This is a genomic window from Buttiauxella izardii (assembly GCF_003601925.1).
GTDB lineage: Bacteria > Pseudomonadota > Gammaproteobacteria > Enterobacterales > Enterobacteriaceae > Buttiauxella > Buttiauxella izardii.
Genome location: NZ_QZWH01000031.1, coordinates 1 through 83857, shown reverse-complemented (window position 1 = coordinate 83857; position 83857 = coordinate 1). Strand labels below are relative to the sequence as shown.

Sequence of the window (83857 nt, the reverse complement as noted above, 5' to 3'; positions counted from 1 at the left end):
TCCCCGTCAGGCTTAGCACTAGCCCGAATACGACCATGACTGCAAGGTTGGTCAACAGGAAAAGCCCGATACGCATCATAATTTTCTTTTTACCTCGGTTAAACATACGCATTCTGCGTTACCCCACATCGTAGGGGCAAGCTTGCCATTTTCAAGCATTCATCGTGTCCAAGTGGTTAATAATACATAACTTTACATTGAGGAAGAGGTTGATTTTACGCGGCTTGATAGAGGTAAAAAAAACGGGCACAAAATTTTGTGCCCGTTGGGGAGTTACTTAGCGGGAGCCGGTTGCTCCGCTGGCTTATCTTGCTGCATTTTCGCAAGGTCCAGCGCAATGTGCACCGTTTCATCAAGATACGGATCGGGTTCTTGATAATCCTTTGGCAAATCGTCCAGTTTCTTCAACGGCGGTTTGCCTTCGCGCTTGTAGCGATCGTTAATACGAGCCAGTCGCGTGGCATCATCTTCCTGGTTTTCTTTTTCACGCTGAGCAAGATTCAGGGAAACAATATTGCGCTTCTCTTTCAGGGCATTGAAGCGAGCAATGTCCTTCATGATGTACTGGAACTCTGGATCGGCTGCAATTCGGTCCTGATGCAGTTTAAGCAGTTGCGGCTCAAACGAAGACAGGTCGCCAGACTTAACGTAAGTCGCGGCGTTAATGCTGTCCCAAGGGAGTGCATTGTCTTCAAACTTCTCGCCGGTTTCTGTCTCTTCAGTACCCGTTGGCATCATGACATCAGGCGTAACACCTTTACGCTGAGTACTGCCGCCGTTGATGCGGTAGAACTTCTGAATGGTGTATTGCACTGAGCCTAATGCTGGCCATTCCGGGCGCAACATCTGATCGTAGATACGGTTCAGGGAACGGTATTGCTGAACAGTGCCTTTACCGAATGTCGGTTCACCCACAATCAACGCACGACCATAATCCTGCATTGCCGCAGCGAAGATTTCAGATGCAGAAGCACTGAAACGGTCAACCATCACCACCAGCGGGCCTTTGTAATACACAACGCCGTCAGTATCACTGTCTTCGCGTACTTTGCCGTTGTTATCACGAACCTGAACAACTGGGCCGCCAGGGATAAACAAGCCAGAAAGTGAAACAGCTTCGGTTAATGCGCCGCCACCGTTGGAACGTAAATCGATAATCACGCTCTTCACGTTCTGTTTTTCCATTTTCTGCAACTGGACTTTGACGTCATCCGTCAAACCAACGTAGAAACCAGGAATATCCAGCACGCCCACTTTGTCTTTGCCGACCGTTTTAATTGTCAGTTTAACTGCACGGTCTTCAAGACGAATGCGTTCACGCGTTAAGGTCACGATGCGCGTTTTGGTGCCCTTGCCTGCAGGCAAGATTTCCAGACGAACTTTGCTGCCCTTTGGCCCTTTGATCAGCGCAACAACGTCATCAAGACGCCAGCCAATCACATCGACCATCCCTTTACCGGTTTGGCCTACGCCAACAATGCGGTCACCTACGGTAATCGCTTTGCTTTTCGCAGCCGGGCCACCCGCAACCATCGAGTTAATCACCGTGTAGTCATCGTCCATTTGCAGCACGGCACCAATACCTTCCAGAGATAAACTCATTTCGGTATTGAATTGTTCCGTATTACGCGGCGACAAATAGTTGGTGTGAGGATCGATTTCGTGGGCGAAGGCAGTCATTGCCAGGGAGAAAACATCTTCGCTGTTGGACTGAGCCAGACGGCGAATCGCGAACTGATAACGCTTAGTCAGCGTTTCACGAATTTCCTGATCGGTTTTACCGGTCAGCTTCAGGCTCAGTTCATCAAACTTAACTTTGCTGTCCCACAGGGTATTTAACTCTGCAACGCTTACAGGCCACGGCGATTTGCTGCGATCCACGTTGAAGGTGTCGTTACCCGTGAAGTCCATTGGCTTTTCCAGCACTTTCAATGCGTATTGATAACGTTCAAAACGACGCTTCTGGGCCAGATTATAGAGATCGTAAAAGACGTCCAGTTTGCCGGTGCGCAATTCATCGCCAATCAACTTTTTCCGCGACACAAATTGCTCAACGTCGCTAGCAAGCAGCACGTTGTGGCTATAGTCGAGAAGGTTTAGATAGCGATCGAAAATTTTTGCGGAAAAATTTTCATCCAGGTCAAACTGACGGTAATGCGAGCGAGTAAAGCGTGATGTCACACGCTCACTCACTGTAGCGTGCTGAGTCTCTTCCTTTAACTGCGGGATTTGATCAGCACGCGTGATGTTTTCGACGGCCAGTGCGCTACCTGCAAGAAACAACAGACTAGCGACTGCCGTACGCTTAAAGAGTTTGTTCATGCCCGGGTCTGGCCTCCGTTTCAGAACAGCAAGTGTTCTGCGCGTACGATCATTGCCATACCAGAAGTCAGCTGTACACGGACGCCATCTTTGGTAATTTCCAGTACGGTGGCATCCATCGCGTTATTACCCGCTTTGACTTTGATTGCCTGACCCACCTGCAAAGCAGAAATGTCCGTAACCGGAGTGCGTTTTTCTTCGAGCGGAGCTTGAGGAGCCGGTTTTTCTACACGTGGTTTACGCTCTGTAGCTTCAGGACGGCGCGGTGCAGGACGCGGTTTGCGATCACGACGAGGCTTATCAGCAACGGTTTCACCGTTAGCGATAGCGGCTTCGCGTTTTTTCGCTGCCTGTTCTGCGCGCTGTGCTTGAACACGAGCTTTTGCTTCTTCAAGCTGCTTACGAGCATGCTCAACGTGCTGCTCATCGAGTTCACCACAAGGGTTACCGTCGAGATCAACACGGGTCGCGCCGACTTTGATACCGTACAGGTAACGCCAGCTTGAAGTATAAAGACGTAACGCGGAACGAAGTTGAGTTTTACTGAGGCTCATCTCCCCTTCAACGCGCGCGACTAAATCCTGGAAGATACCAATCTTCAGGGGGCGGGCTTCACCTTCAGCGCTAAAGCACTGTGGGAAACGCTCTGCCAAAAAGGCGATGACTTCTTTGCTACTATTCAACTTAGGTTGATTTTCCATGAAATTTCCTGATTACAACGGAGTTGCCAACAATCCGCAGGCATGAACAGGCGACATTATAATGACGCTATCAGCAAATGCCACGTTATCCGTTGTTTATCATGCTAACGAGTGAAGAATTTTTTAAAATCCGTGTCGGCAAGCACCAGCGAAAGCTGCGTTACCAGTTGAGATAAGCCGAGTTGGTCTTCAGGGGTAAAGCGCCCAAACTCAGTGCTATCAATGTCCAGAACCCCAATCACCTCACCATTGACTGTCAATGGAAGGACGATTTCGGAGTTACTGGCCGCGTCACAGGCGATGTGGCCATCAAAGGCATGCACGTCTTCAACGCGCTGAATGCTATTAGTGGAGACCGCTGTACCGCAAACACCTTTTCCAACAGGAATGCGCACACAGGCGATTTTCCCCTGGAATGGACCGAGCACCAGAGTGTCGCCTTCTAATAAATAGAAACCTGCCCAGTTGACACCTTCAAGACGTTCAAACAGCAATGCGCTGGTATTTGCCAACGTTGCCAGAAAGCTTGTTTCACCTGCCATTAACGCACTGAAATCGCGGTTCAAGTCCGCGTAAAATTGTTCTTTGTTCATTGATTGACCATAGTATGTTGTCTTACTCAACTGCATAGCATAGTAAAATAAGCATTAAATGCGTTATGCCACAAGGTGTATCATTCCATGAATTAATATACGCTTAACGAATATTTCATAACCCATTGAGATACCCCCCATGCGCCAACGGTATTCCCTGCTTACGATGACACATGAAAATACACGCCATTAGCCATGCTGTACCGCAGGCACGTTATCAGCGTTGCCCCCAATGCGATACACTTTTCTCGTTACCGTTGGTTAAATCATCCCAGAGCGCTTATTGCCCGCGCTGTGATGCCAAAGTTTACCATGGACGCGACTGGTCATTAACCCGCCTGGCAGCCATGGCGGTGGCTATGCTACTGCTCATGCCGGTCGCTTTTTCCGAGCCGTTGGTGCGCATCTATTTATTAGGCACGCGCATTGACGCCAACCTTTTCCAGGGCATCTGGCAGATGACCAGCCAGGGCGACCCGCTTACGGCGGCAATGGTGATGTTCTGTGCCGTCGGTGCGCCTGCCACGCTGGTTGCCGGTATCGCCTATCTCTATTTTGGTCATATTTTGGGCATGAATCTGCGCCCGGTATTGCTGATGCTGGAGAAGCTCAAAGAGTGGGTGATGTTGGATATTTATCTGGTCGCCATCGGTGTGGCTTGCATAAAGGTACGCGAGTTTGCGTTTATCCAGCCGGGCGTTGGCCTGGTGGCGTTTATCGCACTGGTGATACTGAGCCTGTTGACCCTGATTCATTTGAATATGGAACAGCTGTGGTCGCGCTTTTACCCGCAAAGGCCACCCCGCGCATGGAACCCGCAGCTTCGCGTGTGTCTGGGCTGCCATTTCACTGGTGTGCCGGATAATCGCGGGCGTTGCCCACGCTGCCATGTGCCGTTGCGAGAACGCCGTCGCCATAGCCTGCAAAAATCCTGGGCGGCGTTAATCGGCTCATTAGTCTTCTTACTGCCCGCGAACTTACTCCCTATATCAATACTTTACGTCAATGGTTCGCGCCAGGAAGATACGATTCTTTCCGGTATTCTGTCCCTCGCCAGCAGTAATGTGGCGGTCGCAGCGGTGGTTTTCATCGCCAGTATTCTAGTGCCGTTTACTAAAGTTATCGTGCTGATTTCATTGCTGGTGAGCATACATTTTAAATGTGAGAAAGGGCTTAAGACGCGGATAACACTGCTACGCTTTATTACCTGGATTGGCCGTTGGTCTATTCTCGACCTCTTTGTTATTTCACTGACTATGTCGCTGGTTAATCGCGATCAGCTATTGGCATTTACTATGGGACCCGCTGCGTTTTACTTTGGCGCGGCGGTTATTTTAACTATTCTTGCTGTCGAATGGCTGGATAGCCGACTACTTTGGGACGCACATGAGTCAGGAAATGCCCGCTTCACCGACTGAAGCGCGAATTAAAACTAAACGCCGTATTTCGCCCTTCTGGTTATTGCCAATTATCGCATTGATGATTGCCAGTTGGCTGATGTGGACGACCTGGGAAGAACGCGGCACGACTGCGACCATTGATTTTATATCGGCTGACGGCATCGTTGCCGGGCGCACGCCTGTGCGTTATCAGGGCGTTGAGGTCGGTACGGTGCAGAGCGTCAGTCTCAGCAAAGATCTGCGTAAAATCGAAGTGAAAGTCAGTATCAAAAGCGATATGAAAGACGCGCTTCGTGAAGATACCCAGTTTTGGTTGGTGACGCCAAAAGCTTCACTGGCGGGTGTCTCCGGGCTGGACGCGCTGGTTGGCGGCAACTATATCGGCATGATGCCCGGTAAAGGTGAGCCTAACGATCATTTCACCGCACTCGACACCCAACCGAAGTATCGCCTCAACAACGGCGAGCTGATGATTCATCTTCACGCGCCGGATTTAGGATCGCTGAACAGCGGTTCACTGGTCTATTACCGTAAAATTCCAGTTGGTCGGGTGTATGACTACACCATCAATAACAACAACCAGGGCGTCACGATTGATGTACTGGTTGATCGCCGTTTTGCCAAGCTCGTGAAAAAAGGCAGTCGGTTCTGGAATGTCTCGGGTGTTAAAGCCAACGTCAGTCTCTCCGGCGCACAAGTGCAACTGGAAAGTCTGGCGGCGTTGGTTAATGGCGCGATTGCCTTTGACTCACCAGAAAACTCTGCGGAAGCCAAAGCTGATGATGAGTTCGGATTATACGAAGACCTGGCACACAGCCAGCGAGGCGTGATCATCGATCTTGATTTACCAAGCGGCAGCGGCCTAAAAGCAGGCTCAACTGCACTGATGTATCAAGGTCTTGAAGTCGGTACGCTAACCAAGTTAAACCTGAACCCGGGCAGCACGGTGACGGGGCAAATGACCGTCGATCCAAGCGTGGTCAATTTAATGCGCAGCGGCACACGCATTGAATTGCGTAGCCCTAAAATCTCCTTCAGTAACCCTAATCTCAGCAGCCTCTTAACCGGCAGTACCTTTGAACTGGTTCCAGGCGAAGGCGAGCCACAGAACCATTTCGTGGTTTTCCCAAGCGATAAAACACCGCTGCAGCAGCCTGATGTCCTGACGCTCAACCTGACCGCACCAGAAAGCTACGGCATCGATGCGGGCCAGCCGATTATTTTGCATGGTGTGCAAGTGGGTCAAATTCTCGAGCGCACGCTATCAGCAAAAGGGGTGAGTTTCTCAGCAGCGATTGAACCGGAATATCGCAAGTTAGTACTAGGCGACAGCAAATTTGTTGTTAACAGCCGAGTCGACGTCAAAGTCGGTATTGATGGCGTTGAGTTTTTAGGTGCCAGCGCCAGCGAATGGGTGAACGGCGGCGTGCGAATTATTCCAGGCAACAAAGGCGAGATGAAAAAGAGTTATCCGCTGTATGCCAACCTGGAAAAAGCCGTTGAAAATAGCCTGAGTGATTTACCAACCACCACATTAACGCTGACCGCATCCACCCTTCCGGACATCCAGACCGGTTCTGTGGTGCTGTACCGTAAATTCCAGGTCGGGGAAATTATCAGTGTTCGCCCTCGCGCCAACAGTTTTGATATTGATGTGAATATCAAACCGGAATATCGCAGCCTGTTGACCTCCAACAGCGTGTTCTGGGCAGAAGGTGGTGCGCGCGTGCAACTTAACGGCAGCGGCCTGACCGTGCAAGCCGCCCCGCTTTCTCGTGCCCTGAAAGGCGCAATCAGTTTTGATAACTTATCCGGTGCCAGCGTCGGCCTTAAAAAAGGCGACAAACGGATGTTATACGCTTCTGAAACTGCCGCTCGCGCCGTAGGTAGCCAGATCACCCTGCATACTTTTGATGCGGGCAAACTCTCAGCAGGAATGCCAATTCGCTATCTGGGAATCGACATTGGGCAGCTTGAGTCGCTCAATCTGACGGCCTCACGCAGCGAAGTCGAAGCCAAGGCGGTGCTGTATCCTGAGTTTGTGCAAACATTTGCTCGCGGCGGCACTCGTTTCTCGGTCGTGACACCGCAGATTTCCGCAGCAGGCGTGGATCACCTCGACACCATTCTTCAGCCGTATATCAACGTTGAACCGGGCCGTGGCCCCGCGCGCCGTGATTTTGAATTGCAAGAAGCGACGATAACCGACTCCCGTTATTCTGATGGCCTGAGCATCGTGCTGGAAGTTCCGGAAGCCGGATCGTTAAACATCGGCACTCCGGTCCTGTTCCGTGGTGTAGAAGTGGGTACGGTCACCGGTTTAACGCTGGGTAATCTGTCTGACCGCGTGATGGTCGGATTACGTATCAGTAAACGCTTCCAGCATCTGGTGCGCGACAGCTCAGTATTCTGGCTGGCGTCGGGTTACAGCCTTGATTTTGGTCTGACCGGAGGCGTGGTGAAAACCGGCACCTTCAACCAGTTCATTCGTGGCGGTATTGCCTTCGCAACCCCGCCAGGAACACCGCTGGCACCGAAAGCTGAAACGGGTAAACACTTCTTGTTAGAGGAAAGTGAGCCGAAAGAATGGCGTCAATGGGGTACAGCGCTGCCGCGTTAATACCCGCGCCCCGGTGGTTCACCGGGGCGTTTGTGCTACACTAGCGCCCTCATTTTTTCCTGGACTTCCTTTGTGGCTCACACTCATACCGCCTTTCTCCCGCAAGCCTTTCTTGATGTTATTCGCGATGCACTCCCGGCAGATCAAACACTCGAAAGTTTTATCGAGTATTGCCAACGCCCTTTGCGCCGTAGCCTACGTGTTAATACTCTCAAGATTTCGGTCTGCGATTTTCTGACACTTGTCGCGCCTTATGACTGGAGTCTGACGCCAGTTCCGTGGTGCGCAGAAGGGTTCTGGATTGAGCGAGATGATGAAGAGAGTTTGCCTTTAGGCAGCACAGCCGAACATTTAAGCGGCCTGTTTTATATTCAGGAAGCCAGCTCCATGCTGCCGGTAGCCGCGCTTTTTGCGGATGGCAATCAGCCTGAACGCATTATGGATGTTGCTGCGGCTCCAGGCTCAAAAACCACTCAAATTGCCGCACGTATGGGCAACCACGGCGCGATTCTGGCCAACGAATACTCCGCCAGCCGGGTGAAAGTGCTTCATGCCAATATCAGCCGCTGCGGCATCAGCAATGTTGCCCTGACGCATTTCGATGGCCGGGTATTTGGCGCGGCATTACCAGAATGTTTCGACGCCATTTTGCTGGATGCGCCCTGCTCCGGCGAAGGTGTGGTGCGTAAAGACCCGGACGCGCTGCGCAACTGGACGCCCGAAAGTACCGCCAGCATTGCCGATACACAGCGCGAACTTATCGCCAGCGCGTTTCATGCCTTGCGCCCAGGCGGCACACTGATTTATTCCACCTGCACGCTGAACCGCGAAGAGAACCAGCAGATTTGCCAGTGGTTACTCGATGAATGGCCTGATGCGGTTGAAATTGCCCCATTGAACGATCTCTTCCCGGAAGCGGGCAAAGCCATTACCGCCGAAGGTTATTTGCACGTATTCCCACAGATTTATGATTGCGAAGGCTTTTTCGTGGCTCGTCTGCGTAAAACGGCGTCGGTTGAAGCACTCCCTGCTCCGGGTTACAAAGTGGGGAAATTCCCGTTCACGCCGCTTCACGGCAAGCAAGCCGCTGAAGTCACCGCCGCCGCAAAGCAATCAGGAATCATCTGGCAAGATGACCAGCAACTCTGGCTGCGTGATAAAGAAATTTGGTTATTCCCTAAAGAGATTGTTCCGCTTTTCGGCCAGGTGCGTTTTTCACGTATTGGTTTACGTCTGGCAGAGCAATACAACAAAGGCTACCGCTGGCAGCACGAAGCGGTGATCGCCCTTGTGCCTGGGGATTCGCCGCTGGCCTATGCCCTGACGGAACTGGAAGCTGATGAATGGTATCACGGGCGCGATATTTACCCGGATGTGGCTCCAGCACTTAACGAAGTGGTGGTCACTTATCAGGGGCAACCACTTGGGCTGGCGAGAAAAGTCGGTTCACGCCTGAAAAACAGTTATCCGCGCGATTTGGTTCGCGATGGAAAACTGTTTGCTCACAAAGGCTGAATGAACGAAAAATAATCGCCATATCATTTGCAGTTTTTGCACGTTTGTCTACGCTCTACATTGGGCGACCTTACTGGTCATACCACATGTATCCAGACCCAAGGAGAGCGAGATGACGAAAACAAACGTACGAATAGGCATCTTCGAAATTGACGATGCTGAATTACATGGCGAGCAACAGGGGGATCGAACGTTAAGTATCCCGTGTAAATCCGATCCGGACTTGTGCATGCAACTTGATGCCTGGGATGATGAAACCAGTATTCCTGCCGTCTTAGATGGTGAATATTCTGTCCTTTACCGTCAACATTACGACCAAAAATCTGATGCCTGGATCATGCGTCTTGCCTGATCCAAAATGAACCCGTCGCTCAGGCGGGTTAATTAAGTGGTCTGATTACCCCTCTTCCCGTGACATCTCCTACAATTAAGCCAAACGGTGTAACCCTGGGGCGTTAATGTTTGCGTTGGTTTTGTTTGTTTGCTACCTGGACGGTGGCTGTGAAGATATTGTGGTGGACGTTTTTAACACCGAGCATCAATGTCTGTTCGCTATGGATGAGCAACGGATCCGTTATGGTGGCTGTTTCCCGGTGGAAGACTTTATTGATGGCTTCTGGCGACCGGCTCACGAATTTAGTTCGTTGTAGTTTTGCAGCGTAATTTATTGAACCTGCACCATCGTCAGCTTATTCCCAAACACGGCACCGGTATCAATATAATATTGATTGTGAAAATGGCTGACTTCCTTGAGCGGCGTATGTCCAAAGTAGAACTCATCAGCCCCGTCAATATCCGCACCGCCACCACGCAGATTTTCATTTAACCGAGAACGGCTCCAGACCAGCAAATGCTCGTCAACGGGTTGGTTCCAGCTGTAATGCGCAGCGGGATAATCAGCATGAGCAATCACCAGCGTCTTATCGTGCGTATGCAGTTCAATAACTAACGGCAAATCACGGCAATGCAACAATGCCTGTTGCACATTTTGTTGAACGTCTTCAGGCAATTCCTGATACCAGGTCCCACCGTTCATTTGCCACAGCATCCCTTCGCCTTCATCGAGCGCCTCCAGCGCCATGGCTTCATGGTTGCCCTTCACCGCTCTGAACCACTTGCTATCAAGCAGCGCCAGGCAACCTGCGCTGTTTGCGCCACGATCGATAAGATCCCCCACAGAGATAACGAGATCCTGATGGTAATCAAAATGTTGTTGTTTAAGCTGGCTGATAAACTCGGAAAGGCAGCCGTGCAAATCACCGACAATAAACACGTGCCGCCACTGCTCACCGTCAATTCGCTGATACATACGCCCCCCACTTTGTTTACTTATCGCTCAATTATAAACCAGTGGGAGACAGTCGTTAGCGCGTGGGGCGGATGAACATTTTGATTTGCTTACCGTGGTAGGTGACAAAGTGCTGGAACTGGAAGCCAAATCGCTCTGCGAGGTGAATAGAACGATGATTGTCATCATCAATAATGCAGCATACCGGCGTGGTAAATTCGCGGTCAGCCCATTGTAAAATCACGCTCAACGCTTCAGTCGCATAGCCTAGGCCATGAACCGCGGGAATCAGTGACCAACCCGCTTCCGGGAGTTCAAGTGCCGGAGTCAATTCGCGCTGCGCGTCCTGAAAACCAAAGGAACCGATATAACGGTCGCTCTCCTTTTCAAAAACAGCCCAGTAACCGTAACCCAGCGCCTGCCAGTGGCCGATATAACGCAGCAACCTGCCCCATGTCATTTCCGACCCTTGCGGTTGCCCACCACCGATAAACTTCACCATCTCTGGGTCTGCCCAGCAGGCCGCTAAAGCGGGGAAATCTTCCAGCGTAAAATGCCGAAGAACTAAGCGCTCTGTTTCCAGGCGAGGTGCTGCAGTAATCATGCTGATGCCCTTTCATTTATTAATGACGAATCCTGTGTATTAATTCTGCCATCATTAAATGAAAAAAGGCTGCAAAAAATGCAGCCTTTATAAGATGTGATACGAGTTATCTGGCAAATTTTTTCGCTTCTTCAAGCGTTTCAATATGGCATACACCTAAGAGTATCGTGGCAAACAATTACACCACGCACTCCACCAGTTTACTATCGAGGATCAGTTTCAAACTTTCTGGCACCTCCGTTTCACTCTGGAACTAAAACTAATCTAGCAGTCATGAGCTTCTAAAAGTAACGGCAGATTCACAGTTTTGTCATCTAATCCTCATCCATGCCGATATAGCACAAAATAACTGGCTTTAGATTTTACCGCTTAAACGCTCGTGGAAATCACTACTGCGCAAATCCAGCCCGACAATTTCGACCTGAATTTCATAGCGTTGATAGCGAGTTTCGATGGCGTCCAGCACGGCAACTGTTGAAACATCCCAGATTTGCGCCTGAGATAAATCAATAATCACTTTTTGTGGATCATCGGCATAACGAAAATGCTCGAACAAGTCATTGCTGCTGGCAAAAAATAGCGGCCCGGTCACTGTATAACGCACGGATTTTCCATCATCTGATAGTGTTCTTTCAGCGCGCACCACATGGGCAATCCTGCGGGCAAACAAAATCATGGCAAAGATAACGCCGCCGACCACACCCAGCGCAAGGTTTCCAGTCGCGACGGTGACTGCGACGGTCGTTACCATCACCAGCGTTTCTGGCAACGGTATCCGCTTTAACGTGGCTGGTTTCACGCTGTGCCAGTTGAGTGTTTTAACCGCAACAATCACCATGATTCCCGCTAAAACAACCATCGGGATCTTCGCCATCAACTCACTTAACCCCGTGACCAGCAACAGCAGCACTAATCCCGCCGCCAGAGTTGAAACTCGTGTGCGCCCTTTGCCCAGTTCCACATTCACCATGGTCTGGCCAATCATTGCGCAGCCCGCAATGCCACCATAGAAACCGGCAAAAATATTCGAAACGCCTAAGCCCCAGCATTCACGACGCTTGCTCGAAGGAGTATCCGTTAGTTCATCAACCAGTTTGGCGGTCAGCAAAGATTCCATTAAACCAACGAAAGCGATACTCAAGGCACACGGCCAGATAATGCGTAAGGTGTCGAAATTGAGTGGCACCAAAAGTTCCGTCAAGCCAAGCAAACCCGCCGCCATCGGCCCGGATTCCCCCACCGTCGGCACCGAGAACCCCATTCCAATGCACAACGCGGTAACGATCAAAATCGCCACCAGCGGAGAAGGAACCATTTTGAATACGCGCGGCAGGAACAATACGATCAGCAACGTCAGGGCAAACAGCCCCCAGACCAGCGGATTGTTACCCCAGATATGCGGCACCTGAGCGAAGAAAATCAAAATCCCCAGGGCGTTCACAAAGCCCGTCATCACGGACAGCGGGATATAACGCATCATGCGCGCAAGCCCGGTGACACCAAATAAAATCTGGATTAAGCCCGCCAGCAGTACGGCTGGGAAAATGTATTCGACGCCATGCAGATGCACCATTGGCCCAATTACTAGTGCAACCGAGCCCGCCGCAGCGGTCACCATCGCGGGACGTCCACCCAGGAATGACATCGAAATGCACAATACGATGGAGGCTACCAGGCTAACTTTTGGATCAACACCGGCAATCACCGAAAATGAGATGATCTCCGGAACAAGCGCTAACGCTGTCACTATCCCCGCCAGGGATTCGCGCGCCAGTAACCGAGGACTGCGCAAAACATAGGCGAGAGAATTTTCCCGGCGATGTGTTTCAGTTTGAGTTGTGGTCATAATTTCGTCTTTGCAGGTTTGTTTTAATATTGATTTGATTGAGCAGGCGTGATTGTACAGAGACGATAGTAAGGATGCTAATTAATGTGATCTCTGTCTCTTTTCGAGTGCATGATCTCGTTGCACGGCGAGAGGGGCAGTACTTCATGAATAAATACGTGGCAAATAGTAAAAATGGATAAAACCTAAATGACTAATATTAGGCAACCCACTTCAAAGATATTATAGTAAGGATGTTCATTTCTAATTCACTATAAAATTATTCATTTTTAGCCATTTTAATAAATGGGGGTTTTCATTTGTTTAGTCATTTGACTTATTGTAAAACGATTGGTGCATTTATGTTGGCAGCCATGGTGCTATTTAGTGAAAATGCTATTGCCGATCCCGTACTCGATAAAATTCTCAAAACTCAAAATATCACGCTCGCCTGGGTTGATAACACCAAACCTATCTCATGGCAGTTAAATGGACAACCGACAGGAATGGCGATTGACCTCTGTCTGGATGTCGTCGAAAACCTGAAGCAGCGATACAAAACGGATATCAATGTAACGTGGAAGAAAGTCCCCACTGCCGCCCGTTTCGACGTTATCGCACACCATCAGGCGGATATCCTCTGCGCAGTCGCCGCTAACTCAGGGCAACGTAACAAACTCGTGAGTTTTTCCATTCCCTGGCTTTACACCAAAATGAATTATCTGACGAAGAAATCTGACAATATTAATCATGAAGAAATGTTAGCGGGACATACCGTTGGCGCCATTAGTGGCGGCACATCTGCCATTGCACTCGCAAAAATGAATAAAGAGTTTAATTATTCCATTTCAGTTAAATTAGTCAGAGACTTCAATGAAGGTTTTAATTTACTGGCAGAAAACCACATTTCTGCATTCTTAACCGATGACATTATCATTCGTGGCAAACTGGTTGATATTCCCGACAGAGAAAACTATCAAATGAGTCCCGAAGGTTTCGGTGAAACTTTATCTTACGGGCTGGTCGTCTCCAAAGATGCATATAATATGAAAGATATTATCGATGAGGAAATAAAAACCCTGTTTACCTCAAGACAATTCGATAAATTATATAGCAAGTGGTTTATGTCCCCTATCACTCCGTCCGGTGAAAGCGTCAAACAGCCGATGTCTGATCTGCTCATTGACGAAGAAAATCGGCTACAGAGTACGGATGATAACTCCTCTCAATTTTAGGTTTAATACCAGAGGGATTTTCCATATTAACTCAATATGTTAATGAAGCCTGGAAACCGAAAATCAGAATTTCTGGAAAAGCTATTACAGAAATTCACCTGAATAACTTCCGGTTATTACCCGAAAAAATGCCCGAAAAGTAGTTGGATTCACGGGAAAAGCAGTTTATGTTGTTATGGGTCTGTTACAAAAAGCTCATTATGCCGAGCAAGTATCCTCGGATACGAACAGCTAAGTTTTTGTTTTAAAACACAGATAAAAAAAGACCGAATACGATTCCTATATTCGGTCCAGGGAAATGGCTCTTGGGAGAGAGCCGTGCGCTAAAAGTTGGCATTAATGCAGGCAGACATCGCCTTGCCTTCTAAGAATAGATTACCGGCGCAGCTTTTCCAGTCCGGCGCAAAAGTGTTCGGAAAAAAACTGTGTTACAGGTGACGTTTTAGACAAAAACCGCAATAGCCGTGTATCGGAAATTGCGGTTTTTTATTATGTATGAAGAAGTTAGGAAGGGTTAGTTACACAACTTTTCAGCACGTTCAATAAACGGTGCTAGACTCTTTTTTTGCCCGGGTTGTTTAGGATCGTCAATTTGAATCACTGAAATGGGTTGGCCGGTGGTTTTGCCGCTGGCAACTTGTTGTTGTGCAATGTCATTTAATGGATATTGCATCAGTGTGCTGGGGTTAATAGCAAATAACGCATGGCCCGCGCGGCAACTTAACATCACCTCTTCACGGTTGAACGCCCAGTTATCTTTACCCATTTCAAAACGGCTAACGGTGATAATTTGTGGTGCTGCCAAAGCACTGCCGGCGCAGGCCAGCAGCAGCAACGTCAGAATACTTTTTTTCATGAGTCTCTCTTGAGCTAATAACGCCATCAGTACGGTTCCCAGGTAGCGAAAATGCTAACGGCAAGGAGAACCGCCACCGACAAAATGACTTCCAGCCAGGTGAACTGGATAAACTGTTTTGTTGCTGTTGGCGCACGGTTAAAGCGCGGCACCAGGCAGTAGCGATTATACAGTGCGATGATAACCATCATGGCGACAAAGACAACCTTCACCAAGAGGAAGCGCACGTAGTTGCTGTCCAGTGGAAATGACCAACCCAGGATCATCAGGCTGTTGATTAATCCACTCAGCAATACCGCCGCTACGGCCAGATGCCCATAACGCGAAAAACGCATCATTGCGGCGATGGCAGCGCCTCGCCAGTGCGGCTTTTTCGCCATTCGCATGCACATCAGTAACGGCAATAAACCGCCAACCCACCAGCCAGCGCTGAGAAGATGTACCGCATGATTCAGGCGTTGTAGGCCACCGACGAAACCTTCGCGCATTGCAGCATGGCCGACGCCGGCGAGTAAGATGAGTTGAGCCGCCGCCAGAATGAGCAACATTAATTGTAATGTGCGGGGTTTGAGCAATAGCACCGCGACCGTCACCACGCCGAGCATTATCTGCCATAGCCAGACTGAGCCGAAGCGTGTGCCAAGCACCGCCAGCCAGACTTGTGGATTAATCGCATCCCGCCATCCGCTCCCCATCATTCCGGCCTGCGCGCATAACAACAATATTGCGCTCAACATTGTCATCCACACCGCGGTTTGGCATAGCGATTTCATCCGGCGGGCAAGCACCGGTTTAAATGCCTGAGGTGCTAATAACGAACAGGAAATGGTACTGCCCAGCAGTACCATTAACGCGGTGAAATGAATGAATCGCAGCGCGATATATAAAGAAGGCAACATCCGGTTTATTTCACCGAGAAGTGGTACTTCCCTTTGGTCTTGTGCCCGTCGACCGACACCACATGCCAGTCGACCTGATAGTCGCCCGGTTTCAGTGCTTCTTCAACAGGAACTATCAGTTGCTTTTCATCTTTTTCATTGCGCTTTGCCGTACCCGTTTTTACCGCAGCTTGCTGCGGCCCGGTCAGCGTGAGTCCGCTAAAGTTCGCCTCAACACCTTCCGAGAAATTGAGCGTAATCGCCTGTGGAGATGCGGTTACCGCAGCATCCGCCGCTGGATATTGGTGCTTTAAGTGAGCATGCGCGAAAGCAGAACCGGAAGCGGCGAGAGCCGTGAATAATGTAGCGATGGTAAAGAGACGAGTTCGAGTGAAAGCCATATCAACTATTCCTTTTTCTTATTCGAGACGGCGAAAGCATAACCTTGAGCACTGATTAAGTCGAGATGAGAACGGCTATCAATGAATGTAAAGACTTGTCATCCGCCCCCTCAACAAGTACCTTTGCGGCATAAATTTGGAGGCCAATATGAATCACAATCTTGCTGACTTACCCCAGGACGAAATGGATAAGATCAATGTCGATCTTGCTGCGGCGGGTGTGGCGTTTAAAGAACGTTACAATATGCCGGTTATCGCCGAAGTTGTTGAACGCGAGCAGCCCGCGCATTTGCGAGATTGGTTCCGGGAACGTTTGATTGCGCATCGCCTGGCGTCGGTCAATCTGTCGCGTTTGCCTTACGAACCTAAAGTGAAATAAATCTTTGCCGTATTAAACTTCCTTACAAAAATGGTGTTAAGATTTTTCGCAGTTTTAAGATCTCAAACACAGGAATTACCTGTTACGACCATAGGATGATGGTCGTTAGGTGGATTGATAAAGGAAGAACGTATGCCTGTCTGGAATATTGCAGCGGCGCAGTATGGCGCCATCCCCGATGATCTCGAGTCGAATATTTCACATCATTTAGATTTTGTTCGCTGTGCAGTTGCCGAACAAATAGACCTTCTCATTTTCCCTGAATTATCCCTAACCGGTTTCAACATAGAAAATCATCACACCTGTGCCCTTCCCTTCACTGATAAACGTCTTAATCCTCTGCAACATGCCGCTGTAAAACATCAAATGACCATTGTTGTGGGCCTGCCCCTGCAGTGCGAAAAGGGCGTTTCACCCGGCTCCGTCGGTTTTTTACCCGATGGTTCACGTGTCGCATGTTGTAAACCGACCAGCCACGATATGGATCTTCCCGGCCAACAAACGCCACTAGTCGGGTTGCATAATCGCAGTGTCGCGATGGGGTTTAGCACCGGTAGCGATGAAGAAACATGGCCGCGCAGTGCCGCTGAAATGGGGGCGAGTCTTTACGCCACTGGCAAGTTCATCAACGAAATGAGCTACCAGCAAGATGAAATGTATTTGCAACGTTGGGCGCATAAATACAATTTACCGGTTCTGCTGGCGAATCACGCATTCTCAGCCGGGAAATACCGCTCTGCCGGGCGTAGCGCCTGCTGGGACGATCGCGGTGAATTAGTGGTTCGAGCTGACCACGGCGAATTGTTAGCCGTCGGCCGCCGTGACGCAAAAGGTTGGCATGGCGAAATCATTCCATTACGCTAGCGCATTAATGAACACCGCGAAGAGATGATGGAGTAAGAATGCTGCGCATTATTGATACGGAAACCTGTGGCCTGCAGGGCGGCGTGGTAGAAGTCGCATCCGTCGATATCGTCAACGGCGAGATAGTCAATCCGATGAGCGATCTGGTACGTCCGGATCGTCCTATCAGCCATCAAGCCATGGCAATCCATAAAATTACTGAAGAAATGGTGGCGGATAAGCCGTGGATTGAAGATGTGATCCCGCGCTATCACGGCAGCCCATTTTACGTTGCACATAACGCCAGTTTCGATCAGCGAATGCTGCCTGAATTGCCCAATAGCGAATGGATTTGTACGGTAAAACTCGCTCGCCGTTTATGGCCGGGAATCAAATACAGCAATATGGGTTTATATAAGTCACTCAAACTTGAAGTGGAAACGCCTGCCGGGCTTTATCATCACCGCGCGTTGTTTGATTGCTATATTACCGCCGCGTTGTTGTTACGCATTATGGATGAATCCGGCTGGACGCCAGATCAAATGGTGACTATTACGGGTCGTCCGGCGTTGGTTTCGACCATGGCGTTTGGTAAATATCGTGGCAAGCCAATTTCAGAAATTGCGGAACAAGATCCGGGCTATTTACGTTGGATGTTAAACAACATCAAAGAATTAGCACCGGATCTTAGAATGACGCTCAAGCATTATCTCGAAAGCTAATAATGCGTTATCCCGCTTGCCCTGGTAAGGTTCTTTGCGCCAGGGCAATCAGGAACGCGTATTCCAGCGCAACGCCTTCGTAAGATTTAAATCGCCCCGATTTCCCGCCGTGCCCCGAGTCCATATCAGTACATAACAACAGCAAATTATCGTCGGTGCGCATTTCACGTAGCTTCGCCACCCATTTTGCAGGCTCCCAGTATTGCACTTGAGAGTCATGCAGGCCGGTTGTCACCAGCATATGTGGATAAGCCTGTGCGGTGATTTGATCGTAAGGGCTGTACTGTTTGATGTAGTGATAATATTCCACATCTTGCGGATTCCCCCACTCTTCAAACTCGCCAGTGGTCAAAGGAATCGACTCGTCGAGCATGGTGGTGAGCACGTCAACAAACGGCACCTGCGCGACAACGCCATGGAACAATTCAGGCCGCATATTGATTGCCGCGCCGACTAACAATCCGCCCGCACTGCCGCCCATGGAATAGAGTAAGTTTTCATCACCATATCCCAACTTAAGCAAGGCATCGCACACGTCCAGATAGTCATTAAACGTGTTCATTTTTTTCAGGTATTTACCGTCTTCGTACCATTGCTGGCCGAGTTCACCGCCGCCGCGAATATGCGCAATCGCAAACACAAATCCACGGTCAAGCAGGCTTAAACGGCTGCTGCTGAAATCGGCGTCCATGCTGCTGCCGTACGAGCCATAACCGTAAACCAGCAACGGATTTTTGCCGCGCTGGAAATGTTCGCGATGGTAAACCAGAGAAACCGGCACCTGTACCCCATCACGCACCGTGACCCACAAATGCTCGCTTTTGTAATGGCTGGCATCAAACCCGGCGACCTCAGTTTGCTTAATTACCCGCCGCTCGCCGGTATCCATATCCAGCTCAAACAGGGTGTCCGGCGTGGTCATTGACGAATAACCGTAGCGCAGGCGTGAGGATTCCGGTTCAGGATTATGCCCAACCCAGGTGACGTAGGCCGGATCATCAAAAGCAATCCCAATCACTTCCCGAGTTTTGCGGTTGATTTGCCGCAGGCTGGTCAAACCCTGTTGGCGTTCTTCAACCACCAGCCAGTCGGTGAACAATGTGAACCCTTCCAGCATTACGTTTTCACGCGCGGGGATCAGGACTTCCCACTGGTTTTCGTCACGCACTTTGCTGCGATACAAACCAAAGTTTTTGCCTTCACGGTTGGAACGCAGATAGAAGTTATGCTGGAAGTGATCGAGCGTGTATTCGTGATCTTTACGGCGCGGGGCGAAAGTTTGCGGCTGCGCATCGACCAGTTCCGCATCAAGCAACAGCACTTCGCTGGTCGTCGCACTGCTGAGATAAATTAAGATGAAGTGTTTTGAGGTGGTTTTATGCACGCTAACGTAAAACATCTCGTCTTTTTCTTCGTAGACCAACTCATCTTCTGAAGAAGGATGTCCCACGGTGTGCCGCCAAACTTGATACGGCAACAGCGTTTTAGGATGCTTTCGCACGTAATAAAGCGTGGCGGAATCATTGGCCCAGACAAAGCTGCTGGAGACATTATCCAGCACTTCCGGATACCAGTTGCCCGTTTCCAGATTACGGAACCGTAAACCGTACTGGCGGCGGGAGAGAAAATCCTCAGCCAGCGCCATGATCGTGTTGTCAGGCGTGATGCTCATGCCGCCCATGGTGTAAAACTCGCTGTGCGCGGCACGGCGATTACCGTCCACCAGCGTGCTCCATTCTTCCCATTCATCAAGGATCACGGACTGACGCTGATAAATAGCGTATTCATTACCCGTTTCAAAAACCTGGCGGTAACGATAGCCATTTTGGGTATAAGGCGCGGAAACATCACGCTGCGGGATTCGGTCGATCATCTCTTTAAGCAGGCGGTCTTGTAATGCCTGCTGTGTACCCATCACCTGACGACCGTAGTCATTCTCCTGATGAAGATAATCAAGGACTTGCGCATCGGCGCGATCGTCGTCGCGCAACCAGTAGTAGTTGTCGATGCGGGTATCACCATGCTCGATCATGGTATGGGGAATTTTTTTTGCTTTTGGTGGCATGTCGTTTTTCTTTTTGAGTTAACACCCTGTAAGGGTGGCAAATTCAGACAGCCTTGCAAGCGTAACGTGGGATTTTAAGGAAAATGCCGGGATTAACCCGGCAGACTGAGTTTCTGTTGCTGAAGGTCTTTTTCAATGCCTTCGCGTACATCCTGCGGGATTTTTAACGCATCACCTAGCGCATTCAGATAACTGCGTTCCATGAAATGATCGATGTCGATTGCCGCGCAACTTAAGAAGTAAAGCTCGAGCGCTTCTTCTTCGTTATTAACGCCTTGCACCAGGCGCTGTGGATCAAGAGGCTGGTCGATGGCTTGCTGAATCAGATTACGCCCCGGCCCTTCGATGCCTGCATCACGCAGTTGCTGTTCGATAATCTGGCGTTCTTTATCATCAATATGCCCATCGCTTTTGGCGGCAAAAACCAGTGCCATCACCAGACGCTGCGTGCGCACATCTACCGGAGATTGTTGCTGCCCGAATTGCGGTTCACCCTGGTGGGCTTCACGAACTCGGTCTTTATATTTGTTCCACAACACGCTTCCTGCAACCGCCCCGCCACCCACCAGCAGCGCGCCAGTACCGTATTTCGTGAGTAATTTGCGCGATGATTTGTTCGCCAGTAATAAACCGGCCAGGCCACCCAGCGCGCCGGGCACTAATAATTTGCTCAGACCTTGAGAATTATTCCCCGGTGAAGATTGACTCTGACCGGTGTGATTCTGCACGGATTGCGTTGCCTGCCCCAGCATCGACTGAAGTTGCTGTAACCAGTTGCTCATAAGAGACACCTTTTATTAGGAACTTAACATCTGAGGTTAAGCGACAGGGTGTCAAGAAGTGTCTGATAAGACTAAAGATGAGAAAAGAACCGCGCCGGTAACCCGACGCGGCGCAACTCAGGCTGCTTTGGTACGTTTACGAGGGTGCTCAGCGACTTTGTCGTCAACGGTTTCTTCGGCGACAGATTCATCGACCTGGACTTCATCAACCTGAGCTTCATCAACCGCATCAGCCGTTTCCAGCTCTGGCAATTTACCGCTTCTCAGCACCGTGGAGAGCACATCTTTATTTTCTGCCATCCACATTGCCAACACATCCGCTTGCCCTTCTTCAAGAGTCACCGGGCTATGGGTTAACCATTCGCCCAGAACTTCAGCCAGGTCGAGCATTTTGTCGTAGGCGTCTGCATCCTTTTTACTGGCAAAAGACATTTTTTCCTGCCCCTCTCGTACCACAACGTATTTAATTTCAACCGCCATTTTGCAGCTCCGATTAACTGTTTATTTAAACAGTGTAATGATATTAACCCTGTACCGCAAGCGGGAAAAAAACTGCGTGCGCAAACGTTTTCGTTTATAATCCGCCGGTCTATTTTCTCTGCTCGGGTATACAGATTATGTCAATGTTGGGAACAGCGCTTCGTCCTTCAGCTACGCGTGTGATGTTGTTAGGATCGGGTGAATTAGGAAAAGAAGTGGCGATTGAATGTCAGCGTCTCGGAATCGAAGTGATTGCCGTTGACCGCTATGCAGACGCCCCTGCGATGCATGTCGCACACCGCAGCCACGTCATTAATATGCTCGATGGTGCTGAGCTTAAAAAGCTGGTTGCCGCTGAAATGCCTGACTTCATTGTTCCCGAAATTGAAGCAATTGCTACAGATATGCTGGTTGAACTTGAGAAACAAGGTCAGCGCGTAGTGCCTTGCGCCCGAGCCACACAACTCACCATGAACCGCGAAGGCATTCGTCGTCTGGCCGCAGAAGAGCTTGGGTTGCCTACATCAAGCTACCGTTTTGCCGATAGCGAAGCCGCATTCTTAAAAGCGGTCGATGAAATCGGCCTGCCTTGTATCGTTAAACCGGTAATGAGCTCTTCCGGTAAAGGGCAAAGTTTTGTGCGCCATGCCGAACATTTAGGGCAAGCCTGGGAATACGCACAAGAAGGTGGCCGCGCAGGTAAAGGAAAAGTGATTGTAGAAGGCGTGGTGAATTTTGATTTTGAAATCACTCTATTGACCATCAGCGCGGTTGACGGCGTGCATTTCTGCGCGCCAGTCGGCCACCGTCAGGAAGATGGCGATTATCGCGAATCCTGGCAGCCACAGAAAATGAGTGATGCGGCACTTGCGCGCTCTCAGGAAATCGCTGAGAAAGTCGTGAAAGCGTTAGGGGGCTATGGGCTATTTGGCGTTGAGTTGTTCGTTTGTGGCGACGAAGTGATTTTCAGCGAAGTCTCCCCTCGCCCTCACGATACCGGCATGGTGACGCTGATTTCTCAGGATTTGTCAGAGTTCGCGTTGCATGTTCGCGCATTTCTCGGCTTGCCGATTGGCGATATTCGCCAGTACGGCCCGGCAGCTTCTGCGGTTATCCTTCCAGAATTGACCAGCGATAACGTGCAGTACGGCAATGTCGATGCGGCGCTGGGTGCGGGCTTACAGGTGCGTCTGTTTGGTAAGCCAGAAATTAACGGAAAACGCCGAATGGGTGTCGCACTGGCGACGGGTTCTAGCGTGGAAGATGCAATTGCTCGCGCCATTTCCGCAACCAAAGCCGTAATCGTCAAAGGCTAAAAAAAATCCCCGCTCTTTCGAGCGAGGATTCAATAACACGAATAATTCGAGTCGTAGGAAGGCGGCAAGAGAACGAATCCCCGGGAGCATAGATAAACTATGTGACCGGGGTGAGTGAACGCAGCCAACGCATCTACGGCTCGAAGGATGACGTGTTATTTCGCGCCTTCGACGGCTTCACGAGCAAGCTTGGTAATACGATCGTAATCACCCGCTTCCAGTGCGTCAGCCGGAACCAACCACGAACCACCGATACACAGAACGCTTTTCAGCGCTAAATAGTCACGATAGTTAGCCGGTGTGATCCCGCCAGTTGGGCAGAAACGAACCTGAGAGAATGGACCAGCGATAGCTTGCAGCGCTTTGGTACCGCCATTCGCTTCAGCCGGGAAGAATTTGAATTCTTTCAGGCCGTAGTCCAGACCCAGCATCAGTTCAGAAACAGTGCTGATACCAGGAATCAATGGGATGGAACCTTCGGTTGCTGCTTTCAGCAATGGCTCGGTCAGACCTGGGCTGATTGCGAACTGTGCGCCAGCTTCGGTCACTTCTGCCAGTTGCTGTGGGTTCAGCACGGTGCCAGCACCGATAATCGCTTCTGGGACTTCTTTAGCGATGGCACGGATGGCATCCATTGCACATGGAGTACGCAGAGTCACTTCCAGAACGCGCACGCCGCCAGCAACCAATGCTTTAGCCATTGGGACTGCGTGTTCCAGTTTGTTTACTACGATAACCGGAACGACCGGTCCTGTTGTCAGGATCTGTTCCGCAGTAGTTTTCCAGTTTTTCATCTAAGGCCTCTTAACCAACTTTATAATTCGTTTCCAGAGCAGCAATCGCTACATCCGGTCCTTAAAATTTAATGCAGGTCGCGCCCTGTTCCGCGCCAGATAACTGTTCGCGTAACGCGCTAAATAATTCACGGCCTGTTCCAACACGATCTGCGCTGAGATCCGGGTGGTACGCGGTGCGTTTTTCAAGCTCGGCTTCATCGACCAGCAATGTCAGTTCACCCGTTTGACCGTTGACGCGAATCATATCGCCATCGCGGACTTTTGCCAGCAGCCCACCATCATAAGCTTCTGGGGTAACATGGATTGCCGATGGCACCTTACCTGATGCGCCCGATAGCCGTCCATCAGTGACCAACGCTATTTTGAAACAGCGGTCCAATAATACCCCAAGTGGCGGCATAAGTTTATGTAATTCTGGCATGCCATTCGCTTTTGGCCCTTGATGACGCACAACAACCACGCAATCACGGTCAAGTTGGCCTGCTTCGAAGGCAGGTAACACGTCATGCTGGCTTTCAAAAATAACCGCTGGCGCTTCGATCACCTGGTTTTCCACCGGCACCGCCGACGTTTTCATGACCGCGCGACCAAGGTTGCCGCTCAGCACTTTGGTACCGCCATGTTTAGAGAATGGCTTTTCGAAGGTTGCGATGACATCGGTATCGAGCGCGGCGGTTGCACCTTCACGCCAGGCCAGTTGGCCGTTATCCAGCCATGGTTCCATGGTGTAGTGATGCAGACCAAAACCGGCAACGGTATTCACGTCTTCATGCAGCAAGCCGCCTTTGAGCAGTTCGCGCATCAGCACCGGTACGCCACCAGCCGCCTGGAAGTGGTTGATATCTGCCGGGCCGTTTGGATACAAACGTGCAAGCAACGGCACCACATCCGAAAGGTCAGAGAAATCGTCCCAGTTAATGATAATGCCCGCTGCGCGCGCCATTGCCACCAGGTGCATGGTGTGGTTGGTGGAACCGCCGGTTGCCAGCAATGCCACGATGCCGTTGACCACAACTTTTTCGTCAATCATTTTACCGATTGGCATCCACTCGTTACCGTTTCCGGTCAGACGCGTCACCTGGCGTGCGGCGGCTGCGGTTAATTCATGGCGCAACGGTGCATCCGGGTGAACAAACGAAGAACCCGGCAACTGTATACCCATAAACTCAACCACCATCTGGTTAGTGTTGGCGGTGCCGTAGAAGGTACAGGTGCCCGGCGCGTGGTAAGACGCGGCTTCCGACTCTAGCAGGGCCTGGCGGTCTACTTTACCTTCGGCATAAAGCTGGCGAATGCGCACTTTTTCTTTATTCGGCAAACCGCTCGCCATTGGGCCTGATGGCACAAATACCGCCGGTAAATGGCCGAATGACAACGCTGCCATAGTCAGTCCAGGGACGATTTTGTCGCACACGCCGAGATACAGCGCGCCATCGAACATGTTGTGAGACAGGCCAATCGCCGTGGACATAGCAATAATTTCGCGACTGAGCAGTGACAGTTCCATGCCGTCCTGCCCTTGAGTCACGCCATCGCACATGGCAGGCACGCCACCTGCCACTTGCCCTACCGCGCCTACTGAATGCAGCGCTTTACGAATCTGGTCTGGATAGTATTCATACGGCTGATGAGCGGAAAGCATGTCGTTGTAGGAAGTGATGATCGCAATGTTGTTACGCAGCATACTTTTCAGCGCAGCTTTATCTTCTGGCTGACAGGCCGCAAAACCGTGGGCTAGATTCCCGCAAGCCAGTTCGGAGCGGTGCACGGTATTTGACTTCGCTTTTTCTATACGCGCCAGGTAAGTTTCACGGGTCTGGCGGGAGCGTTCAACGATGCGTTTTGTTACGCGTAACAAATCAGGATTCATAACAGGTCCTCATAAAGTGGCTGCCGTCGCTTTGGGCAGGTGGAAATGATTGCCGGCTCTGTTTTCACTTTGAGAGGCGGGAATCCTAACCATCAGGGCAAAATCGCTTCAGCTAGTGTAAATAAAAAAGCCCTGCTGGTGAATCCAGTCAGGGCTTTTAAATTAAAAAATTTCCACAGTACGCGTGTTAGATCATGTTACCGGTAAAATGAGTAACTTCTGTTACGCGGTTTTTACAAACTAACACCAAATTTATCTCTTAAATCATTCGAGTTGCAGCCAACACCCCTGCAACTTGAAGGAAACACCCCTGCAACTTGAAGGATGACGGAGATTTACTCGAATTCGTTCCACGAACGCCCGTCGCGAGTAATCATTGCTACAGAAGCCACTGGCCCCCATGTTCCCGCCTGGTATGGCTTAGGAGCATCGTTATCGGCAGCCCATGCTTCGGTGATTGAATCGACCCACTTCCACGCTTCTTCCACTTCATCACGACGCACGAACAGAGCCTGAATCCCACGCATGGTTTCCAGCAGCAGGCGCTCGTAAGCATCTGCCAGATGGGTTTCATTGAAGGTTTCGGAGTAGCTCAGATCCAGTTTAGTGGTTTGCAGGTTGTGTTTGTGCTCAAGCCCAGGCACTTTGTTAAGCACCTGAATATCCACACCTTCGTCCGGTTGCAGACGGATCGTGAGTTTGTTTTGTGGCAGATCCTGCCAGGAATCTTTAAACAGGTTCAGTGGTGGGCTTTTGAAATAAACCACAACTTCTGAGCATTTGGTTGGCAGACGTTTACCGGTACGCAGGTAGAACGGCACACCCGCCCAACGCCAGTTATCAATATCCACACGGATAGCGACAAAAGTTTCGGTGCTGCTGGACTTATTCGCGCCCTCTTCTTCCAGGTAGCCAGGGACTTTTTGACCCTGAGCAAAGCCTGATGTGTACTGCCCACGCACCGTTTTTTCACGCACATTGCTGCGGTCAATACGACGTAGCGATTGCAGAACTTTAACTTTCTCATCGCGGATATGGTCAGCGGTAAGGTCAGACGGCGGAGACATAGCAATCATGCAAAGGATTTGCAGCAGGTGGTTTTGAATCATGTCGCGCATTTGCCCGGCCTGGTCAAAGTAACCCCAGCGCCCTTCAATGCCCACTTCTTCCGCAACGGTGATTTCCACGTGATCGATGGTTTTATTATCCCAGTTATTCGCAAACAGGGAGTTAGCAAAACGCAGCGCCAGCAGGTTCAGAACCGTTTCTTTACCTAAGTAGTGGTCGATACGATAAACCTGGCATTCTTCGAAATACTCGCCAACCTGATCGTTGATTTCCTGGGAGGTCGCCAGTGAGGTCCCGAGCGGTTTTTCCATCACAACACGAGCCGGTTTGGCGTTGAGTTTCGCCTTGCCCAGACCTTTGCAGATCGCGCCAAAGGTATTCGGCGGCATGGCAAAGTAGTTGATGGTGACGCGATTTTGCTGATCGAGCATCTTACCGAGTTTGGTAAAAGCAGCGGTGTCATTCACATCCAGATTGCAGAAATCAAGACGGTTGCTCAACTTGTCCCACAGGCTTTCGTCGATCTTTTCCTTCATAAAGGTTTCAATCGCTTCACGCACAACTTTGGTATAAGCCGCTTTATCCCAATCTGCACGGCCCACGCCCAGGATGCGCGTGTCCGGGTGAATTTGCCCTGCTTTCTCTAACTGATACAGGGAAGGCAGCAGTTTCCGACGCGCAAGGTCGCCTTTTGCACCGAAAATCACCAGGTCACATGCCTGAGCTGTCTGCGTTACCGCCATGTTATGTCTCCTCGTTTCGGATGTCCGGTATGAATACCGGCCCGTGTGTAATTTTATTACAGAACAATGTACTGCTTTTGATGAATCCAGGTAAACCGCTACCCATTATTTGATCGCGTTAGTGGGCAGCATTTGCCCGTCAGTGCCACTTGTTGCGATGTTTAGTGGAATTTTCTGACGTTTTGCTGTCGATGTATACCATCTCTAAAGTTAGAGCCTGATCATGTAATGAAAAAAAACAACATCATTATCCTGATCAACTTGCCCAATCACCGATGGGCAAGAGTATATTCTTGCTAAATCGTGCCACGATTTCTCCATTTGTTGAAATCGACAAAATCCATGAGTGCCGGACACCTATGAATATGCTGGACAAAATCCAGTCCCAACTGGAACACCTTAGCAAATCAGAACGTAAAGTCGCAGAAGTGATTCTAACCGCACCACAAGATGCCATTCACTCAAGCATTGCCACGCTTGCCCGCAGTGCTGAAGTCAGCGAACCGACAGTCAACCGTTTTTGCCGCCGTCTGGAAACTAAGGGCTTCCCGGATTTTAAATTACATTTAGCCCAAAGTCTGGCGAATGGCACTCCTTATGTAAACCGGAATGTTGACGAAGACGATAGCGTCGAAGCCTATACCGGCAAAATATTCGAGTCTGCGATGGCCAGTCTTGACCAGGTACGGCAATCGCTGGATATGGCAGCGGTCAACCGCGCCGTAGATTTGCTCACTCAAGCGAAGAAAATCGCCTTCTTTGGCCTGGGTTCTTCCGCCGCCGTCGCCCATGACGCGATGAATAAGTTCTTCCGCTTTAATGTGCCGGTTATCTATTCCGATGATGTGGTTTTACAGCGCATGAGCTGCATGAATTGCAGCGAAGAAGATGTCGTTGTCCTCATCTCTCACACCGGACGCACCAAAAATTTGGTCGAGCTTGCACAACTGGCGCGTGAAAACGACGCCATCGTGCTGGCAATAACATCCGAAGGTTCGCCATTAGCGCGCGAAGCGACGCTCTCTTTATTGCTTGATGTGCCAGAAGACACCGACATTTATATGCCGATGGTGTCGCGCCTGGCGCAATTAACGGTGATTGATGTGCTGGCAACCGGCTTTACTTTACGCCGGGGTGCAAAATTCAGAGATAACTTGAAGCGAGTCAAAGAAGCGCTCAAGGAATCGCGTTTTGATAAGGGGCTGTTTGTCTCTGGTGAAAACACTTAAGTTTTTATAACAAAGCTGTAACTTTTTAGGTCATTCGGTTAAGTTGTTGGTTTGAAATTTTCAAGCAACCTGACTCACCGAATCTTTTTGTTAACGCAACACCAAAGTTGTTTCAGTCAACGGAGTAATACATGTCCAGACGGCTACGTAGAACCAAAATCGTTACCACTTTAGGCCCAGCTACCGATCGCGACAATAATCTGGAAAAGATTATCGCTGCTGGCGCTAACGTGGTGCGTATGAACTTTTCCCACGGCACCGCAGAAGATCATCAGATCCGTGCTGACAAAGTTCGTGAAATTGCCGCAAAACTGGGTCGTCATGTCGCTATTCTGGGCGATTTGCAAGGGCCAAAAATTCGTGTGTCCACGTTTAAAGAAGGCAAAGTCTTCCTTAACATTGGTGACAAATTCCTGCTTGATGCCAACCTGGGCAAAGGCGAAGGCGACAAAGAAAAAGTCGGTATCGACTATAAAGGTCTGCCTGCTGACGTTGTCACCGGCGACATCCTGCTGCTTGATGACGGCCGCGTTCAGTTAAAAGTCCTTGAAGTTCAGGGCATGAAAGTGTTCACGGAAGTCACCGTGGGTGGCCCGCTGTCGAACAATAAAGGTATCAACAAGCTGGGCGGCGGCCTGTCCGCTGAAGCGCTGACCGACAAAGACAAAGCAGACATTCTGACTGCAGCAAAAATCGGCGTTGATTACCTGGCGGTTTCCTTCCCACGCTGTGGCGAAGACCTGAACTACGCTCGCCGTCTGGCGCGTGACGCAGGTTGTGACGCGAAGATCGTGGCAAAAGTTGAACGTGCAGAAGCCGTATGCGACGAAGCCGCGATGGACGACGTAATCCTCGCTTCCGACGTGGTAATGGTTGCTCGTGGCGACCTGGGCGTTGAAATCGGTGATCCTGAGCTAGTCGGCATTCAGAAGACCCTGATTCGCCGTGCTCGCAAGTTGAACCGTGCGGTGATCACCGCGACTCAAATGATGGAGTCGATGATCACCAACCCGATGCCAACCCGTGCCGAAGTCATGGACGTGGCGAACGCCGTTCTGGATGGTACGGATGCGGTTATGCTTTCCGCTGAAACTGCGGCGGGTCAATACCCGGCTGAAACCGTTGCCGCGATGGCGCGTGTTTGCCTGGGCGCTGAGAAAATCCCAAGCATCAACGTTTCTAAGCACCGCTTAGACGTACAGTTCGATAACACCGAAGAAGCGATTGCGATGTCTGCGATGTATGCGGCAAACCACCTGAAAGGGGTTACTGCCATCATCACCATGACCGAGTCTGGCCGCACCGCGTTGATGACTTCACGTATCAGCTCCGGCTTGCCAATTTTCGCCATGTCTCGCCATGAGCGCACGCTGAACCTGACATCTTTGTACCGTGGCGTGACGCCGGTGTACTTCGATAGCCAGAACGACGGTGTTGCCGCTGCAAGTGACGCAGTAAACCTGCTGCGCGACAAAGGCTACCTGGTTTCCGGTGACCTGGTTATCGTGACCCAGGGCGACGTGATGAGTACCATTGGTACCACCAACACCACACGTATTCTGTGTGTTGAGTAATTCACTCGTAATATGACAAAGGGGCCGATTGGCCCCTTTCTTATTTTTTAGGATACAGTTCTTTGCGCCGATAGGGTTCGGTTTCCCCTTCTTTGCGCGTTTTAAGCAATTTTAAAATCCAGGTGTACTGCTCGAGATTTGGCCCCACCAAAATTTCAACTTCTTCGTTCATGCGACGGGCAATGGTGTTGTCGTCAGCTTCGAGTAAGTCGTCCATCGGCGGACGAATATGAATATCCAGACGATGTGTTTTGCCGTTGTAGACCGGGAATAACGGAACCACACGTGCACGCGACACTTTCATTAAACGGCCAATCGCTGGCAGCGTGGCTTTATAGGTGCCAAAGAAATCAACAAATTCGCTATGTTCTGCACCGTGATCCTGATCGGGCAGATAATATCCCCAGTATCCCTGACGCACAGAGCTAATAAACGGCTTAATCCCGTCATTACGTGCATGCAGACGCCCACCAAAACGGCGGCGCACGGTATTCCACATATAGTCAAATAACGGGTTGCCCTGGTTATGGAACATCGCCGCCATTTTTTGCCCCTGAGACGCCAATAGCATCGCAGGAATGTCCACCGCCCAACCGTGCGGAACGAGGAAAATCACTTTTTCTTCGCGCTGCTTTATCTCGTCGATAATTTCTTTGCCGTGCCAGTCAACACGCGGCATGATTTTTTGCGGGCCTTTAATCGCCAGCTCCGCCATCATCACCATCGCTTGCGGCGCGGTGGCAAACATCTCGTCAATAATCGCTTCACGTTTTGCTTCAGGCATCTCCGGGAAACAATACAGCAAGTTAATTTGCGCGCGACGACGCGCACTTTTACCGAAGCGTCCGGCAAGGCGTCCTACTTTACCCAGAAAAGGATCGCGTAATGCAGGCGGTAACATTGCCAGCCCTGCAAAAGCGCCCACGCCTAACCAGGCGCCCCAAAACTTCGGGTGCAAGAAGGCCTTTTGAAATTCGGGAATGAACTCACTGTGACTTTTTTTTGCTTTTTCCATGCATATTCTCAGTACAGCATCAAATCATTGATGACATGAATTTGTAAGTATCTTAGCGGGGTAATGCCCATCAGACAAAGAAAAAGCCGGTCACTGAGTACCGGCTTTTGTCAAAAGGCTTAATTAGTTGAATCTAAGCTGCGGTGTCACTTCACGAACTTGTGCCAGGTAATCACTACGATCTGAACCTGTCAGCCCTTCGGTACGTGGCAGTTTCGCCGTCAACGGGTTCACAGCCTGCTGGTTAACCCACACTTCATAATGCAGGTGCGGCCCGGTAGAACGCCCGGTATTCCCGGAAAGCGCGATACGGTCGCCACGTTTCACTTTCTGACCAGGCTGAACCAGCAATTTCTTCAGATGCATGTAACGCGTGGTGTAAGTGCGACCGTGACGGATAGCGACAAAGTAACCCGCCGCGCCACTACGTTTTGCCATAACCACTTCACCATCACCCACCGCCAGCACTGGTGTGCCTTGTGGCATCGCAAAATCGACACCTTTGTGCGGTGCGACACGCCCGGTAACCGGGTTTAAGCGACGCGGGTTAAAGTTCGACGAAATGCGGAACTGTTTAGCCGTTGGGAAACGCATAAAGCCTTTCGCCAGCCCGGAGCCATTACGGTCGTAGAATTTGCCGTCTTCAGCGCGAATCGCATAATAATCTTTACCGCTGCTGCGCAGACGAACGCCGACCAGTTGGCTTTGTTCGCGTTTGCCTTCGAGCATTTCACGAGACATAAGGACGGAGAACTCATCGCCTTTTTTCAGTTTGCGGAAGTCCATCTGCCACTGCATCGCCTTGATTACCGAGCTAATTTCAGCACTGGTTAAACCGGCGTCTTTCGCACTGCTAACAAAGCTGCCGCCAACGGTGCCTTTGAGCACATTGTTGACCCATTCGCCCTGCTGCATTTCGCTGCTGAGTTTGAAGGTGCTACCTGAGCGGTCGTAAGTACGGGTTTCACGACGCGACATTTCCCACGTCATGCGCTGTAATTCGCCGTTATCATTAAGCGTCCAGGAAATTTGCTGGCCGATTTTCAGGTTACGCAGATCTTTATCCACTGCGGCAAGCTGGCTGATATCACCCATATCAATGCCGTACTGGTTCAGAATGCTGCTGAGCGTATCCCCAGTAGAAACGACATACTCGTGAACACCGGTTTCACCCGCTGTTTTATCATCGAGTTCATCTTGTGGAATGGTGTCATCTTCGGCATCTGGCGATTGATCTAGCGGCTCACTGGCCTCGGGAAGTAACGAGCGAATCTCGTTTTTCTCAAGTTCAATGGTTTTAATAACGGGGCTGGCTTCAGGATGATAGACGTACGGTCGCCAGACAGCGACCGCAAGTGTAAGAACTGTAAGAGACCCCAGCATAACGCGGTGGGGCCGGGACAAATTGTCGAATGCCAGGGCGACAGAGCGGGCTATCTGTTGCACGTATTCACTTCCTCACTAATCTCCTTTCAGGCAGCTCGCATATTGGTTCGCAAGCCCGTTCAAAAACTGCATATAGCTGTCTTTGCCGAGCTTAACCTCAATCCCCAGTGGGTCCAGCGTTCCGGAACGAACGTTAGTGCCACGGGCAACGGCATTGATTACGGCTGGCCTGAACTGCGGCTCAGCAAAAACGCACACGGCTTTTTGCTCAACCAACTGTGTTCTGATGTCATGTAAACGCTGCGCACCGGGTTGGATTTCAGGGTTCACGGTAAAATGGCCAAGTGGCGTTAGACCGTAATGTTTTTCAAAGTAGCCATAAGCGTCGTGAAAAACGAAATACCCTTTTCCTTTGAGCGGTGCGAGCACGCTACCGACTTGCTTATCGATGTTGGCTAATCCTAACTCGAAAGTCTGCAAGTTGGCGTCTAGTTTGGCTCTACTTTGCGGCATAAGTTCCACTAATTTATCGTGGATTGCAACCGCTGACAGCCGCGCCACCTCTGGCGAAAGCCAAATATGCATGTTGTATTCACCATGATGGTGATCTTCGTCACTATTTTCGGCTGAATGGTCATGACCTTCGTGACCATGGTCGTCATCGTCGCTGCCTTTCATGAGTAACGGTTTTACACCGGGCAAAGCGGCCAGTTGCACTTGTTTTTGTTCAGCTAATTGATTAACTGACTTCTGCATGAAGGCTTCCATTTCGGGGCCAACCCACACCACTAAGTCCGCGCTTTGTAAGCGTTTTACATCAGATGGACGAAGTGCATAATCATGCTCAGAAGCGCCATCTGGCAGCAAAACTTCGGTCGGTGTCACGCCATCAGCGATCGCTGCGGCGATAAAACCTAAGGGTTTGATTGAAGCCACTACCGCCGCCTGCGCTGGGGCGGCTGCGGCACCCAAAAAGGCAGTTGTTAAAGCTGCGCAAAGAAATGAGTTTTTATGTAACATAATGCGACTTTTCATCGTTAAGAATGTGAGATGTGTGATATTATAACATCCGCTAACTTCTGCAACCCCTGAAATTGTCATGACAAATCTGGTATCACTGGAAAATATCTCTGTTTCTTTCGGACAACGCCGCGTGCTGTCTGATATTTCACTCGATCTCAAACCGGGTCGCATTTTGACGTTGCTTGGGCCAAATGGTGCCGGGAAATCAACACTGGTGCGTGTGGTTTTGGGTCTGGTAGCACCTGATGAAGGCGTTATCAAGCGTGACCGCGACCTGCGCATCGGCTACGTGCCGCAAAAACTCCATCTCGACGCCACTCTGCCGTTAACCGTCAGCCGCTTTATGCGTCTGCGTCCAGGTGTGAAAAAATCGGATATTTTGCCTGCGCTGAAACGCGTACAGGCGGCCCATCTGATTGAAGCGCCAATGCAAAAGCTTTCTGGCGGTGAGAATCAACGAGTTCTGCTGGCGCGTGCTTTGTTAAATCAGCCGCAATTACTGGTGCTTGATGAACCAACACAAGGCGTGGATGTTAACGGGCAACTCGCGCTTTATAACCTGATTGACCAGTTGCGCCACGAGCTTGATTGCGCGGTGATGATGGTTTCCCACGACCTGCATTTAGTGATGGCGAAAACCGATGATGTGTTGTGTTTGAACCACCATATTTGCTGTTCTGGCACGCCAGAAGTGGTGTCGATGCATCCAGAATTTATTTCGATGTTTGGTGTGCGTGGTGCTGAGCAGTTGGGCATTTACCGTCACCACCATAATCATCGTCACGATTTAACCGGACGTATTATTTTGCGCAGAGGGAATGGCCAGTCATGATTGAATTGTTGTTGCCCGGCTGGCTTGCCGGGATTTTACTGGCCTGCGCCGCCGGCCCGTTGGGTTCGTTTGTGGTCTGGCGTCGGATGTCTTACTTTGGCGATACCCTCGCCCATGCTTCTTTGCTCGGCGTCGCGTTTGGTCTGCTGCTCAATGTGAATCCATTTTATGCGGTGATTGCAGTGACTTTACTGCTGGCTATCGGGCTAGTGTGGCTCGAAAAGCGCCCTCACCTGGCACTGGATACTTTGCTTGGCATTATGGCGCACAGCGCCCTGTCGCTTGGTTTAGTGGTGGTGAGTTTAATGTCGAACGTGCGCGTCGATTTAATGGCGTATCTGTTTGGCGACCTGCTCTCAGTGACGATGCCCGATATTATTTCGATTGCGTTGGGTGTGGCGGTGGTGGTTGGCGTACTACTTTGGCAATGGCGTAATTTGTTGTCGATGACTATCAGTCCGGATTTGGCTCATGTTGACGGGGTCAATCTGCAACGCGTGAAGATGTTGTTGATGCTGGTGACGGCGCTGACGATTGGCGTGGCAATGAAATTCGTCGGTGCGCTGATTATTACTTCCCTGCTGATTATTCCTGCGGCAACGGCGCGTCGTTTTGCGCGTACGCCTGAGCAAATGGCGGGTTTTGCGGTGATTATCGGAATGCTTTCAGTCACAGGCGGGCTGACGTTCTCAGCGTTTTATGACACACCAGCCGGGCCATCAGTGGTGTTAAGTTCGGCGGTATTGTTTGTATTAAGTATGGCGAAGAAGCAAGCGGCTTAAATTGTGTTGGATGGCGCTTGCGCTTATCCAACCTACAAAACCGTAGGGCGGATAAGTGCAACTTCATCCGCCATTTTACTTAAACTACGGGCGGTATAATTCCAAAGTGAGTCCAGGCGCGCGGCGTTGCCATTCGCCCACGCGGAGTACGTTGCAGGAAGCCCTGCTGAATCAAGAACGGCTCCAGCACATCTTCGATGGTTTCACGTTCTTCGCCAATCGCTGCCGCCAGGTTATCCAGCCCAACCGGGCCGCCCATGAATTTATCTATCACCGCCAGCAATAACTTGCGGTCCATATAGTCAAAACCTTCGGTATCGACATTCAACATATCCAGCGCTTGCGAGGCGATTTCGGCACTGATGGTGCCATCGTGGCGCACTTCGGCAAAATCACGCACACGGCGCAATAAACGGTTGGCAATACGCGGTGTACCACGCGCTCGCTTCGCCACTTCAAAAGCCCCCTCTTCGCTCATCTCCAGCCCCAACACTGTCGCGCTGCGGCCAACGATGTGCTGCAAATCGGAAACGCCGTAAAATTCCAGGCGCTGCACAATACCGAAACGGTCACGCAGTGGCGAAGTTAACGAACCCGCGCGCGTGGTCGCGCCAATCAGGGTAAACGGCGGCAAATCGATTTTAATCGAACGCGCTGCCGGGCCTTCGCCAATCATGATATCGAGTTGGTAATCTTCCATTGCCGGGTAAAGCACTTCTTCGACAACTGGCGATAAACGGTGGATTTCATCGATAAATAAAACGTCATGAGGTTCGAGGTTGGTCAGCATTGCCGCCAAATCCCCTGCCTTTTCCAGCACCGGGCCGGAAGTGGTACGCAGATTCACACCCATTTCGTTGGCGACAATATTCGCCAGCGTGGTTTTACCCAACCCTGGCGGGCCGAAAATTAACAGATGATCGAGGGCATCCCCACGCAGTTTCGCCGCCTGGATGAAAATCTCCATTTGCGATGTGACCTGCGGCTGGCCGACATAATCCGCCAGGAAACGCGGGCGAATCGCGCGGTCAATTAACTCATCAGGGGTGATGGTGTCTGGCGATACCAGACGGTCTGCTTCAATCATCCTTTCTCTACCTCAGGGGCTTCAAAGTGCTGCGCGTAATGCTTCACGGATCAGGGTTTCACAATCGGCACCAGCTTTGCCGACTTTACTGATCATGCGACTGGCTTCTTGTGGTTTATAGCCCAGCGATACCAGCGCCGCAACGGCTTCCTGCTCGGCGTCGTCTGTCACACCGCTTTCCGGTGCAGTTAGCACCAAATCGGATGCCGGAGTAAACAGGTCGCCATGCATGCCTTTGAAGCGGTCTTTCATTTCAACAATCAAACGTTCGGCGGTCTTTTTGCCGACGCCCGGCAGCTTAACTAATGAACCAATTTCTTCACGCTCAACGGCATTCACAAACTGTTGTGCCGACATACCAGAAAGAATCGCCAGCGCCAGTTTCGGGCCAACGCCATTCACTTTTATAAGCTCGCGGAAGAGCGTGCGTTCTTGTTTATTATTGAAACCGTAGAGCAGTTGCGCGTCTTCACGCACCACAAACTGGGTAAACACCACAGCTTCTTTACCGATTTCCGGTAATTCATAGAAGCACGTCATGGGCATGTGAACTTCGTATCCAACGCCGCCGGCTTCCATTAATACCAGCGGTGGCTGTTTTTCCAGGATGATGCCTCTGAGTCTTCCAATCACACTGCTTCCCCTACGGTTGCGTAAAAAATTTTGCCTATCATATAAAAAAGGCTGGATAGATATCCAGCCCTATTTATTTTAAACGTCCTCGAGACAAATTAAGCCGTGTATCGCTCATCTGCATCGAGTTCTGCGTCACGTGGCAATGCGTGATGGCAATCGCCAGCGCATCCGCCGCATCCGCCTGCGGGTTAGCTGAGAGTTTCAGCAAAGTGCGCACCATATGCTGCACCTGGCTTTTCTCTGCACTGCCGATACCCACAACTGTCTGTTTAACCTGGCGAGCCGCATACTCAAACACGGGCAAATCATGGTTCACCGCCGCGACTATCGCAGCGCCACGAGCCTGGCCGAGTTTCAGAGCGGAGTCTGCATTTTTCGCCATAAATACCGATTCGATGGCGAAATACTCAGGTTGGAACTGGGTAATAATTTCGCTCACCCCCGCGTAGATAAGCTTCAAACGCGAGGGTAAGTCGGTCACCTGAGTACGAATACAGCCGCTGCCCAGATAGGTAAGCTGCCGACCGGTCTGGCGAATAACGCCGTAACCGGTAACGCGTGACCCCGGATCGATACCGAGAATAATCGCCATCACGCGTCTCCCGTAAACAGATGTACGGTTTCAGCCAACGCCATTACAGAGTTGCCGCAACCTCGTCAGAGATCTCACCGTTGTGATAAACCTCTTGCACGTCATCGCAGTCTTCCAACATGTCGATCAGGCGCATCAGTTTCGGTGCGGTTTCTGCGTCCATATCGGCTTTGGTGGAAGGAATCATGGAGATTTCAGCTTCGTCTGCTTTCAGACCCGCAGCTTCCAGCGCGTCACGTACTGCGCCCATTTCTTCCCACGCGGTGAACACGTCGATTGCGCCGTCGTCGTAAGAAACAACGTCTTCCGCACCCGCTTCCAGAGCGGCTTCCATCACGGTGTCTTCATCTTTGCCTGGGGCATAAGAGATAACGCCTTTTTTGGTGAACAGATACGCTACAGAACCATCAGTTCCCAGGTTACCGCCACATTTGTTGAACGCATGGCGCACTTCCGCAACGGTACGGTTACGGTTGTCACTCAGGCATTCAACCATCACCGCAGAACCACCAGGGCCGTAACCTTCATAAATGATGGTTTCCATGTTGGTGTCTTCATCGCCACCCACACCACGTGCGATTGCACGGTTTAAGGTGTCGCGCGTCATGTTGTTGGACAATGCTTTATCAATTGCCGCACGCAGACGCGGGTTAGAACCCGGATCGCCGCCGCCCAGACGCGCAGCCGTTACCAGCTCACGAATGATTTTGGTAAAAATTTTACCGCGTTTGGAATCCTGAGCAGCCTTGCGGTGCTTGGTGTTGGCCCATTTACTGTGACCTGCCATAAAAATATCTCCAAAATAGCTGCTTAGTGAGCAGCATTAATTACAAACTCTTCAATCGCTTGCCGGTTGCTCCACGACTTAGTCAGAGCAGCCGCAGCGGGTGCGTCCGTCCATTCCCAGGCCAGATGTTCCGAAATGGCTATCTGGCGTTCGTTTGGCAGCGCAAGACAGAACCAATATTCTGTGTTGTGCGTAATTCCCGGCGCATAGCGATGACGCAAATGTGTAAAAATCTCGAATTCCACGCGGCGTTGGCAGTCATTCAAGGTCAGATGCTCAGACTCAACGTCGATATCGACCTCTTCCTTTACTTCACGCTGCGCGGCAAACAGCGCGGTTTCACCCTCTTCTATGCTGCCGGTAACCGACTGCCAGAATTCAGGATCGTCGCGCCGCTGTAACATGAGCACCCGTCCGGTGTCTTTCGCAAAAATCACTACTAATACCGATACGGGACGCTTAAAGGCCATTTATTCTTTCTCAGCCTTTTTAATCACTGCCACACCCAGTTCAGCCAGCGCCTGAGGATTGGCGAAGCTAGGCGCTTCGGTCATCAGACATGCTGCGGCGGTGGTTTTAGGGAACGCGATAACATCACGGATGTTGTCGGTGCCGGTCAGCAGCATAGTCAGACGATCCAGACCAAATGCCAGGCCCGCGTGCGGCGGTGTGCCGTATTTCAGGGCGTCGAGCAGGAAGCCAAACTTCTCGCGCTGGTCTTCTTCGGTGATACCCAGAATGCCGAACACAGTCTGTTGCATGTTGCCGTTGTGGATACGCACCGAACCGCCGCCCACTTCGTAACCGTTGATCACCATATCGTAAGCGTTGGCCACTGCCGCTTCTGGATCTGCCGCCAGTTCTTCTGGAGACATATCTTTTGGCGCGGTGAACGGGTGGTGCATCGCGGTCAGGCCGCCTTCGCCGTTGTCTTCAAACATTGGGAAGTCGATAACCCACAGCGGAGCCCATGCGTTTTCATCGGTGATGCTCAAGTCTTTACCGATTTTCAGACGCAGTGCGCCAAGTGCATCAGCGACCACTTTCTTGTTGTCTGCGCCGAAGAAGATCATGTCGCCATCTTGCGCACCAGTACGCTCAAGAATGGCTTCAACAATTTCTGCATTCAGGAACTTAGCGACCGGGCTGGTGATGCCTTCGATGCCTTTCGCACGCTCGGTCACTTTGATGTAAGCCAGACCTTTCGCGCCGTAAATCTCAATGAACTTGCCGTAGTCGTCAATCTGTTTACGGCTTAACTGTGCGCCACCTGGCACTCGCAGTGCAGCAACGCGGCCTTTAGCATCATTTGCTGGGCCAGCGAACACTTTAAACTCAACGTCTTTGAGCAGGTCAGCCACATCCACCAGCTCCATTGGGTTACGCAGGTCTGGTTTGTCAGAACCATAACGACGCTCAGCTTCGGCGAAAGTCATGATTGGGAAGCTGCCGAGGTCAACGTTTTTCACGTCTAACCACATATCGCGAACCAGTTTTTCCATCACTTCGCGCACCTGCGGTGCAGTCATGAAGGAGGTTTCTACGTCGATCTGGGTAAATTCAGGCTGGCGGTCAGCACGTAAATCTTCATCACGGAAGCATTTAACAATCTGATAGTAGCGGTCAAAACCGGACATCATCAGCAGCTGTTTGAACAGCTGTGGAGACTGTGGCAGCGCGTAGAATTTACCTTTGTGGACACGGCTCGGCACCAGATAGTCACGCGCACCTTCTGGCGTGGCTTTGGTCAGCATTGGCGTTTCGATATCCAGGAAACCGTGGTCATCCATAAAGCGGCGCACGAAGCTGGTGATTTTCGCACGGGTCTTCAGGCGGTTCGCCATTTCAGGGCGACGCAGGTCCAGATAACGGAATTTCAAACGCGCTTCTTCGGTGTTGACGTGGTTGGAGTCCAGCGGCAGCGCTTCAGAACGGTTGATGATGTTCAAATCGGTGGCGAAGACTTCTACCGCACCGGTTGCCATATCTTTGTTGATGTTTTTCTCATCACGCGGACGCACGGTGCCGGTGATCTGGATGCAGAACTCATTACGCAGTTCGGAAGCAAGCTGGAACGCATCCTGACGATCCGGGTCGAAAAACACCTGCACGATGCCTTCGCGATCGCGCATATCAATAAAGATAAGGCTACCGAGGTCACGACGACGATTGACCCAACCACATAGTGTTACTTGTTGTCCCACATGGGATTGATTGAGCTGCCCGCAATATACTGTACGCATGAGATATCCCTTAAATTAGCCGCTCACTGTCCAATACCTGCAACGGTGGCCACTATTTTTTGTCAGTCAGATATAGTTGAAAAAAGGGGGCTATTATACTGGAAATATCGCTCCACGATAAGAACTGACGCGTCTCAAAACGCCTCGTTTGGCTTATTCTCACAAAAATTAACAAAATTTGTAAACTGCCAGGCTCTTGTTCCATCGTAAGGTATTACGCGATAACCCCATTTTGACCTGGAGTCACCCAATGTTAGAACTGAATACTTCCAAAACCGCACTTGTCGTTATTGATTTGCAGGAAGGTATCCTGCCGTTTGCGGGTGGCCCGCACAGTGCACAGGATGTGGTGGCTCGTTCAGCCAAACTGGCTGAGAAATTCCGCGCGAATGGCGCACCCGTGATTATGGTTCGCGTCGGCTGGTCAAAAGACTTTGCCGAAGCGCTCAAGCAACCGGTTGATGCGCAAGCTGGCGCGCATGCGCTTCCTGAAAACTGGTGGGTTTACCCGCAGGCTCTGGGTAAAAAAGACAGCGATATCGAAGTGACTAAACGCCAGTGGGGCGCATTCTACGGCACCGATCTCGAGCTTCAACTGCGCCGTCGGGGTATCGAGACTATCGTGCTGTGCGGGATTTCCACCAACATCGGCGTCGAATCCACCGCGCGTAACGCCTGGGAATTAGGCTTTAACCTGATCATTGCTGAAGACGCATGCAGCGCCGCCAGCAGCGAACAACACCAGGGCAGCATGACGAATATCTTCCCGCGCATTGGCCGCGTTCGCAGCACCGAAGAGGTCATTGCAGCGCTGTGATTTACGTTGGCCTTCCGCAATGGTCGCATCCAAAATGGGTGCGATTAGGCATCACTTCTCTTGAAGATTACGCTCGCCACTTCAATTGTGTGGAAGGCAACACCACGCTGTACGCCCTTCCCAAAGCAGAAACGGTATTACGCTGGCGCGAAATGACCGACGATAATTTCCGTTTCTGCTTTAAATTCCCGGCGACGATTTCTCACAACGCAGCCTTGCGCCAGTGTGGTGATTTAACCGCCGAGTTTCTTGAGCGCATGTCACCGCTGGCAAATCGCATCGGGCAATACTGGCTCCAGCTTCCCGCTGCATTTGGGCCATCTGATTTACCCGCGCTGTGGAATTTCCTCGATTCATTGCCAAAAGAGTTCACTTACGGCGTTGAAGTTCGCCACCCTGCTTTCTTCGATAAAAGTGCCGATGAACAAGCGCTAAATCGTGGCCTGCATGAACGTAATGTGAATCGCGTTATTCTTGATAGTCGCCCGGTTCATAGCGCCAAACCGCATAATGAAGCCATTCGTGAAGCGCAACGCAAAAAGCCAGTCGTCCCGGTTCATGCTCTTCTGACTGCCAAAAATCCAATGGTGCGATTTATCGGCAGTGACGATATGGAGCAAAATAAAGCGCTCTTTGATGTCTGGCTAAAAAAGCTCCCCGAATGGGAACAAAAATCCACGCCGTATCTCTTTTTGCATACGCCCGATATTGGCCTGGTGCAGGATCTGGTTCACGCATTATGGCCTGGGTTGCAACAAGCTTTCCCGGCTTTAGGTAACGAACCGGCCATTCCCAAACAAAACTCCCTATTTTAGGGGTAGCGACAGCTTATAGGTCGCGCTGCTATCATAGGCAGTGCTGGAACTATCTCTAAAGGAAGTGGGTATGGTAAGCGCGCTCTATGCCGTTTTGGGTGCTTTGTTGCTGATTAAATTTTCGTTTGATGTTGTTCGTATGCGTTTGCAGTACCGCGTCTCTTATGGCGACGGCGGTTTTAGCGAACTTCAGAGCGCAATTCGTATTCATGGCAATGCGGTGGAATATGTTCCTATCGCCATTGTGCTTTTATTACTGATGGAAATGAACGGTGCCGAAACCTGGATGGTGCATGTTTGCGGGCTGCTGCTGATTGCCGGGCGTCTGATGCATGCCTATGGTTTTCATCATCGTTTAATTAGTTGGCGTCGTTCTGGTATGAGTGCCACCTGGTGCTCCTTGATTCTGATGGTGCTGGCAAACCTGTGGTATATGCCATGGGAGTTGGTTTTCTCGCTGCATTAACGCAAAATATGCCCCTTTCGAAATTTCGAATTTCCGGATTTAACATTATGTCTGACCGCGATACGCTGTTTTCCGCCCCAATTGCCAAACTGGGTGACTGGACCTTTGATGAACGTGTAGCTGAAGTTTTCCCCGATATGATTCAACGATCGGTGCCCGGCTATTCCAACATCATTTCGATGATTGGCATGCTGGCGGAGCGCTTTGTCGCACCGGGTAGTCAGGTTTACGACCTCGGTTGTTCTCTTGGCGCGGCGACGTTGTCCGTGCGTCGTAACATTCAGCATGACAACTGCAAAATTATCGCGGTAGACAATTCCCCCGCAATGGTCGAGCGTTGCCGTCGTCATCTTGACGCCTTCAAAGCGCAAACTCCGGTGGACGTCATCGAAGGCGACATTCGCGATATCGTTATCGAAAACGCCTCAATGGTGGTGCTGAATTTCACCCTGCAATTCCTTGAGCCAGACGACCGCAAACTGCTGCTGGAAAAAATCTATAAAGGTCTGAACCCTGGCGGCGCGCTGGTGCTGTCTGAGAAGTTCAGCTTTGAAGATGGCGAAGTCGGTGAATTGCTGTTCAATATGCACCACGACTTTAAACGGGCAAACGGTTATAGCGAGCTGGAAATCAGCCAAAAACGCAGCATGCTGGAAAACGTCATGCTCACCGATTCCGTTGAAACGCATAAACAACGCCTCAAACAAGCCGGATTTGACCACGCAGAATTATGGTTCCAGTGCTTTAACTTTGGCTCTTTGGTTGCACTGAAATCAGGAACATCTGCATGATCGACTTTGGTAATTTTTATCAGCTTATCGCGAAAAGCCCGTTGGCTCCGTGGCTAGAAACCTTGCCTGCGCAAATCGCCACCTGGCAGCGCGAGAACCTGCACGGCCAGTTCAAACATTGGTACAACACCGTTGAATACCTGCCTGAACTGACGCCGTATCGTCTCGATTTGTTGCATAGCGTCACGGCGGAACCAGAGACACCGCTTAGCGATGGTCAGCGTCTGGGCATTGAAAAACTGCTGCGTAACCTGATGCCATGGCGCAAAGGACCGTATTCACTATACGGCGTGGATATCGACACTGAATGGCGTTCCGACCTGAAATGGGACCGCGTTCTGCCGCACATTTCCCCGCTGACCGGGCGCACTATTCTGGATGTTGGCTGCGGCAGCGGTTACCACCTGTGGCGCATGATTGGCGCGGGTGCGCATCTGGCAGTGGGTATCGACCCGATGCAATTGTTCGTTTGCCAGTTTGAAGCAGTGCGTAAATTGCTCGGTAACGACCAACGCGCACACGTTCTGCCGCTGGGCATCGAGCAGCTTCCTGAGCTGAATATTTTCGATACCGTGTTTTCAATGGGCGTGCTCTACCACCGCCGTTCGCCGCTCGATCACCTTTATCAGCTGAAAAACCAACTGGCGAAAGACGGTGAACTGGTGCTGGAAACGTTGGTTGTGGAAGGTGATGAAAATACGGTACTGGTGCCCGGCGACCGTTACGCGCAAATGCGTAATGTGTATTACATTCCGTCTGCGTTAGCGTTGAAAAACTGGCTGGAGAAATGCGGCTTTGTGGATGTGAAAATCGTCGACCATTGTTACACCACAAGCGAAGAGCAGCGCCGCACGAGCTGGCTGACGACTGAATCGCTGGCCGATTTCCTCGACCCGAACGATGAGCGCAAAACCATCGAAGGCTACCCTGCCCCGCTGCGCGCGGTGTTAGTAGCGCGGAAACCGTAACAAGCACAAAAAACCCCGGAACTGAGTCCGGGGTTCCAGATTGACTAACCGGTTTTGTAGGGTGGATAAGCGACAGCGTCCTCCACCGCTTGCGCCAGTTTTGTCGGATGACGCTGCTGTACGACCTACAACATACTTTGCGATCAGTGAGAGCTACGCGTTCTCTTCAATCCACCCTGCCAGGGTGGCAGGCGTTTTCAACACGGTTGCAACGTCCGTCGGTGGAATCATACAGCCAAATTCAGCCTGAACTTCCAATACGACATCAACCGCAGTAATCGAATCGAGAATACCGGACTCAATCAACTCATCATTAAATTCAACTTTGCGCGACAATACGTTTTCAAATAAATCTAAAATTTTCTGTTCCATTTTTGATCCTTAGGATTAGCAAGTACGAGCCTGCGCATCGAGTAATTTACGGTCAATTTTGCCGTTTGTATTAAGTGGTAATGCGTCCATGATGACAATCTGAGATGGCACCATATAGGACGGTAAAGTTTGTTTGAGATTTGCTTTAATCTCTTTCTCGGAAAGTTTTGATGAACAAAAAGCAGCAAGTCGTAAAACCGCACCATCTTTTTTCGTCAGCGGTAACACTACCGCTTCGCTGATTCCCGAAAGCGCCAACAAGCGATTTTCAATTTCGTGAATTTCAATACGGTAGCCGTTCATTTTAATTTGGCTGTCGTTGCGACCCTGGCAATATAAATTACCGTCAATCATGCGACCTAAATCGCCGGTTCTGTAGCCACGCCATTGCTGAGTTTCATTCCATAATAGCTTTTCAGCATTTTCCTTTGGTAAACCCAGATAGCCGCGCATCACGTTTTTACCCCAGATAATTAACTCCCCATCTGGAGTAATCTCCATTTCAGATTGCGGCATCATCTGTCCAATAGGTAATAATTCGCACTCAGATTTGATTATTTCGTCGCTAATTTCGACAACGGTTGTTGCGATCGTGGCTTCAGTTGGCCCGTAAGAGTTCAGAATTTTGGCTTCCGGGAAAAGGCGTCGCAGATGTTTTACCAACGCTTTACTGAGAACTTCGCCAATAAAGACAAACACTTTCAGTTCGGTCAAAAATTCTGCCCGAAATTCCGGATTTAAAAGCTTCTGGTAAGCAAAAGATGGCGTTGAAACCCATACCGATACTTTTTTCTGTTGCAGATTTTGCAGCCAATTTTCAGCCGCAATATCTTCTTTCGCATTGAGAACGATATGCCCGCCGGTAGCCAGGTTTCCTAATAGTGGAATTAACGATAAATCGAAACTGAATACCGCATGGTTCATCAATACCGGATTTTCTGGCAGGGAAAAATCATCCCGTACCCATTGCATGAAATTCCACACGCTTTCACGGCCAATTTGCACGCCTTTTGGTTTCCCGGTACTGCCGGAAGTAAACATGATGTAGGCCAAATCCTGCTGTTCCAGGGCCTGTGCCGGTATGCCCGTTGACTTAAACGTGCGTTGTTCAACGTCATAATAATAGGGCGCGCTGGCTAATTCACAGATCTCTTTCAGGCGCTCTGCCGGGTAAATATTATCAACCGGAATATAAGGGATATTGTGTAATAAGCAGCTATAAATAGCAGAGGCAAATTCTGCCTGCTGATGACCGTACAACACTACCGGAACGTTTGGTGCGATATCGAGTGCTGAAAAACGAATGTTCCAGTCGACAACAGCGGAACTCAGTTGTTGCCATGTCAGGTTATTATCGCTCCCACTGATAGCCAGTTGCTGAGCATTTTGCGGATTAAGTAACACGGCCCGCAGATATTCATTTAGCTGTTGTAATTCAGATTCATTAATCATACAGGAGACATTCCGCTAAAAATATAAAGAGAAACCGCAGCGCTTGCCAGGGTTAACACTCGCCCGGCAAAGGAAATCAACGGATTATTTAACCACGAAGTTATTTTTTGGCTACGTTTTGCACACCACAGAATCATATTATGCATAACTGAAATTCCGCCAAAGAGCGCACCGCTGACGACGTAATTCAACTCCAGTCCATTCCAGGCTCCCATGCAAAACAAGGTGCAAAAAATACCGATATTCTGTGCCGTGACCTTATGGTTCCTGAAGAAATCACTCTTCATCAAATTCATGTATATCGGCATGAACACAACATCACGCAGCCACTCGGACAAACTAATATGAAATCTGCGCCAGAAGTCCTGTGGGTTTTTAGCCAGAATAGGCAAGTTAAAGTTGGCCGGGATATTCAAGCCAAATAAGCGTCCGGCACCAATCGCCATATTGCTGTAACCCGCAAAATCAAAATAGAGATAAAAACTGTAGGCCAGCGACATCACAATCCCCACCGTCAGCGTGAAAGGACGATGACTCCAGTGGCTAATAATCAGGTTATCAATCAGCATCGCAAACAGGAATTTTTGCACAATGCCATAGAAAATTTGCTCCATGGATTGCAAAAAAACGGCGGTTGTTAAGCGGAAGTTAGGTTGGGTGATATCCTGAACCCAACTTCTCCAGCGGTACATCGGCCCCGCCAGAATAATAAACGGTGAAAAGAGATAACTAAAATACTGGAAGAAATTGCGCGAATCCTTTTTATTACGATAGAGCAAAACATCCACCGCCCGGAAAGTCATGAACGAAAGCCCGATCATTCCCCAGTGGTTATTCAGATGTAATTTCACCAGAATCAGCGGTAATAAACTTAAGGTCACCGACTGCCAGGTTTTCAGCCAGGACTTATCTTTGCAAATAGCAATGCCGTACAAATAACTAAACATCAAAATGGGAACGATTATCTGGCTTTTGAATACGTAGCCCCAAACGGCGAACAGAGCAAAAAAAGAAAACAGCGAAGTGTAGCTTAACCGATTACCCAGTAAGCGGTGTAACCCGGCAAACAGTAATGAACTGGCAAATAACACAGCGAAAAAAGGGGCGCTTGTATACATTATTTCATTCCTTAAAACTGCTGATATTCAAAATGCAGCTTTAAATTCATGCTGTTGTCTACTGACGACCAGGCAATGATCGTTATCAGCAAAAAGAGATAAAGGAAAAACAGTCGGATGGCTTTTTTCATTTATTAAACGCCTCTGCGATATAACGGTCCATGGCAACCCATGCCAATTCGGTCGGGTGAATGCGGTCCCAATTCCATCCGTTCTGGTATTTCTGGCTATACATATCAAAATATGGCGTGTTGTATTTTTGTAATACCGACTGAATATAGCGGTCGGTATTTTTGAATTTTTCTGTATGTTTTAAGGCCCACGGATTGACTGGATCGATGATGACCACGACATTGACCTGGCGTTCATGCAGCAGTTTTATCATGTCATCAAATGCCTGCTCTTCCGGCTGTGATGGCGGCGTGGGATACCATTCATCGGCTGTTTTCACGTCCGCAAATATATCTTTGTCCATCCATAATGTTGCGGCACTTTCATGACGAGCACGGTTAAGCATTTCTGCCTGAGTGAGCTGCGCATTCCAGTCGATATTTTTCCATACAGGATTCAACAACGGCCACGGCTGTGCGGAGGTATGACGAATGTGTAGCAGTGTCAGAAAGTAGTCTCTGATCAATTCACAGAATGAAGAGAACTGATATTTGATTTCGCGCCAGACGATATTCCCGTGCCAGCCAAAAATGCGCATCTGGCTGAAAGTTAAATGGTCGACGTCTTGCGGATCAATATGCGTTAAATAGTTTGTCAGAATGGGATGCAGCGTTTTATCCGACATTAACGGTTTAAAAATAGTATCCGGGAAATGATCGGCAAAAATGGTCGGCGGAATGCCATTAAAGTAAAAAGTATCAGGGGCCAGCAGCAAAACCAGTTTCGTTTTAGGCGAAAGATTTTGTTTAAAACGTGTCAACAAGGCCAGTTGCGTCATGTTATCAACGTAGCTGTCACCATAAGCCACTGTCGGTTGATGAAGTTTGCTGTTGAAGAAATTATAGACAGCGAAATGCTCATTTTCGGAAGTGGCAACTTCAGAAGCACCGAGGAAAAAGATCGCATTACCATCCAACGCGTGGGAAATGGTCGCTATCTTTTCAGCCTGAATTTTACGCGTCCCTTCCATGGTTTTTATTAAAGGCTGGAATTTTAATTCTACCTTCTGGCTATCAATAAGGGGTGGCAAAGACAAAAACAGAGCGGCAAGCACGGCCATCGACATATGCAAAAAGAGAGTTTTATTGATCTTCATAATTAACACAACATCACATACGACTAATTAAAAATAAAAATAGAAACTTTGCTCTATCAACATATTTTTAAAGGGATTTTAATCATAAGTTACCCAGCTACATTATTCCTTAAGTGATTAGTATCCGTATGTAACGCAATGTACAACACAGCAGTCATGCCGCTTGCAGCAATATAATAGACAATTAAATAACAAATTACACACAATATAATTACTCAATATCATTGAGTGAATCTGAATAAATTAAATACACGAGATGAAATTTATTTGTGCGTAAGTTGAATAAAAAAAGCCCCAGCAAAACGCCGGGGCCTGGTACGAGCTACATCACATGGGCAATATGATGCGCGGTTTAAAACTGTATACCGTTTGTCTGTTATGTCGCCTTTTGACTGGCAACCAGCACGGCTTTCATCGCGGCTACCACGTCGCCATCAACGCAGTAACGGTTAAATTCATCGGCTTCAGCATCAGCACTCATTGATACGCCAGCCTTGCGGTAGCGCATCGGCGAAGGTACTGATTGCCCTGCCGAACTGTGCATCTCGTCAATACCCGCTTCGACAAACTTTTCTAAGTTGCTCAGCCTGACACCTGCACCCGCCATAATGATTGGAGCACGGGAATGTTGTTTTAGTTCCCTAAGTAATGAAAGTCCTAATTCTGCGGTTTGCTGTTGGCCGGAAGTGAGAATGCGCGCGACGCCTAAATCAGTTAACTGTTCCAGCGCCTGGTTAGGGTTTTGGCACATATCAAATGCGCGATGGAAGGTCACCGCCATGCCTTTTGCCTCGTCCATCACTCGCTTCATGCGCGGCATATCAATATGGCCTTCGCCATCTAACATGCCGATCACCAGTCCCGGATACCCGAGTTCGCGCACGAATGCGATATCGGCCAACATGGTGTCGAACTCTGCGTCGGTGTAGCAAAAATCCCCACCGCGCGGGCGAATAATTGGGTGCACGGGAATCGAAACCCGCTCTTTCACTTTGCGCAGCACGCCCGCAGACGGGGTTAATCCGCCTTCTTTTGGTGCCGCACATAATTCGATTCTGTCCGCTCCGGCGAGTTGTGCTGTCACTGCACAGTCAATTCCATAACAACATATCTCAAGCAAAGGCATTGATTACTCCTTAAAAATCTTTAGCCTGGCGGTTGTGCCACTGGTTCAGAATGATAATCTCAAACGACAGTCACAAAAAGGTAATCAATGATGACATTCGATTTTGATGAACGTTTAGACCGTCGTCACAGCGACAGTTCGAAATGGAATAAATTTGGCGATGACGTTTTGCCAATGTGGGTCGCCGATATGGATTTTCGCTCCCCGCCTTGTATTCTCGAAGCACTTCATCAGCGCGTGGAACATGGCGTTTTTGGCTACGGTGGACGTCCACAAGAATTAGTGGATGTTGTTGTCGAACGCATGGCCAGCCGTTATCAGTGGCAGATCCAACCTGAATGGATTGTGTTTTTACCGGGCGTTGTCGCGGGGCTGAATTTAAGCGTTCGCGCATTTACCGCCGCCGATGAAACGACGATTGCCCCGACCCCGATTTACCCACCGTTCAGGAAATCCTCCGTGTTTGCTCAGCGTCCACAACTTAATGCGCCCCTTCGCCTTGAGAATGACCGCTGGGTGATGGATTTAGCCGCGCTGGAATCCCAATTCACCGGCAAAGAAAAATTGCTGATGCTGTGTAATCCGCAGAACCCGGGCGGCACGATTTATACCCGCGAAGAGTTACTGCAACAGTTGGCCTTTGCTCAGCGCCACGATCTGATTGTTTGCTCCGACGAAATCCACTGCGATTTGTTGCTTGATCCCGATGCGAAACATATTCCTTTCGCGACTCTGAGCCCAGATGCCGAACAACGCTCCCTCACTCTGTTGTCACCGTCCAAAACGTTCAATATTGCCGGGCTGGGCGCGTCGCTGGCGATTATTCCTGACCCGCAATTACGTAAGCGTTTTAACACTGTGCGCGACGGGATCGTGCCGAGCGTTGACGTACTGGCACTGACAGCGGCAACGGCTGCCTGGCGTGATGGTGAACCGTGGTTGCAGCAACTTTTACCGTACTTGCGCACTAATCGCGACCGCCTGGTGAGTGCTGTGAACGCAATGACGGGACTGACGATGACTTCGCCGCAAGCAACGTATCTCGGTTGGGTGGATGCCAGCGCATTGCCAGTAGAAAACCCGACGCTGTTCTTCCAGAAAGCGGGTTTGGGCTTCTCGCCAGGTGCCGATTTTGGCGAGAAGAAATTCGTGCGGATTAACTTTGGGTGTACATCCGCAACCCTGGAAGAAGCGATTAAACGGATGGACGCCGCAGTAAAATCAGTCAGCTAACTCGCTTGCGACAATCTCTTCAATACTCCACGGATGGAATTTGATGGTGACTTTGCCGTCGGTGACTGCAAGTGTTGGATTTGGCAGGCGCTCGCGTTCACCTTTTGGCGAACTGGTTTTCACCGAAATCCCCGTCTGGCGCAGCCCGGCGTCGGACATCAAATCCAGCGCCCGCGCATTTAAGGTTTCAGGCTCGCCCGGCAGCACAATTTCCACATGCTCCCAGCCTTCGTGCGGATAGCGCTTTTCACCCGGCCATGGCAGTTCCACCACGCTAAATTCCCAGTGCGCCACGCATACTGGCTCGTCGAGTTTAAACAGGCAAATCGGGCGATCGTTAATGATATTTTCCGACAGCAAAGTCCCGCATTTTTCCAGCCCCGCACGCCAGCGTTCAGCCGTTGTATTCTGGTGGCAACGCAAGGAAATGTGATCGGCGTCAAGCGGCGCAATCTCCAAATCAAGCCGGGCGGCAAGTTCTGTTAACGCTTGTGTAAAACGCGGGAGATCCGCTGAAATATCATTCAGTTCTGCAATTGTCTGCCAGTTGGCCATCGCCCTATCCTCTCAAGTCACGAATGGGGGCTAATCTACCTTTTTCACCCCGCATCACCAACACCCGAAACGCCGATCAAGTTCTGAATGGTTATTCACTATACCGTTGATATTAGTTCAGGGCGCGCAGGGCAAGGCTTTTGCTGACTAAGGGGGTTAAATACAGTTATACTTACGCCCTAATTTTATCCCCACGATACGGCTGCTGTAAAAGTCACGGCAGTCTTAAGCAAAAGTAAGGTATCCCGGTGAATATTCAGGCTCTTCTCTCAGATAAAGTCAGTCAGGCACTGATTGCCGCAGGTGCGCCTGCGGATTGCGAACCGCAAGTTCGTCAGTCAGCAAAAGTTCAGTTCGGCGACTATCAGGCCAATGGCGTGATGTCAGTTGCGAAATCACTGGGCAAGCCACCACGACAAGTCGCCGAGTTGGTGATTGCTAATCTGGATTTGACCGGAATTGCCAGCAAAGTCGAAATCGCCGGCCCAGGTTTTATCAATATTTTCCTCGACCCTGCGTTTCTGGCAAAAAATGTCGATGAAGCCGTGGCGTCTGACCGTGTTGGCGTCACCGTTTCTGAACCGAAAACAGTCGTGGTTGATTACTCCGCACCAAACGTGGCGAAAGAAATGCACGTCGGCCATGTGCGCTCCACCATCATCGGTGATGCGGCTGTTCGTACACTTGAGTTCCTCGGCCACAAAGTTATTCGCGCCAACCACGTCGGTGACTGGGGTACGCAGTTCGGGATGCTGATCGCGTATCTCGAAAAACAGCAGCAAGAAAACGCGGGTGAAATGGCGCTGGCTGACCTCGAAGAGTTCTATCGCGCCGCCAAAAAACACTACGACGAAGATGCTGAGTTTGCCGAACGCGCTCGCGCTTACGTGGTGAAACTGCAAGGCGGCGACGAATATTGCCGCACCATGTGGCGCAAACTGGTCGATGTGACCATGACGCAAAACCAAATCACTTATCAGCGCCTGAACGTGACGCTGACCCGTGACGACGTAATGGGTGAAAGCCTCTATAACCCAATGCTGCCGGGCATTGTGGCGGATCTGAAAGCTCAAGGTCTGGCGGTGGAAAGCGAAGGCGCAACGGTTGTATTCCTTGATGAATACAAGAATAAAGAAGGTGAGCCGATGGGCGTCATCATCCAGAAGAAGGATGGCGGCTACCTGTACACCACCACTGATATCGCGTGTGCGAAATATCGCTTTGAGACGCTGCACGCCGACCGCGTGATGTATTTTATCGACTCCCGTCAGCACCAGCACTTGATGCAGGCGTGGACTATCGTGCGTAAAGCCGGTTATGTGCCAGATTCCGTACCGTTAGAACACCACATGTTCGGCATGATGCTGGGCAAAGACGGTAAGCCGTTCAAAACCCGTTCCGGCGGCACCGTTAAACTGACCGATTTGTTGGATGAAGCGCTGGAACGTGCGCGCCGTCTGGTGAGTGAGAAGAACCCGGATATGCCTGCTGATGAATTAGAAGCGCTGGCAAATGCCGTCGGTATCGGCGCGGTAAAATACGCGGATCTGTCCAAGAACCGGACTACCGATTACATCTTCGACTGGGACAACATGCTGGCCTTCGAAGGCAACACCGCGCCGTATATGCAATACGCTTATACCCGCGTGCTGTCTGTGTTCCGCAAAGCCGACATCGACGAAACCGAATTGCTGAAAGCGCCAGTGGTTATCACTGAAGACCGCGAAGCGCAACTGGCTGCACGTCTGCTGCAATTTGAAGAAACGCTGAATGTGGTTGCCCGTGACGGCACGCCGCACATGATGTGTACTTATCTGTACGACGTGGCGGGTCTGTTCTCCGGCTTCTACGAGCATTGCCCGATTCTGACCGCAGACAGTGAAGAAGCGCGTAACAGCCGCCTGAAACTGGCGCTGTTAACGGCGAAAACGTTGAAACTGGGTCTGGATACGCTGGGTATCGAAACCGTAGAGCGTATGTAAAAGTTCTTTCGTAGGTCGGATAAGCGGCTGCGTCATCCGACAAAAACAAAAAGCTCGCCGTAAATGGCGAGCTTTTTTCATTTAATCAACGCACAATTCCCCGCGCCGAGCGCGCAAAAAATCGGTCGAAAAACCCAATCACCGGGAAATCACTTTCCATCACTTTTAACGACCTTTTCACTTCGTCAATCGACAACGCTTCATGGTAAAAACGCGCATAAAGCGTGTGAATCAACGCCTGCTGTTGTTCATCAAGCGCCAGAAACGCCCGGGATTCCACATTCACGCCCAGCGGCTGCGCATGGTTTCCACCTGCCATGACAAACGGCGGCACATCCTGAACCACGCCCGATTGATCGAGAATTTTCACGCCATTGCCAAGCATACAAAACTGATGAATCGCGCACATGAAACCAATTTGCGCGTCATCGTCCAACTCGACATGCCCGGCCAGGCCGCTGTTATCACCAATCTGGGTGTTGTCTCCCAAGACGCAATCGTGCCCAATATGCACACCATTACTAAAGCGGTTGTCATTGCCAATAAGGGTGGAGCCTAAACCCTGCACCGTGCCGCGATGGATCGTCGCATGGTGGCCAATCTGATTGCGGTCACCGATAACCAGTGTCGTCGGCTCACCGGCATATTTAAGATCCTGATTAACTTCGCCAATAGAGGAATATTGGCCAATACGATTGTCACAACCAATGGTTGTCAGCCCGGTAATAACCGAATGAGAACCGATAACGGTTCCCTCTCCAATCACAACACCTGCGGCAATAATACAATACGGTCCGATGCTAACGTGTGCACCAATAATAGCCCCGGATTCTACCAGACTGCTGGCAGCGATACGGGACGCAGAAGAAATGGACAAAGGGTGATCCTGGTGGGGGGAAAGCAACAGCGCGGAGCATAATGAATTGTGCCCTTGAATACTCCTTATTTAATTTCTTATTTTTTGGGAACCATTCAAGAAAAAGAAGCCTGTCTGATTCGACAGGCCTTTTGTGATTAAAAAAGTGCTTATAGATAAATACGCAAATACTCGCCGAGGCACAGAATCGCCATCGCCTGGCCGTAAGGCATGGATGTCAGCGGGATCTGGCGATAAAACTCCAGGTTGCTACCCATTCCTGTACCGAACGAAACCTGCAACAGCTCACCTTCCGGGGAGATGTTTTTCACAATCCCTTTCATGGCTTTCTCGGCAACTTCTGTGTATTGCTTACCAATGTAGCGTTTACGAATACCTTTCAGAATGCCGTAAGCAAATCCCGCCGTGGCGGATGCTTCCAGATACGAATGCGGATCGTCGAGCAGCGTGTGCCAAAGACCGCTGTCGTCCTGGCATTTCGCCAGCGCAGCGACCTGGTTTTCCAGCACTTGCACCAGGTAACGGCGCACCGCATTGTTCTCCGGCAAATCCACCAGTTCGAGGAAATCTGGAATGACGATTGTCAGCCAGCTATTACCCCGCGCCCAACGCGCTTTGGCAAAGTTATGATTACCTTCGTAATTCCAGCCGTGGAACCACAGCCCGCTTTCCCGATCCATTAAATTCTGCACATGCAGCAAGAACTGGTATGTCGCCTCTTCCACATACTCCGGGCGGCCCAGCAATTTGCCGATTTTCGCCAGCGGCAATACCGTCATCATCAGCGTGTCGTCCCACATTTGCTGATGGTTTTCTTCCGCGAGCGTGACATGCTGCATACCGCCGTGTTCGGTGCGCGGCATCTCATACATCGCCCACTCCGCCCAGCTTTCGAGCCACGGCAAATACGACGGGGCGTGCGTTTCTTCGTAGCGATAAGCCAGCGTCAGGAACGGCGCCATGGTATTGACGTTTTTGGTGGTCGCGCCTTCGGCAAAACGGTCGGCAAACCAGCTATCAATAATCTCACACATCTTCTTATCACCGGTCTGGCGATAATACTGATACATACCGTACAAACCGACGCCGTGCGTCCACTCCCAGCCTGCCCAACCTTTGGTATCAATGACTCGTCCGTCATCCAGTCGCAGCAAAAATTGGCCCGTTTCATCCTTAATGTTAATCAGGTTGTCCGTCACCTTGTGGATCAGGGATTTCAACTCATCCCGGGCAATAAAATGCTCCGGCTGGCACAGTAAAGGGCTGTGTTTGACGGGATAGATAATCATTAGCTTAACCTCTGTGATGTATTCGAATTCATTGCAGCAGCCTGTTTTAATGATGGAGCGGCAGGCTTATTACGATTGAGATAACCAATATTGTTGTTGCCCCACAGCGTGTCGTACGGCATTCCCGCCAGCAATTCGACAGTGGCGCGAGCTTCTGGCGTGGTCGCTTCAGGAACCGGACGGCCCGCCGCACGCATCTTCGCGGTTTCTTCACGTAACACGCTGTGAGTTTGCAGATTCAGCTTAAAGCGCAGGGAGACTAAGAAACCGCACGCCAATACCGCGACAGTGCCAAAGCTCAGAATCATCAGAATGGTGTGGCTGACCGCTGGCGGTTGCACGCTCTGGCCGGAAACAAAGCCGGAAAGCTGCATCACGATACCCACTAACATCACCGCACCGGCCTGTGAGGCTTTGCGCGTCAGCGTCATAATCCCGGCAAAGATCCCTTCACGGCGCTGCCCGGTAATCACTTCATCCACGTCCGCAATGTAGGTGTAAGTGTTCCACGGCACATAGTTGATACCGCCACGACCCAGACCGGCGATGGCAGAAACCAGCATCAGCAGCGAGAACACATCGCTTAATCCCGCGTAGTAAAGCACCGCGTAGGAAACAGAGCTCAGGCCAAACAGCACCACCACCATGCGATAAGACGGAGCCGGGCCATATTTAATACACAGCGGGATCATGCCGATCACCGCGATGAATTGCAGAATCGCCATCGTGCCGAGCAGGCTGGACGCCATCGACGCACTTTGCATCAGCACAAACACCACGTAATAAGTAAACACGGCGTTGAACACGTCTTGCGCAATATAACCGCCCAGATACATGCCCAGATGCTGGCGGAAAATTTTCACCCGCAGCGTGGAAGTCAGCTCAACATTCAGGCGCTTCATGCTTTGTGCGAAGGTCAGCGTTTTCTTCTCTTCTTCGGCACGTAATGCGGCTTCTGTCCATTCTGAACGTGGGCGTTCCCAGGTAAAGAACCAGACAAACGTCAGCACAATGGCGCATATCGTGGCGAAGACCAGGCTTGAGTAGAAGAAGGAAATCGCGTTGTCTTTACCGAAGTGGTTTAGCAGAATGCCCGGCAAGAACGCGGCCAGAATCGCCGAAAGCTGCGCCATCGAAATACGTGCGCCAGAGAACTTGGTTTTCTGTTTAAAGTCATCGGTCATTTCTGGAACCAGTGTTTCATACGGCACCAGAATCATGGTGTAGACCACGTCAAAAATTAGATACGTCACCAGGTAATACCAGTAACTCATCTCTCCAACCCACATAAAGCTGTAGCTGAAGACCAAAGGAATACCTAGCAAAATAAAGAACTTACGGCGACCAAAGCGTTTGCCAAGCCAGGTCGAACCGAAGTTATCAGTCAGGAAGCCCATCAACGGGCTAACCACAGCATCCAGCACCCTTGCCATGGCAAAAATGAAGGTTGCTTCAATCGGTGTGAGTCCACAGAAGGTAGTATAAAAATAGAGTAGCCAGGCGGCAGTTAATGCCGTGGTTCCCGCTCCGAGGAAATCACCTGAGCCATAGGCAAGATAATTTGCCAGTCCAATCTTACGTGTTTTCATTGCCGTCAAACCCCGTTGCTTTTGTTATTGGAGATTGCACGTCCCGTGCGTATCGGGCCTGCGAGGAACCTTACAACGTTAAGGTAGAAGGACGGGGCTGATGTTACCTTTCCATTTTTGCCACGGACGGGCGAATGTTGGCAAAATTACAAAGAGTCCCGGCACGGGTGTCACCGATTTATAAAACAAGGGTTCGTTTTTATCAAAAGCAGGGATTGAAAATGAGATCTGGAAGGGAAAAAGCCGCATCAGTCATGCGGCTTTAAGGGTCATTTATAATTCACAATGACCTGATTGCTACGGACTTTTAGCGCCGGGAACAACGCCCCGCCGCCGGGAACTTGCCAGACAAAACGCAGTGGTTCGTTGGCCGCCACATTGGTTAAACCGCGCGTCGTCCCACTCTGCCCTTCTATTTCCACACAGCGCGTCACCGAACACAGCCGGACGTTTAACCCGGCTGGCGTCGGGCCAATCAATTCATAGCGCCAGGCGACCATTGTCATCACACCGCTGACCGGTTGCGACGGTGCCAACACCCGCGAAGAAACCGCTTCACCGCGATGGCTGAGCGTTGCGCCCACACCACTCGCTTGCCACGCGCCCTCACCGCTGGCGTGCGTCACAAAAGGCAATAACATCAGCATAAATAAGCGATTCATTACTTCGCTCCAATAGTCGCAGTCATGCGGATGTTGCGGTTCTCAGAAAGCTCAAGGCTTGAAAGCACCATTAACTGCGGCAAACTGCGGCGTAAGAAACGCGCCAGTAGCGGACGCAATGCGTGGTTGACCAGCAACACTGGCGGCGCGCCGAGCATCTCCTGGCGTTTCAGAGCTTCCGTTGCCTGCTCCAGCAAACGGTCAGCAAGCCCCGGCTCAAGCCCTCCGCCGCCCTGCAATGCCTGTAACAGCAGGCGTTCGAGTGCGGCATCGAGTCCAATTACCTGCACTTCGCCGCTACCCGGGAACCATTGCTGTGTAATCGCGCGCCCCAACGCGACGCGAACCACGGCGGTTAATTCATGAGGATCGTTTTGAATCGGCGCATGTTCCGCGAGAGTTTCTAAAATAGTGCGCATATCGCGAATTGGCACTTTCTCGGCCAGCAGGTTTTGCAGCACTTTATGCAGCGTGGTCAGCGTGACGACGCCCGGCACTAAATCTTCCGTCAGCTTCGGCATTTCTTGCGTCACGCGGTCAAGCAACTGCTGCGCTTCCTGGCGTCCAAACAGTTCCGGCGCAAACTGGCCAATCAGATGGTTGAGATGCGTCGCAACCACGGTACTGGCTTCCACCACCGTAAAGCCCTGAATTTGTGCCTGTTCTTTTAACGCGCTTTCAATCCAGGTGGCAGCAAGGCCAAACGCCGGATCGATGGTCGCTTCGCCCGGCAACGTCCCTGCGGCAGTGCCGGGGTTAATCGCCAGCCAGCGGCCTGGGTAAGCGTCACCGCTGCCAATTTCCACGCCTTTCATCAGAATGCGATAACGCGCTGGCGGCAAATCCATGTTGTCGCGAATGTGTACCACTGGCGGCAAGAACCCCATATCCTGGGCGAACTTCTTGCGGATACTGCGAATACGCCCGAGCAGCTCGCCATCTTGCTGGAAATCGACCATCGGAATCAGGCGATAGCCGACTTCCATTCCCAGTGAGTCTTCGAGCTGAACGTCATTCCAGGTGGCTTCCACCGCCTGCGGGTTTTCCTGTGGTTTGGCGGGTGCCGCCGGCGCCACAGGTTCCGCCATCTGACGACCGCGCATCCACCAGGCCAGCGCCAGCAGTGCGACGGTAAACAGCAGGAACACAAAGTTCGGCATTCCCGGCACCATGCCGAGCAAGCCCAAAACGCCCGCACTGAGCAGCATCACGCGCGGGTTGTTGAACAGTTGGGTCACCATCTGTTCGCCCACGTCCTGGTCAGTCGCCACGCGGGTGACGATAACCCCCGCCGCCGTGGAGATAACCAGCGCCGGGATCTGTGCTACCAGGCCATCACCGATAGTCAACAGCGTGTACGTTTCAGCCGCTGCGCCCACCGCCATATCATGCTGGAGCACACCAACTAATAAACCGCCGATGACGTTGATCGCCATGATCAACAAGCCCGCGACGGCATCGCCGCGCACGAACTTACTGGCACCGTCCATCGAACCGTAAAAATCCGCTTCCTGCGTCACTTCCGAACGGCGTTTTTTCGCTTCTTCTTCACCAATCAGCCCGGCGTTCAAATCGGCATCAATCGCCATCTGTTTGCCCGGCATCCCATCCAGCACAAAGCGCGCGCCCACTTCGGCGATACGCCCGGCACCTTTGGTGATAACCATAAAGTTGATGATGACGAGGATGATAAACACCACGATACCGATGGCGAAATTGCCGCCGACGAGGAAGTGACCGAAGGCTTCGACCACTTTACCTGCCGCCGCGCCGCCGGTGTGGCCTTCCATCAAAATGATACGCGTGGATGCCACGTTCAGCGCCAGGCGCAGCAACGTGGTGAACAGCAAAATGGTTGGGAATGCGGCAAACTCGAGCGTGCGCTGGGTGAACATCGCCACCAGCAGCACCATAATCGACAACGCAATGTTAAAGGTGAACAGTAAATCCAGTACAAACGCGGGCAGCGGAAGCACCATCATCGACAAAATCATCAAGATGAGCACCGGTCCGGCAAGAATCTGCCATTGCCCGGATTTCATACTGGCGGGCAGACGCAGTGTTGCGAGCAAATTAGCCATCGGAGTCCTTCTCGTTTGCAAAGTCCAGCGCTTCTGGTACTGGAAGATTTTCAGGTTTTTTCGGAATCAGGCCGCCAGCCACGCGCCAGCGACGCAGTTGCCAGACCCACGCCAGCACTTCGGCTACGGCGGAGTAAAGTTGCCCAGGAATTTGTTGGCCGATTTCGGCATGGCGATAGAGCGCACGCGCCAGCGGCGGCGCTTCCAGCATCGGAATGCGGTGCTCATTGCCAATCTCACGAATGCGCAATGCCACCAGCCCCGCCCCTTTCGCCAGCACTTTTGGCGCGCTCATTTTGTTTTCGTCATACTGCAACGCCACGGAATAGTGCGTCGGGTTGGTGACAATCACATCGGCTTTGGGCACGTCGGTCATCATGCGGCGGCGAGCGGCAGCGCGCTGTTGCTGGCGAATACGGCCTTTTACGTGCGGGTCGCCTTCTTGCTGCTTGAATTCGTCGCGAATATCCTGGCGGCTCATGCGCAATTTTTTCAGGTTGCTGAAAATCTGGAAGAACACGTCAAAACCGACCATCGGCGTCAGACCCAGAACAATCAACAAACCGCAGACGGCCACCATATTGAGCGCGTGTCCCAATGCCGCCAGCGGCGGTTCGCTCATCAGGCGCATCATTTCCGGCCATTTGTGCAGCAGATACCAAACGGTCACGCTGCCCACCAGAATCGCTTTCAGGAAGGCTTTGAGTAACTCGGCTCCGGCCTGGGCAGAAAACATTCTTCCTAAGCCCGCAATCGGATTCATTTTGCTGAATTTGAACTGAATTGATTTGCCGCTAAACAACAGGCCACCCAGCAACATCGGTGCCGCAATCGCCACAATCACCAGCCCCATAATCAGCGGCAGCAGCGCCCAGACCGCCTGTTTGATAAGCAGGCTGATTTGGCTGACGATAAGATTCGGGTCGTTAATAATGCTGTGGTCAAAATGCAAACCCGCCGACAACATGGCCGCCAGTTGTCGCCCCAGAGGTTCACCGCCAAGCCAGATAATGCTGATACCCACCAGCAGCATGAGCAGTGAAGTCAATTCGCGGGATCGGGGAATCTGCCCATCTTCACGTGCTTTTTCAAGTCGGTGGGGTGTGGGGGCTTCTGTTTTATCGTCGTCGCTTTCTTCTGACACCGCAACAATCTCGTGGCCGCAATTACCAGCACAGCATGCCAGAGAGGGATAAAGTTAATGGGGGGAAAACGAGGGAGTTTAGGGGTTTGTTTATGGATTCACATCCGACATAATCTTCGAAGTAGTGAGTTTCATTAACTTACATGAAAATTTTCGAGACGCGCCTAAAGATTGAAAAAGCAATGAACTATCAACTTTTCAGCCAAAGACCTCTCTGCTACTTTCTTTGCATCAGGAATGACTAATAAACAATTAAAGGATTAAAAATGCAGTGGAGTCAATGACTAAACAGTTCTCGGCGTAAAGACAGCAATAGTGCCAATGCTGAATCAAGCCCTTCAGAAACAGCAGGTGGAAGGCAAGAAATTGAACGCGATTATGACCGCATTTTATTTGCCGCCCCAACCCGAAGACTTGCAGATAAAACCCAAGTTTTTCCTCTGGATAAAAATATTACTGATCTTATTTCAGTCAGCAAAGGGAAGACTCTGTGCAAGGCTTTAAAGAAATTTGACCAAAATCGTGCGTTGTATCAGACTTTAAAAAAACTTAACGTTTCTAGCTTTGCAGAAAATAAATTTGGGGGATTCAGGTTAACTCATTCTCGTATGGATTTCGATATATGGAGCTTAGAAGATACCTGGGCTTTTAGAGAAGATATTATTTCTTTACATAACATAGATAGTTTGTTGCATACTACGTTAATGACATGGGATGCAGTGATTTATGACATTCAAGAAAAAAGAATAATCACCCCCCAAATTATTTACAAGATTTAATTAACCGTCGATTGGATATTGTTTTAGAAAAAAATCCTAATGAAAAAGGTTCTGTTGTTAAAATCATTAGAACTATTTACGGAAAAAACGTAGAAATATTAGGAGGAAAACTGTGTGAATTCCTTAAAATTAACCTACCAAAATACAGCAGTGAGATTTTGATGAGCTATGAACAAACCAATTTTGAGAGCAACTTAATCAGTACTATGCGAATAGAGAAATTGATTCATTTACTTGAAAAGAGTCAACAAGGTGAAGACATTTCCATAATTAATCATAAAAAAAATAATACCCGGCACTATAAATACTTCGGCGAGTAAAATATGACATTTATTGGTTTTATTATCGAAGGATTGAACTAAGTAAAAATCGCGCTGCATCCAACTACAGGTACAGCGCATAAATACTAAAAACCTAAACTATCCAGCAAATCATCAACCTGATCCTGGCTTGCCACCACGCCCGCCGCACTGGCGTTCATTTGTGGGCCATTTAACAAGCTGTCCGCCGGGCGTTTCGCTCTTGCATCCAGCTCCGGCATGTTCTCCATTAACACCATCAATAACTGGCGTTCAATTTCCTGGATAACATCCATCATGCGCTTGATGACCTGGCCGGTTAAATCCTGGAAATCCTGCGCCATCATGATTTCCAGCAGCTGGGCGTTGGTGAAACTGGTGTGTGACGGTACGCCAGAAAGATAACTGCGCGTGTCAGTCACCAGTTCTTTGGCATCCGCCAGCTCGATTGGGTTTTCGAACCAGGCATCCCAGCGGCCATTCAGCGCTTTGGCCTCGGACTCGAGTTTGTTCTGATGCGGTTGCGCCAGCTCCACGCAGTTGAGTGCGCGTTCGGCGGCCTGCGCGGTCATCTGCACCACATAGTCCAGGCGGTCGCGGGCGTCAGGAATGGCTTCCGCCGCTTCGGCAATCGCTTGATCCAGGCCCAGCTCGCGCAGGCTGTCACGCAGCATACGGGTCAGGCTGCCTATCCGAACGATGATATCGCCGGTTGAATGTAACTCTGACGCGGGATTTGTCGATGAGTGCATGAGCCTCTCCTTACATGCCGAGCTTTTCGAAGATTTTGTTTAATTTCTCTTCAAGTGTCGCCGCAGTAAATGGTTTAACGACATAGCCACTCGCCCCCGCCTGCGCTGCGGCAATAATGTTTTCTTTCTTCGCTTCCGCCGTCACCATCAGCACCGGCATCGCCGCCATTCCGCCGTCGGCACGAATGGTTTTCAGTAATTCCAGACCGTCCATGTTCGGCATGTTCCAGTCGGAAATCACAAAACCAAAGCCGCCGCCGTTGAGTTTGTTCAGCGCATCAACGCCATCTTCCGCTTCTTCAACATTGTTGAAACCCAGCTCTTTTAACAGGTTACGGACAATGCGACGCATGGTAGAGAAATCGTCCACCACCAAAAATTTGAGTTCTTTATCTGCCATTTATAGAGTTCCTTCGGTTAAATACGTATTGCCTGTCCGGCACTAATTTTCATCAACATCTGTTGACTGATTTCGCTTAAATCGACCACTTCGCTAACGCCACCACTGCTAATGGCCTCGCGCGGCATGCCGAACACCACACAACTTGCTTCGTTTTGGGCGATAGTCCATGCCCCGGCTTTATGCATTGCCAGCATCCCGGCGGCACCGTCATTCCCCATTCCGGTGAGGATCACGCCCACGGCATTGCGCCCGGCGAATTTCGCAACAGAATGGAACAGCACATCCACCGCCGGGCGATGCCGGTTCACGGGCGGGCCGTCATGAATTTTGATTTGGTAGTTCGCCCCGCTGCGGGCAAGTTCCATATGTTTATCGCCCGGCGCGATATACGCGTGTCCTGGCAAAACGCGTTCGCCGTCTTCGGCCTCTTTCACCGCGATCTGGCACAGTTTATTGAGGCGTTCAGCAAACGAGCGCGTAAAACCTGGCGGCATATGCTGGGTGATTAACACCGCCGGGCTGGAAAGCGGCAGCGGTTGCAGCACATGGCGAATCGCCTCGGTGCCGCCGGTTGACGCACCAATGGCGATTAATTTTTCCGAGCTTAAAAGCGGCCCCGCTTTAATGGCCATCGGTGCAGCAACCGGCGCACGCGCTGCCAGTTTCGCCTTCGCAGCAGTGCGCACTTTTTCGGCGATAGTTTCGCTGTACGCCAGCATCCCTTCGCGAATGCCCAACTGCGGCTTGGTGACAAAATCAATCGCCCCCAATTCCAGCGCTCGCAGCGTCACTTCAGAGCCTTTTCCGGTGAGCGACGAAACCATCACCACCGGCATCGGGCGCAGACGCATCAGTTTTTCGAGGAAATCCAGCCCGTCCATGCGCGGCATTTCCACATCGAGCGTCAGCACGTCCGGGTTAAATTTCTTAATCAAATCCCGCGCCACCAAAGGATCTGGCGCGGTCGCCACCATTTCCATGTCGTCGTGGCTGTTCACAATTTCTGTCATGATCTGGCGCATCAGGGCGGAATCATCGACACACAGCACGGTTATTTTTGTCATGACCTTTCCTTACTCAGTCCGTACACGGTCTGCCCGCGCAGCAAAAATTCCCGGCTGAGATGACTGAAGTTTTCTGAGTGCCCGGCAAACAGCAATCCGCCCGGTTTCAGCAGCGGCACAAAGCGCTGCAAAATCTGTTGCTGCGTTGCTTTATCAAAATAAATCATCACATTGCGGCAAAAAATGGCATCAAACGGGCCGGGGATCGGCGCTTGTTTATCCAGCAAATTGATCGGCGCAAATTCCATGTGAGTGGACAGTTCGTTACGCACCCGTACCAGCCCGTCATGCGGCCCGGTGCCGCGCAGGAAATAACGCTGCATCTGTACTGGCGACAGCGTTTTTAACTCATCCTGGCGATACACGCCGCTCCGGGCTTTCTCCAGCACTTGTGTGTCGATGTCGCTGGCGAACACTTTCCAGCGCCCCGGTGCCGTGCCGATAACATCCGCCAACGTAATAGCGATGGAATACGGCTCTTCCCCGGTAGACGCCGCCGCACTCCAGACTTTGTACTCACCGCTGCGTTTACGCGCATGTTCAGCGAGTATCGGAAAGTGATGTCCTTCGCGAAAAAACGCCGTCAGGTTGGTGGTCAGGGAATTAATGAACGCCTGCCATTCGGCATTGCTGCCGTTGGCTTCCAGCATGCTCAGGTAATGCCCAAAATCCTCCAGCCCGAGGGTGCGCAAACGGCGCACCAGGCGGTTGTAAACCATGTCGCGTTTGTGATCGGCCAGCACAATCCCTGCGCGCTGGTAGATCAACTGGCATATCCGACGAAAATGCGTGTCGGACAGCGGTAGACGCTGTGTCATCTGTAACATTAATGACGTTTGCCCGTTGGGCAGTGGTGATGTCATAGCGTCTTCTCAATTACTTTCAGGAGGTGGCGAGCACCCCGTTGGTGACTAAATCTCTGGCGGTATCTTCGCTTGCAATACTTTCCAGATTAAATACGGCGACCACGCCGCTTAGATGTTCGGCCTGGTTTGCCAGCGCATCGGTCGCGGCGGCTGCCTCTTCCACCAGCGCGGCGTTCTGTTGGGTAACTTGATCCATTTGGCTGACGGCCTGTGCAACCTGCTCGATACCACGACGTTGTTCGTCAGACGCAGAAGCGATTTCGCCCATGATGTCGTTCACCTGCGTGACCGAACGGACGATCTCCGCCATGGTAGTGGCGGCGGTATCAACCAGTTGCGAGCCTTGCTGCACGCGGTTCACCGACTCTTCAATCAGCACTTTGATCTCTTTTGCCGCCTGCGCACTGCGCTGTGCGAGGTTACGCACTTCGCCTGCAACCACCGCAAAACCACGCCCCTGTTCACCGGCACGAGCGGCTTCGACGGCGGCGTTCAGCGCCAGGATGTTGGTCTGGAAAGCGATGCCATCAATCACGCTGGTGATATCGCCGATTTTCTTCGAGCTTCCGGCGATGTCGTGCATGGTGCGGGCGACGTTGGCGGCCTGTTGCCCGCCCTGCTGCGCGGTGTCGGCGGCGGTGCGGGAAAGCTGCGCGGCCTGGCGCGCGTTGTCGGCGTTCTGGCTGACGGTGGCCGTTAACTGCTCCATGCTGGCGGCGGTTTCAGCCAGTGATGCAGCCTGTTGTTCGGTGCGTGAAGAAAGATCGTTGTTACCCGCGGCAATTTCAGCAATGCCGGTGTGCATCGCGCTGCTGCCCTGGCGAACCTGCGCCACGGTTTCTTTGAGTTCCTGCTGCATGTTTTTCAGGCTGCGGAAAATCTCAGAGATTTCGTTACGTCCATACACGCTGATCGGGCGGGCTAAATCCCCAGCGGCGATATGTTCAAAGTGGCTGCGCACGATTTCCAGCGGCTGCACCAGCATTCTGCGCGACCACATAATCGAGCCAATCAGCATCAGAATGGCAATCACCGTTACGCTGGCAAAAATCACCGCCGAGATCTGGTAGTTCAGTTTGCTGTCAGCACTCGACGCCGCCACGGTGTCATTAATGCTCTGTTGCCAGGCATTAAAATAGGCGTCAAAAATATCCTGTGATTTCTGAATCGGTGCGCTGAGGAAATCCGAAAGCTGATTGCTTTCCAGCCAGGTCGCCTGATGCTGTAAGTCATCCCGATAAGCGGCGTAACTTTGCTTAGTCGATACCACCATATCCTCGCCTTCTTTATTTAAAGGCGGGATTTCCAGAAACTGGTTAAACAGCATGTCCGCTTGTTTCAGGCTGCCACGGGCATTCGCCATCAGACGTTTAATATCTTCTGGCGGATAACTGAGCGCGGTTAACGTTCCTGCGCGGCTCAACGCGGTGCTGGCCTGCAACAATGCTGCGCGGCTTTGCGTTAAGGTGTCGCGCTGCTGGTTTCCGACTTCAACCATTTTTAGATTCTGAAAATCATCCCTGAATGCCCAAAAGGACAGTCCATTACTACCAATCTGCAGCACGCCGCAGACGATCAAGATTAACAAAAGCGTGGTCGAAATTCGGATACGGTTGAACATCACAGCCCCTCTGCCGGCACGTCTGCCGGCGATAAAAGATTCTTAGAAAGTTTCCCAGTTATCGTCATTTCCACCGACGGCGGCTTTACTCGTTTTGAGCACGGGCGCAGGCGTTGGAGAAGCGATGGCGGCAGGCGTTGTCGCGGATTGGGTGGTTAAACGGAAGGCCGCAACTAGCTGGTTTAACATGCTGGCTTGTTCTTCAAGGGCGGCGGCAGCCGACGCGGACTCTTCCACCAGCGAGGCGTTTTGCTGAGTCACGCGGTCCATTTCAGAAACCGCCAGAGCCACCTGGTCGATACCCCGGCTTTGCTCGTCGGAAGCCGAAGCGATTTCGCCCATGATGTCGGTGACGCGGGTGACGGCATTGACGATATCGCTCATGGTTTCCCCGGCGCTTTCTACCAGCACCGAGCCGGTATCGACGCGAGAAACTGAATCTTCAATCAGCGATTTGATCTCTTTGGCGGCCTGCGCGCTGCGTTGCGCCAGGTTGCGCACTTCGCCTGCAACCACGGCAAAACCGCGCCCCTGCTCACCGGCACGCGCGGCTTCAACGGCGGCGTTCAACGCCAGGATGTTGGTCTGGAAAGCGATGCCATCAATCACGCCGGTAATGTCAGCGATTTTCTTCGAGGAACCGGCGATGTCGTGCATGGTTTTCACCACGCCATCCACCACTTTGCCGCCGCGCTGTGCGGTTTCGGAGGCGCTTAATGCCAGTTGCGAAGCCTGACGGGCGTTTTCCGCATTCTGTTTCACGGTCGCGGTGAGCTGTTCCATGCTGGCGGCGGTTTCTTCTAGCGATGCGGCCTGCTGTTCGGTACGGGAAGAGAGATCGTTGTTTCCGGCGGCGATTTCCGAGGCACCGCTGTAGATGGCGTCAGATCCATCGCGCACGCTGCCGACGGTAATAATCAGTTCTTGCTGCATGTGGCGCACGCTGGAGGTCAGCTCGCTCATTTCGTTGCGCCCGGTGGAAACGATATTTTCCGTCAGATTGCCGTTGGCGATTTCACGAATATGCCCAATCACCACCGCCAGCGGTTGCAGCAGGATGCGACGCATACCGAACCACACCAGCACAATCACCGCGAACAGCGCGAGTGCAAGCCCCGCAATCTGCCACTTGGCAAAGTTATAGTCGTGAGTGCTTGCGATATAAGATTGCTCGTACATGCGGTCGTTGAGCGCAATGTAGTCGGCGTATTCTTTCTCGAGGGCGTTTTGCAGGCTTTGGGTGGACTGCGCAAAGTAGGCATCCATGTTGCCGGTTTCCAGATAACCCACCAGTTCGTTCAACGCCTGGTTGTAGTTCTGGTAATCGTCATCAATGCCTTTTACCAGCGCTTCAAGCTCTGGCGTAATCGGCGGAATTTCTTTGAAAGCAGCGTAATGTTTTTGCGCTTCAACGAGGGATTTTTTGGCGTTATTCAGCAAGTCCGTTTTTGCTGCACTTTGCCCGTTGCTGGCATCCATCATCATGCGCGCCGCAGAACGGCTCAGGTTGATGCGTGTTTGCAGCATCAATTCCCAGGTGTTGGCCAGTTCTGATTGCTGAACGCGTAACTCCCTGGAAACTTTAAAACTGTCGTTATTTTGTTTGAGTGAGTTAAAAAACATTCCGCCAGAGATGAGCTGGAGGAGCGCGAACACCACCAGCACCATCATTAGCATGGTGACAACGCGAATACGGTTCAACATATAACACCCTTTTAATGATTTCTTATGGATGTTATCGGCATGGGGTATTGAAACTTTACGTGAAACTTTGGGGCGAAAATGTCGGGGGCGCTACGCTTGCCCGACCTACGGACTGGTTGGCATGGGGTTTTGTATTTGACACGTTAAAACGCGACATCCACCACTAACGTATCGGTATACGCGCCCGCGGGCGGCGTGGTCTGGCTGGTGAGCACTTTTGCCACATAGTTAAAGTTGCGCAGCAAGCCGTCACTACTCAACCCCGACGAGGCGGCACTCGCCCAGCGCTCTGTGCCAAGACTTCCCCAACGGTCAGTGCCGTTGGATTTATAGATCTCATAGTTCATATAGTTGTTGCCGCTTTTCATGCGCCGCACGTTGCCCGAGGCATTTGAGCCATCGCTGACACCAACCGTGTAAGTGCTGCCTTTGGTGCAAGTGATGGCAATACTTTGCGACACGCTTTTAAAGTTTTGCACCAGCGGCGCGCTGTCGAAATTCACCGCCGGAGCAGAAATGGTGCTGCAATCGTTAGTGACGGTCAGCGTCACCGCCACATCGGCGCTGCCGTTCCCGGATTGATACGCAAGACACGCCGCCACGCCGAGGCTGCAAATATTCCAGTCGAGACGAAAGTTCAGCACCACGCGATACGGCCCGGCGCTGACGTTTTGCCCGGCGACCGTGCGCAAATAAATCGGCAACGCATAGCGCTTACTGGCAAGCAGATTGAGTAGCGTGCTGCCGCTCCAGGTGTAAGTCCCGCCGACTTGCACTTCGCTGCTCCCGGCGCACCCGGATTGCACGCACACCACCACCGGAACGTTATCGGTTATCGTGGTGTTGTCAGTGCGTTTGAGCAGGCCGCGAATGCCCGTCACCACTGGCGTTGCCCCCAGGTAAATCAGTTTTATCGAGTCGGAAGTCAGCAAGTTCAGCACTGTGTCGCAATCAAGCGTCAATGTGGTGCTGGTGTTCTGGACGGTGGAGTTCACCACAAACGAACTTTGGCTACCGAACGACGCCGTTTGTCCGCCCTGAGTACAGGCCGACCAGGCGGGCGCTCCCACCATCAACAGTAACAGCGCCAGCAGCCCTTTCATCTCCCCACCTCGCGGCACTCCAGCGGGCCGTAGGTTTTCAGTTTGCGATCGGGGTTTTTCTCAAGCGTCAGCGTCGCTTTGCAGCGCTTCCCGTCTGGCAACGTCACCGTCAGCGGGTTCACATCGCTAAGGTTTTCGAGCCAGGCAATGCCGTCGTAACCCACGGGAACCGGCGACTGTAACGGACGATAAACCTGGCTTGATACCGGCAGCACTTTACCTTTGCTGTCTTGCAGAATAACGCTGGCGACACGCTGCTGTTCCATAGGAAAATCAAGCAAATAGCCGGAGTGACGGCGTAACGCCACGCGCCGTTCGGTGTCTGTAATGCGCGTGTCGGCGGGAAGATTCAGCGTGTTGATGCTGTAGTTTGCCGGGTAATAAGATGACACGCCGCTAATCAGCAGGTAGCCGTCATCGTCGGTGGTGCCAACGGGCTGGTTTTCAAAATTCACCGTGACATCACGGTAGCCATCGGTGCTGACCACCATAAAGGCGTCGTTGATGCGGTTCGCCGCCAGCAGCGTGTTGTCCATCATCACCAGCGAGCCGGACATTTCGCCCCACTGCGTATAATTATTACGCTGCCCATAAACCCCGCCCTGCAATTCGACTTTATTGTTGCGCCAGCCGAGCGTGGCCTGCTGGTAATCGTCGCTATCACTTTGATGCGCGTAGGCCATGTTCCAGCTAAAACCACCGTTGCTTGGCATCGCGTGGTTGTAGTTCACCCGCTGTGAACTGCCCGCATCCGGTGTGCTTTCGACGCTGAATGCCGCAGTGTCTGACACGCCGAAGGGAACCTGCAAAGAGAGCGCCACGCTCCAGCCGTTTTGCGCCGGGTCGTGGCTGGCGGCGAGATAAAAGCTGCTGTCGCCCCACAGGTTTTTGCTCCATGACAAGTTCAGCAATTGCGTTTTTTCATCGTCAAAACTGCGCACGTCAATCCACGCCGCGCCGACGTTGCCGTAACTGCCCAGGTTAAAAGAGAGTGAGTATTGATCGGTGCTGCGGCTAAGGCTGGCGATGGGCTTGTTGTTTTCGTCGTACATGTCCGGCGAGTCGTACAGCGCCAGATTGCCAAAGCCGCGGTCGCGGTGGCTGTGTTGGGTGCCGATGTTAAAACTATTGGTGCTGTACTGATAACCCCAGTTAACTTGCTGCCCGCCTTCCCCACGCATTTCGCTGCGCGAATACGCGCCGTTGATCACGCCAAAATTCCCGAGTTTAACCAGCGTTCCTACGCCGCCTAATGCCAGGGATTGCGCCCCTTCGGCATGGCTTTCCAGCGTCCAGTATTCGTTCACGCCATAACGGTACGAACCGCTGGCTGCCGCCGGGCCATAGGAAAAGTTTTCGATGCCGTAATCACGCCGCATCGCGCCGAGTGTGAACGCGCCGTCACTCAAACCCGGCTTGAGCAATTCGCTGGCGACATAAAACGGCAGCGTGGTGGAAACCTGGCGGCCAAGCGCATCGGTCGTTACCAGTACCGCATCGCCGGAGCCGTTGATGTACGGCAAATTGGTGAGCGTAAACGGGCCGGGTTGCAGATCGGTGCTGCCGCTGCGATAGCCGTTAATAAACACGTCAACGGTGGAAGGCACCGCCGCTTCGCCGGAAAACGCGGGCAGCGGGTAAGTAATCAGATCCGGGCGCAGCGAGAAATTGCGGCCAATGGAGACGCCGCCCATACGCACGCTATTGCTCCAGTTTAAGGCGTCGCTGACCACATCCCCCGCCGACCAGCTGATAATGTCATCTTCGTCGGTGCCGGTGAGCGTGGTGTCATAGCGGATGTAGCCTTCGCCACTTCCTGCGTCATAGCCTGAAAACCCCTGCCGCGCGGTGCCAGTAGAAGAAAGACTCAGATTGCCGCTAAACAAGCGCAACTCATGCCAAAGCGAGGCCTGGCCGCCGCTGTTTTCGGCATGGCTGGTGTAGAGATCGTAATTGAGCAGCGCCCCGGTGCCGCTTAACGGCTTAAAACTGGCGTCTTTTCTTCCCAGCGTAATCGCCTGGCTGGGCAGCCATTCGTTGGGAACCTTCATCATCAGGCGTTGACCGGCGCTGTCGTACTCGGTTTGCACGTCTTTCAGCGCCGAGACGTTTACCTCGTCCTGGGTGAATTTTTCGCCCGGTAAACCGGCGCGTTGCAAATCCGCCCGGCTGACAAAAAATTGCCCGTTGCGCTGGGTGACAGGCACCACCTGGCCGCTGTCCCACTGGTTAAACACCAGCGATAAATGAAACTGCGCGGTCTGGTTCAACGCCTGGGCGTCCGGTGGCGGCGGCAACGCATCGTCTTCCTGTGCAGCGTGGCTGCACAACGGCAAAGACATCAATAACATTGCCATCGTTAATCGGCTCAATTGACCGGAGAGGTTTGCCATTGTTCGGAACGAGCGTTGATCGTTGCAGACAATTGGTCAGGCCGGGAAAGTGAAGCGGGAAGCGGCCATTCTCGCTGGCTTCCGGGCAGCACGTAACCCATTAGCCCGTCGGTCAAAACCCGCTGTTGGCTTCCCTGGCGCAACGTGACTTTACTCAAACGCGCGTGAACGTTACCGCGATTCGTGACTTGCAGCGTCGGTTTACCGCCGTCATTCACTACCCGCCAGGACAGTTTCGCCGGTTCGGTACTGGCGTGATTGCTGGCCGCCTGTTCGGTGACCATACCCGCGCCATAAGCAAACAGCGGAATGGAATAACGCATCTGTAACTTCAAGCCCAACTGCGGTTTACGGTTATCAGCGGGTTGCGGGATTTCGTCCACCACGATGCGGTAAGCCTGTTCCTGATTTGGCGGCACCACACTTTGTTTAATCAGGCGAATCAACTGCTTGCCGCCACCGGCGATTTGCACAATCGGCGGGCTGGCGACCACATCCTGTTGCGGCTGGTATTTTTCATGCCCATCTTGCTGCTGCCAGCCGACCACCCGCACCTGCATGGTGGTGGCTTCGCTGCTTTGATTTTGTATCCACAATTCTGCGGCTTTCGCGTCAGGAGCAAGATAGGGATCGATGGGCCAAATCAGGATATTACCCGCCGCCAGAGCCTGAGCGCTGGCAAAACATCCTGCCGCGAACAGCAGTTTATGCGAAAGCCGTTGCGTCATTGTTTTCTCCCTTTGTTACCATGACAAGGTCACGGTGAGTTGGTCGGTATACGTCCCTGCGGGGCTAAATCCCGTGAGTTGCGCCGCGCCATAAATCGGCAAAGTGATGTTATTGCTGTTGCTGTAGCTAATTGCCACCGCCTGGTTGACCAAAATTTCGCTATTGGCGGTTAGCGCCCCGCTGGTGTAGAGCCGGTACGGCACCGCTTCATTTCCGCCAGTGCGCACCATATTGCGCAGCGAGGTGTAATGTTTTCCGCCGTCGATCGTCATGCTTAACGCCACGCCTGGCGTGCAGGCCAGTGCCAGCGAGGTGTTGGGAATAAACGCGTTGCTGGCGAGCCCGCTTTCCACGCCGTTATGGCTGCCAAAATCCAGCGTCCCGAATAACCCGCCGCTGCCGCTGGCAATGGAACAGCCTGGCGTTATCGTCGCGCCAACCTGGAATGATTGTTGGGTGACGGCATTCGCCGCAAATACCCCCATCAATCCCCATAGTAGCGCGTGAATTTTATGCAAAGCGCGGCCCTCAGCAGGAGCGATGACCTGCAGTTAAAAATGCTTGTTGGAGAATGAAGGGTTAGTAAGTCACGCTGACATTAATCACGTCAGTGTAGGTGCCGGGTTTCACCGTCACGCTGTCTCCCCCGCCCTGAATACGCCCGTAAACAATGTAGTTGTCTACGCCGTCGGTGGTGGACGCTTTCGGAATAGCCGTATTGTTGGCGATCACATTATTGAAGGCGCTGTCGCTGTAGATGCTGTAGGCCACGCCTTGGGTTGCGTCTGAGGTATTAACCAGATAACGAGCGGGCGTTCCCGGCGTGCCGACGGTGGTGCCCGGTGCGCCGTTAGTGCTGCCGGTGACTTGCACGGTGTAAGTCGAGCCGTTGGTGCATTGAATGCCGAAGCTGTTGCCGCCGGAAGCGCCAGCAAGTTCAGTGGTCAACGTCGAGAAAGTTGCAGGATGTTCACCAAAATCCAGCGTCCCGAAGTTAATGCCGTTTTGAGCGGGTGAGCCGTTAATCAGGCAGCCGTTGGTCAGGGTGAGTGTCGCATTTATGGTGCCATTGCTGGTCACCGCTTGCGCCCCGCTGATGCCACAAAGTAAACCACTTCCACAAAGCAATAAGAGTGTGTGTGCTTTCATTGTTTAGCCCTCGTTTTGCACATCCCATCCCCAATGATCGCCAGGGCGCTGCATTCGCTAACTTATTGAAATTTAGTTTAGGTATTTAGAAATGACCAGAAACTGAACGGCAAATCACTCCGATGTCGTATTGCAAAATTTTATTGGCTTTATTCAATGGGTTAATGCTTAAACCTCGGCATTTGCATGACAAATAACCGGAAATATTAATATTATTTTCGTGATTGTTATCACACTGTTACATAAGGGTTTCTGCATTAACAAATAAGACAAAAAGTAAAAAATAGTTGAATCCTTTCCCGCTTTGCTTCAATTTATGGGCCGAATATAAATTGGGCAACCATAAAAATTATATATGGCTCAATAAGTTAATTAATTGTTACTAATCGACGGGGTTATTACGTAATTGTCTAGTTCAAACAAACTCACGCTATTTATTCTTCTATTCATGTTTGCCGGGATCCTCTCCGGTGCCGCGATCCACGAATATGCCGCTGCTGACAACATTAAGAGTTATGCCGAAAACATCACGCTGTTTACCGACATCTTTTTACGTCTGATCAAAATGGTGATTGCACCGTTGGTGTTCAGCACCCTGACGGTGGGCATCATGAAGATGGGCGAAACCTCGACCATTGGCCGCGTCGGTGGCAAAGCGATGGTGTGGTTTGTTTCCTCTTCCATTCTGTCGATTCTGGTGGGTTTGTTTATCGTCACCCTTCAGCAGCCAGGTGCGGGGATGAATCTGCAAATCCCTGCGGGCGACGTTCAGACCGGCCTTGCGGTGAGCGGCATGAACCTGAAAGCGTTTATCTCGCATACCATCCCAACCAGTATTGCGGGCGCGATGTCGAATAACGAAATCCTGCAAATCGTGGTGTTCTCACTGTTCTTCGGTATTGCGGGCGCGTCTCTTGGTGAGAAATTTAATACGCCGTTAGTCGCCGCATTAGACGTGGTTTCCCACATCATGCTGAAAGTGACGGGCTACGTGATGTACGTGGCACCGCTGGCGATTTTCGCCGCTATTTCGTCTGTTGTAGCGACCGAAGGTCTGGGGATTTTGCTTAACTATGCCTCATTTATCGGGGGCTACTATCTGGCTATCATCCTGACCTGCATGGTGCTGATTGGCGTCGGTTATATGGTGCTCAAGCGTGATGTGTTCCGCCTGATTGCGATGTTAAAAGACCCGGTTCTGGTTGCGTTCACCACCAGTTCATCCGAAGCGGCTTATCCTAAAACGCTCGATCAGCTGACCCGTTTTGGTTGCTCGCGCAACATCGCGTCATTCGTGCTGCCAATTGGTTATTCGTTCAACCTGGTCGGCTCAATGGTGTACTGCTCGTTCGCCTCCATGTTTATCGCCCAGGCGTATAATATCCACCTGAATTTCTCTGAAATTGTGGTGTTGATGCTGACGTTAATGCTGGCCTCTAAAGGGATTGCAGGCGTGCCACGTTCAGCGCTGGTAGTGCTGGCGGCGACCATTCCAAGCTTCAATATTCCGGTGGCGGGCATTTTGCTGCTGATGGGTATCGACCATTTCCTCGACATGGGCCGTTCAGCAATTAATGTGCTGGGCAACGGTGTCGCGACGGCGATGCTGTCGAAGAATGAAGGTGAGATGGAAGAGTCGATTGAAGTTGGGGAAGAGATCGAGGCGTAAGCCCGACGAGATAACGATAAAGGGGCGATAAGCCCCTTTATTTTTGCCATCAACTTTCGAATTTTGCCCGATATAGTGTTTGCTGATCGTTAACCCGCACTTGCTCCGCAACCCCTTCTTTCACCAGCGCCCGGATTGACGCTCGCGCGGTATTGTCCGAAATCCCTAACGAACCTGCGATCTCAGCGGCAGCAAACAGCTTTCCAGGCGTTGCGGTCATAATATTTAGCACGGTGACCTGGCGTGAGGTCAGCCGCCCTAATGCCCCAGACTCAAACAACACGCGGTCTATCGCTGACCTGCGGCTTATCAGTTCGTCGATATGCGCCAGGTATTCGTGCACTGCGCGAACCAGCAGGCTTGCCTGGTAATCCAGAAAATAGGTCAGATCCATGCCGTCACCTTCCGTGTATTGATAGCTGTGGGCGTATTTCACCGGAGCGGCATGCAGAAACGCGCTGATGGAAATGTACCTGAATGCCTCGTAGCCATTTTTGAGCATGAACCAGTAAAAAAGCGCACGGCTTGTGCGGCCGTTGCCGTCACGAAATGGGTGTTCGTGAGCAATCATTAAGTGAAGAATACAGGCGCGTATCAGCGGGTGAATATACCGACCACGGGTGTTATTAACCACGTCGCAAACTGCCTGAAGACGCTCCAGGATCCGGTTTGCCGGGGGCGGCTGATGAATAATATTTCCGTCATAATCGGCAATCACAACATCATCGGTTTGCCGGAATGTCCCTGGGGCATATTTATCGTCATCAATACCGCTCATGCCAACCGCATGAAAATGCCGAATAAGATCGAGGGTCAAAGGTTCGCTGAGATGGTTCGGGATTTCAGCCATCAACCGGGCGTTACCGACGATCATTTGCTCGTCTTCGTTGCGCGCATTGCGCCCACTTTCTAACAGGTTACGTGCGACAAGCGTTGTGGTGTTCGCCCCTTCAAGTTGCGAGCTGGTAATCGGCTCTTCAAGTACCAGCGCCGATAGTTCAGCCCCTGCTCCCCGTAGAGACGCGGCCTGTTTCTGCATCGCTGCCTGGCTGGCAAAAATATCCACCAGCGCGCAAACCTCGACGATGGAAGGCGTGAAATTAAACCCCGCCTGTTCACCGGCTTCGTTAAAGTAATCAATACGTTGAATAGCTGCATCACGTGCACGACGTGTTAGCGTCCAGGCCAGCTGGAGGTCATCCCCGCGTTTTAGGCGATGGCGAAATTCTTCAAAAGGAAGATAGCGACCTTTGTCATCCAGCATTCGGTTATACCGCTGGTGGGATTCTATCTGCTCCCCGCTCAACGAGGAGAATGGGATTAACGCCGGGGGTTGCTTCATCAAACTATCTCAATTTATACAATTATTGAGATAGAGTACTCTAGTTTGCGATAACAGGGTGATTCTTTTTCAACCAGTTTTTAATAAAAACAAAAAAGGCCTGAGATTGCGCTCAGGCCTTTTTATTGCGTGTTTAAGCGATTACGCCACGCGCGCCGCACTATCCACCAGCGCCATCTCTTCGCTGTTCAACAGCTTTTCGATGTTCACCAGAATCAGCATTCGCTCGCCCAGTGCGCCAAGGCCGGTGAGGTATTCTGTTGAAAGCGTCACCGCAAACTCTGGAGCCGGGCGGATTTGTTCGGCGGTCAGAGAGAGCACGTCAGAGACACCGTCCACCACAATTCCTACTACGCGTTGCCCTAAATTGAGCACAATCACGACCGTGTTTTCGTTATATTCCACACCGTCCTGGTCGAACTTAATACGCAGGTCGAGAATCGGGACAATCACGCCGCGCAGGTTGGTCACGCCTTTGATAAACGCAGGCGTGTTGGCGATGCGCGTTACCTGGTCGTAGCCACGGATTTCCTGCACTTTCAAAATGTCGATGCCGTACTCTTCGTCACCGAGGGTGAAAACGAGGAATTCTTGCCCTACCGTTTCCCCGGTCAGTTTTGTCACATTGGTCAATCCAGTCATTTTCTTATCCTTCCTCAAACCTGGGATCAGGCGGCGTGGCCTGCCATACGTTGTTCACGATTCAAACCTTGCAGCGCGGAAACATCCACAATCAGCGCCACGCTGCCATCCCCAAGAATGGTGGCGGCAGAAATGCCCGGCACTTTGCGATAGTTGCTTTCGAGGTTTTTCACCACCACTTGATGCTGACCGATTAATTGATCGACGAGCAGCGCGTAACGGCGTCCGGCACTTTGCAAAATCACCACAATGCCTTGCGTAGCTTCGGTTTTTGCACCGTTTACATCGAACACTTTCCACAGTTCAACCAGCGGCAAATATTCACCGCGCACTTCCAGCACGCGCTCGCCACCCGCCAGTGGATGCAAGTCATCTTCTTTTGGCTGCAACGATTCCATCACCGCGTTGAGCGGCAGAATGAACACTTCGTCGCACACTTTGACCGACATACCGTCAAGGATCGCCAGCGTCAGCGGCAGCATGATGCGAATCGTGGTGCCGATGTTGGCCTGAGATTTGATTTCAACGTGGCCACCCATTTCCTGGATGTTACGTTTCACCACGTCCATGCCGACGCCGCGCCCGGAAACGTCTGTCACCTGCTCCGCCGTGGAGAATCCAGGGGCAAAAATCAACATGCCCACTTCGTCATCAGACATGTTTTCATGCACCGGCATACCTTGCGATAGCGCTTTGGCAAGGATGCGTTCGCGGTTCAGACCTGCGCCATCGTCGGAAACTTCAATGCAGATGTTCCCGCCCTGGTGTTCAGCAGAAAGAATCAAATTACCGACCGCAGATTTCCCGGCTGCAACGCGTTTTTCAGGCGTTTCGATACCGTGATCGAGGCTGTTACGCACCAGGTGCGTTAATGGGTCGATAATGCGTTCGATTAAACTTTTATCCAGTTCGGTGGAGCTGCCTTGCAACGTCAGCTCGACTTGTTTATCCAATTTGCTCGCCAAATCACGCACCAGACGCGGGAAGCGGCTGAAGACATATTCCATGGGCATCATACGGATAGACATCACCGACTCTTGCAAATCGCGGGCGTTACGTTGTAACTGCCCCATGCTGGTAATCAATTCGCCGTGTTCAACCGGGTCGAGTTCGTTGGATCGTTGCGCCAACATCGACTGGGTAATCACCAGTTCGCCTACCAGGTTGATGAGCTGATCGACCTTTTCAACCGCGACACGAATACTGCTCGATTCGTTGACGCGGGTTGCTTTAGCTTCGCGTTCTACGCGAGGGGCTGCGGGTATTGCAACCGGTTGTGGCGCATTGACGGCGAGTGCCACCGGCTCTTCAACTGCGTCGATTACTTCAACGGTCGCCGCCGTAGGCAACGGCAGAAATTCAATTTGCTCCGGCTCGATAACAAAGCACAACACCGCGCTGATATCGTCCGCACTGACGGTGGTTTCCATGGTGGCGGTGACAGAGTTCGCCCCCTTTTCCACCTCGCTCAACGAGCCAAGATTACCCAGTTCTTCGAGCAGCAAATCGAGTTCGCTGGCTTTCAACCCGGTAATGGTAATGCGCAATTTCCCGTCGCTGGCAGGCGGCTTTTCGACCGTCTCTTTTTCTACGACCGTCAGTTTTGCAGGCGGTGCGAGCGTTTCACCTTTGGCTTCCAGAGCCAGCTGGCGTAACGCTTTGCAGATATAATCGAAACTCTCAGCATCCGGTTCCTGTGAGTTTTTATAGGCGTCCAACTGTTCCTGCATAATATCTTTGGTTTCCAAAAACAGGTTGATGATATCGGTGCTGAGTTGCATCTCACCGCGCCGCGCGTCGTCGAGCAGGTTTTCCATTAAATGCGTGGTTTCCTGCAAAACGGAGAAGCCAAATGTTCCCGCGCCGCCTTTAATGGAATGCGCCGCGCGAAAAATGGCGTTCAGCAGTTCTGAGTCCGGCGCTTCGGGCAGCAGATTCAGCAGGTGCTGTTCCATATCGGCCAGCAACTCGTCGGCCTCGTCAAAAAATGTCTGGTAAAAATCGCTGATATCCATACTCACGCTATCACCTCGTACCGGATTGTGGCGGTAATGTGTTCTGCGCCGGTTCCACGGCCACAGGTTGTTGGAGAATGCTGAGTGGCCGGTTATCGCTTTCTGCGTTTTCGTGCACGATGGCCTCTTCAGCTTGTTTGTTCAGTACCAGCAAACTAATGCGACGGTTAATGGCGTCGCCTGGCCCGCGGTTGGTCAGGCGCATGGTTGATGACATGCCCACTACGCGCAGCACTTTGCCGTCAATAAGCCCGCCCGACATCAGTTCGCGCCGCGAGGCATTCGCCCGGTCAGCAGAAAGTTCCCAGTTGCTGTATCCGCGCTCGCCCATGGCATACGGCAAATCATCCGTGTGGCCAGATAAACTAATTTTGTTCGGAAAATCATTCAGTAACGGCGCGATGCTGCGCAGAATATCGCGCATGTAAGGCTCCACTTCCGCGCTGCCGTTTTTAAACATTGGGCGGTTCTGGCTGTCGATAATTTGTATCCGTAGCCCTTCCTGCACCAGGTCGATTTGCAGATGCGGACGCAGCGCACGCAACTTTGGGTCAGCATCAATCAGCTGATCTAACTTATCGCCCAGGCGTTTAAGACGGCTGGTTTCCATTTTCTTTCTGAGATCTTCAATATTCGGTTGCCGTTTCACTTCACCTTGTTGCTGAGTGACATCATCGCCGCCGCCTGGGATTGGGCTTGAGCTGTCAGCAATACGCTGCCCGCCGGTAATCGCGGCGGAAAGTGGCGTACGGAAGTAGTCGGCAATTTGCGCCAATTCTTTAGGGCTGGAGATGGAAATCAGCCACATCACCAGAAAAAAGGCCATCATCGCCGTCATAAAGTCGGCATAGGCAATTTTCCACGAACCGTGCGCGCCGCCGCCGTGGCCCTTATGTTTGCGGCGTTTTACGACAATAATGGGGCGCGCATTGTTCTTCATACTTCTTCTTCCGTGGCACGCTGCTGCTGCCCATTTGGCGAGCGCACGGCACGAACATGTTCTTCCAGTTCGATGAACGATGGGCGCTCGCTGGAATACAGCGTTTTACGGCCAAATTCCACGGCGATTGGCGGCGCGTAACCGTTAAGACTTGAGAGCAAAGTGACTTTTACGCACTGCATCATCTTGGTGGTTTCAGCGCTTTTCTGGCGCAAAACGGTCGCTAATGGGGAAATAAACCCGTATGCCAGCAAAATACCGAGGAATGTGCCGACCATGGCGTGCGCAATTAAAGATCCGAGTTCCGCAGCAGGTCTGTCAGCGGATGCCAACGCATGTACTACGCCCATTACCGCCGCCACAATACCGAATGCCGGGAGTGAATCCCCCATTATGGCCAGGCTATTAGCCGGTATTTCCGCCTCACTTTCGTGGGTTTCAATTTCTTCATCCATCAGCGCTTCTATTTCGAACGAGTTCATATTCCCGCTGATAATTAAGCGCAGGTAATCAATAATAAATTCGAGCATCAGAGTGTCGGCTAAAATACGCGGATAGCTGGCGAAGATTTCACTTTCTTTGGGATTTTCGATATCACGTTCAAGAGAAAACATCCCTTGCTGACGCGACTTCGCCATCAAGCGATAAAGCAGCGCCATCAAATCCATATACATGCTTTTGGTATATTTCGAGCGGCGAAACAGTAATGGCAACGCTTTTACCGTCGCCTTTATCGCCTTACCGTTATTGCCCACGATAAAGGCCCCGATCCCCGCTCCGCCGATGATGACAAATTCAGCTGGTTGATAGAGTGCGCCAAGATGACCCCCGGTCATCATATAGCCGCCGAATACTGTCGCAATTACGACCAGATAACCTATTACAATCAGCACGAGTACATCCTTCTGCTGTTAAATGTGACGAGGAATCACAAATCAGAGGAGCAAACAGTCGGATGCGGGGCAAAAAAAAGCAGCGATAATGGCTTATCGCTGCTGGAGTGTTTACCACACCGAACTGTTAAACGGCCTGTTTGACCTGTTCATCCAGCAGTTGTGGAATAATATCGGCAGTATTCGTAGAAAGTTTACGTCTTTTTACCGCTCTTGATGGAGGCTGGCACATACTGCAAGCAAAGCTGCCTGCGGGCTGGTGAGCGTGGGTAATAAAGTTGCCGCTACAGCAGTTACAGCGGCTTAATTGCAGCATGTTACTTTCGACAAAACGCACCAGCGTCCAGGCGCGAGTCAGCGCCAGCAGCGGGCCGCCCTCTTGCGCGGGACACTGCTCAAGGTATAAACGATACGCCTTGATGACCGCATCAACACCGGTACATAAACCGGTGCGCAACAGGAACTGCCAGGCGTTGCAAAACATGGAAGCATGAATATTTTGCTCCCACGTCATAAACCAGTCGGTAGAAAATGGCAGCATTCCTTTCGGAGGCGGGCTACCACGGAGCTCTTTATACAGTTTGATCAGTCTGCCACGACTTAATTGAGTCTCGCTTTCAAGCATCTGCAATCTTGCACCTAGCGTGATTAATTCCATCGCCAGTTGAATATCGCGGGCTTCCTGAACAATACTTTTCTCGCTCATTTTGCTACGCCCTTTTTTTACGCGGTGCCTCGTCTGTTGCGGACACCTCATTTAATAAGCGGGTGGATAACAAAATGCCAGTATGAATTTGCTGTAAATCATCCACACGAGAGTCTTGTGTTAAACGAGTTATTGTTTGTTCGTCATTAAAGCGGAACTGGCAAATCAACTGATTGGTTTCCGCTAATTTCACCATTTGTGGCAAGGTTAATTCGCTCAGGGAATTGGCCATGTCTTCTGTCACACCCAGACGAAACATTGCTGAGGCTTTATCACTGCTAATAAGACGTTGAGCAAGCAGTAAGTACGATAAATTAATATCGTAGATATGTTTTAACAACTCGGATGTATGCATTTGGTTCATCCTGAAAAACTAACTTTTATACATGCGGCTGTGCCGCACCCCGTGAGTCGCCGGAAATTCCGGTTAAAATTAAAACAAGCAAAAAGCCAATATCAATTGACTGATAACACGCACTGAATCCACCGACACAAATGTGGTGGAGACTTCCTTGTTGGTGCGTTCTTATCCGAGAGTAAATTTTATGTAAGAAATTAAGATTTTTCCTAATTCCGGGCAAACTCTACTCGCAGCCCATTAGACATACAATGCGGTCACGGTTGAATTTTGAAGTTTATGTGACGGAGATCACATATATTTACTTTATACATCCCCGTCAAACATCAGTAAGACTTTTCATTTGAGCGCTTTATAATCAAATTCGGAATATCCGTTACGTTGATCTGGTAAAACCTTTTCTTCTGGCTAACAATCTTATGACTTGCGCTCAATATCGTCTTTGGCGACTCACATAGCTATGTGATTTATATCGCATTTTTAGTTACACCAACGAATAATCTGATACAGCAAACGTTTTCAGCATATAACACCTTGTATTATTGCTAATTACTGATCAAAACGAACAATTTCGCAGTTAACGCTGAACGCGATTTTAGAGATAAAAAATAATACTAAAGTTTGATGGAAATTTGAGCGTTCCAGGCATCTCGATTTCTTCACAACTCGATTACATTAGCGTTATTAATCTTTTTTCATGAGCAGACTCACATTTTCTACGGTTACTATCCTTGCGCAATGTTGAGGATTGTTGTAGGAAAAATGTTAACCGTCTGGTTATCAGGCAACAGGAGGTTGTAATGAGTTACCAACATATATTGGTTGCTGTCGCCGTCAGTCCGGAAAGCCAGCAATTGGTGGAAAAGGCCGTTTCAATCGCCCAGCCAGCGAATGCGAAAATCACTCTGATAACGCTCGCGTCAGATCCTGAACTTTATAATCAATTTGCCGCACCGATGATGGAGAATCTGCGGGAATTAATGCTCGAAGAGACTCAACTTTTTATTGATGAGCTTATTGCGAAGGCCCATTACCCGATTACCGAATCAGTTATTGCGACAGGTGAATTAAGTCAGCATATTCTGGCGATTTGTAATAAGGGTTCGGTGGATTTGGTGATCTGTGGCAACCACAATCACAGCTTTTTTAGCAAGATAATTTGCTCCGCGAAGGCGGTGGTAGCGTCGAGTCAGGTGGATGTTTTGTTGGTGCCGCTGGGCTAATGTTTGCGCTGGGCGGTGTTTATGGATTTCGTTTTTAATGGAGTTCGGAGGTTTTCCGTTCACCTATACGTTATTCGATTCCACAGAAATCAATGAACGGTGAACGTGTAAGGG

At 51.1% G+C, this 83857-nt stretch carries 78 protein-coding genes; 23 read left to right on the top strand and 55 right to left on the bottom strand.

Annotated features, from left to right (window positions below; translation table 11 throughout):
• The 4 genes from D6029_RS22675 to D6029_RS14490 all read right to left on the bottom strand — a co-directional run.
• Positions 1-79 (bottom strand): hypothetical protein (locus D6029_RS22675; RefSeq protein ID WP_244212414.1); only part of this gene is annotated, 79 nt, incomplete at its 3' end.
• A gap of 194 nt (positions 80-273) precedes the next feature.
• The gene (prc, locus tag D6029_RS14500) at positions 274-2322 is read right to left on the bottom strand and encodes a carboxy terminal-processing peptidase (protein ID WP_120065433.1); all 2049 of its coding nucleotides are present in this window, start codon (positions 2320-2322) and stop codon (positions 274-276) included.
• 20 nt (positions 2323-2342) lie between these two features.
• Positions 2343-3023, bottom strand: coding sequence for an RNA chaperone ProQ (proQ, locus tag D6029_RS14495; protein ID WP_120065432.1), 681 nt, complete (start codon positions 3021-3023; stop codon positions 2343-2345).
• 104 nt (positions 3024-3127) lie between these two features.
• On the bottom strand, positions 3128-3616 hold the full coding sequence (locus D6029_RS14490; RefSeq protein ID WP_120065431.1) for a GAF domain-containing protein: 489 nt from the start codon (positions 3614-3616) through the stop codon (positions 3128-3130).
• Between the two features lie 173 nt (positions 3617-3789).
• Here D6029_RS14490 and yebS point away from each other — a divergent pair, with 173 nt between their 5' ends.
• The 5 genes from yebS (at position 3790) to D6029_RS14465 (ending at position 9801) form a co-directional block, all read left to right on the top strand.
• Complete coding sequence (gene yebS, locus D6029_RS14485; RefSeq protein ID WP_120065430.1) at positions 3790-5034, top strand: membrane integrity lipid transport subunit YebS; 1245 nt, start codon at positions 3790-3792, stop codon at positions 5032-5034.
• A complete protein-coding gene (locus tag D6029_RS14480; RefSeq protein WP_120065429.1) occupies positions 5003-7636 on the top strand; it encodes a PqiB family protein in 2634 nt (877 codons plus the stop codon). The genes yebS and D6029_RS14480 overlap by 32 nt, the downstream gene beginning before the upstream one ends.
• Positions 7637-7708: 72 nt before the next feature.
• Positions 7709-9151, top strand: a complete 1443-nt coding sequence (gene rsmF / locus D6029_RS14475; protein ID WP_120065428.1) for a 16S rRNA (cytosine(1407)-C(5))-methyltransferase RsmF — start codon at positions 7709-7711, stop codon at positions 9149-9151.
• A 112-nt stretch (positions 9152-9263) separates the two neighbouring features.
• Positions 9264-9503 carry a YebV family protein gene (locus D6029_RS14470; RefSeq protein ID WP_120065427.1) on the top strand — a complete coding sequence of 80 codons (240 nt, stop codon included), beginning with the start codon at positions 9264-9266 and terminating at the stop codon, positions 9501-9503.
• Positions 9504-9609: 106 nt separating this feature from the next.
• The gene (locus D6029_RS14465; protein ID WP_120065426.1) at positions 9610-9801 is read left to right on the top strand and encodes a YdfD/YebW family protein; all 192 of its coding nucleotides are present in this window, start codon (positions 9610-9612) and stop codon (positions 9799-9801) included.
• Positions 9802-9815: 14 nt separating this feature from the next.
• Here the strand turns inward: D6029_RS14465 and D6029_RS14460 are convergent, their stop codons facing one another.
• The 3 genes from D6029_RS14460 to D6029_RS14450 all read right to left on the bottom strand — a co-directional run bounded on the left by D6029_RS14460 (position 9816) and on the right by D6029_RS14450 (position 12889).
• Positions 9816-10460, bottom strand: coding sequence for a metallophosphoesterase (locus D6029_RS14460; protein ID WP_120065425.1), 645 nt, complete (start codon positions 10458-10460; stop codon positions 9816-9818).
• Positions 10461-10515: 55 nt separating this feature from the next.
• Positions 10516-11043, bottom strand: a complete 528-nt coding sequence (locus D6029_RS14455; protein ID WP_120065424.1) for a GNAT family N-acetyltransferase — start codon at positions 11041-11043, stop codon at positions 10516-10518.
• Positions 11044-11398: 355 nt separating this feature from the next.
• The gene (locus D6029_RS14450; RefSeq protein WP_120065423.1) at positions 11399-12889 is read right to left on the bottom strand and encodes a SulP family inorganic anion transporter; all 1491 of its coding nucleotides are present in this window, start codon (positions 12887-12889) and stop codon (positions 11399-11401) included.
• Positions 12890-13230: 341 nt separating this feature from the next.
• Between D6029_RS14450 and D6029_RS14445 the strand changes: the two genes are divergently transcribed.
• Entirely contained in the window at positions 13231-14103 is an 873-nt protein-coding gene (locus D6029_RS14445; protein WP_120065422.1) for a transporter substrate-binding domain-containing protein, read from the top strand.
• A gap of 514 nt (positions 14104-14617) precedes the next feature.
• Here D6029_RS14445 and D6029_RS14440 read toward each other — a convergent pair.
• Genes D6029_RS14440 through yobA form a run of 3 tightly spaced genes read right to left on the bottom strand, consistent with a single transcriptional unit; the run spans position 14618 to position 16238 of the window.
• Positions 14618-14959 carry a YebY family protein gene (locus tag D6029_RS14440; RefSeq protein WP_120065421.1) on the bottom strand — a complete coding sequence of 114 codons (342 nt, stop codon included), beginning with the start codon at positions 14957-14959 and terminating at the stop codon, positions 14618-14620.
• A gap of 26 nt (positions 14960-14985) precedes the next feature.
• Positions 14986-15858 carry a copper homeostasis membrane protein CopD gene (copD, locus tag D6029_RS14435; protein WP_120065420.1) on the bottom strand — a complete coding sequence of 291 codons (873 nt, stop codon included), beginning with the start codon at positions 15856-15858 and terminating at the stop codon, positions 14986-14988.
• A gap of 5 nt (positions 15859-15863) precedes the next feature.
• Positions 15864-16238 (bottom strand): CopC domain-containing protein YobA, encoded by a 375-nt coding sequence (yobA, locus tag D6029_RS14430; RefSeq protein ID WP_120065419.1) that lies wholly within the window; start codon positions 16236-16238, stop codon positions 15864-15866.
• A gap of 148 nt (positions 16239-16386) precedes the next feature.
• On the opposite strand from yobA, the gene D6029_RS14425 reads away from it, so the two are divergent.
• From D6029_RS14425 to exoX, 3 genes are all read left to right on the top strand, one after another.
• On the top strand, positions 16387-16617 hold the full coding sequence (locus D6029_RS14425) for a DNA polymerase III subunit theta (RefSeq protein WP_120065418.1): 231 nt from the start codon (positions 16387-16389) through the stop codon (positions 16615-16617).
• Positions 16618-16749: 132 nt separating this feature from the next.
• Entirely contained in the window at positions 16750-17481 is a 732-nt protein-coding gene (locus tag D6029_RS14420; protein WP_120065417.1) for a carbon-nitrogen hydrolase family protein, read from the top strand.
• Positions 17482-17519: 38 nt separating this feature from the next.
• Positions 17520-18182 (top strand): exodeoxyribonuclease X, encoded by a 663-nt coding sequence (gene exoX, locus D6029_RS14415; RefSeq protein WP_120065416.1) that lies wholly within the window; start codon positions 17520-17522, stop codon positions 18180-18182.
• A 7-nt stretch (positions 18183-18189) separates the two neighbouring features.
• Here exoX and ptrB read toward each other — a convergent pair whose 3' ends face one another.
• The 3 genes from ptrB to D6029_RS14400 form a co-directional block, all read right to left on the bottom strand.
• The gene (gene ptrB / locus D6029_RS14410; protein ID WP_120065415.1) at positions 18190-20247 is read right to left on the bottom strand and encodes an oligopeptidase B; all 2058 of its coding nucleotides are present in this window, start codon (positions 20245-20247) and stop codon (positions 18190-18192) included.
• 92 nt (positions 20248-20339) lie between these two features.
• Positions 20340-21029 carry a tellurite resistance TerB family protein gene (locus D6029_RS14405; RefSeq protein ID WP_120065414.1) on the bottom strand — a complete coding sequence of 230 codons (690 nt, stop codon included), beginning with the start codon at positions 21027-21029 and terminating at the stop codon, positions 20340-20342.
• A 117-nt stretch (positions 21030-21146) separates the two neighbouring features.
• The gene (locus D6029_RS14400) at positions 21147-21509 is read right to left on the bottom strand and encodes a YebG family protein (protein WP_120065413.1); all 363 of its coding nucleotides are present in this window, start codon (positions 21507-21509) and stop codon (positions 21147-21149) included.
• Between the two features lie 137 nt (positions 21510-21646).
• Here D6029_RS14400 and purT point away from each other — a divergent pair, with 137 nt between their 5' ends.
• Positions 21647-22825 carry a formate-dependent phosphoribosylglycinamide formyltransferase gene (gene purT / locus D6029_RS14395; RefSeq protein WP_120065412.1) on the top strand — a complete coding sequence of 393 codons (1179 nt, stop codon included), beginning with the start codon at positions 21647-21649 and terminating at the stop codon, positions 22823-22825.
• Between the two features lie 155 nt (positions 22826-22980).
• Here purT and kdgA read toward each other — a convergent pair whose 3' ends face one another.
• From kdgA to zwf, 3 genes are all read right to left on the bottom strand, one after another.
• Positions 22981-23619, bottom strand: coding sequence for a bifunctional 4-hydroxy-2-oxoglutarate aldolase/2-dehydro-3-deoxy-phosphogluconate aldolase (kdgA, locus tag D6029_RS14390; protein ID WP_120065411.1), 639 nt, complete (start codon positions 23617-23619; stop codon positions 22981-22983).
• A gap of 61 nt (positions 23620-23680) precedes the next feature.
• Positions 23681-25492, bottom strand: coding sequence for a phosphogluconate dehydratase (edd, locus tag D6029_RS14385; protein WP_120065410.1), 1812 nt, complete (start codon positions 25490-25492; stop codon positions 23681-23683).
• A 335-nt stretch (positions 25493-25827) separates the two neighbouring features.
• Positions 25828-27303 carry a glucose-6-phosphate dehydrogenase gene (gene zwf, locus D6029_RS14380; RefSeq protein WP_120065409.1) on the bottom strand — a complete coding sequence of 492 codons (1476 nt, stop codon included), beginning with the start codon at positions 27301-27303 and terminating at the stop codon, positions 25828-25830.
• A gap of 359 nt (positions 27304-27662) precedes the next feature.
• Between zwf and D6029_RS14375 the strand changes: the two genes are divergently transcribed.
• Both D6029_RS14375 and pyk read left to right on the top strand, forming a co-directional pair.
• Positions 27663-28532 carry a MurR/RpiR family transcriptional regulator gene (locus tag D6029_RS14375; RefSeq protein ID WP_120065408.1) on the top strand — a complete coding sequence of 290 codons (870 nt, stop codon included), beginning with the start codon at positions 27663-27665 and terminating at the stop codon, positions 28530-28532.
• Between the two features lie 131 nt (positions 28533-28663).
• On the top strand, positions 28664-30106 hold the full coding sequence (pyk, locus tag D6029_RS14370; RefSeq protein WP_120065407.1) for a pyruvate kinase: 1443 nt from the start codon (positions 28664-28666) through the stop codon (positions 30104-30106).
• A 40-nt stretch (positions 30107-30146) separates the two neighbouring features.
• On the opposite strand, the gene lpxM is transcribed toward pyk, so the two are convergent.
• From lpxM to znuA, 3 genes are all read right to left on the bottom strand, one after another.
• Positions 30147-31121, bottom strand: a complete 975-nt coding sequence (gene lpxM, locus D6029_RS14365; RefSeq protein WP_120065406.1) for a lauroyl-Kdo(2)-lipid IV(A) myristoyltransferase — start codon at positions 31119-31121, stop codon at positions 30147-30149.
• Positions 31122-31244: 123 nt separating this feature from the next.
• Positions 31245-32567: a murein DD-endopeptidase MepM gene (mepM, locus tag D6029_RS14360; RefSeq protein ID WP_120065405.1), complete on the bottom strand. Its 1323-nt coding sequence runs from the start codon at positions 32565-32567 to the stop codon at positions 31245-31247.
• Positions 32568-32582: 15 nt separating this feature from the next.
• Positions 32583-33527: a zinc ABC transporter substrate-binding protein ZnuA gene (gene znuA, locus D6029_RS14355; RefSeq protein ID WP_120065434.1), complete on the bottom strand. Its 945-nt coding sequence runs from the start codon at positions 33525-33527 to the stop codon at positions 32583-32585.
• A gap of 79 nt (positions 33528-33606) precedes the next feature.
• Between znuA and znuC the strand changes: the two genes are divergently transcribed.
• Together znuC and znuB are read left to right on the top strand one after the other, a co-directional pair.
• Entirely contained in the window at positions 33607-34362 is a 756-nt protein-coding gene (gene znuC / locus D6029_RS14350) for a zinc ABC transporter ATP-binding protein ZnuC (protein ID WP_120065404.1), read from the top strand.
• Positions 34359-35144, top strand: a complete 786-nt coding sequence (gene znuB / locus D6029_RS14345; protein WP_120065403.1) for a zinc ABC transporter permease subunit ZnuB — start codon at positions 34359-34361, stop codon at positions 35142-35144. Before znuC ends, znuB begins: the two co-directional genes overlap by 4 nt.
• Positions 35145-35223: 79 nt before the next feature.
• Here znuB and ruvB read toward each other — a convergent pair whose 3' ends face one another.
• The 6 genes from ruvB to aspS all read right to left on the bottom strand — a co-directional run bounded on the left by ruvB (position 35224) and on the right by aspS (position 40489).
• A complete protein-coding gene (gene ruvB, locus D6029_RS14340) occupies positions 35224-36231 on the bottom strand; it encodes a Holliday junction branch migration DNA helicase RuvB (protein ID WP_120065402.1) in 1008 nt (335 codons plus the stop codon).
• A gap of 21 nt (positions 36232-36252) precedes the next feature.
• Complete coding sequence (gene ruvA, locus D6029_RS14335) at positions 36253-36864, bottom strand: Holliday junction branch migration protein RuvA (protein ID WP_120065401.1); 612 nt, start codon at positions 36862-36864, stop codon at positions 36253-36255.
• 73 nt (positions 36865-36937) lie between these two features.
• Positions 36938-37459 (bottom strand): crossover junction endodeoxyribonuclease RuvC, encoded by a 522-nt coding sequence (gene ruvC, locus D6029_RS14330; RefSeq protein ID WP_034496011.1) that lies wholly within the window; start codon positions 37457-37459, stop codon positions 36938-36940.
• A gap of 43 nt (positions 37460-37502) precedes the next feature.
• A complete protein-coding gene (locus D6029_RS14325) occupies positions 37503-38246 on the bottom strand; it encodes a YebC/PmpR family DNA-binding transcriptional regulator (protein WP_034496310.1) in 744 nt (247 codons plus the stop codon).
• Positions 38247-38269: 23 nt separating this feature from the next.
• The gene (gene nudB, locus D6029_RS14320) at positions 38270-38716 is read right to left on the bottom strand and encodes a dihydroneopterin triphosphate diphosphatase (RefSeq protein WP_120065400.1); all 447 of its coding nucleotides are present in this window, start codon (positions 38714-38716) and stop codon (positions 38270-38272) included.
• Entirely contained in the window at positions 38717-40489 is a 1773-nt protein-coding gene (gene aspS, locus D6029_RS14315; protein WP_120065399.1) for an aspartate--tRNA ligase, read from the bottom strand.
• Positions 40490-40739: 250 nt separating this feature from the next.
• Here aspS and D6029_RS14310 point away from each other — a divergent pair, with 250 nt between their 5' ends.
• The 5 genes from D6029_RS14310 (at position 40740) to cmoB (ending at position 44346) form a co-directional block, all read left to right on the top strand.
• Positions 40740-41306 carry a hydrolase gene (locus D6029_RS14310; protein ID WP_120065398.1) on the top strand — a complete coding sequence of 189 codons (567 nt, stop codon included), beginning with the start codon at positions 40740-40742 and terminating at the stop codon, positions 41304-41306.
• Positions 41303-42121: a DUF72 domain-containing protein gene (locus D6029_RS14305; RefSeq protein WP_120065397.1), complete on the top strand. Its 819-nt coding sequence runs from the start codon at positions 41303-41305 to the stop codon at positions 42119-42121. The genes D6029_RS14310 and D6029_RS14305 overlap by 4 nt, the downstream gene beginning before the upstream one ends.
• A 70-nt stretch (positions 42122-42191) precedes the next feature.
• Complete coding sequence (locus tag D6029_RS14300; RefSeq protein WP_120065396.1) at positions 42192-42587, top strand: MAPEG family protein; 396 nt, start codon at positions 42192-42194, stop codon at positions 42585-42587.
• A gap of 47 nt (positions 42588-42634) precedes the next feature.
• On the top strand, positions 42635-43378 hold the full coding sequence (gene cmoA / locus D6029_RS14295) for a carboxy-S-adenosyl-L-methionine synthase CmoA (protein WP_120065395.1): 744 nt from the start codon (positions 42635-42637) through the stop codon (positions 43376-43378).
• Positions 43375-44346 (top strand): tRNA 5-methoxyuridine(34)/uridine 5-oxyacetic acid(34) synthase CmoB, encoded by a 972-nt coding sequence (gene cmoB / locus D6029_RS14290; protein ID WP_120065394.1) that lies wholly within the window; start codon positions 43375-43377, stop codon positions 44344-44346. Before cmoA ends, cmoB begins: the two co-directional genes overlap by 4 nt.
• A gap of 153 nt (positions 44347-44499) precedes the next feature.
• Here the strand turns inward: cmoB and D6029_RS14285 are convergent, their stop codons facing one another.
• The 5 genes from D6029_RS14285 to cutC all read right to left on the bottom strand — a co-directional run bounded on the left by D6029_RS14285 (position 44500) and on the right by cutC (position 49681).
• On the bottom strand, positions 44500-44718 hold the full coding sequence (locus tag D6029_RS14285) for an acyl carrier protein (protein WP_120065393.1): 219 nt from the start codon (positions 44716-44718) through the stop codon (positions 44500-44502).
• 15 nt (positions 44719-44733) lie between these two features.
• A complete protein-coding gene (locus D6029_RS14280) occupies positions 44734-46170 on the bottom strand; it encodes an AMP-binding protein (protein ID WP_120065392.1) in 1437 nt (478 codons plus the stop codon).
• Positions 46167-47288: an MBOAT family O-acyltransferase gene (locus tag D6029_RS14275; RefSeq protein ID WP_120065391.1), complete on the bottom strand. Its 1122-nt coding sequence runs from the start codon at positions 47286-47288 to the stop codon at positions 46167-46169. Before D6029_RS14275 ends, D6029_RS14280 begins: the two co-directional genes overlap by 4 nt.
• Before the next feature lie 127 nt (positions 47289-47415).
• Positions 47416-48555, bottom strand: a complete 1140-nt coding sequence (locus tag D6029_RS14270) for a D-alanyl-lipoteichoic acid biosynthesis protein DltD (RefSeq protein ID WP_120065390.1) — start codon at positions 48553-48555, stop codon at positions 47416-47418.
• A gap of 376 nt (positions 48556-48931) precedes the next feature.
• Positions 48932-49681 carry a copper homeostasis protein CutC gene (gene cutC, locus D6029_RS14265; RefSeq protein WP_120065389.1) on the bottom strand — a complete coding sequence of 250 codons (750 nt, stop codon included), beginning with the start codon at positions 49679-49681 and terminating at the stop codon, positions 48932-48934.
• 90 nt (positions 49682-49771) lie between these two features.
• Here cutC and D6029_RS14260 point away from each other — a divergent pair, with 90 nt between their 5' ends.
• Complete coding sequence (locus tag D6029_RS14260) at positions 49772-50914, top strand: MalY/PatB family protein (protein WP_120065388.1); 1143 nt, start codon at positions 49772-49774, stop codon at positions 50912-50914.
• Here the strand turns inward: D6029_RS14260 and D6029_RS14255 are convergent.
• Entirely contained in the window at positions 50903-51469 is a 567-nt protein-coding gene (locus D6029_RS14255) for a VOC family protein (RefSeq protein ID WP_120065387.1), read from the bottom strand. The genes D6029_RS14260 and D6029_RS14255 overlap by 12 nt on opposite strands.
• Positions 51470-51717: 248 nt before the next feature.
• Here D6029_RS14255 and argS point away from each other — a divergent pair, with 248 nt between their 5' ends.
• Positions 51718-53451: an arginine--tRNA ligase gene (gene argS, locus D6029_RS14250; protein ID WP_120065386.1), complete on the top strand. Its 1734-nt coding sequence runs from the start codon at positions 51718-51720 to the stop codon at positions 53449-53451.
• An 85-nt stretch (positions 53452-53536) separates the two neighbouring features.
• On the opposite strand, the gene lpxA is transcribed toward argS, so the two are convergent.
• The 17 genes from lpxA to D6029_RS14155 all read right to left on the bottom strand — a co-directional run bounded on the left by lpxA (position 53537) and on the right by D6029_RS14155 (position 73955).
• Positions 53537-54328 carry an acyl-ACP--UDP-N-acetylglucosamine O-acyltransferase gene (lpxA, locus tag D6029_RS14245; protein WP_120065385.1) on the bottom strand — a complete coding sequence of 264 codons (792 nt, stop codon included), beginning with the start codon at positions 54326-54328 and terminating at the stop codon, positions 53537-53539.
• Positions 54329-54477: 149 nt separating this feature from the next.
• Complete coding sequence (bglB, locus tag D6029_RS14240) at positions 54478-55617, bottom strand: beta-galactosidase BglB (protein WP_120065384.1); 1140 nt, start codon at positions 55615-55617, stop codon at positions 54478-54480.
• Positions 55617-57206, bottom strand: coding sequence for an MFS transporter (locus D6029_RS14235; RefSeq protein WP_120065383.1), 1590 nt, complete (start codon positions 57204-57206; stop codon positions 55617-55619). Before D6029_RS14235 ends, bglB begins: the two co-directional genes overlap by 1 nt.
• A gap of 269 nt (positions 57207-57475) precedes the next feature.
• Complete coding sequence (flhE, locus tag D6029_RS14230) at positions 57476-57868, bottom strand: flagellar protein FlhE (RefSeq protein WP_120065382.1); 393 nt, start codon at positions 57866-57868, stop codon at positions 57476-57478.
• Positions 57868-59949, bottom strand: a complete 2082-nt coding sequence (gene flhA / locus D6029_RS14225) for a flagellar biosynthesis protein FlhA (protein WP_120065381.1) — start codon at positions 59947-59949, stop codon at positions 57868-57870. The genes flhE and flhA overlap by 1 nt, the downstream gene beginning before the upstream one ends.
• A complete protein-coding gene (flhB, locus tag D6029_RS14220) occupies positions 59942-61093 on the bottom strand; it encodes a flagellar biosynthesis protein FlhB (protein WP_120065380.1) in 1152 nt (383 codons plus the stop codon). Before flhB ends, flhA begins: the two co-directional genes overlap by 8 nt.
• Positions 61094-62278: 1185 nt before the next feature.
• Positions 62279-62923 (bottom strand): protein phosphatase CheZ, encoded by a 645-nt coding sequence (gene cheZ, locus D6029_RS14205; protein WP_120065378.1) that lies wholly within the window; start codon positions 62921-62923, stop codon positions 62279-62281.
• 10 nt (positions 62924-62933) lie between these two features.
• Complete coding sequence (gene cheY, locus D6029_RS14200; RefSeq protein ID WP_034496057.1) at positions 62934-63323, bottom strand: chemotaxis response regulator CheY; 390 nt, start codon at positions 63321-63323, stop codon at positions 62934-62936.
• Positions 63324-63340: 17 nt separating this feature from the next.
• The gene (locus tag D6029_RS14195) at positions 63341-64390 is read right to left on the bottom strand and encodes a protein-glutamate methylesterase/protein-glutamine glutaminase (RefSeq protein WP_120065377.1); all 1050 of its coding nucleotides are present in this window, start codon (positions 64388-64390) and stop codon (positions 63341-63343) included.
• Positions 64387-65253: a protein-glutamate O-methyltransferase CheR gene (gene cheR, locus D6029_RS14190; RefSeq protein WP_120065376.1), complete on the bottom strand. Its 867-nt coding sequence runs from the start codon at positions 65251-65253 to the stop codon at positions 64387-64389. The genes D6029_RS14195 and cheR overlap by 4 nt, the downstream gene beginning before the upstream one ends.
• Before the next feature lie 19 nt (positions 65254-65272).
• Positions 65273-66877 (bottom strand): methyl-accepting chemotaxis protein, encoded by a 1605-nt coding sequence (locus D6029_RS14185; protein WP_120065375.1) that lies wholly within the window; start codon positions 66875-66877, stop codon positions 65273-65275.
• Between the two features lie 42 nt (positions 66878-66919).
• Positions 66920-68581 (bottom strand): methyl-accepting chemotaxis protein II, encoded by a 1662-nt coding sequence (tar, locus tag D6029_RS14180; RefSeq protein ID WP_120065374.1) that lies wholly within the window; start codon positions 68579-68581, stop codon positions 66920-66922.
• A gap of 143 nt (positions 68582-68724) precedes the next feature.
• Positions 68725-69684, bottom strand: a complete 960-nt coding sequence (locus tag D6029_RS14175) for a Csu type fimbrial protein (protein ID WP_120065373.1) — start codon at positions 69682-69684, stop codon at positions 68725-68727.
• Complete coding sequence (locus D6029_RS14170; protein WP_244212413.1) at positions 69681-72041, bottom strand: fimbria/pilus outer membrane usher protein; 2361 nt, start codon at positions 72039-72041, stop codon at positions 69681-69683. Before D6029_RS14170 ends, D6029_RS14175 begins: the two co-directional genes overlap by 4 nt.
• An 11-nt stretch (positions 72042-72052) precedes the next feature.
• Complete coding sequence (locus D6029_RS14165) at positions 72053-72805, bottom strand: fimbrial biogenesis chaperone (RefSeq protein ID WP_120065371.1); 753 nt, start codon at positions 72803-72805, stop codon at positions 72053-72055.
• Positions 72806-72820: 15 nt separating this feature from the next.
• The gene (locus D6029_RS14160) at positions 72821-73315 is read right to left on the bottom strand and encodes a Csu type fimbrial protein (protein ID WP_418230264.1); all 495 of its coding nucleotides are present in this window, start codon (positions 73313-73315) and stop codon (positions 72821-72823) included.
• Positions 73316-73385: 70 nt separating this feature from the next.
• A complete protein-coding gene (locus tag D6029_RS14155) occupies positions 73386-73955 on the bottom strand; it encodes a Csu type fimbrial protein (protein WP_120065369.1) in 570 nt (189 codons plus the stop codon).
• A gap of 406 nt (positions 73956-74361) precedes the next feature.
• Here D6029_RS14155 and D6029_RS14150 point away from each other — a divergent pair, with 406 nt between their 5' ends.
• A complete protein-coding gene (locus D6029_RS14150; protein ID WP_120065368.1) occupies positions 74362-75624 on the top strand; it encodes a dicarboxylate/amino acid:cation symporter in 1263 nt (420 codons plus the stop codon).
• Between the two features lie 49 nt (positions 75625-75673).
• On the opposite strand, the gene D6029_RS14145 is transcribed toward D6029_RS14150, so the two are convergent.
• The 7 genes from D6029_RS14145 to flhD all read right to left on the bottom strand — a co-directional run bounded on the left by D6029_RS14145 (position 75674) and on the right by flhD (position 82517).
• Positions 75674-76966: a Fic family protein gene (locus D6029_RS14145; RefSeq protein WP_120065367.1), complete on the bottom strand. Its 1293-nt coding sequence runs from the start codon at positions 76964-76966 to the stop codon at positions 75674-75676.
• A 141-nt stretch (positions 76967-77107) separates the two neighbouring features.
• Positions 77108-77608, bottom strand: coding sequence for a chemotaxis protein CheW (cheW, locus tag D6029_RS14140; protein ID WP_120065366.1), 501 nt, complete (start codon positions 77606-77608; stop codon positions 77108-77110).
• 26 nt (positions 77609-77634) lie between these two features.
• Positions 77635-79623 (bottom strand): chemotaxis protein CheA, encoded by a 1989-nt coding sequence (gene cheA / locus D6029_RS14135; RefSeq protein ID WP_120065365.1) that lies wholly within the window; start codon positions 79621-79623, stop codon positions 77635-77637.
• A gap of 10 nt (positions 79624-79633) precedes the next feature.
• Positions 79634-80563: a flagellar motor protein MotB gene (gene motB, locus D6029_RS14130; protein WP_120065364.1), complete on the bottom strand. Its 930-nt coding sequence runs from the start codon at positions 80561-80563 to the stop codon at positions 79634-79636.
• Complete coding sequence (gene motA / locus D6029_RS14125) at positions 80560-81456, bottom strand: flagellar motor stator protein MotA (protein WP_120065363.1); 897 nt, start codon at positions 81454-81456, stop codon at positions 80560-80562. Before motA ends, motB begins: the two co-directional genes overlap by 4 nt.
• A gap of 127 nt (positions 81457-81583) precedes the next feature.
• The gene (gene flhC, locus D6029_RS14120; RefSeq protein WP_120065362.1) at positions 81584-82162 is read right to left on the bottom strand and encodes a flagellar transcriptional regulator FlhC; all 579 of its coding nucleotides are present in this window, start codon (positions 82160-82162) and stop codon (positions 81584-81586) included.
• Positions 82163-82166: 4 nt separating this feature from the next.
• The gene (gene flhD / locus D6029_RS14115; RefSeq protein WP_197969184.1) at positions 82167-82517 is read right to left on the bottom strand and encodes a flagellar transcriptional regulator FlhD; all 351 of its coding nucleotides are present in this window, start codon (positions 82515-82517) and stop codon (positions 82167-82169) included.
• 803 nt (positions 82518-83320) lie between these two features.
• Here flhD and uspC point away from each other — a divergent pair.
• The gene (gene uspC / locus D6029_RS14110; protein WP_120065360.1) at positions 83321-83743 is read left to right on the top strand and encodes a universal stress protein UspC; all 423 of its coding nucleotides are present in this window, start codon (positions 83321-83323) and stop codon (positions 83741-83743) included.
• Positions 83744-83857 lie beyond the last annotated feature (114 nt).

Bases quoted from the DNA above. Each gene is read 5' to 3' on its own strand.
- kdgA (WP_120065411.1), bottom strand. From the start codon at position 23,619: ATGAAAAACTGGAAAACTACTGCGGAACAGATCCTGACAACAGGACCG.
- D6029_RS14195 (WP_120065377.1), bottom strand. From the start codon at position 64,390: ATGACAAAAATAACCGTGCTGTGTGTCGATGATTCCGCCCTGATGCGC.
- D6029_RS14470 (WP_120065427.1), top strand. From the start codon at position 9,264: ATGACGAAAACAAACGTACGAATAGGCATCTTCGAAATTGACGATGCT.
- D6029_RS14255 (WP_120065387.1), bottom strand. From the start codon at position 51,469: ATGGCCAACTGGCAGACAATTGCAGAACTGAATGATATTTCAGCGGAT.
- D6029_RS14460 (WP_120065425.1), bottom strand. From the start codon at position 10,460: ATGTATCAGCGAATTGACGGTGAGCAGTGGCGGCACGTGTTTATTGTC.
- cmoA (WP_120065395.1), top strand. From the start codon at position 42,635: ATGTCTGACCGCGATACGCTGTTTTCCGCCCCAATTGCCAAACTGGGT.
- proQ (WP_120065432.1), bottom strand. From the start codon at position 3,023: ATGGAAAATCAACCTAAGTTGAATAGTAGCAAAGAAGTCATCGCCTTT.
- D6029_RS14440 (WP_120065421.1), bottom strand. From the start codon at position 14,959: ATGAAAAAAAGTATTCTGACGTTGCTGCTGCTGGCCTGCGCCGGCAGT.
- tar (WP_120065374.1), bottom strand. From the start codon at position 68,581: ATGTTGAACCGTATTCGCGTTGTCACCATGCTAATGATGGTGCTGGTG.
- cheW (WP_120065366.1), bottom strand. From the start codon at position 77,608: ATGACTGGATTGACCAATGTGACAAAACTGACCGGGGAAACGGTAGGG.
- flhA (WP_120065381.1), bottom strand. From the start codon at position 59,949: ATGGCTAATTTGCTCGCAACACTGCGTCTGCCCGCCAGTATGAAATCC.
- D6029_RS14145 (WP_120065367.1), bottom strand. From the start codon at position 76,966: ATGAAGCAACCCCCGGCGTTAATCCCATTCTCCTCGTTGAGCGGGGAG.
- ptrB (WP_120065415.1), bottom strand. From the start codon at position 20,247: ATGCCACCAAAAGCAAAAAAAATTCCCCATACCATGATCGAGCATGGT.
- D6029_RS14310 (WP_120065398.1), top strand. From the start codon at position 40,740: ATGTTAGAACTGAATACTTCCAAAACCGCACTTGTCGTTATTGATTTG.
- D6029_RS14170 (WP_244212413.1), bottom strand. From the start codon at position 72,041: ATGGCAATGTTATTGATGTCTTTGCCGTTGTGCAGCCACGCTGCACAG.
- D6029_RS14275 (WP_120065391.1), bottom strand. From the start codon at position 47,288: ATGTATACAAGCGCCCCTTTTTTCGCTGTGTTATTTGCCAGTTCATTA.
- D6029_RS14445 (WP_120065422.1), top strand. From the start codon at position 13,231: ATGTTGGCAGCCATGGTGCTATTTAGTGAAAATGCTATTGCCGATCCC.
- exoX (WP_120065416.1), top strand. From the start codon at position 17,520: ATGCTGCGCATTATTGATACGGAAACCTGTGGCCTGCAGGGCGGCGTG.
- znuA (WP_120065434.1), bottom strand. From the start codon at position 33,527: ATGTTACATAAAAACTCATTTCTTTGCGCAGCTTTAACAACTGCCTTT.
- bglB (WP_120065384.1), bottom strand. From the start codon at position 55,617: ATGATTATCTATCCCGTCAAACACAGCCCTTTACTGTGCCAGCCGGAG.
- D6029_RS14285 (WP_120065393.1), bottom strand. From the start codon at position 44,718: ATGGAACAGAAAATTTTAGATTTATTTGAAAACGTATTGTCGCGCAAA.
- znuC (WP_120065404.1), top strand. From the start codon at position 33,607: ATGACAAATCTGGTATCACTGGAAAATATCTCTGTTTCTTTCGGACAA.
- D6029_RS14300 (WP_120065396.1), top strand. From the start codon at position 42,192: ATGGTAAGCGCGCTCTATGCCGTTTTGGGTGCTTTGTTGCTGATTAAA.
- zwf (WP_120065409.1), bottom strand. From the start codon at position 27,303: ATGGCGGTAACGCAGACAGCTCAGGCATGTGACCTGGTGATTTTCGGT.
- flhD (WP_197969184.1), bottom strand. From the start codon at position 82,517: ATGCATACATCCGAGTTGTTAAAACATATCTACGATATTAATTTATCG.
- D6029_RS14155 (WP_120065369.1), bottom strand. From the start codon at position 73,955: ATGAAAGCACACACACTCTTATTGCTTTGTGGAAGTGGTTTACTTTGT.
- D6029_RS14185 (WP_120065375.1), bottom strand. From the start codon at position 66,877: ATGTTCAACCGTATCCGAATTTCGACCACGCTTTTGTTAATCTTGATC.
- D6029_RS14235 (WP_120065383.1), bottom strand. From the start codon at position 57,206: ATGAAAACACGTAAGATTGGACTGGCAAATTATCTTGCCTATGGCTCA.
- D6029_RS14375 (WP_120065408.1), top strand. From the start codon at position 27,663: ATGAATATGCTGGACAAAATCCAGTCCCAACTGGAACACCTTAGCAAA.
- edd (WP_120065410.1), bottom strand. From the start codon at position 25,492: ATGAATCCTGATTTGTTACGCGTAACAAAACGCATCGTTGAACGCTCC.
- D6029_RS14325 (WP_034496310.1), bottom strand. From the start codon at position 38,246: ATGGCAGGTCACAGTAAATGGGCCAACACCAAGCACCGCAAGGCTGCT.
- D6029_RS14165 (WP_120065371.1), bottom strand. From the start codon at position 72,805: ATGACGCAACGGCTTTCGCATAAACTGCTGTTCGCGGCAGGATGTTTT.
- cheZ (WP_120065378.1), bottom strand. From the start codon at position 62,923: ATGCACTCATCGACAAATCCCGCGTCAGAGTTACATTCAACCGGCGAT.
- flhE (WP_120065382.1), bottom strand. From the start codon at position 57,868: ATGAATCGCTTATTTATGCTGATGTTATTGCCTTTTGTGACGCACGCC.
- yebS (WP_120065430.1), top strand. From the start codon at position 3,790: ATGAAAATACACGCCATTAGCCATGCTGTACCGCAGGCACGTTATCAG.
- D6029_RS14425 (WP_120065418.1), top strand. From the start codon at position 16,387: ATGAATCACAATCTTGCTGACTTACCCCAGGACGAAATGGATAAGATC.
- motB (WP_120065364.1), bottom strand. From the start codon at position 80,563: ATGAAGAACAATGCGCGCCCCATTATTGTCGTAAAACGCCGCAAACAT.
- prc (WP_120065433.1), bottom strand. From the start codon at position 2,322: ATGAACAAACTCTTTAAGCGTACGGCAGTCGCTAGTCTGTTGTTTCTT.
- D6029_RS14280 (WP_120065392.1), bottom strand. From the start codon at position 46,170: ATGATTAATGAATCTGAATTACAACAGCTAAATGAATATCTGCGGGCC.
- D6029_RS14490 (WP_120065431.1), bottom strand. From the start codon at position 3,616: ATGAACAAAGAACAATTTTACGCGGACTTGAACCGCGATTTCAGTGCG.
- D6029_RS14260 (WP_120065388.1), top strand. From the start codon at position 49,772: ATGACATTCGATTTTGATGAACGTTTAGACCGTCGTCACAGCGACAGT.
- copD (WP_120065420.1), bottom strand. From the start codon at position 15,858: ATGTTGCCTTCTTTATATATCGCGCTGCGATTCATTCATTTCACCGCG.
- D6029_RS14450 (WP_120065423.1), bottom strand. From the start codon at position 12,889: ATGACCACAACTCAAACTGAAACACATCGCCGGGAAAATTCTCTCGCC.
- cheY (WP_034496057.1), bottom strand. From the start codon at position 63,323: ATGGCAGATAAAGAACTCAAATTTTTGGTGGTGGACGATTTCTCTACC.
- D6029_RS14270 (WP_120065390.1), bottom strand. From the start codon at position 48,555: ATGAAGATCAATAAAACTCTCTTTTTGCATATGTCGATGGCCGTGCTT.
- aspS (WP_120065399.1), bottom strand. From the start codon at position 40,489: ATGCGTACAGTATATTGCGGGCAGCTCAATCAATCCCATGTGGGACAA.
- yobA (WP_120065419.1), bottom strand. From the start codon at position 16,238: ATGGCTTTCACTCGAACTCGTCTCTTTACCATCGCTACATTATTCACG.
- pyk (WP_120065407.1), top strand. From the start codon at position 28,664: ATGTCCAGACGGCTACGTAGAACCAAAATCGTTACCACTTTAGGCCCA.
- lpxM (WP_120065406.1), bottom strand. From the start codon at position 31,121: ATGGAAAAAGCAAAAAAAAGTCACAGTGAGTTCATTCCCGAATTTCAA.
- nudB (WP_120065400.1), bottom strand. From the start codon at position 38,716: ATGGCCTTTAAGCGTCCCGTATCGGTATTAGTAGTGATTTTTGCGAAA.
- uspC (WP_120065360.1), top strand. From the start codon at position 83,321: ATGAGTTACCAACATATATTGGTTGCTGTCGCCGTCAGTCCGGAAAGC.
- cutC (WP_120065389.1), bottom strand. From the start codon at position 49,681: ATGCCTTTGCTTGAGATATGTTGTTATGGAATTGACTGTGCAGTGACA.
- ruvB (WP_120065402.1), bottom strand. From the start codon at position 36,231: ATGATTGAAGCAGACCGTCTGGTATCGCCAGACACCATCACCCCTGAT.
- flhC (WP_120065362.1), bottom strand. From the start codon at position 82,162: ATGAGCGAGAAAAGTATTGTTCAGGAAGCCCGCGATATTCAACTGGCG.
- D6029_RS14420 (WP_120065417.1), top strand. From the start codon at position 16,750: ATGCCTGTCTGGAATATTGCAGCGGCGCAGTATGGCGCCATCCCCGAT.
- cmoB (WP_120065394.1), top strand. From the start codon at position 43,375: ATGATCGACTTTGGTAATTTTTATCAGCTTATCGCGAAAAGCCCGTTG.
- cheA (WP_120065365.1), bottom strand. From the start codon at position 79,623: ATGGATATCAGCGATTTTTACCAGACATTTTTTGACGAGGCCGACGAG.
- D6029_RS14455 (WP_120065424.1), bottom strand. From the start codon at position 11,043: ATGATTACTGCAGCACCTCGCCTGGAAACAGAGCGCTTAGTTCTTCGG.
- znuB (WP_120065403.1), top strand. From the start codon at position 34,359: ATGATTGAATTGTTGTTGCCCGGCTGGCTTGCCGGGATTTTACTGGCC.
- D6029_RS14400 (WP_120065413.1), bottom strand. From the start codon at position 21,509: ATGGCGGTTGAAATTAAATACGTTGTGGTACGAGAGGGGCAGGAAAAA.
- D6029_RS14480 (WP_120065429.1), top strand. From the start codon at position 5,003: ATGAGTCAGGAAATGCCCGCTTCACCGACTGAAGCGCGAATTAAAACT.
- D6029_RS14465 (WP_120065426.1), top strand. From the start codon at position 9,610: ATGTTTGCGTTGGTTTTGTTTGTTTGCTACCTGGACGGTGGCTGTGAA.
- cheR (WP_120065376.1), bottom strand. From the start codon at position 65,253: ATGACATCACCACTGCCCAACGGGCAAACGTCATTAATGTTACAGATG.
- purT (WP_120065412.1), top strand. From the start codon at position 21,647: ATGTCAATGTTGGGAACAGCGCTTCGTCCTTCAGCTACGCGTGTGATG.
- D6029_RS14175 (WP_120065373.1), bottom strand. From the start codon at position 69,684: ATGAAAGGGCTGCTGGCGCTGTTACTGTTGATGGTGGGAGCGCCCGCC.
- D6029_RS14405 (WP_120065414.1), bottom strand. From the start codon at position 21,029: ATGAGCAACTGGTTACAGCAACTTCAGTCGATGCTGGGGCAGGCAACG.
- ruvC (WP_034496011.1), bottom strand. From the start codon at position 37,459: ATGGCGATTATTCTCGGTATCGATCCGGGGTCACGCGTTACCGGTTAC.